This is a genomic window from Xanthomonas sp. WHRI 6108 (genome assembly GCF_040202385.2).
In the GTDB taxonomy this organism is placed as follows: domain Bacteria; phylum Pseudomonadota; class Gammaproteobacteria; order Xanthomonadales; family Xanthomonadaceae; genus Xanthomonas; species Xanthomonas arboricola.
Genome location: NZ_CP168198.1, coordinates 4232881 through 4346911 on the forward strand (window position 1 = coordinate 4232881; position 114031 = coordinate 4346911).

Here is a 114031-nt window from a genome sequence, read left to right on the forward strand (position 1 = left end):
ATCCAGCGTGCGTGGCGTCAGGTGGTTGATATGCGGCCCGTGGAAGCTCACCACGTCGGCGATCAGCTTGTGCGCTTCGCTCAGCGCGCGGTAGGTCGGCAGCGACACCGTGGCATCGCCATGCCAACGGAAGGTTTCCAGCGCTTCGTCCACGAACTGCTGCGCCTGCGCCGCCTCCAGCCCGCCGTGGCGCTCGTGCTGCTCGATCAGCTCCAGCGCGGCGGCGGTGAAGATCTGCCGCTGCTCCAGGATCTGCGCCGCCTGCGCCCGCAGCGCGGCGTCTTCGATCAACTCCAGCCGCAGCAACGAGGTGAACACGCGGAACGGATTGACCGACAGCGCCGCCTCATCGATCGGGCGGAACGCAGTGGAATGCACCGGCACACCGGCCACCGACAAATCGTAATAGCCCACCGGATGCATGCCCATCACCGCAAACAGCCGCCGCAACGTGGCCAGTTCCTGCGCCGTGCCGACCCGGATGGCGCCATGCCGTTCCAGATCCAGCCGCGCGCGCTCGTCGTTGCGTTGCAGGCGCGCGGCCAGGGCGGGATCGGCACTCAGGGTGTCGGCGTTGACCTGCGCCACCAGCGTCATCAGGTCGCCGTACAACGGCACCTCGGCGCGATACATGTCCGACATCGCCTGCGCGAACAGGCTGCGGATGTGATCGGGGGAGACAAACACGGTATCGCGCATGGGCTGGTCTTGGCAGGGCCGGCCAACGCCGGCGTTGCGGCATTCTCGCCGACCGCGCCCTGCGGCGGCCAGCTGCACGGCAGCATGCCGGCGCCTGTGTTGGCGCGCAGACAGGCGCGCAGCCGATCGGTCACCTCTAGGCTTGCCGCTGCGCAGGTTCCCACCAGGCGTGAAACGCATCGAGTGGCGGCTGGCGATCCGTGGCGAGCGGTCGTCCGCTGGATGCGGATGGTGGGCAAGCTCGGAACCGCAGCGCACGGCGTGGTCCATGTCGGTTTTAATGCCGGCTGCGCCCGTGTGGCCGGAAGCGCAGTCATCTTGTGGGTCGCTCCGAGGATGGCTAACAAGCGAGAGGGGCCGCCAGCCTCGTCCAGGCTCAGGCCGACCCGGCACGCATCGAACGGCTGGCACGGCTCCGGTGCCACTACTGCAGCGAGTTGACGCCGAATAGCACGCTGCCGCACCGGTAGCCGACACCACCTTGAGCCGGCAGCCGCCGGATGTACGTGGACGGCGCGCAGGAAACGCAGCGTACGAGTGGTACACGCCGGTTCCGAGCACGGCCGCACCCGCCTGGCGGCTACGCCGTCGGTTTGCCAGCCGCTTTAAAGCCCGGCCTGCGCCGCTGCCTCGGCCGCCTCGCTGGCCTGGCGCGCGGCTTCCAGCCGTTGCGCGTGATCGCCGAGCTGGCGGCGCAGCAGCGCGTCCAGGGTGATCGGACGTTCCCAGCGGTCGTAACTGGCGACGATGGCGTGCCGCAGCGCGCGCATATGCACGGTCTCCGGCGTGACCGACAGCCGCGCGATCACGCCCTCCCAGCCGTCATGATGGTCGCGGCTGTAGGCGCGCACGGTGTCGCGGCAGGACAACTGCAGCGTCTGCGCCCAGAAACAGGCGAAATAGATGTCGCCGGCGTGCCAGCCATGCACCTGCAACAACGCCTGCACATAGCCGCGCGGGGTGCCGGTGTAGCGCGCAACTTCGCCGATGAAGCTGTCCGGGTAGCGCTGTGCGTAGCTGCCCATGTCGGCCAGATGCTGATCCACCCAGGCATCGCCGGTGCCTGGCGTCACTGCCGGCGCAGCAGCCGGTGCCGCAGCGGCAGGCGCAGGCGCCGTCTGCGCAACTGCCAGCATCGGCAGCAGCAGCGCACTCAGCAGCGGCAGGGATCGCAACGGCGAGGTAAGCAATGAAGGCATGCGCCGATGATGCCGCATGCCCGCGTCGCTGTCAGGCCGAGCGCTTGCGCCACCGACACAGGCGGCGCGCCGTCAGCGCGCCAGCCGTATGGGATGCCCCGAGTCGGAACGGATGCATGACGCCGGACCGCCACGAGCATTCGCATGTGTGGCGCGCACACAGCGGCGCCGGCCGCGCTCAGCGCAGATCGTAAAAGCCGCCGTAGTGCACTTCGCGGCAGCCGCTGAGATCGCAGGCACCCACATAGCCCGGGCCGATGTAACGCTGCCGCGCATCGCGATTGTGCGGGCTGCTGTAAGGGTCCGGGCCGTACAGACCATTGCCGTAATAGATCTGGCCGTAGGGGCGGTTGCGCGACGCGCCTAACCGCAGCCCGGCGCCATACCCGAGGTATCCGCGGGCGTCGCCGCCGTATGGGCCGTAGCGCTCGCCCGAATATCCGTCGGCAGCAAATACGCTGCTGCGCTCACGCCGGTCCGGCCGGGTCTGCAAGGTCGCAATGCTCTGGCCCTGGGCATCCACATAGCCCTGCTCGCGGTCGAAGCGCACCATGCGGAAATACACCAGCTCTCCCGCGTCCCGACGCGTACGCAGGCGGACATAGTTGCCGCCATCGTCGTAGTAAGGCTGACCGTCGCGAAAGATCACTTCGCTCGGGTTGATGACTTCTTCTTCGAGCTCGGCAGCCGTCAGTGACGGCACGCCGCCTGACAGAGCCAGCAATACGGTCAGGCTGACACGGCAGGTAAACGACAACATGCGCATCGGTGATCCCTCCTAGTCGGCCAGGCATTCGCGCCTGACCGGAAACGTCCTGTTGCTGGGCGCCGCTGGTTGCGCCGGCAGATCCAGGTCGCGGCGCTGGCCGCGACGGAAGTCAGCTTAGCGCGTGCTGCCGGGCCACTGCATCCAGCGCATGCACTGCCGCCGGCCAGCCGGCAGCGTCGGGCACTTCGCGCATGCGTGGCTCGTCGGCGGCCACGCCATGCTCCTGCTCGTGCGCCCAGGTCACCGCGTACGGGGTGTAGATCCCCCAGCCGCCGATGGCCAGCACCGGCTCCACGTCCGAGCGCAAGGAATTGCCGATCATCACAAAGCGCTGCGCCGGCAGGTCGAACTCGCCCAGCACGCGCGCATAGGTCTGGGGATCCTTTTCGGACACCACCTCCACGCGCGGAAACAGATCGGCCAGACCGGATTGCTCGATCTTCTGCTCCTGATGGAACAGGTCGCCCTTGGTGATCAGCACCACCGCATAGTCGGCGGCAATTGCGCTGACCGCCTCACGCACGCCGGCAATCACCTCCACCGGATGCTGCAGCGTGGCACGGCCGATCTCGACGATGCGCTGGATGTCGCGTGCGGCGATGCGCGCCTGCGTCAGTTCGATCGCCGTCTCGATCATCGACAGCGTCATGCCCTTGGCGCCATAGCCGAATACCTTGAGATTGCGCCGCTCCACCGCCAGCAGGTGCTGCTGCATGCGGCTGTCGCCCAGATCCAGGTAATCGGCCAGGATCGCTTCGAAATCCGCTTCGGCAGTGCGGTAATAGTCCTCGCTTTTCCAGAGGGTATCGTCGCCGTCGAAGCCGACCAGTTGGATCGCCTGGCCGTCGCGCTGTGCAGAAGAGGTCATCGCGCCAGTTTAGCAGCGCACTGGAGCGCTGCCGCGGTCAATCCCCCGCGGCGTCGCCTGGACCGGGCTGGTAGCTGGCGAATTCGTCGCGCGACAGGCGCCCATCACCATTGCTGTCGAAGCCGGCAAAATTCTCGCGCAGGACGGGGTCGGCGCCGGCTTCGGCTACCGTCAATGAACCGTCGGCGTCGCTGTCCAGGCTGCGGAAGGTCCGTGGCGCCAACGTGCCGGCCTGCGGCGCCAGTGCGGCCTCCGCACCGCCTTTGGCAGCCGATGGCGCTGCAGCATCGACCGGAAGTAAGGGTGTTGTGGCAGGCGGTGGTGGGTCGATCGGCAACGGCGCCATTGTCGGTGTTGCCGGCCCTGTGGTGGAGGTCGCACGCGACGGGTTGGCTGGTGGCAACTCCGGCGGCGCCGCGAGCGCCCACAGTGGACTCGACAGGCCGACCAGCATGGCGATACGCAGCAGCATGAGAGTGTGCCGAAGGGACGAGCGGGCAATCTAGCGCGGTGCACGTAAAGAAAACGGGAGCGACCCTGGCAGATCGCTCCCGCGTGTCCATCCTGTTACGTGGTCATGCTGCTACTTGCCGATCACGGGCATCCACGAAGCGATGCCACGGATCAAACGACAACAACTGCTCAAATGACTGCAATTGCGAAAGCTGCCTCCTGATGTCGAAAAAACACGTCAGCAAACGAACTCACTACCTTGCGACCTACTACCTCAGTTGCCTTGCGACCCACTTCCCGCTGCGCCGCCCTGCTGCTTGGCGACAAACGCCTTGTATTCGTCCGGGGTCAGCTTGCCGTTCTTGTCGGAATCGGCGTCATTGAAGATCTGCGCGAGCCCGGCATTGACCTGGGCCTCCTGTGTGCTGATGGCGCCGTCGCTATCGGTGTCGACGCTCGCCCAGGTCTGCCCGCCGCCGGACTGCGCAGGCTGTGCCGCGCTCGTGGCAGAGCTTCCCGACTGGGCCGACGTCGCGGCGGCATCCTGCTGCGTACTCTGCGCCATCGCCGGCAGCGCCAGGGCGGCGGCAAGAGCGGCGGTGGCGGCGAGCAGCGAGGTGCGGTTGCGATTCTTCATTGGGTGGTCTCCTTGGCTTGGGAATGCGCGGTGTCGCCGCACATGGCCCCACCTTACCCGGCCCGAATGAACGCAAAACCCGCCGCAATTTCCCGCAAAACATCCTCTTAACCACGCGTCGGACGTTTGCGCCTAGCCATCTGTTAGACATCGGTGAGCCAAACAGAAGCAGCTCATTCAATCCATCGAAATATGCGAACCGTGCCGCATTTCATAACGTAAATTTACGCATTCGGTGCCTCGTCATCCCAGCTTCCGGAGCTGAACAGTTTCCAACCCAGTGCCACACCGGCAATCGCTCCGGCCACTTCCAGGATCACTCGCGATCCCAATTCGTTGGGATCGTGGATCTTGGCCAATGCCAGGCGCGCGTACAGCGGCGACTCCAGCCGCACGATGCTGGTGTAGACGAGATTCCAGATGTCGTAGCCGCCGCCAATGGCGACCGCGAGCAGACAGGCAATACCCAGCGTGTGCCCATAGGTGAAGTGCAGACGCCGGCCGATGTGCTCGACCCCAGCGAAGACCAGTACGCCCAGCACCAACGCGATCAGGCCAGCCTCCAGCGAACCGAGCAGACCGAAGTGCAGAGGCAGATTCATCGTGACCATCCAGGCAGCAGGCGCATCAGTCTAGCGGTTGCGGGTGATGGATCCCGGCCCAAGCAGCAAGCGCGAGCGCTTACGCGAACGCGGACCGGCCGGGCGCTACGAGTGCCCGATGCTGCGGCACGCCGCGCTCACGCATCGTCCTGCCCGCGCGCACTGACCTGCGCCTCGCCTTCCTCATCCCACTGCACGCTGACCGAGATCGGCTTGCAGCACACCTGGCAATCTTCGATGTAGTGCTGGTCGCCGCCGGTCAGATCCAGCGTCAGGGTGATCCACTCCCCGCAATACGGGCAGGCGATATCGATAAAACGTTCCGGGTCGGACATGGCAATTCCTTGCAGCAATTTGGGGTGATGCACAACATGGACAGGCCGGTGGCCGAGTCACCGCCTGCGGCGCGGTTGCTCAGTTGACCGGCACATCGAACGCGGTATCCGGCATCGGCTCGGGGCGGAAGGTGAAATGCCACCACTCCATCGGATAGTTGGCAAATCCCTCCGCCGCCATGGCACGCAACAGCTGCTGGCGGTGGGCACGCTGGGCGGGGCTGATGTCGCGCGCATCGGTATGCGCACGCGCATCGAAGAAATCGAAGTCGGTGCCCATCGCCACCGGCTGGCATGGGCCCTGCCGGCAATCGAGCAGGCCCAGGTCCAGCGTTGCGCCACGGCTATGCCCCGAAGTCTCGGCAATGTAGTCGCCCAACAGCGCGCGCTTGTCCACACGGGGGTAGTACTGCGCCTTGGTCGACTGATCCTGCAGATCCGCAGCCCAGGCCACGAACGCCTGCACCGCCCGCACCGGCCGGTAGCAGTCGAACACCTGCAGTCGATATCCCTGGGCCTTGAGGGACCGCGCCACCCGTGCCAGCGCCTCCGCCGCCGGACGCAACAGATAGCACGTGGGCGCCTCATACCCCGGCACCACGCGCCCGGTGAAGTTGTTGCTGCCCGCATAACGCATGTCCACCGCAATCTCCGGCGCAAGGCCCTGCACATTGACCAGACCGGCTTGTGCGGCGGTTGTTGCCGGCGAGAGGATGGGAGCCGCTTGCACGTTGAGGCCTGCGCACAGAAGAACCAGCGCAGACACCTGCCACCCGATGCGCTGCAGGGTGCATGCGACGTGGTGCCATACGAGATTTACCGGGGATCGTGCTTGCGTCATGCGCCAAGCATAAGCCACCACAAGCAGGCTGCCTGCACAGAAGCGCTCGAACAGGCAAAGCACGTGGCTCGCTTGACGAACAACGGCTCGGGACCGACAGACCGGATCGCGGCGCTCGCCATCCGCACATCGACGCACTATCCCCGCTCCTGCGCAATCGCCAGTCCGGTCGAATGCCGGACTGGCGATTGCTGTCGCACAGATTCGTAACCTGACGAGAGGTGCCTAGCGTGCAGGACCCGATTGCGTCTGCGCGGTCTGCGTGCGCTGCTGATCCTCCTGGTTCTGCCGCTGCGTCTCGGCTGTGAGCTGTTGCTGACTCTGCTCCAGCGGCACCGATGCGGCCTGCTGCTTGTCCACGTAGGCACGATTCACATCGAGCGGGTTGTTGGGATTGCGCTCTACCGCAATCAACCCCTTACCATTGGTGCTCGGCACCAATTCGTCGATACGCGACATCCCACTGACTTTGGCTTCGAAGGCGATTTGGCCAGCGGCACGCTGCATTTCGTCGCGACTATTGAAGCCGCCGTTCGGCCCATGCTTCTGAAGATGGTCCATTGCCTGCTTGAGCAAAGGATCTACTGGACGTTGCGCTTCGACAGCGGCGGAAGCGGGGAGCTTGGCCTCGCCACTATTCTTGACCTGGCCCTGTTGCTTGCCGAGTGCTTCGAGCGTGGCCTTATCGGCAATACCCGTCGGATCCATGCCCTTCTCGCGCTGCAGGTTTGCCACCACTTCCTTGGTCTTGTCGCCGTAATAGCCGGTACCGGACAGCAACTTGCCGCTGTTGTCCTGTATCCCGAGTTCGATCAGGGCCTGCTGCATCGCCTTTACATCCGCACCTTGCTCGCCCGGTCGCAACGATGTGCGCGTTGGATGGTCCTGATGCTGCGACTGTGTCTGTTGCCTGTCCTGCAGTAGCTCGCGCGCCTTGGCGAATGGATCGGACGCAAACAACCTGGCGTTCTGGTTGTCGGCCAGATACTTTTCCAAAGGCATCGTATTGACGCCCTTTGTGCCGCTGGACTGGCTGACCTGCAGCTCGCCGCTCTTGGGGTCGCGCACCACCATCAGGATGTGATCGATGCCCTTCCAGTGGTCATGCCCCGAATTCCGGCTGGCATCCACGCCAATGACCATGCCTTCCTTCAGCGCACCGGGCTTGAACACGTCCTGGCCTTGTAGCAACACGCCGGAATTGTCGAATGCCTTCTTGACGATGCCACCGGAGCCAGTCATTCCTTGCACCAGCATGTCCTGGCGGCCGAACACGTCGCGGCCGGCCTTCTGATTGATCTCCCGCATGGTGGCGTTCTGCAACTCAGAGACCCAGCCGGAGCAGTCGATGTAGCCCTGTTCCAGGTGCTTGCCGTCCACGCCGGGATGGTAGAGCCTGTGGCCCTTGATATTGATCGCGTACTTCACATCGTCGTACTTGACGCCCATCTCATACGCGGCGGTGAGCTTGATTGCGTCTTGACCGTCCTGCCCGGCCGCTGCAGCCGGATGCGACTGCACGCGGGCCGGCGCCACCGGCTGTTGGGACTTGCCCTCGGCAACCGGCTTGATGCCCTTTTCAGGGATGGCGATATGGTCGAACTTGGTGTCCCAGTACTTTAGAAAGGTCTTGGCCATGTCCTGATCGGACATCTTCTTGAACTCGGCCAGCGAGCTGCCGGTGTAAGCCTCGAACTGTTTGGCACCGGCCGCATCCTTTTCGCGCGGCACATTGTTGATGATGTTCGCGCGCGTGTCTCCGCGCGCGAAGCTGCCGTCGGCAACCGCCTTCTGGATCGACCGATAGCCGGCAGCGCCCTGCTGGTGCGCCATGTACATATCCAGCCCATCGGGCTGCGGCTTGCCGGACAGGTACGGACGATTGTCTTTATCGTGCTGGCGGGTCAGTGACCTCGCATTGTCCTGATATAACCGCGCCGCGGCATCGGTATTGGCCACCGCATCCAGTTCACGGCCGCTGATGCCGTAGGCCGCGGCGGTACCAGGAGTGAACTGGAACAAGCCCTTGGCGCTGTTCGGGCCACGGCTGGCCTGCTCGTCGAACCTGCCGCCGGTTTCGACATAAGCGAAACGCATGAAATCGTCGACTGGAATGTGGCGTTCCCTGGCCTCACGCTCGATGATGTCGAGGTTCTCGGCCTTCGTATAGTCGCGTGCCATCTCGTATTACTCCTTGAGGTTGATATACGGCGCTGGGCGCCGACAAGGTCAACCGAGCTCGTCCATGAGCTAATTGGTGTACGGTCAACAAGACTGTTCGGTGTTGCAAGTCGCGGGTTCTTGCTGCTGCCGAGGCGTCGCTCCGTGGAGCGGCGCACCGACCGATTCACTGGACTTCTTTCGGCAGGTACTGCCCGCTCGCCTGGTCGTATACGTAAATCACCGCATCGGATGCATCGAGCATGCGCACCTGGCCAGGGCCGGAAATAACCGTGCCCTGCAACGTCACGTGCATGGCCGGCATCCGCTCGCCGGGCACCGGCTGGAAGCTCAGCGTGCCGCGGCTGGAGACGTGAGGAACGCTGCCCTCTGCGTCGCTGCTGAGCTCGTTGTCCTCGCCGGCTGCAAGCGTTCCCCGGTAGACCCAGCCCTGGTAGCCGCCCAGGTCGTTCTTGTCCGGATCGAAGGTAAATAGCGCAAAGCCGAAGCTGGTGACGCCATTGCCGAAACTGGAGGTCGGCACTGCCAACAGCAAGTGACCGTTGTCCAGGATATGCCGCTGCGCCTTGCGCGTTTCGTCGACCGCGTCGGCGCGCTCGTCGCCGCCGAAGCGGCCGACGTACTGTTGCGCGTGGAATAGCCTCCACGGCCGCTCGCTGTCCGGCGCGGTCAGCAGAAACGTGGCCTGGCTGATCGACACGCCTTCGCCCGGATCCGGAAAGGTCTCGGCTTCGTCATTGCCGTACTTGTTGGGCGTGGCGTAGGCAAAACCGGTGTAGTAGTGCTTGCCGTCCAGATCGAAGTGCTGGCCGTGCCAGAAACTGGCAACAGCACCGTTATCGATCTCGTACGAGAGCGCGCCGTCCCCATCCATGCCGTAAATCAGGTACAGCACGCTGCCCGGGTAGGGCGGTGCCACCGTGACGGCAACTTGAGTGTCGTTGGACATGTGCAGAACATCCTGTATGTATTGAAGAAGCCGGAAACACAACCGCAATCCCGACACGCCATGCCGCGTTATCCGGCAAGCCGCCCTGCTACGCATAACGGACATGGCCCGACCCGCAGAGACGCAGCTGTCGCAGACGCGGCTTCGGACAGAACAACGGTGAGTGCGATCCGGCCCCAAGGCAGGGGCGGTGATGGCGATTCGCGCATGGCAAACCGCAAGCCGGCGATCCACTCCGGCATTTCGGGCGAGTGCAGCATCCATTGCCGCTCGCGAATGACTCGCCTGATCATCAGGCCCCGTGGGCGAATCTTATCCAGTTCCCGCCCCCGAAACCAGCTTGCTGTGCCGGCCAGTCCGCGTCACGTGCTGGCCCACAACAGACCGGCACGCGGGCAGGCTCAGCGATCCAGCGGCGGCGTGTACTGGTGCTTGGTGGCGTCGTAGGTATAGGTGACCACGTCGGCGGCGCCGAGGCTGCGGGCCTTGCCAGGGCCGGCAATGGCGGTGCCGCTCATGGCCACACGCAGGGTCGGCATCGATCCACTGCCGGGTTCGAAGCTCAGCGTGCCGGTGCTGGACGCGCACTTCATGGTGCCCTCATCGTCGCAGGCCGCGCTGTTGTCTTCGCCGGTGGCCACGGTGCCCAGGTAAACCCAGCCCTTGTAGTCGCCCATGTCGTTCTTGTTCGGATCGAAGGAAAACAACGCAAAACCCAAGCTACTGATGCCGTTGGCGAAGCGCGTGGTCGGCAGCGCCAGCACCAGGTGGCCATCCTTGGTCTCGGTGCGCTGCGGCTTGCGCGTCTGGTCCAGCGTGTCGGCCTTCTCGTTGCCGCCGAAATCGCCAGCCCATTGCTGGGCATGGAACAGCACCCATGCCGGTTTGCCACCGGCATCGTCGAGCACATAGGTCGCCTGGCTGATGCTGACGCCGACGGCAGGGTCCGGAGAGTCCTCTTCCTCGGATTTGCCGTACTTGCCGGGGCCCGCGTTGGCGAAGCCGGTGTAGTACTGCTTGCCGCCAAGGTCGAAGCGGTAGCCGTACCAGAAGCTGGCCAAGGCGCCGTTGTCGATGGTGTACGACTCCGATCCGTCGCCCTTCATCCCATAGATATCGGCAAGCACATGCCCGGGCGCCGGCACCTCGGCGTCGACCGTTGCAGGACTCGTCGCCGCTGGCGCAGCAGCAGGAGCGCTCTGCGAGGGCGGTGTCTGCACGTCTCCGGGCGTTGCGTCGGGTGTCTTGGTGCAGCCGCCGACCATCAGGATCGTGGCGGCCCACAGGGCAGTCTTTCCTAGCCTCATCACACGACGTCCTTCAAGAGTTTGGGCGAGCGGATGCTACCAAGAATGTGGTCGGGATCCAGTCCACGCAGCGTTCGTCAGGGCGACGGAAAACGAGCAGGCTGGATCGCTACGGCGCATCCGGTTCGATGGGCACCGACGGAAGCTGCAATTGCCGCAGCGCTGGTCGGGTCAACGCATGCAGGATGCGCAAATCCTCGGCATCCAGCGTGCGGGCGTCGCTGCCGCGGTAGTGATGATGAAATGCCTGCAGCGTGGCGGCGGGATCGTCGAGGCTGTAGCCCAGCAGGGCCAGCGCCTGCCAGGGATCGAAGCCTGCCGGCGCGGCGGGGGCATCGGCGGCAGGCCAGCGGCCGAAGCCGGCGTCGGCCAGGCGCTTCCACGGAAACAGCGGGCCGGGATCGTTCTTGCGGGTCGGGGCCACGTCTTCATGCCCGACGATCTGTGTGCGCGGAATGCGCAAGCGGGTGCATAGGTCGTCCAGCAACACCAGCAGGCTGTCGATCTGGGCGGGCGCGAACGGCTCGCTGCCGTCGTTGTCCAGTTCGATGCCGATCGAGGCGGAATTGATGTCGGTGATGGTGCCCCAGCGCCCGGCGCCGCCATGCCAGGCGCGCTGGTCGTCGCTGACCAGTTGATAGCGCGCGCCATCCTCGCCGATCAGATAGTGCGCACTGACCCGGCCGCCGCTATTGCGCCCGCGCAGCGTGCCCAGGCTCTGCGTCACCGATTGCTGGTCGGTGAAGTGCAGCACGATCAGGATCGGCCGCCGCGCGTCGTAGTTGGGCGAGGGCACCCACTGGGCCAGCGGGTTGCGCTGCGGCGCATGCGCGCACGCCCCCAGTGACAGCACCACCAGGCACAGCGCGGCACGGAGCCAGGGCGATGGCGACAGCGTGGGAGCAGATGACATCGGATTCTCCTGGCAAAACGGCAAGGGCTTGCGCTGTACCAGCACCCTGATGGGCCGCGCAGGCGATGCACCCATTATCTGCCGTGCGGACGATGGCGTGCAGCACGCGATTGCGGCCGGTGGCAGGCAGACTGCACGTTCGCAGAGACCCACAGACCTTACAGCGCCGCTGCGCCATGCAACACGCACCCGTGATAATGCGCATGCGTACACTAAAGGCCGGCGCGGTCGGCGCAGGTCTACCCTGCGCTTGCCGTAATGATTTCCCGCACAGAGCCTCGCCAGTCGCTGTATCCCATCAAGAGCCCTCTTCATGCCACTGTCGCGCCGCCTGCTGACGTTGTTGCTGCTGGTCATCGGACTGTCCTGGGATGCCGCTGCGGCAACGCCTGCCACCCCGATATCGCACACGGCACCGTTTGCGGCCAGCGATGCGCAGCTGACCGCCGACTACTGGATCCAGCGCACTGACAACGCGCAGACGCTGCACCTAACTGCCGCACAGATCGCCGGCTTCAATGCGCGTTTGCTGCGTGACGATGGCTCCATGCACGACCTGTCGCAGCTGGCCGAAGTACTGCCGGCGGCCGAGGTGCGCGCGCGCATCGAAGCGCTGTCGGCCATGCCGACGCGTGCGCTGTACGACAGCGAGGGTCGCAGCATCGATGCCTCGCGCCTTGCGACGCTGCGCCACACACTGGCACTGGATGCACTGCCCTCACAGGTCACGCCACGGTTCGCACTGGTGGTGCAGCGCGCGGCACTGCGCACCTTCCCCACCGCGCAACGCGTGTTCAGCACCACCGACGACCATGATATCGACCGCTTCCAGGAATCGGCGCTCTACCCCGGTACACCGGTGGCGGTGCTGCATACCAGCGCCGATGGTGCATGGCACTTTGTGCTGGCAGCCAACTATGCGGCCTGGATCGCCGCCGACCGGCTTGCCGTGGGCACGCGTGAGGAGGTGCTGGACTATGCACAACGCCGCCCACGGCTGGTGGTCACCGGCGCACGCGTGCAAAGCGCCTACACCCCAGAGGTACCCGCCATCTCCGCACTGGCGCTGGACATGGGCACCAGCGTGCCGCTGCTTGGCGACTGGCCGCCGCAGCAGCCGGTCAACGGGCAGTTGCCGCAGGCTGCCCATGTCGTGCAGCTGCCGCTGCGCAACAGCGAGGGTCGCTTGCAGCTGGTGTCGGCACTGATCCCGCGCAGTGCCGACGTACGCGTGGGCCCGTTGCCGGCCACGCCTGCAGCGTTGTTGCAGCAGGCGTTCAAATTTCTCGGCGAACGCTATGGCTGGGGCAACGATTACGATGCGCGCGACTGCAGCGGTTTCGTGCTGGATGTGTATCGCAGCCTGGGCATCGCATTGCCGCGCAATACCGGCGATCAGGCACGCAGCCCTGCGCTGCTGGGCGTTCCGTTCCAGGCGCAGGCCGCACTGCCGCAGCGCCTGCAACAACTTGCCCGGCTGCAGGTCGGCGACCTGATCTACATCCCTGGTCATGTGATGCTGGTGATCGGACACGAGCGCGGTGCGCCATGGGTGATCCATGACGTGGCCGGCGCCAGTTATCGCGACGCAGCCGGCAACGTGCAGCGCGCGCGCTTGAACGGTGTGTCGGTGACGCCGCTGCTGCCACTGCTCGCCAGCGACGGCACACCGTTCGTCGACCACATCACCCGCATCCAACGCATCGCACCGACTGACTCGCCATGAAGATCACCGGCTTCCGCCTCGGCATGCTGCGCGTGCCATTGAAGACCCCGTTCAAGACAGCAGTGCGTACCGTGCAGGCGATCGAGGATGTGGTGGTGCTGCTGCAGACCGACAGCGGCCACATCGGCTATGGCGCAGCGCCGGCCACCGCCCCGATCACCGGCGATACGCACGGCTCCATCATCGCTGCGATCCAGCATTGCATCGGGCCGACGTTGATCGGCCAGGACGTGGCCGATCTCAACCGGCTATGCGCGCTGGTGCAACACGCGCTGGAGCGCAACACCAGTGCCAAGGCGGCGGTGGAGATCGCGCTCTACGACCTCTGGGCGCAGGCCCTGGGCACCCCGCTCTACCGGGCGCTCGGCGGTGGCATGCCGCGCATCACCACCGACATCACCATCAGCGTCGATAGCATCGACGTGATGGTGGCGCAGGCGCAATCCGCGCTTGCGCGCGGCTATCGGTCACTGAAGATCAAGGTCGGCAAGGACAGCGGCTCGGACCTCGAGCGGATCACCGCGATACATGCCGCTGTCGCTGGCCGCGCATCGCTGCGCCTGGATGCCAACCAGGGCTGGACGCCCAAACAGGCAGTACGCACCATGCGTACGCTGGAACACACCGGCATCGTGATGGAACTGGTGGAGCAGCCGGTCAAGGCCGCGGACATCGACGGGCTGGCGTTTGTCACCGCGCGGATCGACACGCCGGTGATGGCAGACGAAAGCGTGTTCTCGCCGGTCCAGGTGATCGACCTCATCCAGCGCCGTGCCGCCGATATCGTCAACATCAAACTGATGAAGACCGGCGGGCTATCCAACGCAATCCGCATTGCCGATATCGCTGGCCTGTACGGCGTGCCCTGCATGATCGGCTGCATGATCGAATCCAGCATCAGCGTGGCTGCTGCAGTGCATCTGGCGGTGGCCAAGGCCGGCAGCATCACCCTGGCGGATCTGGATGCGCCCGCGCTCGGGCAGTTCGATCCTACCGAGGGCGGCGTGCACTTCGACGATGCCCAGATCCATATCGACGACTCGCCCGGCCTGGGCATCCGCCGCATCCACGGGCTGGAGCTCCTGCCGGCTTAAAACGTCAGTAGGGTCTCCAGGCCGCATTGGTCCAGGCGCGATGCCTCACCACTTCTGCACACGCAGTCACCCCGACAGCGAACGTCGTGCATTGCTTGCACCATGCACACCGATCATCTCGACAGGTCCTTGCCCGCTCACGGTCGCGGGGACCTTACGCGGCATGGATGCCGCGTAAGCGCCTACAAGGATGTACTTGCGGCGTGTCCTGCGATGGTGGGCGGGCAAGGGCCCTGCAACCATGCCCCAGATCAGCCGCTCTGCAGCCAGCCAGCCACAGAGGCCAACTCTCCCAGAACAACAAAACACACTCGAAGCCCGGCCAAGCAGTCGCACAAACCAGGCGCGCGCATGCGACACACGGCCACATTGCTGAGTACAGTAGCGACATGATGGTGTGCCCAACGCGGCACCAAAGCAGCGTACTGTCTCCGTCAACCATGTATCGCCCCCAGACTCGTCCCCCGCTCGACCCATTCCCCCCGGAGCCTGCATGCGCCTTGCCACCTTGTTTCGATCCGCTGTGCTGTTGGCGCTGGCGAGCTGCGGCAGCGTTGCCGTCGCTGCCGGGCCGATCGATGCCCTGAATCAAGCGCGCGCATTGATCGTGGTGACCACGCCGGACTGGGACAGCACCCAGGCGCGCCTGCAGACATTCACCCGTGTGGACGGTCACTGGCAACCGGCAGCACCGGGCTTCGCGGTCGCGCTCGGGCGGCATGGCAGTGCCTGGGGCGATGGCCTGCATCCGGCGCAGGCGCAAGGCCCGCAGAAGCGCGAAGGCGACGGCCGCAGCCCGGCCGGTGTCTTCGCGATCGGCCCGGCCTTCGGCTATGCCCAGCAGATCGACAGCGCCATGCCATACCAGGCGATGCGCGCCACCCACTACTGCATGGATGTGCCGAGTTCGCCGCTGTACAACCGCATCGTCGATGCCGCGCAGGTCGGTGAGGCCGCAGTGGCCGGGTCGACCGAACCGATGCGCCTGGACCTGCAACATCCCGGCGATGCGCGTTACAGCGAGGGCTTCGTGATCGCCCACAATCCTGACGCGGTTCCCGGGCGCGGCAGCTGCATCTTCGCGCACCTGTGGCGCACGCCGGGCCAGTTCACCGCCGGCTGCACCGCGATGGCGCCGGCCGATATGCAACGCCTGCTGGCCTGGTTGAAGCCAGACGACAAACCGCTGTTCGTGCTGTTGCCACGTGCCGAATATGCACGCCTGCAAGCCCACTGGCAGTTGCCCGAATTGAAGGAGGCGGCACGATGACCACCCCGGCTCCTGCACCCGATTCCACTGGCCTGGTCCGCGTGGTCAGCCGCTGGCAGATCGTCGGCTTGTCGATCAACGATGTCATCGGCAGCGGCATCTATCTGCTGCCCGCGGCCACCGCGGCACTGCTGGGGCCGATGAGCCTGTGGGCGGTGATGCTGGCCGGTCTGGCGGTGGCGTTGCTGGTGTTGTGCTACGCGCAGGCGGCCAGCTATTTCGACACGCCGGGCGGCAGTTACCTGTACACGCGTGAGGCGTTCGGCCCGTTTGTCGGCTTTCAGATCGGCTGGATGATCTGGCTCACGCGCATCAGTTCGGCAGCGGCATTGAGCAACGGCCTGGCCGATGCGGTGGCGCGGTTCTGGCCGACCGTGGCGACCGATCACTGGGCACGCTTGCTGGTGGTCGTCGGTTCCCTGGGTCTGCTCACCGCCATCAACGTGATCGGCGTGAAATCGGCTGCGCGTACCGGCATCGCGCTGGTGATCGGCAAGCTGGTGCCGTTGCTGCTGTTCGTGGCCATCGGTCTGTTCTACGTGGACTGGTCGTGGGCCTTTGCCGGCACCACGCCGGATCTGCGCGACCTGGGCAATCTGGGCGAAGCGGCCTTGCTGCTGCTGTTTGCCTATGCAGGCTTTGAAAACATTCCTGCGGCCGCTGGCGAATACCGCAACCCACGCCGCGACGTGCCGTTTGCGCTGATCACCATGATCGTCACCGTCACCTTGATCTACGCCGCGGTCCAGGTCGTCGCACAGGGCACGCTGCCCAATCTTGCCGCCTCGCCCACGCCATTGGCCGATGCCGCAAGCCGTTTCGGCGGCGAGGCGCTGGCGCTGATCCTCACCGTGGGTGCCACCATTTCCATCCTCGGCACCACCAGCAATACGGTCATGCTCGGGCCGCGCTTTCTGTTCGCGTTGGCACAGGATGGCTACGGTCCCGCATTCCTGGCACGTGTGCATCCGCGCTTCCACACCCCGGCTGCGGCGGTGCTGATCCAGGGCGTGCTGTCGCTGGCGCTGGCGGTGTCCGGCTCGTTTACGCAGCTGGCATTGCTGTCGATGGTCACGCGGCTGTTTGCCTACATCGGCACTGCTGCGGCAGTGATCGTGCTGGCGCGTCGCTACCGGCAACGCACCGACACCTTGCGCCTGCCTGGCGGGCCGGCCATTCCCATCGCAGCGCTGCTGCTGTCGCTGGGCCTGCTGGCCAGCGCCAGCTGGCAGAACCTGGCGGCCGCCGGGGTGGCATTGCTGGTGGGCTGGCTGATTTACCTGTGTCCGCGCAAGCCCGCATAGCGGTTTTCGCAGGACGCTCGCACAGCGATCACGCACGACTAACCGTGTCCGTCCAACGCTGCAGTTCTCACCTGCATGGGAGCTTGCGATGAAACTGCGCCGTGTCTACAGCACGCCCGATATCGAAGGTGCGCAACGCGTCATGCAGGCCGCACGCAGCGCCGGCATCGACAACGATGCGCTGTCCTTGATTGCCCGTTCGGATATCGAGCTGCAAGGCATTCCCGATGAACGCAAGGATGCCAAGACGGATTTTCTCCCTGCTGCCGCGCGCGGCGCCGCCACCGGGGGCGCTGCGGGCTTGGTCGCCGGACTGGTTGCCATCGCCGTGCCTCCGATCGGCCTCACCATCGCCGGTGCCGGCGTCATGGCGCTGGCAGGCGCCCTGGTCGGCACCTGGTCGTCTGCACTGATCGGCGCCACCGTCCCCGATCCGGTCCGCCGCCAATTCGAGGACGAAATCCAGGCAGGGCGCGTCCTGGTCATCATCGATGCCGACGAGCCCTCGCTGCAGCATGCCGAAGCCAGCCTGCGTGCCGCCGGTGCCACGCCACTACCATACGAAGCTGCATCGGCAGCGACGTGATGCGCGCCGACCACCGGCTGAATCGTTGGGCGCGGCGCACCGTGTCGCGCAAGGGCGCGCCAGAGAGCGTCACCAAGTGCAGCATGCCTTGATGCCCTCCTCACCTGTCCTGGCAACGGATTTAACACCTGCCCGCCTAGGTTAGGGCGCACATTCAACACGGAGACGAGCATGAACGTGCCGTATCAGATTCCGGGCCGCGCACCGGACGAAGACCGCAGCCAGAACGTGTCCAATTATTGGCGCGAGCGCTTCACCGAAGAACCGTATTACACCGAAGGTGACCGCTACGAAGATTACGAGGGCGCCTATCTCGCAGGACACCAAGCGCGCATCCGCGAAAACGCCCGCGCCTACGATCAGGTGGAAGCGGAATTGCACCGCGAGTGGGAAGCCAACCGAGGTACCGATGGCCTGAGCTGGAGCAAGGCCCGTCACGCCGTCAAGCGTGCCTGGGAAAATGCAACAGACTTCGTGACTGGCGACAACAAGTCCAAGCCCTGAAAACAACAACGCCACCGTCGAGGTGGCGTTGTTGTATCAATCTGTCTGTAGTGCATCAGTCCAGCGGCGGCGGTACTGCGCGAGAGTAATGCGATGCGTTGGCGACATCCATCGCATCGCGGGTGTTCTTCTGCACCGCAACTGCGCCGAACAGGCTCAATGCGTAGGCCATCGCGTAGAAACCTTTCTCGCTCAGTAATAGGGTCGCGTTGATCAAGCCGATTGCCAGTAGCAGCAGCGCGATGACCAGCGAAAACCAACAGATCGCGTAGTACAGGCCCGTCACCGGAATTCCATCTGCGCGGTCACGCACACTCTTCTGCAACGACACCGATGCGAACAGGCCAAACAACAGCAGCGTGAAGTAATAGCCTTTTTCGTTGAGCATCATCTGCGCATTCCATAGCCCGACCAGGTAGGCAATGCCACCCAGCAGCAATGCAGCCCAGGATGCGGCGATAAAAGCAGGTGACGTTTTTTGCGTGGCAGCCATGGAAACTCCTTTTCATGGTGAAGCAGTGATGTGGGACGCACACGTCTCACAAAGAAAGTGATCTACGACAAGGCGGCCTTGAAGGCGTCGTGTAAGGTACTTTAAAACCCGACGCAGGACACGTTGCGGGAGGGCTGCAACGCGACTGCGCCCATTCCCTGGAGGACCTCATGTCTGTCCGACGTCTGCTTGCCCTGGCCTGCTCGGCCAGCTTGTTCACCGCCGCCACCGCATGTGCCGCGCCTGCCGTCGCGCCGGCGGCCGCCATTCCCAAGGCGCAGTGGCCGTTCCAGGCCACCACCGTTGCCGATTTCGACGAACCCTGGGCAATGACCTTCCTGCCCGACGGCAGCCTGTTGGTCAGCGAAAAACGCGGTGCATTGATGCGGCTGGATCTCAAGACCAACCGCAAGAGCGCCATCACCGGCATTCCGGCAGTCGCCTATGGCGGACAGGGCGGTTTTGGCGATGTCCTGGCGCATCCGCGCTTTGCCAAAAATGGCCTGGTCTATGTCAGCTACGCCGAACCGGGACAGGGCGATACACGCGGCGCAGCGGTGGCACGCGCCAAGCTCACGCTGGATGCCAGCGGCGGCGGCACGCTGTCGGACCTGAAGGTGATCTGGCGCCAGGATCCCAAGGTCACCGGCAACGGCCACTTCGGCCACCGGCTCGCGTTCGGCCCGGACGGCAAGCTGTGGATCAGTTCCAGCGAACGCCAGAAGTTCACCCCCGCCCAGGACATGCAGGCCAATCTCGGCAAGCTGATCCGTCTCAACGATGACGGCAGCGTGCCGGCCGACAACCCGTTCGCCGCGCAGGGCGGCGTTGCCGCACAGGTGTGGTCGCTGGGTCACCGCAATATTCTCGGCCTGGCCTTCGATGGCAAGGGGCGCCTGTGGGAACACGAGATGGGTCCGCTCGGCGGCGATGAGTTGAACCTGATCCAGCGCGGCGCCAACTACGGTTACCCGATCGTCTCCAACGGCGACAACTACGACGGCACCCCGATCCCGGATCACAACACCCGCCCGGAATTTGCCGCGCCCAAGATCAGTTGGACACCGGTGATCTCGCCAGCCGGCTTTGTGATCTACAGCGGCAAGCAGTTCCCAGCGTGGCGCGGCAACGGCTTTATCGGCGGCTTGTCGTCGATGTCGCTGGTGCAGGTCTCGCTCGGCGATCAGCCGCGCGAGGTGGCCCGCTACGACATGGGCGCGCGCATTCGCGAAGTGGAACAGGGTCCGGACGGCGCGCTGTGGTTGCTGGAAGACGAAGCCAGCGGCAGCACCGGGCGCCTGCTCAAGCTGACGCCCAAGAGCAAGGCAGCAATCGAGAACGAGGCATAACTCCGCAAGATCGCGCCCAGGGGAGTCGTGCCACCGCCACGCGTCGAATGCGTGCTGGCGGTGGCCACGATTTTCGCGGCGAAGCCGCGTTCGATCCGGTGCGGTGCAATGACGCAATACATGCAGGTGTCAACAGAAAAGTAGTGCACACCGACCAAGCGGGCCTACATCCTCTTTGACCCAATGACGGCGCGCCCTTGGGCCACGTCCGCCCCCGTCATCTCAAATTCCGCGTAGCAGCCGCACTCCGCTGCGTATCGCGTGAGTGCGCCCTACCACGCCCGCGGGTGTTCAGGCCTCCAGCAACTCGAACGTCACCGCCTCGCCACTCTTGGCCGAGGCGCACACCCACACATCGAACACGCCCGGCTCGGCGCCAAACACATTCTTGTGGTTGGTAAAGGCCAGTGCGTCACGCGTCAGGGTGAACACCACGTCCGTACTTTCGCCAGGCTGCAACAACACCTTGCGGAAACCCTTGAGTTCGCGCACCGGGCGCACCCGGCTGGCCACGCGATCGTGCACATACAGCTGCACCACTTCTTCGCCGGCCACGCGACCGGTATTGGTGACGCGCGTGGTGATGGTCAGGGTCTGGTCCCAGCCCAGCTGCGCACTGCTCAGCTGCGGCTGCGCATACGCAAAGGTGGTGTAGCTCAAGCCGTGGCCAAACGGATACAACGGCTCGTTGGGCATCTCGCGCCAGCGCGCCTTGTACTCGGACAGCGTCGGCAGTTCCGGGCGGCCGGTGCGCAGATGGTTGTAGAAATACGGTTGTTGCCCGGTCACCTGCGGAAAGCTGATCGGCAGACGCGCGGAGGGGTTGTAGTCGCCGAACAACACGTCGGCCACGCCGGTACCGGTCTGCGTGCCCAGGTACCAGGTCACTGCAATCGCATCGGCATCGCGCACCGCACCGCTCAGGGCCAGCGCGCGGCCATTGCGCAGCAGCACCACCATCGGCGTGCCGGTGGCGGCGATGGCTTCGGCCAATGCCTGCTGCGCCGGCGGCAACACGATCTCGGTGCGCGACTGCGCTTCGCCACTGAAGCGCTGCGGCTCGCCCAGCGCCAGCACCACCACGTCGGCGGCCTGCGCCGCATCGATGGCGGCGGAAATACCGCCCGGGAGCGCGTCTTCCAGGCCACAGCCCGGCACCACCGTCAGATGCTCGCTGTCGACCACCGCGCGCACACCCTGCTCCAGGGTCACGTAGCGCTGCTTGTCGCCGAACAGTGTCCAGCACCCCTCGATGTTCTCGCGGTCCTGCACGAATGGCCCGATCAACGCGATGTGCTGCCCGCTTTTCTTCAGCGGCAACACCTCGCCCTGGTTCTTCAGCAACACGATCGAACGCCGCGCCGCATCGCGCGACAACGCATCGTGCGCGGGCAGATGCGCGGTGTCGGCTTCGCGTGCCGGATCCAGCGAACGGTACGGGTTGTCGAACAACCCGATCGCCTCCTTGAGCTGCAGCATGCGGCGCACGCTGGCGTCCAGCGTGGCCATCGGCACCTCGCCGCTTTCCACCAGCGATGGCAGATGCGCGGCATAGAAGCCGCTCTGCATGCTCAGATCCAGGCCGGCCAGGAACGCCTTCTTGGTCGCATCGCGCTCATCGGCCGCATAGCCGTGCGCAATCAGTTCCATGTCGGCGGTGTAATCGGAAATCACCACGCCGGGGAACTGCCATTCACCGCGCAGGATCTCGGTCAGCAATTCGTGGTTGGCACTGGCCGGCACGCCGTTGATGTCGTTGAACGAAGACATCACGGTCAGTGCGCCGGCATCGAAGGCGGCCTTGAACGGCGGCAGGTGCACATCGCGCAGTGTCTGCGGCGCGATGTCCACGGTGTTGTATTCCATGCCCGCAGCCACGGCGCCGTAGGCGGCGAAGTGCTTGGGGGTGGCCAGCAGGCAATCGTCGGCCTTCAGATCGCTGCCCTGGAAGCCGCGCACGCGGGCGGCGGCAAACGCCGCGCCCAGCACCACGTCTTCGCCGGCGCCTTCCGCGCCACGGCCCCAGCGCTGGTCACGCGCGATATCCACGGCCGGTGCGTAGGTCCAGTGCAGGCCGGCGGCGGTCGCCTCGATCGCGGTGGCGCGCGCGGTGCGCTCGGCCAGCTCAGGCTCGAAGCTGGCCGCCTCGCCCAGCGGGATCGGGAACACCGTGCGCATGCCGTGGATCACGTCCGCCGCCAGGATCACCGGGATGCCCAGGCGGCTTTCTTCCACCGCCACCTTCTGGATCTGCACGCCCAGCGCGGCGCCGACGCCATTGAACAACGAGCCGACCCGGCCTGCGCGCACCTGCTGCAGCACCTCGTCGGCGTTGAGCACATTGGCTTCGGGATTCACGTCCGGCGCGAACGGCCGCACCATGTCGGCGAACACACCCAACTGTCCGACCTTCTCTTCGACGGTCATCTGGGCAATCAGGGTTTCGATACGATCAGCAGCCATGAGATCCTTGAGAAAACGTTTACATGGCCGTCAATTCTAGCCTGAGGCGACCGCGAGGGGGCAAGTGCCGGGATTTGGAATTCGGGATTCGGGATTTGTCGGGTCCGGTTGAACCGCGCCTTGGGGCTGGGGATCGTTGGCGTGGTCGTGGATCGCTGGTCCCGCGCCACCCAGGTCTTCCGGGGCGCGGCCATGAATCGGAACTCGCGACCGGTACCGCGGCCAGTGGCCGTCAGCGGGCCCGCTCGCGCTCGATGATCACCCCCACCGCCTGCGCGCCGCGCACCGCACCGGGCTTGCTCAGCTTCAACCGCAGCCAGTGCACGCCGAACTCGTCCAGGACGATCGCCGCGCAGCGCTCGGCCAGGGTCTCCACCAGCCCGAAGTCCGAGGCCTGCACGAATTCGATCAGCCGCTTGCTCACCGCCTTGTAGTTCAGGGTATCGGCAATGTCGTCGCTGGCGGCCGGAATGCGGTTGTCGAAGCCCATCTCCAGATCGAACCGCAGCGTCTGGCGGATGCGCCGCTCCCAGTCGTAGATGCCGATCAGCGCATCGATTTCCAGGCCTTCGATAAAAACTTTGTCCATTGGGAGCCGTGATTGGGGATTCGGGATTGGGGGATTGGCAAGAGCGCGACAGACAGCAGGTAGAGGGACTAGCTTCTACGAATCTCCAATCCCCACTCCCGAATCCCGCGCCGCCGCCAGCGGCGGCAAGCCCGCCATATCCCAACGCGGCGTCACATGCACTGCCGCGTCGGCGCGCTCGCCGGCCTCCAGCCGCAGCGCGCCGGCGAAGGCGATCATCGCGCCGTTATCGGTGCACAGGGCCGGCCGCGGGAAGCACACCCGGCCGCCGCGCCGCTGCGCCGCGTCCTGCAGGCGTGCGCGCAGGCGCTTGTTGGCGCCCACGCCGCCGGCCACCACCAGGGTGTTGCAGTCGGCCGCATCCAGCGCGCGCAGGCATTTGATCGCCAGCGTCTCCACCACAGCATCCTCGAACCCGCGCGCGATATCCGCCCGCGTGGTGTCGGACTGGTCGCTGCCGCGCCAGGCCAGCAGCACCTGGGTCTTGAGCCCGCTGAAACTGAAATCCAGCCCGGGGCGGTCGGTCATCGGCCGCGCGAACTTGTAACACCCCGGGGCGCCGGTTTCGGCCAGCGCCGCTAGTTGCGGCCCGCCCGGATACGGCAGGCCCATCATCTTGGCGGTCTTGTCGAAGGCCTCGCCGGCTGCATCGTCCAGCGTCTCGCCAAGCACCTCGTACTCGCCCAGCGCCTTCACCGACACCAGCTGGGTGTGGCCGCCGGAAACCAGCAGCGCCACGAACGGCGGCTGCGGCGGGTCGTCTTCCATCAGCGGCGCCAGCAGATGGCCTTCCATGTGATGCACGCCGATCGCCGGCACGTCCAGCGCCCAGGCCAGCGACCGCGCCACACCGGCACCAACAAGGAGTGCGCCGACCAGGCCCGGGCCGGCGGTATAAGCCACCCCATCGAGTTCGTCGATCCGCAGTCCGGCCTCGTCCAGGGTCTGGCGGATCAGCGGCAGCAGCTTGCGCACATGGTCGCGACTGGCCAGCTCCGGCACCACGCCGCCGTATTCGGCATGCAGCGCGATCTGGCTGTAGACCGCGTGGGCCCGCAGCGCCGGCACGCCCGACAGCGCGGTGTCGTAGACCGCCACGCCGGTCTCATCGCACGATGATTCGATCCCAAGAACTTTCACGGCAACTCGGCAGGCAGGGACATGCGGGCTATTTTCGCAGCTTTTGCCCTGCGCAGATCGGCCAGGGGCGATCTGCTGCGCGGCCGTGTGCTCGCCACCGGATCACCCGCAAGCGCAGGCTTTATCAGGCTTGCTCGCGCAGATGCCGCAGGGGGCTTGCAGGTCGTTGGCAAGTCGTTATAATGCGCGGCTCGCCGGGGCAACCCGGAAATTCCGTCACGCGAGTCCGCTCGCACCCGCCCGGGGCTCCCGGACGGAAATCCCATTATCTGGAGAACCCATGCCCAGCGTTAAAGTCCGCGAGAACGAGCCCTTCGAATTTGCGCTCCGTCGTTTCAAGCGCACCTGCGAAAAGGCCGGCGTGCTGGCCGAAACCCGCAAGCGCGAGTTCTATGAAAAGCCGACCCAGGAGCGCAAGCGTAAGGCTGCCGCTGCTGTGAAGCGTCAGTTGCGTCGTTCCTCGCGCGACGTCACCAAGCGCCAGCGCTTGTACTGATCGAACGCGGTTCCTTGCCGACGGGCATGCGCTGAAGGCGCGGCCCATCGGAGTGGAACCCAAGAGCCGGCACGCGCAAGCGTCGCCGGCTTTTTGCATTGGTTCGATGCCAGGCGACCGCTGCGTTCTGCGCTGCAGAGCCGGCCGGCGTCGCTGCCATGACCCGCGCCTGTCAGGCCGACTTCCTGCCGATGCACTGCGCCCGTCGTGGCGCATCGGCACATCTGCAACACGCACTCCCAGGAGTTACACCATGCCCCTCAAGCAACAGCTCACCGATGACATGAAAGCCGCCATGAAGTCCGGCGACAAGCACAGCCTGGGCGTGATCCGGCTGATCAATGCCGCGATCAAGCAGAAGGAAGTGGACGAACGCGTCGAGATGGACGATGCCGCCGTGATCGCCGTGCTCGACAAGATGGTCAAGCAGCGCAAGGACTCGGTCACCCAGTACGAAGCTGCCGCACGCGACGACCTGGCGCAGGTCGAGCGCGAGGAGATCGTGGTGATCGAGCGCTACCTGCCGGCCAAGATGGGCGAAGCAGAGATCGTCGCCGCCATCCAGGCAGCCATCGCGCAGACCGGCGCCAGCAGCCCGGCCGACATCGGCAAGCTGATGGGCGCACTCAAGCCCAAGCTGGCCGGGCAGGCCGACATGGGCCTGGTCTCGACGCTGGTCAAGCAGCATCTGGCAGGCTGAGTCTTCGCCTGCACAGTGCCCTGTGCCCGATGGCCAGGGCACTGCAGCGAGCCGCCCAAGTGCGGCTGGCTGCAGCGCCGTTTCAACGGCAGCACACGCGCAACATCCAGCGCCCGCTTTCACCCGATCTTTGAACACGCCCTGTTAGAACACCTTCGCCAGCACAGGTCCGGGTGAAGCATTCCGCATGCCGGCTTCGCCTTACGACGCCTGCGCACACAACGGTATGCCCAAGGATTCCCCCGCCGGTGACGAAGCTCTCAACCGAACACCTGCAGAAACATCTGAGCCGCCTGCAGCGCAGCCTGCCGATGGCACTGCTCAATCGCTTTCTCGAGATCGACGTGATGACGCAGGCCGCGTCGCTGTCGTTCTACGCCTTGCTGTCGCTGGCACCGTTGCTGGTGCTGCTGCTGTGGCTGACCGCATCGCTGTATCCGCCTGCGCAGGAAGCGCTGGTGCAGCAGATCGCGCAACTGGCCGGTGGCAGCGCGGCGGAGGTGGCCGACACGGTGATCCGCAACGCCACCGATCAACCTGGCGTAGGATCGTTGGCCGGACTGTGGAGCACGTTGCTGCTGTTCATCGGCGCCACGGCGGTGTTTGCGCAGTTGCAGAACGCCCTGAACCTGATCTTCCGCACCGACAAGCAGCGCCTGGAAGGCCTGATGGCGTGGCTGAAGAAGCGCGTGTTCTCGTTCGGCGTGATCCTGGCCCTGGGCTTCTTGTTGATCGTGTCGATGATTGCCACCACCGCGTTGCAGGTAGTGTTCGCACGGCTGCCATCGGTGCTGCCGGCGATCGGCTACATCACCACCCTGGCGCTGTATTCGCTCGCCTTCGCTTTCCTGTATCGCTATCTGCCCGATCGCACCGTCAACTGGCGGCAGGCCTTTGTCGGCGGCGTGATCACTGCATTGTTGTTCGCACTGGGCCGCTACTGCATTGGCCTGTACATCGCCAAGGCCGCGCCTGGCAGCGCATACGGTTCGATGGGCACCTTGGTGATCCTGCTGGTGTGGATGTACTACGCCTCGGTGGTGTTCTTCGTCGGCGCTCTGCTGACCGCGGTGATCGACGAGCGCGTACGCTCGCATCGCAAGCTGCGCGAGGCCGGGGTGGATACGGACAACCTGCCGCCGGTCGCCGCCGAACCGGATGCCGCGCCGCTGCCGCAGGAAGCACCCACGCGCAATTGATTGCGCATGCCGCGCCGGTTGCCGCGCGTACCCAGGCGGCATCCAGCGCTTCGCTGAGGTCCCTCGCTCGCTGAAATCGGCGCACGCCGGCGGCTGGGATATCCTAGCGGGATGGCCCGCATCCCCGACGCATTCATCGACGAACTGCTTGCACGCACCGACATCGTCGAGGTGGTGGGCGGTCGCGTGCCGCTCAAGCGTCAGGGCAAGGAATATTCGGCGCGCTGCCCGTTCCATGACGAGCGCTCGGCCTCGTTCACGGTCTCGCCGACCAAGCAGTTCTATCACTGCTTCGGCTGCGGCGCGCACGGCACCGCGATCAGCTTCCTGATGAATTACGACCGCCTCGAATTTCTCGATGCGGTCGACGAGCTGGCCAAGCGTGCCGGCATGGAAATCCCGCGCGAGACCCAGCAACGCACTCCGCAACAGCAGGACGACAGCCGCGAGCTGTATTCGGCACTGGAAGCGGCGACCAAGTTCTTCCAGCGTCAGCTCGAGGGCAGCGAACGCGCCCTCGACTATCTGGACGGCCGCGGCGTGGATGCCGACAACCGCGCGCGTTTCCAGATCGGTTACGCGCCCGATGGCTACAGCGCACTGAAGGACACGCTGGGCACCGATGCACGCCGTATGAGCGTGCTCGAACGCGCCGGGCTGTTTTCCAAGAACGATCGCGGCCATGTCTACGACAAGTTCCGCGACCGGGTGATGTTCCCGATCTTCGACCGCCGCGGCCGCGTGATCGCGTTCGGCGGACGCATCATGGGTGCGCCGGCCGATGGCCGCGACCCGGGGCCGAAGTACCTCAACTCGCCGGAAACCGCGCTGTTCCACAAGGGCCGCGAGTTGTACGGCCTGTGGCAGGTGCGCCAGGCCAATCAGAAGATCGAGCGGCTGATCGTGGTGGAAGGCTATATGGACGTGGTCTCGCTGTTCCAGTTTGGCGTCACCCAGGCGGTGGCCACGCTGGGCACGGCGACCACGCCCGAACATGCCGAGTTGCTGTTCCGCAACGCGCCGGATGTGTACTTCTGCTTCGACGGCGACAACGCTGGCCACAAGGCGGGCTGGCGTGCACTGGAATCGGTGCTGCCACGCATGAAGGACGGCCGCCAGGCGTTCTTCCTGTTCCTGCCCGATGGCGAGGACCCGGACACCATCGTGCGCAAGGAAGGCGCGCAGGCCTTCGATCAGCGCCTGAAGCAGGCCACGCCGCTGTCGCAGTTCTTCTTCGACGAGATGTCGCGCGAGATCAACCTGCACACGCTCGATGGCAAGGCGCGGCTGGCCGAACGCGCCAAGCCGATGCTGGCACAGATCCCCGAAGGCGCGTTCGGCGACCTGATGAAGCAGGAGCTGTCGCGCCTGACCGGCGTGGGCGTCACTCAGGCGGCGCAGGCGTCCACATCGCAGGCACGGCCACCTGCCCGCATGGGCGCGCCCGCGCAGAAACGCAGCCTGGTGCGCGCGTCGATCGCGATCCTGCTGCAGCGGCCGTCGCTGGCGATGAGCCTGGAGGGCGACCACGATTTTTCCGGCCTGCGCCTGCCCGGCATCGACCTGTTGATGGAACTGCTGGCACTGGTGCGGCAACGCCCAGAAATCAGCACGGGCGCGCTGCTGGAACACTTCGCCGAACGCGACGAACAGGCCGCGCTGCAGAAACTGGCCGCACAGGCATTGCCCGGCGACGAACACAGCTGGGCGATGGAGCTGCATGACGTCGTCGCGCAACTGGACAAGCAATTGCTGCGTCAGCGCCTGGACGAACTGCAGGACAAGCAGCGCGCGCAGGGCCTGGACGACACCGACAAGTACGAATTGCGCGAGCTGTTCAAGGCGCTCGCTGCGTTGTAGTGCGGGTAGCGCGAGGGGATCGGTTTACGCTGTCGTGTGCGGGCCAGGCGCGCACGCTGCACGACACCATGGCCCAGTTGCACCGGCCGGCAACTGCTGCAGCAGCGCATTGAAGCGCTGCAGACAAGGCAACGCGCACACGGACTCGACGAGATCGACCAGCACGCACTGCGCGCACTGCCGCGCCTGCGTTCGACCGCGCACTGAGCACCCGGCGAACGCTGTCAGACCACCTGTTGCCGACGCAGCCGGCCAGCCCTGGCCGTCGCATGCAGGTGCGCGCTCATAGCTGCTTGAACAAGGTCTTGGCCATCGAGCCAAGCGCCGCGCTGACCGCTTCGATCTTGTCGGCATCGACCAGTGCGGCCTGGCCGGCATGCGCGGTCAGCCGCTCGATCAGGGCATCGCGCGCGGGCGCTTCGTCGGCACTCTGGCTCTGCGGCGTACCGGACACCGGCGTGAGCCACGGGGCAATCAAGGCCTGGTAGGCGGTGGTGTGCTGGGAAGCCATCTGCTCGAGAAATTGCACGACCGTGGTGGGGGTGCCGGTGAGCGTACCGGTCAGCGGCTGGTTGGCGATCTGCCGGTAGTTCACCGTGGACGCCACCGCATTGGCGATGGCCACATCGACCAGCACATCGATCTCCTTGATCGGCGCATTCCCGTACAGCGTCTTGATCTGGCTGAGCATCGGCACGGTCCACGCATGCGGCACGCAATCGAGCGTGTTCCACAAGTCGGCATTCCAGATCTGATACGGCGCCGCGCCCGGTGCTGAAGAGGGCAATGCCTGCGCATACAGCGCGGCGAACCCGCCGTTGCCCGGCGTGGCGCCGGCGGTGGGATAGCAGTGCACGGCGCTGAAATTGTCCAGCTTGCCGTTGGTCTTCAACCAGGTCGCCAAGGTCGGCGACAGCGCACCGCCCAGGCTGTGCCCGGCAAAGATCACCGTCGCCTTGCTGCCATCCAGCGCTTGCAGGAAATCCAGCAGCGTCGTGTTCGGCGCCAGTGCGGTGGAGGGGCTGACCATGTTGAGCAGATGCCACACACCGGTGGCGGCCCCCATCGAGATGACCGCCGAACCTGGCTTGACGGGTTTCTTCGCCGCAACCGGCGCGGTGCCGAGCAACGGCGTGTAGGTCGCAAAATCCACCACCGAGGACACATCGAAGTCTTCGGTGAACCAGTCGTAGAGCGACTCCGGGTTGGTGGCGCTCAACGCGACCACATACGCCTCGCCGATGCCCGGCATGGCGTCGGTATGGGCCACGTACATGGCATTGCCCGACAGCGACGAATCGGCCGCCTGCCAGACCTGCGGCCCCCACACCAGTTGCCAGTCGCCGATCCGGTCCTGGGTGTCGGCCGATGCCAGCGTCTGCAGCAACGTGGCCTGGTAGTCCGCCTGCAACGCCGGCTGGCTGCCCCTGCGATCGCCCACCCAGTTGGCCAGGGCGGAAAGCGCAAAGGTCTGTTGATATTGGTCGTAGTGCATGGACTGGCTCCTTTCCTTAGGCCTTGCGTGGAAACACGAGCGAACATGGACGCGGCGCGCGGACACCGTTCGGGCACGGATGCGCGCGGCGCGTGCAACCGGAATCTAACAAAGGATGTGCGTGCCAGAAGCGCCCGCGCAGCGGAATCTCGACGCATCGCACGAATCGCTCACCACCCCACGCGGCGCCGTCTGCAGTGCTGCAGGCAGGCGCAAGCGCACGCTGCTGCCGGAGCCGGTGCGAGCACGCATGCGTCCCCGGCCTGCGCTGCGCGGCCGACTCGCACGGTGCACGCTGGCCTCTACAATGGCACTCTGCAGGCAGCCCTCCCCCTGAATACGCACGATGATCAAACACTGGCTGGCGCGGTTGCGCATTGATCCATTCACCCTCGCGCTGCTGTGCACGGTCACGCTCGCCTCGTTCCTGCCGGTCTCCGGCACCGCCGCGGCGGTCATGGACGATGTCACCGACGTGGCGATCGCCGCGCTGTTCTTCCTGCACGGCGCGCGCCTGTCGCGCGAGGCGGTCAAGGCCGGCGCGCTGCATTGGCGCCTGCATCTGGTGATCCTGGCCTGCACCTTCGTGCTGTTCCCGCTGCTCGGGCTGTTGTTCAAACCGCTCGCGCATCTTGCGCTGACACCGGAGCTGTATATCGGCGTGCTGTTCCTGTGCGCGCTGCCATCCACGGTGCAATCGTCGATCGCCTTCACCTCGATGGCGCGCGGCAACGTGCCGGCGGCCGTGTGTGCCGCCTCGCTTTCCAGCCTGCTGGGGGTGTTTTTCACACCGTTGCTGATGGGCGCCCTGGTCGGCAGCCAGGGCGCGATGGCGCACCCGGCCGAGGCGATCGGCAAGATCCTGCTGCAGTTGCTGGTGCCGTTCCTGGCTGGCCATTTCATGCGCCCGTGGATCGGCGGCTGGGTCGAACGGCATCGCGCCGTGCTGCGTTACACCGACCAGGGCACCATCCTGCTGGTGGTCTACACCGCCTTCAGCGCATCGGTGAACGAAGGTCTGTGGCAGAAGACGCCGTTGCCGGCCTTGCTCGCGGTGCTCGGTGCCGCCGCGTTGTTGCTGACGGTGGCGATGCTCTCGATCACCTTCATCGCGCGGCGCCTGCGCTTCAACCGCGCCGACGAGATCGCGATCGTGTTCTGCGGTTCGAAGAAGAGCCTGGCCACCGGCGTACCGATGGCCAAGGTGATGTTCGCCGGCGGTGGCCTGGGCGCGATCGTGTTGCCGATCATGCTGTATCACCAGCTACAGCTCATTGTCTGCGCATTCGTGGCCGCGCGTTATGCGCGCAACGCGCCGGGCGAGCCGCAGATCACTCCCGGTGGTCATTGAAGGTAACGGCCACTGCACGGCGGTGGTCTGATCGACGACACATGGCGCATCCCACGCGGCGTGCCCTGCAAAGGCTTGCTTGCCGCCGGCGCGTTGCCTGCGCGCCATCGCCGGCCCGCTACGCCCGACGCGACACCGGTTCGCGTTGCGTGCCGGTGCCGGTTGTAAGCAGATATACAACGGTTATGACGCACTCCGACGCTGGCACAGTGCCGCTCGCTAGAGTGTTCGATCCACCTTGCTGCCGCCCCCATCGGTGATTGCCATGACGCTATCGTTCCGACGCCCTGCCCCGTCCCTGATCGCGCTGCTGGCGGTGCTGGCCACGCTCACTGCCTGCAACAAGCCCGCCACGCCGCCAGCCCCGACACAGACCAAGGCGGCCGCCACGCCGGCGCCTGCGTCCAGCATCGCCTGGCGCGAGGGCGATGTCGAAGATGCCTTCGCCGAGGCCAGGGAAAGCGGCAAGCCGATCCTGCTGTACTGGGGTGCGGCCTGGTGCCCGCCCTGCAATCGCCTGAAGGCCACCTTGTTCAAGGACCCGACCTTCATCGCCCGCACCCAGCAATTCGTGGCGGTGCATCTGGACGGCGATTCGGAGGGCGCGCAGGCCTGGGGCGAGCGCTTCGGCATCAAGGGCTACCCCACCATCATCGTGCTGCGCCCGGATCGCAGCGAGATCACCCGCCTGGCCGGCGATGCCGACAACGCACGTCTGGCCGATGTGCTGCGGGTCGCGGCCAAGAGCACCAGTACCGCCAGGCAACTGCTCGACACCGCATTGCAGACCCCGCAGCAGCTCAGCGCGGACGACTGGGCCGTGCTCGGCAACTATGCCTGGGGCACCGACGATCGGCTGGTCAAGCCGGAGCAGGCCGTGGATGTGCTCACGCGCCTGTCCAGGTCGGCGCCACAGCCGGCCCTGCAACGCAGCTTCGCCCTGACAGCGATTACCGCAGCCAAGGAACCGCCTGCACCCAGCGCGGCGTCACGCACGTTGCTGGAAGCAGTGCTGGCCGATCCGGCAGAGGTGCGCGCCAATCTCGGCACGCTGAGCTACATGCCTGCACGGCTGGTCGCCGCTGCCAGCAGCGATGCCGGTGAGCGCACTGCCTTGTCCAATGCGCTGAATCTGGCATTGGACAAGGTCTACGCCGACACCGCACTGCCGATCGCCGACCGGCTCGGCACCGCGTATGCGCGCATCCAGCTGGCACGCCTGGCACAAGGCCAGCCCACCGAAACCGAGGCCAAGGGCCCGCAACCGCCGTTGCCCAAGGCCGTGGTCGACACCGTGCAGCAACGCGTGCAATGGGCGACCGACACCGCCAGGACCGATGAGGAGCGCCAATCCACCATCAGCACCGCCGCGGCATTGCTCGGCGAGGTGGGCGACCGCAGCGGCGCCGAACAGTTGCTGCTGGCCGAGTTGACGCGCAGCAAGACGCCTTACTACTACATGCCCGAGCTGGCCGATCTGGCCGAACAACGCGGCGATAAGAAGACCGCGTTGTCCTGGCTCAGGAAGGCGTACGAAAGCGCGCAAGGCCCCGCCACTCGCGTGCAATGGGGCGTGATGTACGTGGATGGCCTGATCCGGCTCAGCCCGGACGACACCGCCGGCATCGAGGCCGCTGCCACGCAGGTGATCGGCGAGCTGGCCGGGCAGCCCGATGGCTACCGCCAACGCACCCGGCAGCGCTTCGCCACGCTGGGCGCCACGTTGAAGACCTGGAGCAAGCAGCATCGCCAGGAAGGCAATGCGGTGCTGACGCGCCTGCAGCAGAAGATGCAGAGCAGCTGCGACAGCAAGAACACCAGCGACTGCGCCAGCTGGTTGAGCTGAGCCGGCGTGAGCGAGCAGCCCGCAACGCGGCGAATTTGAGTGCATTAAGTAGCGATTGCGCGCCGGATGCCCAACGGCACGCACAACGGGTGTGTAAGAGCGAGATGGGCCGGTCCCAGCCACCGACCGCATCCGCCTGACGGCTGCCTCGGTCGCAGCCCTATCGATCGCCTTGATGGCAGCAGCGGGCATTCGCTGCCGCTAGCGCACCCACGGCAACAGCAGGTGGTCCACCATCAGAAACGCGAACAGCGCCATCAGGTAGACGATGGAGTAACCGAACATCTTCATCGAGAACAGCTCGTCCGGCGGGTCGAGCATGCGCCAGGCGTACCAGAGGAACACCACGTTGAGCACCACCGCGCCGCCCAGGTAGAACAGCCCACTCATGCCCACCGCCACCGGCAGCAGGGTCACGATCGCCAGCAGCACCGTGTACACCAGGATCTGCTTGCGCGTATGCGGCACGCCATGGGTGACCGGCAGCATCGGGATCGCCGCCTTGGCGTAATCGGCACGGCGGAAGATCGCCAGCGCCCAGAAATGCGGCGGCGTCCAGATGAAGATGATCAGCACCAGCAGCGAGGCGTTGATCCAGTCGGCGCTGGTCGGCAAGCCGGTCACTGCGGCCCAGCCCAGCATCGGCGGCGTGGCGCCGGCCAGGCCGCCGATCACGATGTTCTGCGAGGTCGCACGCTTCAGGTACACGGTGTAGATCACCGCGTAACCGATCAGCGACGCAAACGTCAGCACCGCGGTGATCACATTCACCCAGACCACCAGGATGGTCATGGAGATCACGATCAACACGCCGGCAAACAGCAGCACCTGCCACGGCCGCACCTTGCCCACCACCAGCGGCCGCCACGAGGTCCGCGCCATCTGCGCGTCGATCTTGGCGTCCAGCAACTGGTTGATCGCCGCCGCCGCCGACGCCGCCAGCCAGATGCCTAGAAAGCCCAACGCACCGGTGCGCACCTGCACCCACGTCGGCACATCGGGGATGGCCAGGAACATGCCCACCAAGGCGGTGAACACGATCAGTGCCACCACCTTGGGTTTGGTCAGATCCCAGTAATCGCGTGCGCTGACAGCCATGCTCACTCCGGCGCGCGCAGCCGCGCCAGCAGCGAGACCAGCACGAACAACAATGCGACCGCGCCGCCGTTATGCAGCACCGACACTTCCAGCGGTAACGCCAACTTGACGTTGAGCATGCCCAGCGTCACCTGCACCGCCACCAGTACCGCCAGCGCACCGGCCCACACCCGCATGCCCGGCGAACGCGACAGGCGCCAGGCCAGCCACCACAGATACAGCGCCGTCGCAATTGCCCACAACCGGTGCGCCATCTGGATGGCGATACGCGCTGCGCCATCGAGCACACCGCCTTCGTAATCCACCCCGATCCCGCGCCACAGCGTGAAGCCTTCGCGGAAGTCATGCGGCGGCCACCACTGACTGACGCAGCGCGGGAAATTGTCGGCCGACCAGCTACCGCCGCCACAGGCCAGCGCCGCGTAATTGGCACTGACCCAGCCGCCGAGGGCGATCTGCAGGCCCAGCACCGCCACACCCGCACGCAGCAGCCACTTGAGCCGCGAGGCATCGGCCAGCGTGATCGGCAGATGCGTCGCGCGCCAGGCCATCCACACCAGCAGCGAGAACATCAGCATGCCGCCGAGCAGATGGCCCATCACCACGATGGGTTTGAGCAGCAGCGTCACCGTCCACATGCCCAGCAGCGCCTGGAAGATCACCACCGCCAGCGTCAACACCGCCGCACGCGCCAGGTCGATGTTGCTCCAGCGCAGCGCCGCCAGCAGCAGGATGGCCTCGCCCGCGATCGCCACGCCGAACGCCAGCCTGTGCCAGCCGGACATGTACAGCGGAATCGACAAAGCCACCAGCACCGCGGCAGAAACCACCTGGGCGATGCCCATGCGGCGGCGGCGCACCGCCAGCAACGACAGCACCAGCACCTCCACCCCGAGCGCGCCGGCCAGGAAGCGGTGCACCTGCTCGCGCCAGGCCTTGTGCGATTCCAGCGGCCGGATCTTGCTGGCCACATGCGTATTGGCTTCGTCGCTGGTCTGCGGCCAGGTGACGCGGCCGTAGCAGGTCGGCCAGTCCGGGCAGCTCATGCCGGCATCGGACAGGCGCACGAACGACCCGAACAGGATCGTGCTCGCAGTGAACAACGCAGCCAGCCAGGCCATGCGATGGAAGTGGCGGAACAATGCCGGTGGCGCAAACAGATTCATCGAAACGGGCTCACATCAGTTTCAGCAGCTTGACCAGATCGGCACGCAGGCCGGCCGGGTCGAACCCCGGGGCGTACCGCAGGATCACGAAGCCATTCGGGTCGATTACATACACCGGCACGCCGGCGGCATCGTTGGCACGCGGCAGGCCCTGCCGCAGCCGCGCGTCGTCGCGCAGTACACGCAGGGCCGGCATCGGCGGCAGACCGGCCGGCGGGGCGCCGATCCACAACACCTCCACCTTGTCGGCGCGATGGCCGAGCAGCTGCCATACCTTGTCCAGTTCGGCCGCCAACATCACGCAATGCTGCGTGCAGCCGGCAGGCGGTGCGAGCGCAATCCGCCACACACGTTCTGCAGGCGTCCAGGCATACGGCTGCCCGTCCGCGCGCACCGGCACCAACCCGCGCAGGTCGGCGGGCGGCTTGAGCAGTTCGCCGTGATTGCGCATCGATGCCGGCTGCCATCCGGAGAAGCGCAGCACGCCGGCCAGCAACATCGAGCCGAAGAACAGCAACGCCAGGGCAATCAGCATCCTGCGGCCGCGTTTGACCGAATGCGGCGTGGCCGATGTGGAGGAGGTCATGCCGGCGATTTTCTCATGCCGCAGGCGTCAGTGCCCGCGTTGACGGCGGCGACGCGCACGCCAGCTCAGCAGCGTCGCAGTGGCCAGCACGGCCGCGGCCAGACCGAACCATTGCACCGCATAACCCAAGTGCCGCGCGGGTGGCAGCGTGTTCGGCAGCATCTCCAGGTCGCGTGCATACCCGACCGGCAGGGCGGGATCCAGGCGCAGGACCTGCGACGAAATGTCGCGCCTGCCCAACGCGCTGCGCAGGGCGCTGGTATCCAGGCGCGTGGCCAGCCAGGTCTGCGGCGCATTGCCGGCGGCCAACGCCGGCCCGATCGCAAGTCCGGCCGACGGCGGCGCACTCAGCAAGCCCTGCAGTGTCCGGGTGCCTTGCAGCGGGGTGATCGTCGGCAACTGCCGATTGGCCGGCAATGGCAGCCAGCCCAGATCGACCAGCAGCGTGACCGGGCTGCCTTGCGGCGCGGCAAGTTGATAGATCCGCACACCGGCGCGCCCGGCATGCAGCTGGTTGTCCAGCAGCACCTGCTGCGGCAGGAACCGCACCTCTCCGCTCACCCAGGCCAGCGCATGCGGCGTGGCCAGCGCCTGCACCAGGGTCAACGGCGTCTGCCGCACATGCGCTGCGCGTTCCAGCAAGGCCTGTTTGTCGTGCATGCGCTGCAGCTGCCACTGACCAAGCGCCGCAAACCCCGCACTGACCAGCACGGCCAGACACCATCCCAACACCGCCGTGTGCTTGCGCGTCATGACAAGCGACGCAAAAAGGCGTGCAATGCCGCTACCACGCCGACGACCACCGGGGCTGTTGTGAACGATTCGCTCAAGACGTTGCTGATTGTCGCCTTCCTGATCGTGATCCTGTGGAACCTGGGTGCGGGCCTGTACTACCTGCTCACCGACCGTGGCGAAACCAAGCGCACCGTCAACGCACTGACCTGGCGCATCGGTCTATCGGTCGCACTGATCGCCGTCGTGATCCTCGGCATCTACACCGGCTGGATCAAACCCCATGGGCTCGGCCGCTGACGCGGCCGATGGGATTGGGGATTGGGGATTGGTAACAGCAAACGCGGATCGCTCTTGCGAATCCCCAATCCCGACTCCCCAATCCCCGCCCTCAAAGTACATACACGAACAGGAACAACGCCAGCCACACCACGTCGACGAAGTGCCAGTACCAGGCCGCCGCTTCGAAGGCGAAGTGGTTGTCGCGGGTGAAGTGCCCGCGCGCCACCCGCAGCCACATCACCGCCAGCATGATCGTGCCCAGCAGTACGTGCATGCCGTGGAAGCCGGTGAGCATGAAGAAGGTGGAGCCGTAGATGCCCGATCCCAGCGTCAGATTGAGCTCGGTGTAGGCGTGGATGTATTCCTCGGCCTGCAGGAACAGGAACACGCAGCCCAGCAGCACGGTCAGGCCCAGCCACAGCAATAGCGCGCCGCGACGGCCGCCCTTGAGCGCGTGGTGCGCAATGGTCAAGGTCACGCCGGAGCTGAGCAGGATCAGCGTATTGATCAGCGGCAGGCCCCAGGCGGGAATGGTCTGGAACTGCCCACCGATCGTGCCGGGGCCATTGGTCGGCCATGCAGCGGAATAGCCGTTCCACAGCAGTTCGTTGGTCATCACGCCATCGCCTTCGCCGCCCAGCCAGGGCAGCGTCAGCACACGCGTGTAGAACAACGCGCCGAAGAAGGCGCAGAAGAACATCACCTCGGAAAAGATGAACCACACCATCCCCATGCGGAAGGAGCCGTCCACCTGGCGGTTGTAGTGCCCGGCGTTGGATTCGCGGATGACATCGCCAAACCACATGAACAAGGTCGCCAGCAACATCGCCATGCCGATGAAGAACGTCCAGCGCCCCCATGCCGCATCGTTGAGCCAGCTGGCCACGCCGATCATCATCACGAACATCGCAATCGACCCGACAAAGGGCCATTTGCTCTGGCTCGGGACGAAATACGCATCGGCGTTGGGACTATGGTCGGCCATGGCGTTGCTTCCGTGTCGGTGCTGCGTGTGGATGAAGGATCAAGGCGCCGCGCGCGGCGCGCTGGATGCGCCACCGCCCTGCAACTCCGAGGTCAGGGTGTCGTTGCGATAGAACGTGTAGGACAGGGTGATCGTGGTGACTTCCGGCGGCAGCGCCGGGTCGACGATGAAACGCAGCGGCATGTCGCGCGTTTCGCCGGCCTGCAAGGTCTGCGCGGTAAAACAGAAGCATTCGGTCTTGTTGAAGTATCCGGATGCCCGCGCCGGTGCGACCGATGGCACCGCACTGCCGACCACTGCCCGCGCACTGTCGTTGCGTGCGAAGTACAGCGCCTCGTTGAGTTCGCCCGGCACCACATCCATCGTCATCTGCTCGGGATGAAAGGTCCACGGCAGTTTGGAATTGACCCCGGCATCGAACTCCACCCGCACCGTGCGTTTGCCAGCCCCTGCACTCGCAGCGGCATTGCCGCGCGTACTGCCCGGCGCGCGCTCCATGCGGATGCCGAAGACTTTTTCGCACGCGATGCGATACAGCGGCACCAGCGAAAAGGTCAGCACGAACACGCCCAACACCACGCCCAGCAGCTTGAACAGGCCGGCCGTCGGTGCAGGTGCGGGCGCCCGCGCGTTCACCGCCCGATGACTCCCGACGCAATGAAACCCGCATAGATCAGCAGCGCGATGATGCCGACGGTGATCGCCGTGCGGCGCACCGCACGACGCTGTTGCGCCTGCCGTTCGGCAGCGGAGAGCAGACGTGCCACAGCCGGCGGCGCGGACTCAGTGACCGATGTCTTCATGCGCAAGATCTCCAGGCTTGATCACCGGCGGCACGGTGAAGGTATGCGCAGGTGCCGGCGACGGCACCGTCCACTCCAGTCCCTTGGCGCCTTCCCAGGCACGTGCGTCGGCCTTGGCGCCGCTGCGCAGCGAGGCGAGCAGGATGCCGGCCATCAGGAACGGTGTGGCGAACATGCCGAACGCGCCGATCGAGCTGATCAGGTTCCAGTCGGCGAACACCACGTTGTAATCGGGGATCCGCCGCGGCATGCCGGCCAGGCCAAGGAAATGCTGCGGGAAGAACAGCAGATTGACGAACACCATCGTCCACCAGAAATGGAACTTGGCCCAAGTCTCGTTGTACATCCGCCCGGTCCACTTCGGCCACCAGTAGTACACCGCCGCAATCAGCGCGAAGACCGCACCGGTAACCAGCACATAATGGAAATGCGCGACCACAAAATAGGTGTCGTGATACTGAAAATCCGCCGGCACGATTGCCAGCATCAAACCCGAAAATCCACCGATGCTGAAGAGAATCACGAACGCCACCGCCCACAGCATCGGCGACTCGAACGTCAGCGAGCCCTTCCACATCGTGCTGACCCAGTTGAACACCTTCACCCCGGTCGGGATGGAGATCAGCATCGTGGCAAACATGAAGTAGATTTCGCCGCCGAGCGGCATGCCCACGGTGAACATGTGGTGCGCCCACACGATGAAGCTCAGGAACGCGATCGCCGCGATCGCATAGACCATCGCCTGATAGCCGAACAGCGGCTTGCGGCTGAAGGTCGGGATGATCTCGCTGACCACGCCGAACGCCGGCAGGATCATGATGTAGACCTCCGGATGCCCGAAGAACCAGAAGATGTGCTGGTACATCACCGGGTCGCCGCCGCCGGCCGCATTGAAGAAGCTGGTACCGAAGAACTTGTCGGTCAGCAGCATGGTCACCGCGCCGGCCAGCACCGGCATCACCGCGATCAGCAGGAAGGCGGTGATCAGCCAGGCCCAGCAGAAGATCGGCATCTTCAGCAGGTCGATGCCCGGCGCGCGCATGTTGAGCACGGTGGCGATGATGTTGATCGCGCCCATGATCGAACTGACGCCGGCCACATGGATCGCGAACACGCTGAAGGCCACGTTGTAGCCGCCCTGCAGCGACAACGGCGGGTACAGCGTCCAGCCGCCGGCCGGCGCACCGCCGGGCAGGAACAGCGTCAGCAGCAGCAAGGTAAACGCCACCGGCAACAACCAGAACGACCAGTTGTTCATGCGCGGCAACGCCATGTCCGGCGCGCCGATCTGCAGCGGAATCATCCAGTTGGCCAGGCCGACGAAGGCCGGCATCACCCCGCCGAAGATCATCACCAGGGCATGCACGGTGGTCATCTGGTTGAAGAATTCCGGCTTGACGAACTGCAGCCCGGGCTGCATCAGTTCAGCGCGGATCACCACGCTCATCGCCGCGCCGATGATGAACATCACGAAGGAAAACAACAGATACAGCGTGCCGATGTCCTTGTGATTGGTCGAGAAAAACCAGCGCTCGACGAAACCGGGCTGGTGGTGTCCGTGGTGATCGACTGCGGTATGCGCCATGACGGAACGACCTCTACGAAGCGGTGCGGTTGCGGGCGATTAAAGAGCGGCGGTCGGTGCGGCGGTCGGAGCAGGCGCTGCGGCTGGAGCGGCCTCACCGGCAGGCGGTGCTGCAGGTGTGGACGCCGGCGCCGGGGTGCCGGCCGGTGCGGCAGGCGCTGCGCTGGCACTGCGACGGGCCGCCAGCCAGCGCTGGAATTCGGCCTTGGGCAGCGCTTCCACCACGATCGGCATGAAACCATGATCCTTGCCGCACAACTCGGCGCACTGCCCGCGATACACGCCCGGCTGCTCGATATTGGTCCATGCCTCGTTGACGATGCCGGGGATCGCGTCCTGCTTCCAGCCAAGGGCCGGCACCCACCACGCATGGATCACGTCGTCGGCGGTGATCACGAAACGGATCTTGGTGTTCACCGGCAGCACCAGGCGATTGTCCACGTCCAGCAGATAATGCGGTTGCGATGCAGCGGTCGGACGCTCGCCACTCTGGCGAATGCGATCGGATTCGCGCGCCAGCCGGCTGGTGAACTCCACGCCCTGGCCCAGATACTCGTATTTCCACATCCACTGGTAGCCGGTGACCTTGACGGTCATTTCCGACTCGCGGGTGTCGTACATCGCAATCAGCTTGGCCGTTGCCGGCCAGGCCATCGCAATCAGCACCAGCACCGGGATCACCGTCCACAGCACCTCTGCCGTGGTGTTGTGGCTGAATTGCGCGGCCACCGCCCCCTTGGACTTGCGGAACTTGAAGATTGCATAGCCCATCGCACCGAACACCAGCGCGCCGATCACCACGCAGACCCACAGCGCCACCATGTGCGCCTCGTAGGCCATGCGCGCGGTCTGGGTGACCCCGCGGCCCATGTTGAGCTGCCATTCCTTCGGGTCGGCCGATTGCGCCCAGGCAACCGAGGCGCTCGACAGCGCCAGCATCGCCAAAGCCAATTTCGGATACGTCGCCTTCCAGCTGCTGCGTTGCGTCATTGCCTAGACCCTTACGTCATCGGTGACGGCCATTGGCGGCCGCGAGCAAGCGTTTCAGCGTAGTTGCCAGTTCCACACGTTCGGCCGGCCCGAGAAAACTTCCAATCTCGATCTGCTTGCCGCTGCTGACCAGCACCACCCTGTCGTCGCGTTCCATGCATAACCGCACCCAATGCGGATGTGCCTGAAACGCTGGTGGCGCATGTCCGGATGGAAACACCTCGACAACGGTCTCCCCTACCCGGATCGCTTCTTCGCGCTCGCCACTTCGCCACAACTGCCGTAGCGCCAGCGCCACCACACCACTGTGCAACAGGGCGAACACCGGCGCGAATGCATTGCCGGTCCACCACCCCAGGCCCGCAAATACCCACATCGTTCCCGCCAACACTGCGAACAGCTGCACGAATTGCCTGGCCGACAATGCCCGCGGAGGCCGCAACCGCAACTGCGTCCCGACCCCTTCGGACATCAACGGCAGTACTTCGATCATTGGCAACACGCAGCGCACTGCGGGAATGGCCCGATGGTAGACCCGCACGAACGCATGCGGCAAGCGTTTTCCGGCAATCATGCGATTGCTGCAGTGCAGCTAAAAACACGCGTAAATCAATCACTTCCCGGTGCATGTGCCGATGCCCGCGGCTGCGGCCGGCAAGGATCGAGTCCGTTTTGGGCCTGCACCGGCCACGTGCACAAAACGGCGGAAAAGCTGCCGCTTCCACACAAGTGCGCAGGGGCTGCGGCTCTCTAGAATGAGCAAGGATTCCCAGGCACCCTTCGCATGAACGCTCAGCTCGACCAGCTTGCCTCTCCCTCAGTTGCGCGCCCGCTGCTGGCGCCCGAGCTGCCTGCCGCACCCGGCGCATTGCGTGCGGCGATCACCGCCGCCTGGCTCAAGGACGAAACCGAGCACGTCCGCGAATTGCTCGACCAGGCGCGTCTGCCCGCCGCCGAACAGGCCAAGGTGCAGGCGGTGGCCGCGGATCTTGTCACCCGCGTCCGCGCACGTGCGCAGGATCAGGGCGCGATCGAAGCCTTCATGCGCCAGTACGACCTGGGCAGCGAAGAAGGCGTCTTGCTGATGTGCGTGGCCGAAGCGCTGTTGCGCATTCCCGACCAGGACACCGCAGACAAGCTGATCCGCGACAAGCTCGGCGATGCGGACTGGAAAAAACACGTCGGCGGCAGCGACTCGGTGCTGGTCAACGCATCGACCTGGGGCCTGATGCTCACCGGCAAGCTGGTGCAGCTCAACGACCTCACCCGTGCCGACGTGCCGGGTGCGTTCAAGCGCCTGATCGGCCGCGTCGGCGAGCCGGTGATTCGCCTGGCGGTGCGCCAGGCGATGAAGATCATGGGCCACCAGTTCGTCATGGGCCGCACCATCGGTGAGGCCCTGTCGCGCTCGCGCAAGGGCGACAACGCCGATTACCGCTATTCGTTCGACATGCTCGGCGAAGGCGCATTGACCATGAAGGATGCGCAGCGCTATCTGCAGGCGTACCGCGATGCCATCCACGCGATCGGCCGAAGCGGCAGCTTCGTCGGTACCGATGTCTTTGCGGCGCCCAGCATCTCGATCAAATTGTCCGCGCTGTATCCGCGCTACGAGCATGCCAAGCGCGCACGCGTGATGGCCGAACTGGTGCCGGGCGTGCTCGAGCTGGCGCAACTGGCCAAGTCCTACGGCATCGGCTACACCGTCGATGCCGAAGAAGCCGACCGTCTGGAACTGTCGCTGGACATCATCGAGGCCACCTTCTCGGACCCGTCGCTGGATGGATGGGAGGGCTATGGCCTGGCGGTGCAGGCGTATCAGAAGCGCACGCCGTATACGATCGATTTTCTCGCCGATCTGGCGCGCCGCGTCGGCCGTCGCATTCCGGTGCGTCTGGTCAAGGGCGCGTACTGGGACGCGGAGATCAAGCGCGCACAGATCGAAGGCCACCCCGGCTACCCGGTCTTTACCCGCAAGCAGAATACCGACGTGTCGTATCTGGCCTGCGCGCGCCGCATGTTCGCGCACAGCGATGCGCTGTATCCGATGTTCGCTACGCACAACGCGCAGACCATCGCGGCGGTACGCGCAATCGCAACGACCAAGCATTACGAACACCAGAAACTGCACGGCATGGGCGATGACCTGTATGCCGAAGTGATTCCGACCGATCGCCTGGGGCTGCCCTGTCGCGTGTACGCACCGGTCGGCTCGCACGAGGATCTGCTGCCGTACCTGGTGCGTCGCCTGCTCGAGAACGGCGCCAATTCCAGCTTCGTCAATCGCATCACCGACGAGGACGTTGCCATCGAAGACCTGATCCGCGATCCGGTCGAAGCGGTGTCCTCGTTCGGCTCCATTCCGCATCCCAAGATTCCGCTGCCCACCGATCTGTTGCGCAGCCAGAACCAACACAGGAAAAACTCCATGGGCGCCAATCTCGCCAACGACAACGATCTGCGGCAGCTGGCCGAGCAACTCAATGCCGCCATCAAGCCGTGGAAGGCCACCCCACTGGTGCCCGGCGCGGTGATCAACACGCAGAGCGAGGCGGTGCGCAACCCGGCTGACCGACGCGAAACGGTCGGGCACTGGCAGCCGGCCGATCCGGCCACCGTGCAGACCTCGCTGGCAACTGCCGCTGCCGCGCAGCCGGCCTGGAACCGCACGCCGGCGGCCAGCCGCGCCACCATCCTGGAGCATGCCGCCGACCTGCTCGAAGCACGCATGCCCGAGTTCATGGCGATCTGCGTCAAGGAGGCCGGCAAGACCCTGCCCGACGCCGTGGCAGAAGTGCGTGAGGCGGTCGACTTCCTGCGTTATTACGCCGCCCAGGCACGCGCGCAGTTCGGCGCACCCGAGCGTCTGCCCGGGCCAACCGGCGAATCCAACGAACTGCAGCTGCATGGCCGCGGTGTCTTCGTCTGCATCAGCCCCTGGAACTTCCCGCTCGCTATCTTCCTCGGCCAGGTCGCCGCCGCATTGGCTGCCGGCAACAGCGTGATCGCCAAGCCTGCAGAGCAAACCAACTTGATCGGCTACGCTGCAGTGAAGCTGCTGCACGAAGCGGGTATCCCCGAAGCGGTCGTGCAGTTCCTGCCGGGCGACGGCGCCACCGTCGGCGCTGCGCTGACCAATGATCCGCGCGTGGCGGGCGTCGCCTTCACTGGCTCCACGGAGACCGCGCGCGTCATCAACCGTACCCTGGCGTCTCGCGATGCCGCGATCGGCGTGCTGATTGCCGAAACCGGTGGCCAGAACGCCTTCATCGCCGACTCGTCCTCGTTGCCGGAAGCAGTCGTCAAGGACGCGATCTCCAGCGCCTTCATGTCCGCCGGCCAACGCTGCTCGGCGGCCCGCGTGCTGTTCGTGCAGGACGACATCGCCGACAAGGTCATGACCATGCTGGCCGGCGCAATGGGAGAGCTGAAGATCGGCGATCCTGCGCTGCTGTCCACCGATGTTGGCCCCGTCATCGACGCAGATGCGCTCAAGATCCTCGACGATCATGCGGCGCGCATGGATCGCGAAGCCCGCCTGATCGGCACCACCATCCTGGATCCCGCCACTGCCAACGGCAGCTTTTTCGCCCCACGCGCGTATGAGCTGACCTCACTCGCGCAGCTGCAGCGCGAAATTTTCGGACCGGTCCTGCATGTCATCCGCTGGAAAGCCGACCAACTCGACGCCGTCATCGATCAGATCAACGCCACCGGTTACGGGCTGACCCTGGGCGTGCACTCGCGCATCGACGAGACCATCGATCGCATCACCACACGTGTCGCGGTCGGTAATGTCTATGTCAACCGGAATCAGATCGGCGCGGTCGTCGGCGTACAACCCTTCGGCGGCCAGGGTCTGTCAGGTACCGGCCCGAAAGCCGGCGGCCCGCATTACCTGCTCCGTTTCGCCACCGAGAAGGTCGTCACCGTGAATACGACGGCCGCAGGCGGCAACGCCTCGCTTCTGACACTGGGCGACTGAGATCCAGCCCAAACCATTTCAGGCCATCTCTTGGCTCGCTGAGGAAAACAAGAACCCCGCATCGCGGGGTTTTTTGTTGTGCCGAGATGTCCGCATAAGGTCTCGTGCCCGTAGATCTGCATTGCGTAGAAGTAAGCGGTAGGTCATTGCTACACAACAGCATCGCTGCGAGTACCTCCCTCTCGGCATCGACGTGAAAATCAGGGAACAGAGGTAAGAAAGAAGCTCAACCTTGGGCCGTGTCAGTGACCTGCGTGAACCGACGCGTCAGCTACTGCGCTACATGTCGATGAGGCCCCGATCACAGCGTGGCAAAGGTTCCAAGGGATGCGCCTGAAGTGCCCGACTGCCCTGGCGCTACTCGGCTTCAGCTCTGCCTTTGGCTTTGCTCTGGCTCTGGCTCTGGCTTTGGCTTTGGCTCTGGCTTTGGCTTTGGCTTTGGCCAGGTGGCTTAAATTTCGCACAAAAAGAAACCCTCAGTCCTGTTGGACTGAGGGTTTCGGGTAAAGCCCCTGGCGATGACCTACTCTCGCATGGCTTGAGCCACACTACCATCGGCGCAGCTGCGTTTCACTTCCGAGTTCGGGATGGGATCGGGTGGTTCCACAGCGCTAATTTCACCAGGGAGACGGTTGGAGCAGCGCTTGATAGCGCTCGTCTCGCATAGGTAACTTGTGACGTAGCTTGCGTTTGGTGATCTACCAACGTTCGTTGGGACCAAGGCAACTTGAGGTTATATGGTCAAGCCGCACGGATCATTAGTATCAGTTAGCTCAATACATTGCTGTACTTACACACCTGACCTATCAACCACATAGTCTATATGGTTCCTTTAGGGGGCTTGTGCCCCGGGAAGTCTCATCTTGAGGCGCGCTTCCCGCTTAGATGCTTTCAGCGGTTATCGCTTCCGAACATAGCTACCCGGCAATGCCACTGGCGTGACAACCGGAACACCAGAGGTTCGTCCACTCCGGTCCTCTCGTACTAGGAGCAGCCCCTCTCAAACTTCCAACGCCCATGGCAGATAGGGACCGAACTGTCTCACGACGTTCTGAACCCAGCTCGCGTACCACTTTAAATGGCGAACAGCCATACCCTTGGGACCGACTACAGCCCCAGGATGTGATGAGCCGACATCGAGGTGCCAAACACCGCCGTCGATATGAACTCTTGGGCGGTATCAGCCTGTTATCCCCGGAGTACCTTTTATCCGTTGAGCGATGGCCCTTCCATACAGAACCACCGGATCACTAAGACCTACTTTCGTACCTGCTTGATCCGTCGATCTTGCAGTCAAGCACGCTTATGCCTTTGCACACAGTGCGCGATGTCCGACCGCGCTGAGCGTACCTTCGTGCTCCTCCGTTACTCTTTAGGAGGAGACCGCCCCAGTCAAACTACCCACCATACACGGTCCCTGATCCGGATAACGGATCTAGGTTAGAACGTCAAGCACGACAGGGTGGTATTTCAAGGATGGCTCCACTGCAGCTAGCGCCACAGTTTCATAGCCTCCCACCTATCCTACACAGACGAACTCAACGTTCAGTGTAAAGCTATAGTAAAGGTTCACGGGGTCTTTCCGTCTTGCCACGGGAACGCTGCATCTTCACAGCGATTTCAATTTCACTGAGTCTCGGGTGGAGACAGCGCCGCTGTCGTTACGCCATTCGTGCAGGTCGGAACTTACCCGACAAGGAATTTCGCTACCTTAGGACCGTTATAGTTACGGCCGCCGTTTACTGGGGCTTCGATCAAGAGCTTCGCCTTGCGGCTGACCCCATCAATTAACCTTCCAGCACCGGGCAGGCGTCACACCCTATACGTCCACTTTCGTGTTTGCAGAGTGCTGTGTTTTTGATAAACAGTCGCAGCGGCCTGGTTTCTGCGACCCTCTTCAGCTATAGCTCGCATGAGCCACCAAAAAGGGTGCACCTTCTCCCGAAGTTACGGTGCCATGTTGCCTAGTTCCTTCACCCGAGTTCTCTCAAGCGCCTGAGAATTCTCATCCTACCCACCTGTGTCGGTTTACGGTACGGTCTTCGTGAGCTGAAGCTTAGGAGCTTTTCCTGGAAGCGTGGTATCAGTGACTTCGCCATAAAGGCTCGTCTCGGTGCTCGGTCTTAAAGGATCCCGGATTTGCCAAAGATCCAAACCTACCGCCTTTCCCCGGGACAACCAACGCCCGGTACACCTAACCTTCTCCGTCCCTCCATCGCACTCACGCGAGGTGCAGGAATATTAACCTGCTTCCCATCGACTACGGCTTTCGCCCTCGCCTTAGGGACCGACTAACCCTGCGTCGATTAACGTTGCGCAAGGAAACCTTGGGCTTTCGGCGTGCGGGCTTTTCACCCGCATTATCGTTACTCATGTCAGCATTCGCACTTCCGATACCTCCAGCAGACTTCTCAATCCACCTTCGCAGGCTTACGGAACGCTCCTCTACCGCGCATAAAACAAGTTTTATGCACCCCAAGCTTCGGTTCACTGCTTAGCCCCGTTAAATCTTCCGCGCAGACCGACTCGACCAGTGAGCTATTACGCTTTCTTTAAAGGGTGGCTGCTTCTAAGCCAACCTCCTGGCTGTCTATGCCTTTCCACATCGTTTTCCACTTAGCAGTGAATTTGGGACCTTAGCTGTGGGTCTGGGTTGTTTCCCTTTTCACGACGGACGTTAGCACCCGCCGTGTGTCTCCCGGATAGTACGTACTGGTATTCGGAGTTTGCAATGGTTTGGTAAGTCGCGATGACCCCCTAGCCATAACAGTGCTCTACCCCCAGTAGTATTCGTCCGAGGCGCTACCTAAATAGCTTTCGAGGAGAACCAGCTATCTCCGGGTTCGATTAGCTTTTCACTCCTAATCACAGCTCATCCCCGTCTTTTGCAACAGACGTGGGTTCGGGCCTCCAGTACCTGTTACGGCACCTTCACCCTGGCCATGACTAGATCACCCGGTTTCGGGTCTACTGCCCGCGACTATGCGCCCTTATCAGACTCGGTTTCCCTTCGCCTCCCCTATACGGTTAAGCTTGCCACGAACAGTAAGTCGCTGACCCATTATACAAAAGGTACGCAGTCACTCTTGCGAGCTCCTACTGCTTGTACGCACACGGTTTCAGGATCTATTTCACTCCCCTCTCCGGGGTTCTTTTCGCCTTTCCCTCACGGTACTGGTTCACTATCGGTCGGTCAGGAGTATTTAGCCTTGGAGGATGGTCCCCCCATATTCAGACAGGGTTTCACGTGCCCCGCCCTACTCGTCTTCACTGGAGTGGCCCTTTTAAATACAGGGCTATCACCTTCTATGGCCAATCTTTCCAGATTGTTTTTCTAAAGCCATTCCAGCTTAAGGGCTGCTCCCCGTTCGCTCGTCACTACTTAGGGAATCTCGGTTGATTTCTTTTCCTCCGGTTACTTAGATATTTCAGTTCACCGGGTTCGCTTCCAGCAGCTATGAATTCACTGCAGGATACTGCCGAAGCAGTGGGTTTCCCCATTCGGATATTGCCGGATCAAAGCTTGTTGCCAGCTCCCCGACACTTTTCGCAGGCTACCACGTCCTTCATCGCCTCTGACCGCCTAGGCATCCACCGTGTGCGCTTATTCGCTTGACCATATAACCCCAAGTTGCCTCGGAGCTACATGCCGTGTTGTGTGGGGTACAAAGCCACCAACGCGAACATACGACTCAATTATTTAGGGACTCGAAGTCCCCGCCTTAGCCTCAACGACACGTTTAGATAGATATCTCAAACGCTCGCTACGTCACAAGTTATAAAAGAACATGTATCAGCCTCAACGCTGATCCATATAAATTCTTAAGTGTGCACTACATTCAGAGTGGTGGGTCTGGGTAGACTCGAACTACCGACCTCACCCTTATCAGGGGTGCGCTCTAACCACCTGAGCTACAGACCCGAAGTCTTTTCACTCAATATGGTGGAGCCTGTCGGGATCGAACCGACGACCCCCTGCTTGCAAAGCAGGTGCTCTCCCAGCTGAGCTAAGGCCCCAAAAGGGACTTCGCATACCGACCTGTGCCGGTATGAATCTCTGAATGCAGGTAATTTGTGAGGACGCCCGCAAGACGATGACGTCATGCTCAAAAGGAGGTGATCCAGCCGCACCTTCCGATACGGCTACCTTGTTACGACTTCACCCCAGTCATCGGCCACACCGTGGCAAGCGCCCTCCCGAAGGTTAAGCTACCTGCTTCTGGTGCAACAAACTCCCATGGTGTGACGGGCGGTGTGTACAAGGCCCGGGAACGTATTCACCGCAGCAATGCTGATCTGCGATTACTAGCGATTCCGACTTCATGGAGTCGAGTTGCAGACTCCAATCCGGACTGAGATAGGGTTTCTGGGATTGGCTTACCCTCGCGGGTTTGCAGCCCTCTGTCCCTACCATTGTAGTACGTGTGTAGCCCTGGTCGTAAGGGCCATGATGACTTGACGTCATCCCCACCTTCCTCCGGTTTGTCACCGGCGGTCTCCTTAGAGTTCCCACCATTACGTGCTGGCAACTAAGGACAAGGGTTGCGCTCGTTGCGGGACTTAACCCAACATCTCACGACACGAGCTGACGACAGCCATGCAGCACCTGTCTCACGGTTCCCGAAGGCACCAATCCATCTCTGGAAAGTTCCGTGGATGTCAAGACCAGGTAAGGTTCTTCGCGTTGCATCGAATTAAACCACATACTCCACCGCTTGTGCGGGCCCCCGTCAATTCCTTTGAGTTTCAGTCTTGCGACCGTACTCCCCAGGCGGCGAACTTAACGCGTTAGCTTCGATACTGCGTGCCAAATTGCACCCAACATCCAGTTCGCATCGTTTAGGGCGTGGACTACCAGGGTATCTAATCCTGTTTGCTCCCCACGCTTTCGTGCCTCAGTGTCAGTGTTGGTCCAGGTAGCCGCCTTCGCCACGGATGTTCCTCCCGATCTCTACGCATTTCACTGCTACACCGGGAATTCCGCTACCCTCTACCACACTCTAGTGACCCAGTATCCACTGCAATTCCCAGGTTGAGCCCAGGGCTTTCACAACAGACTTAAACCACCACCTACGCACGCTTTACGCCCAGTAATTCCGAGTAACGCTTGCACCCTTCGTATTACCGCGGCTGCTGGCACGAAGTTAGCCGGTGCTTATTCTTTGGGTACCGTCAGAACAATCGGGTATTAACCGACTGCTTTTCTTTCCCAACAAAAGGGCTTTACAACCCGAAGGCCTTCTTCACCCACGCGGCATGGCTGGATCAGGCTTGCGCCCATTGTCCAATATTCCCCACTGCTGCCTCCCGTAGGAGTCTGGACCGTGTCTCAGTTCCAGTGTGGCTGATCATCCTCTCAGACCAGCTACGGATCGTCGCCTTGGTGGGCCTTTACCCCGCCAACTAGCTAATCCGACATCGGCTCATTCAATCGCGCGAAGCCCGAAGGTCCTCCGCTTTCACCCGTAGGTCGTATGCGGTATTAGCGTAAGTTTCCCTACGTTATCCCCCACGAAAGAGTAGATTCCGATGTATTCCTCACCCGTCCGCCACTCGCCACCCATAAGAGCAAGCTCTTACTGTGCTGCCGTTCGACTTGCATGTGTTAGGCCTGCCGCCAGCGTTCACTCTGAGCCAGGATCAAACTCTTCACTTAAAATTACATGCCCGAAGGCAAATTACTTTAGCTGCAGAAGTTCAACCACTGGCAACTTATCGCTTGCAAAGCAATTAATATGTTGCATTTTGATTAAACGTCTGCAAGATGGACAATCATCCTTCCTGCAGGCGTCCGCACAAATTACCTGCGCACACTGTCAAAGAACATTGGGAAGTGGCCTCAGCGCCGTTCCCGTCAGCTTCGTCGTTTCCGTCGAAGCGAGCCGCCCATTATAGCGGACTTTTTCTTGCCGTCAACACCTCATTTCGAGGTGGTTGACGCTGCTTCGTTTCGACCCGAAGGTTTTCTGCGAAGCGAGCCGGCCATATTAGCAGGCTTTTCATCTTCGTCAACCCCTCGTGAAGAGGAAGTTGCCGCCGCTGCACTTCAATCCGCCGTAGCGTCTTTCCGTGTAGCGAGCCGCCCATCATAGCCGGCTTTTTCGTTTCGTCAACACCCTAAATCAGGGAATTTTCGAACCCTTTCCGCTCTGGTTCCGCGTTTGCGGTCCGTTGCGTCGGGGGAGGCGAACTATAGGCCCAAGTGGAGCATTTGGGAAGGGTTTTTGTGAAAAAAATTTCACGATGTTCTTCTCTGCTGCAACGGCACACCCTTGTGGTGCCTTATGGCAAGCCGCCGATACGACTCAGGCGTTACGCCCCTCTCTATATAGAGGTCACCGCACAGCGGGGTTGCCGCTATGCAGCAACCTCGCGGCAGCTCAGCCGCCGACCAGTGCCACACGGGCGAAATTGCGTTTACCTACCTGGATGACACCTTCGAAACCTGGCCCGAACTGGCGTGCCGGATCTTCGACCACTTCGCCATCGATTTTGACCGCTCGCTCCTTGAGCTTGCGCGTGGCCTCCGAATTACTCGGCGTCAGGCCGGCTGCGGTGAGCAGGCTTGCGATCCGCAGACCTTCGGCCGGTACAGCGACCTCCTGCAGCGGCAACAGACTGGTGTCACCCTGCCCTGTCACTACCGCGTGCCAGCCGGCAATGGCCTGCTCTGCGGTAGCAGCGTCGTGGAAACGTGCGGTGAGTTCGCGTGCCAGCCGCAATTTGACCTCACGCGGGTGCAGTTCACCCGAGGCGACCTGCGCCTTCAGGCGCTCTGCTTCGGCCACGCTGATGTCGAAAGACAGCAGATCGATCCAGCGCCAGGTCAGCTCGTCGCCGATCTTCATGGTCTTGGTGACGATGTCGATGGCCGGCTCGTTGATGCCGATGTAGTTGCCCAGCGACTTGGACATCTTGGCCACGCCGTCCAGGCCTTCCAGCAGCGGCATCGTCAGCACGACCTGCGGGGCCTGGCCGTAGTGCTCCTGCAGGCCACGGCCCATCAACAGGTTGAACTTCTGGTCGGTACCGCCCAGTTCGACGTCCGCCTTCAGGGCGACCGAGTCGTAGCCCTGCACCAGCGGATACAGGAATTCGTGGATGGCGATCGGCTGCTGGCCAGTGAAGCGCTTGGCGAAGTCGTCGCGCTCGAGCATGCGTGCCACCGTGTGCTGCGCGGACAGCTTGATCATGTCCGCCGCGCTCATCTGGCCGAACCACTCGGAGTTGAAGCGCACCTCGGTGCGTTCGCGGTCCAGGATCTTGAAGACCTGCTCCTCATAGGTACGCGCGTTGGCCAGCACATCGTCGCGGCTCAGCGGCTTGCGGGTGACGTTCTTGCCGCTCGGGTCGCCGATCATGCCGGTGAAATCACCGATCAGGAAGATCACCTGGTGCCCGAGCTGCTGGAACTGCCGCATCTTGTTGAGCAACACGGTGTGGCCCAGATGCAGATCCGGCGCGGTGGGATCGAAACCGGCCTTGACCCGCAGGGGCACACCTGATTTCAGTCGCGCTTCGAGCTGATCGAGCTTGAGGATCTCCTCGGTGCCGCGACCGATGAGTGCGAGGGATTCTTCGATAGTGGCCAACCACAGACTCCAGCGGCGTTTGCCGTCAACAACGTGAACGATGTTAAACGCGGGTTAATTCCGCGCCAAATGAAAATGTTGAACAGGCTCAATGGTTTGACGCGCTGTTACAGGCTGTCTATGGTACCGGCGATTGGGCTCGCACTTCGAGCCAGCGAGGAATTTGAACGATGCAGAATTCAGAGCAGGGCCGTGCACGCAAGCGGCGCTTTCACGAACGCCTCCACGTCCTCCACGACACTGCCCTGCATCGCAAGCTCAAGGCGCATCTCCCGGCGGCGTTCAACGACCGGTGGACACGCCGTCATTGGATCCATGCCAGCCTGTTCGCGACCATCGGTGCGCTGGTGGCCACGATCGTGCCGGGCTTCTCCAACGCCATCGATACCCCGCTGTCCAGCCATTCCACGCTGGCCTTGCCGCTGCCGCCGTTGGTGCCGAGCCGCAAGCAACTGGCGCCGAGCACCGATTGGGAAATTCTGCAGGTCAAGTCCGGGCAGACGCTGAGCACCTTGTTCGGCGAGCTGGGAATCCCGACCGCGGTGATGTACCAGGTACTGGCGCATCCGGGCACCAAGGAGGCGCTGACCAAGCTGCGTCCGGGCGCCGAGATTGCCTTCGATATGCCGACGCCGGGCGAGTTGCGCGCATTGCGCTTCGACCGCGACGACAGCCACCGCGTGGAGCTGCGCCTGCTGGGCGACAGCGTGCGCGAGAACGTCACCGAGCGGGCGACCACCACGCGCACGGTGGTGGCGAGTGGGGAAATCAGCAGCTCGCTGTACGCCTCGGCCGGCAAGTCGGGGTTGTCGCCGGCAGCGGTGGCGATCATGACCGACGAGATCTTCAAGTACGACATCGACTTCGACAAGGATCTGCAGCCGGGCGATCGTTTCAGCGTGGTGATGGACGAAACCTGGCGCGAGGGCGAGCGGATCAATACCGGCGACATCCTGGCAGCGACCTTTACCACCGGCGGCAAGACCTACACCGGCTTCCGCTTCGAGCGTGCCGGCAAGCCGGCCGAGTATTTCGACATCACCGGCCGGCCGTTGAAGAAGAGCTTCATCCGCATGCCGGTGGCCTACAGCCGCATCAGCTCGACCTTTGGCGCACGCAAGCATCCGGTGCTGGGCACCATGCGCATGCACAAGGGCGTGGACTACGCGGCAGCCTCGGGCACGCCGATCATGGCTGCCGGCGATGCGCGGGTGGTGTTCGTCGGCACCCAGCGCGGCTACGGCAATGTGGTGATCCTGGACCACGGCAGGAACTTCAGCACGCTGTACGGGCATATGTCGCGCTTCGGCAAGATCAAGGCCGGCCAGCGCATCAACCAGGGCACGGTGATCGGCTATGTCGGCATGACCGGCCTGGCGACCGGCCCGCACCTGCATTACGAATTCCGCGTTGCCGGGCAGCAGCGCAACCCGATGTCGGTGACCATGCCGCCGCCCGAGCCCTTGCAGGGTGCCGAGCTGGCCGCCTTCCGCGCGCAGACGGCGCCGGCACTGGCGCGTATCGAAGGCATGGAGAAGTTGATCTATGCCGACGCCGGCAAGCCTGCCAAGGGCAAGCCGCGCGGTTGAGTGTCGGCGGCTGACTCCTCAGCCGCCGACATGGCCATCGCCGGTCGGATGGCTGCGCGGCGTTCGCGAAGGAGCTGATAGCTCATGCAACGTTGCGGCCGGCACCGGATCGCTGCCAGCGTCCAGTGGAAACCATGATGCCGACGCGACAGTCGGCGCTGCCGCTGCAGCGCTGACTGTCGAGCGTAGAGCCGATTGGCCTCACCGTGAGGCGTGCCGGGGCGGTTGACTCTCCCACCCCGGCTGCACAAGCTGCATGACCACTGTGCAACTGGCTCTGGCATGTCTGCTCCGGAACACCTGGAATCCCCGCTCTACCTGGGCCTGATGTCGGGCACCAGCGCCGACGGCATCGATGCCGCACTGGTGCGCTTTGCCGATGACAGCCATCGCCGCTGCGAACTGGTTGCCGGCACCACCGTGGCCTGGGAGCCGCAACTGCGCGACACGCTGGTGATGCTGGGCCAGGGCGCCGACGTGATCGCCATCGATGCGCTTGGACACCTGGATGCGCAGGTGGGGCTGGCGTTTGCGGCCGCTGCCAATCAACTGATCCGCGACAGCGGCATCGCGCGTGGGCGCGTTCGCGCGATCGGCTCGCATGGGCAGACCATTCGGCATCGCCCCAAGGCCGATCCGGCCTTTACCTGGCAGATCGGCGATGCCAGCCGGATTGCCGAGCACACCGGCATCACCACGGTGGCCGATTTCCGCCGTCGCGATGTGGCTGCCGGCGGTCAGGGCGCGCCGCTGATGCCGGCCTTTCATCTGGCCATGCTGGGCACGGGCGATGAAGACCGCGCGGTGCTCAATCTGGGCGGCATCGGTAACCTGACGCTGATCCCGCGCGATGGCGCGGTGCTGGGCTTCGATACCGGGCCGGCCAATGCATTGCTGGACAGCTGGTGCCAGCAGCATCGCGGCACGGCGTTCGATGCCGACGGTGCGTTCGCCGCCAGCGGGCGCGTCGATACCCCACTGCTGCAGGCGTTGCTGGCCGACCCGTGGTTTGCGCTGGCGCCGCCCAAGAGCACCGGGCGCGAGCAGTTCCATCTGGACTGGGCGATGCAGGCGATGCGGTCGCTGGGAGACGTGGCGCTGTCTGCGGCCGATGTGCAGGCGACCCTGCTCGAACTGACCGCGGCCAGCGTCGCCGACGCGTTGCTGCGGCTGCAGCCCGATACCCGCCGGGTGCTGGTGTGCGGTGGCGGGGTGCGCAATCCGGTATTGATGGCACGACTGGCGGCGCGACTGCCGGGCGTGGTGGTGGAATCCAGCGCGCGGCATGGGCTGGATCCGGACTATCTGGAGGCGATGGGGTTCGCATGGTTGGCCGCGGAGCTGCTCGCAGGCCGGGCCGCCAATCTGCCGTCGGTGACCGGGGCGGCCGGGCCGCGGTTGCTGGGAGCGATCCATCCGGCGTGACAGGCCTGGATCAGTTGCGAGCGCCCGCAGTCGCAACATCCTCGCGCCGGATGGATTCGCACGCGAGGCAGCGCTGGCTGACCGTTTGCAGCTACGGGCTATTCCCCGCCGGCAGCGCCTTGAGCGCGGCAATCGCTTCGGCCAGGGCATCGACTTCCGGGTGTTGCAGGCCGCCGGTGACTTCGTATTCGCTGGCGAACAGGCCCTGTTCGAGCAGATGCATCACGGTCTGGTGCTGGGTCCAGCCGCGAGCGACGGAGATGCGACGGATCCTGTCCACCAGCAATGGATCGATGTCCCGCAACACCAGATCGGTCATGCCTACTCCCTATTCGCAAGGTCTCCGGCGCGTTGGATGATCATCCCGCAGCGCCGGGTCCACCTGCAACCGTCAAGCTGCGGCAGCGTGCCGACGCTGCTGCAGGATAAGCATCCCGCACAATATCACTACGGGGATCGCAACCAGCGCTGTCCCGACGAAGAACAAGGCATACCCTTCCAGCAGGGTTCGTCCCTGTGACAGTGCCTGGACCGACCAGCCCGAGAAGCCTTTCAGGGCCTTGCCCGGCATGGCATAGAACGAGCTCAGTAAAGCGTACTGAGTTGCGGTATAGCCAAAACTCGTGAGGCTGGACATGTAGGCGATCAGCGCGGTTCCGGCAAAGCCGTTGGCGAAGTTATCGATTGCCATCGCCACTGCAAATTTGCTTGTGTCCGGCCCGACATAGGCCAGCCATGCAAATGCCAGATTCGAACAGGGACCCAATACTGCACCAGCCATCAAGGTCGCAAGCACTCCCCATCGCACGGAGACCAAACCGGCCGCTGCAATGCCGACGAACGTGGCAACCAGACCCACCGAGCCGCGGATGGCACCGACGGTATCCTCGGACAAGCCGAGGTCGACGTAGAACGGGTTGGCCATCGGCCCCATCACGAAATCGGCCATGCGATAGACGCTGATGGCCACCAGGATCAGGATTGCACCACTGCGGTGCTCACGAATGAAGGCGAGAAAGGGCCCGGCGATGGCGTCGAACAGCCCTCGCGGCGTCCATAGCGACGCAGCCTGCGCTTGTACGGCGATGACTTCGCGGGCCGGCTCACCTGCCATCGTTACGGCGATCACACCCAGCACCATCAGCGCCGCCATGACTTCGTAGGACACTTGCCAGCCGACGCGTGCGGCGATGATCAGGATCAGCGCATCGGTGACTAACAGGGCCGAGCGGTAGCCTAGTGCCGACGCAGACGTCAGCAGGCCGAGCTGTTCACTATTGTCGGCACTTTCAATGCGCCATGCGTCGATGACGATGTCCTGGGTAGCGGAGGCAAAGGCAACCATCACCGCCATCACGCCGAACACTACCAAGTGTTCCCAGGCGACGCCCATCACCAGTATCTGGCCACCCTTGGGCTGGACCAGCGCCATGCCGACCAGGCCCGTCGCCACGACCGCCTGCGATAGCAGCATCCAGCCGCGGCGGCGTCCCAATCGGCCCAGCAGCGGCACGTCTGTCTTGTCGACAATCGGTGCCCACAAGAACTTCATGGTGTAAGCCAGGCCCACCCAGGACAGGAAACCGATCGTGTCCAGCTCGATGCCTTGCTTGCGCATCCAGAAGCCGAGCGTGTTGCCAACCAGATACAACGGCAGACCGGAACTGAAGCCCAGCAGCAGCATCGCCAGCACTTTGCGCTGGCGCAGGTTAGTCAGTACTTGCTGCCAGCGCCGACGTGGCTTGATGACCTCACTCACTCCGCGTAATCCACGATGTACGGCGCATGGTCGGAGAAGCGCTGCTCGCGGTAGATGGAGCAGGCCTTCACCTTGTCGCGCAGGCCGGGGGTGACCAGTTGGTAGTCGATGCGCCAACCGACGTTGTTGGTGCGCGCCGCGCCGCGGTTGCTCCACCAGGTGTAGTCCTGGCCCTGGGGATGCAGCACGCGGTAGGTATCGACCCAGCCGCGGCCGCTGGCGGCGTTGGTGTCTTCCAGCGCATCGGCGCACAGGCCGTTGAGCCAGTCGCGCTCGGGGGGCAGGCAGCCGGAATTCTTCTGGTTGGACTTCCAGTTCTTGATGTCCAGCGCCGAGCGCACGATGTTCCAGTCGCCGCACAGCACGTACTGCCGGCCGCTGGCCAGCCACTGCTCCAGGATCGGCCGCAGCCATTCCATCACCTGGAACTTGTAGCCCTGACGCAACTCGCCCGAGGAGCCGGACGGGATATAGAAGGAGACCACGCTGAGGTTGCCGAAGCGCGCTTCGACATAGCGGCCTTCTTCGTCGAACTCGGGCCAGCCCAGCGAGGTGCGCACTTCATCGGGCTCGTGCCTGCTGTAGATGGCCACGCCGCTGTAGCCCTTCTTGGTGCTGGCGTCGCGGAACCAGGCCTTGTAGCCGCTGGGCAGGAACTTGGGACCGGCCAGCTGATGCTCCTGGGCCTTGGTCTCCTGCACGCACAGCACGTCGGCGTCCTGGTCGGCGAACCACTCGAAGAAACCCTTGGTGACGGCCGAGCGCAGGCCGTTGGCGTTGAAACTGATGATGCGCATGAATGAAGAGCCGGGATTCGGGAATGGGGATTGGAGATTCGGGAAAGCGTACCGCATCAGCGGATGCCGCAAGGCGCGACCGGCTATGCTTTCCAATCCCGAATCCCCATTCCCCAATCTCGTCACCATGACCGACCACCGCACCCGTTTCCTGCAGCTGGCCCTGGGCGCCGATGCCCTGCGCTTTGGCGAGTTCACGCTCAAGTCCGGGCGGCTCAGCCCGTATTTCTTCAATGCCGGGCGCTTCGATTCGGGCGCCAAGACTGCGCAGCTGGCGCAGTGCTATGCCGATGCGATCGACGCGGCCGGGGTGGAGTTCGATCTGTTGTTCGGGCCGGCCTACAAGGGCATCCCGCTGGCGACCGCACTGGCCTGCGCCTATGCCGGACGCGGGCGCGACCTGCCGCTGGCGTTCAACCGCAAGGAAGCCAAGGACCATGGCGAGGGCGGCAGCCTGATCGGTGCGCCGCTTGAGGGCCGCAAGGTGTTGATCGTCGACGACGTGATCACCGCCGGCACCGCGATCCGCGAGGCGCTGGGCATCATCCGTGGCGCCGGCGGCATTCCGTCCGGGATCGTGGTGGCGCTGGACCGGCAGGAGATCGCCTCCGAGCAGGATCGCCGCTCGGCTGCGCAGGCGGTGGCGGCCGAGGCCGGCATCCCGGTGATCGCGGTGGCCAACCTGGGCGACCTGCTTGCTTTTGCGGCAGGAAACGCCGACCTTGTGGGCTTCCGGGAACCGCTGCTGGCCTATCGTGGCCGCTACGGCACCGACACCACAGGCTGACGGCAGGCGACAGGGGGCTGCGATGATGCCGAGACACACCCGTTTGGCGTTACTCGCCGCCGTTGCGGCAGCCGTGGCCGCCGCGCCTGCCATCGGGCAGGACAAGCCGGCCGCGAAGAAGCTGTATTGCTGGAACCAGAACGGCGCCCGGGTGTGCAGCGATACGCTGCCGCCGGAAGCGGTCAATCAGGCGCGTGACGAATTCAACGCCAAGAGCGGCCTGCGCAGCGCCGAGGTGCAGCGCGCCATGAACAGCGACGAGCGCGCCGCAGCAGCCGCCAGCGAGCAACAACGCCAGGCCGACCTGGCCGCCGAGCAGATGCGCCAGCGCACCGACCAGGCGATGTTGATGTCCTACCAGAGCGAGGACGACCTGCGCCGGGTGTTCAACGAGCGCATCGCCATCGTCGACAACAACATCCATACCGCGCGCTTCAACGTTACCAGCCTGCGCGAAGGGCTGGCCAGCATGCTGCGCAGCGCTGGCGACCGCGAACTGGCCGGCCAGGCGGTGGCCGACAAGCTGGCCGCCGACATCCAGCAACGCCATCGCGAGCTGATGGCGCAATTGCGTCTGCAGACCAGCTTCGAGCAGCAACGGGTGGCGCTGGACGGCGAGATCGCCGACATCCTGCAGCGCTACCGGGCGATGAAGGAGCCGCCGGCCGGCGCGGCGCCCACCGGCTGACCGGCGCAGCCGTCATTCCCGCCCGTGCAGCGCACTGCCGCGGGCGGCATTTCCCGATCCGACGCCCTGCCCGCATAATGGCCGGTCTTACTCCCTGCCCACGAGGCTCTCCCGCATGGCCCGGATCATCGCCATTGCCAACCAGAAAGGCGGCGTCGGCAAGACCACGACCGCGGTCAATCTGGCGGCCGGCCTGGCGCGCGCGCCCAAGCGTGTGTTGCTGGTGGATCTGGACTCGCAGGGCAACGCGACCATGGGCAGCGGCATCGACAAGCGCGACGTGGCCGCCTCGACCTGCGACCTGTTGCTGGGCGAAAACACCGCAGCCGAAATCCGGGTCACCGCGCCGGAAGGCTTCGACCTGCTGCCGGGCAACATCGACCTGACCGCGGCCGAGATCCAGCTGATGGATCAGGGCGAGCGCGAGCAGCGGCTCAAGCGCGCCCTGGCGCCGATCCGCGACGAGTACGACTTCATCCTGATCGACTGCCCGCCGGCGCTGTCGCTGCTGACGCTCAATGCCTTGACCGCGGCCGATTCGATCATCGTGCCGATGCAGTGCGAGTACTACGCGCTGGAAGGACTGACCGCGCTGCTGGAAACCATCGAGGCGTTGCGCGCCAACCTCAATCCGGCGCTGGAAATCGAAGGCGTGCTGCGCACGATGTTCGACATCCGCAACAACCTGGCCAATGCGGTGTCGGCCGAGCTGACCGAGCATTTCGGCGACAAGGTGTTCCGCACCATCGTGCCGCGCAACGTGCGCCTGGCCGAGGCGCCCAGCCATGGCCAGAGCATCGTCGGTTACGACCGCACCTCGCGCGGTGGCGTGGCCTACCTGGGGCTGGCCGGCGAAATCGTGCGCCGCCAGAACGACCGCAACAAGGCCTACCGGCCCGTGGAGACCGTCTGATGAACAAGCCGATCCCCGCAAAGAAGCGTGGCCTGGGCCGTGGCCTGGAAGCGCTGTTGGGGCCGAAGGGCGCGGCCGCCGCCGCGGCGCCGAGCGTGGCCAGCGAGGAGGCCTTGCAGCCGGGCGACAGCCTGCGCCGGTTGCCGGTCACCCAGTTGCAGCCGGGCAAGTACCAGCCGCGCAAGGAGATGGACGAGGTCAAGCTGGCCGAGCTGGCGGAGTCGATCAAGGCGCAGGGGGTGATCCAGCCGATCGTGGCGCGCGAGCTGGCACCGGGGCAGTTCGAGATCGTGGCCGGCGAACGTCGCTGGCGCGCCTCGCAGCTGGCCGGGCTGAGCGAAGTCCCGGTGGTGGTGCGCGAGCTGGACGACCGCACCGTCATCGCGATGGCGCTGATCGAGAACATCCAGCGCGAAGACCTCAACCCGCTGGAAGAAGCGCAGGCGCTGCAGCGCTTGATCGACGAATTTTCGCTGACCCACGCCGAGGCTGCCGGTGCGGTGGGCCGCTCGCGTGCGTCGGTGTCCAACCTGCTGCGGCTGCTGGAATTGCCGGTGGCAATCCGCGTGCTGCTGGAAACCCGCCGCCTGGAAATGGGCCATGCGCGGGCGCTGCTCACCCTGGCGCCGGAGCTGGCCAGCAAGCTGGCGCAGGAAGCGGCCGACCAGGGCTGGTCGGTGCGCGAGGTCGAACACCGTGCGCAGCAGTTCGCCGCCGGCAAGGTGCCCGGCGCATTGCGCAAGGGCAAGCCGGCCGCTGCTGCACCGCAGGCCGATATCGCCTCGCTGGAGACCGAACTGTCCGAATCGCTGGGCACCAAGGTGGTGTTCAATCACGGCCGCGGCGGCAAGGGCAAGCTGGTGATCCACTACACCGACCTGGACACGCTGGACGGCGTGCTCGAACGCCTGCGCCTGCAGCGCAGCTGAGCCTGTGCACCCGCACCAGGAGCATCCCCGGCAATGAATCCCGCCAAGGTCGATCGCAAGCACCTGCTGCATCTGACCGACCTGCCGAACGTGGGGCCGGCCTGCGAAAAGGATCTGCAGCGGATCGGCATCCGGGTTGCCGCGCAACTGCGCGGTCGCGATGCCTACGACATGTATGCGCAGCTGTGTCTGCGCACCGGCGTGCTGCACGACCCCTGCGTGATCGACGTGTTCCTGTCGATCACGCGCTTCATGCAAGGCGAGGCGCCACGGCCGTGGTGGGCGTTCAGCGCCGAACGCAAGGCAACCCTGGCCAGCGAAGCACCGCTCAGTCTGGGGTGAGTGCGCGCATGCGATCAGGTGCGGCCATCAACCGGAGCAACCCATGAGCACTGAAGACGACCAGATCAGCCCCGGCGGCAGCACGCTGATGCTGCACGCGCAGGAAAAAGCATTCGAGCCGGCACACGGCGGCGACTGCATCGAGCAGATCAGCGCACATATCGAGCAGCACCTGGGGCCGATCTCGGCAGTGCTGCACGAAATCATTTCCGACGCCGTGCATCTGGACGTGCATGTGGTGCCCGCCACTGCGGATGTCCCGTACCTGCGGCTGGTGACCTCGGGCATGAGCGACCGGCCGATGACCCTGCCCGAAGGTGTGGAAGCGCCGCAGTACATGGAGCTGATGCTGAGCCTGCCCGCCGATTGGCCGATGGACCAGCGCGACTTCGAAGACCCGCGCCACTACTGGCCGGTCCGCCTGCTCAAGACCCTGGCCCGGCTGCCGCACAAGTTCGAGACCTGGCTGGGCTTCGGCCACACCATTCCCAATGGCCACCCGGCCGAACCCTACGCACCCGGCGTGCGCTTCGACGGCGCCATCGTGCTGCCGCCGGTGAGCACGCCCGAGGGATTTGCGCGCCTGGCCATCGATGCCGACAAGACCATCGTGTTCATGACGGTGGTGCCGCTGTATCCGGAGGAGATGGCGCTGAAACTGAAGGACGGCAGCGATGCGCTGCTGGATCGCTTCGATGCCAAGGGGATTGGGGACATCATTGCGCTCGATCGCGTCAACGTCGCCAAAAAGCGCTTCGGGCTGTTCTGAGCGCCACCTGCCCGCCCGCTTCCGATATCTCCAGGACCACTGCAATGACCATTCTCGTCACCGGCGCCGCCGGTTTCATCGGGGCCTACACCTGCCGCGCGCTGGCTGCGCGCGGTGAGTCGGTGGTGGGCCTGGACAACTACAACAGCTACTACGACCCGCAGCTCAAGCGCGACCGGGTGGCGGCGCTGTGCCCGGGCATCGACATCCGCACGCTGGACCTGACCGACCGCGACGGCCTGGCCGCGTTGTTCGACCAGATCCGGCCCACGCGCGTGGTGCATCTGGCCGCGCAGGCCGGGGTGCGTTACTCGCTGGAAAACCCGTCCGCCTACGTCGACAGCAACCTGGTCGGCTTCGTCAACATGCTCGAGCTGTGCCGGCATCGGGGCGTGCAGCACCTGGTGTACGCCTCGAGCAGTTCGGTGTACGGCGACTCGGCCACCCCGCCGTTTTCCGAAGACCAGCGCGTGGACCAGCCGCGCTCGCTGTATGCGGCGACCAAAGCCGCCAACGAATTGATGGGCTATACCTATGCGCAGCTGTACGGCCTGCGCGCGACCGGGCTGCGGTTCTTCACCGTGTACGGGCCGTGGGGCCGGCCGGACATGGCGCCGCTGATCTTCAGCCGCGCGGTGCTGGCGGGGCGGCCGATCGAGGTGTTCAACCACGGCAGGATGCAGCGCGACTTCACCTTCGTCGACGACATCGTGGCCGGCGTGCTGGGCGCGCTGGACACGCCCAGCGGCGAGCCGGTGCCGCACCGGGTGTTCAACCTGGGCAACCACACCCCGGTGGAGCTGGAATACTTCATCGACGTGATCGCCCAGGCCGCCGGGCGCCCGGCCGAGAAGGTCTACCGGCCAATGCAGCCGGGCGACATGATCCGCACCATGGCCGATACGCGGCGCGCGCACGCCGCGTTCGGCTTCGAGCCGGCCACCCCGGTCGAACACGGCCTGCCGCAGGTGGTGGACTGGTGCCGCAGTTATTTCGGTGAGCGCGCCTAGGGCACAGGTTCGCTTCATGCCTGACTCAGACAGTCAGGGCACAATGCGCGATCTTTTTCGCTCAGCCTTCATCTGGCACCACGAATCCATGAGCCAACCCCAGCTTTCCGTCGTCGTCCCGGTGTTCAACGAGCGCGACAACGTCGCCGCCCTGGTCGGCGAAATCGTCGCCGCCTTGCGCGGGCTGGTGGCGTTCGAGATCGTCTATGTCGACGACCACTCGCGCGACGACACCCTGGCGGTGCTGCAAGGCCTGAAGACCACCACGCCGGAACTGCGCGTGTTGCATCACGTGACCCAGAGCGGCCAGAGCACGGCGGTGCGCAACGGCGTCAAGGCCGCGCGTGCGAGCTGGATCGCCACGCTCGACGGCGACGGCCAGAACGACCCAGCCGACATTCCCAAGCTGCTGACCGCCCGCGCCAGTGCCGAGCCGCAGGTGAAGCTGTTCGCCGGCTGGCGGGTCAACCGCCAGGATTCGGGGTCCAAGCGCTGGGCCAGCAAGTGGGCCAACGCGATCCGTTCGCGCATGCTGCACGACAACACCCCCGATACCGGCTGTGGCATCAAGCTGTTCGAGCGCGAGGCGTTCCTGGACCTGCCCTACTTCGATCATATGCACCGCTATCTGCCGGCGTTGATGCAGCGCGCCGGCTGGCGCACGGTGAGCGTGCCGGTGCATCACCGCCATCGCACCGCCGGCGTGTCCAAGTACAACAACCTCAATCGCGCGCTGGTCGGCATCCGCGACCTGCGCGGCGTGGCCTGGTTGATCACCCGCAGCAAGCGCACCGTGGTGCAGGAGCGCTGATGGAACTGCATTGGCTGGATCAACCGCTGACCTGGCTGTACTGGACCGGGCTGCATGTCACCGGCTGGAAGCTGATCGGCTATGTGGGCGCACTGATGTTCGGCGGCCGCTGGCTGGTGCAATTCGTCGCTTCCAAGCGCGCCGGCAAGCCGGTGATCCCGCGCATGTTCTGGTACATGAGCGTGGTCGGCAGCCTGATGACGCTGAGCTACTTCGTGTTCTCGGCCAAGCAGGATTCGGTGGGCGTGCTGCAGAACCTGTTCCCGGCGTTCACCGCGTTCTACAGCCTGTATCTGGATGTGAAGCATCGCGGCTGGAGGCGGGATCGGGCGGTGCATTGAGCGGGGATTGGGGAGTGGGGATTGGGGATTCGTAAGTGCGGCACTCCTGCTCCACGTTTCCGGGCTTTGAGGCGATGCTGGTTGCGTAGCTGGGCTGATTGAGCGTGCTGCATTGACTCTGCTTTCGGTGGATAACGTCAGGGGCTCGCTAGCTGCGGTCAACGCGTTTTTTCGTACGTCGCGATGCGCTGGTTACCGACCTGGAATGAGGCGCGTGGCCGATGCCGCGGCTGTTTGCTCATCGGCATGCTGTGCCTATGTCCAGCGCGCTCCTCCATCGTCCGTTGTCCGGGTCGGCGCCGCTTGCGGCGCATTGGCACCTGCGGCTGTACACGCATCAGCAGGTGCCGTTGTTTGCCGACTGGCGTTGCGCGCGGGCGGCAGCGGCCAGCCTTGCGGCGGCCGGTCATTGGCAGGGTGCACAGTTGCTGTGCTGGGTGCTGCTGCCGGACAGTTGGTGCGCGCTGTTGCAGGCGCCGGGCAAGGCTGCGCTGCTGCAACTGGCTTGGGTCGCACGACAGGCGGCTGCCGAGGCGGTCAATCGCGCGCGCGGCCGTGGCGGGACGGTGTGGCAGCCGCAGATGCAGGCATCGGCGCTTGCGCCGACTGAGGACCACCGACAGTTCGCGCGCGCGCTGGTGGCGTTGCCAGTACGCGCAGGGCTGGCCGCGCAGATCGGCGGATATCCATACTGGGATGCGGTCTGGCTGTTGCACGACCACGCTGCACACGGCGCCGCGATTGCAGCGCCAGATGATCGCGCACGCATGCCGGGTCCGGGACGCAGGTGACCGTGATCGCGTGCATTCGTCTGGCTTGAGCCGGAAAGACCGACCCGCGTCTTCGCCTGTCAGCCTTGCGGGATATCTGTGCGAGCGGCGCCTGCTCGATCAACATTTGACGTCCAGCGGCGCCTGCTCGCTCAACGTCTGACGTCGAGCGGCGTCTGTTCGGGCGACGCCTGATGTCGACCGCCTACGCCTGTCGGAGCGGGCCGCGCGCTGCGGTGATGGCCTGCATCTGCCAGCGCCGAGCACGGTGTGGTCGGCAGCTGTGGCGACGCGACCTGCCCTGGCGGTAAGCCGGCAGGGCAGTCGCCCGGGACGTACCGGCCGGTCAAAATTCCAGTGGATGATCCGGCAGCAGGGCCTGCAACTGGCTGCGGAACAATCCGCGAATCCGCTGCAGTGCGTCTTCGGTATCGGCCTCGAAGCGCAGCACCAGGATCGGCGTGGTGTTGGAGGCACGCACCAGGCCCCAGCCGTCGGCGAAGTCCGCACGCAGCCCGTCGATCGTCGACAGCCGCGCCGATTCGAACGGCGATTCCTCGCCAGCCTGCGCACGCTCGACAAAGCGCGCGACCAGTGCGTGCGCATCGCCGTCCACCGGCACCTTGATTTCCGGGGTGGACACGCTTTCGGGCAGGGCGTCCAACACCTCCGACGGGGTTTCCTCGCGCTGGGCCAGGATTTCCAGCAGGCGTGCGGCCGCATAGATGCCGTCGTCGAAGCCGTACCAGCGCTCCTTGAAGAAGAAGTGCCCGCTCATCTCGCCGGCCAGTTCGGCGTCGGTCTCGCGCATCTTGGCCTTGATCAACGAATGCCCGGTCTTCCACATCAACGGGCTGCCGCCGTTGCGCAGCACGTGATCGGACAACTTGCCGGTGCACTTGACGTCGTAGATCACCAGCGCGCCGGGATTGCGCTGCAGCACATCGGCGGCGAACAGCATCAGCAGACGGTCCGGGAACACCATGGCACCCTGCTTGGTGACCACGCCCAGACGATCGGCATCGCCATCGAAGGCCACGCCGATATCGGCATCGAAGCGCTGCACCATCTTGACCAGGTCGTCGAGGTTGTGCGGCTCGCTCGGGTCGGGATGATGATTGGGGAAGGTGCCGTCGATCTCGCAGTACAGCGGGATGACCTCGGCGCCGATCGCTTCCAGCAGGCGCGGCGCGATATCGCCGGCCACGCCGTTGCCGGCATCCACCACCACCTTGATCGGGCGGTCCAGCTGCACGTCGTCGGCGATGCGCTGGATGTAGGCGTCACTGATGTCGCGCTGTTCCAGATCGCCAGGCGTTGCCGCGGTATGCAGGCGGCCTTCGTTGATGCGCTGGTGCAGTTCGGCGATCGCCGCCCCGGACAGGGTCTCGCCACCGATCACGATCTTGAAGCCGTTGTAGTCGGGCGGATTGTGGCTGCCGGTGACCGCCACGCAGCTGCCGGCGCGCAGTTCGTAGGCGCCGAAATACACCACTGGAGTGGGCGCCAGGCCGATGTCGATCACCTGGCAGCCGGCGCGGCGCAGGCCGTCGATCAGGCCATTGGCGAGCTCCGGACCCGATAGCCGCCCATCGCGGCCGACCACCACCTCGCGCAGGCCCTGCGCCTGCATCACGCTGCCGATGGCCTGGCCGATCAACGCGGCGACGCCGGGATTGAGATCCTTGCCGACCACGCCACGGATGTCGTAGGCGCGGAACATCTCGCTGGCGACCTGCACGGCCGGTACCAGCGCCGGCGGCGCGGGCGGCGCATCTGCCTCCAGCGCGCGCGCCTGGCTGGCGAGGCTGGCGTCGTGCTGCAGGCTCTGGCTGAAGGTGGGTTCGTCGGCGGTCGGCTCGCCGGACACGCGGCGACGCGGCAAGGCGACGCGGCCACGGCTGGCCAGCACCAACAGCACGGCGATGACGAGCAGCAACGCGGCCACGATCGCACAGCCCACGGCGCCCAGACCCAGCGGGCCGTCATCGCGTTGTGGTACCGCGGCGGCCACGCGCAGGCCGCTGTTACCCAGGGGCCTGGCCAAAGTCTCGGCAGCATCGGCCAGCACCAGATCGCCCTGCTGGGCAACGTTGTAGCTGCCCTGGCGCAAGGCCAGGTACGCGCTGCCGGGCACTGCGATCGCATCCAGCGGGCCGGTCAGACGTAACAACGGCAGCCGCGCGTACGCCACCGCCGGTTGCGCGCCCAGGCGCACCGCTGCCGCTACGCCGAGACGGACCTGCTTGGCATCGCGCACCACGTGCACCTGCGCACGCTCGGCCACCAGTGCCGACTCGAGCAGGCTCAGCCGCGCGTAGCCGAAGTCCTTGGGATTGTCGTAGGCGGCAGCGAGGTCGCCGGACAGGACCTGCACATCCTCGGCGCCCTTGAAGCGCTCGCGGATGCTCGAAGCGGCCGCCAGCGCGTCGCCATTGGCCAACGCGGCGATGACCTGTGGCTGCTTGAGCACGGCGTCGAGCTGGCTGGCCTGCTGGGCCATGGCCCGGCTGATGTCCTGTACGGCGCGGTCGCGCGCCTGTTCCAGCTCCTGCGCAACCGCATCCTGGCGCCATTGCGTGTAGCTGCTCCAGCCGAACCAGGCAGCCAGCAGCACCAACACCCCCCCCAACACCGGACCACTCGTACGCACGCTGGACATCGACTGCCTGCGCTCGTTCGCCTTGCTCATGTGACGTCCCCCGTCAGCGCACGCCGGTGTGGCCGAATCCACCCGCTCCCCGCGCGCTGTCGACGAAAGTATCCACCACTTGCAAGCCCACGCGCACGATCGGCAGGATCACCAGCTGTGCGATGCGGTCGCCCGGCTCAATGGTGAAGGCCTCACGGCCGCGATTCCAGGTGCTGATCAGCAGCGGCCCCTGGTAATCGGCATCGATGAGCCCGGTGCCGTTGCCGAGCACGATGCCGTGGCGATGGCCCAGGCCCGAGCGCGGCAGGATCACCGCGCACAGCTGCGGGTCGGCCAGATGGATGGCGATGCCGCTGGGAATCAGCGCCGCATCGCCCGGTTCCAGCGTCATCGGCGCTTCCAGCGCGGCGCGCAGGTCCATGCCGGCGCTGGCGTCGGTGGCGTAGGCCGGCAGCGGCCACAGATCGCCAAAGCGCGGGTCGAGCAGCTTCACCTGCAGGGACTGGGTCGGGGTGCTCATGCCTGCAATCTCTCCGCGATCAGGGCCAACAGCTGGTCGGCCAATTCGGTCTTGCTGCTGCTGGGGAAGGCGCGCTCGCCGCCCTGCCAGTAGGCGGTGGCGGCGTTGTTGTCGCTTTCGAAGCCGCCGCCCTCGATCCCCACCTGGTTGGCGATGATCAGGTCCAGCCGCTTGGCGGCCAGCTTGCCACGCGCGTAATGCTCCACGTCGTGCGTTTCGGCGGCAAAGCCGACCACCAGCTTCAGCGCGCCGGTCTGCGCGGCGACCTCGGCCAGGATGTCCGGGGTGCGCACCAGTTCCAGGGTCAGCGTCTCGCCGGTCTTCTTGATCTTCTGCGCGACCACCCGCTTGGGGGTGTAGTCGGCCACTGCGGCGGCGCCGATGTAGATGTCGGCCGGGAACGCACCCAGCACCGCATCGCGCATCTGCGCAGCCGAGCGCACGTCGATCCGCCGCACCCCGGCCGGGGTGGTCTGGTGCACCGGGCCGCTGACCAGTACCACGTCGGCGCCCTGGCTGGCGGCGGCAGCGGCCAGGGCATAGCCCATCTTGCCGCTGCTGCGGTTGCCCACGTAGCGCACCGGGTCCAGGTCCTCGAAGGTGGGGCCGGCGCTGATCACGATGCGCAGACCGTCCAGTTGCGCGCTGCTGGGCACGAACGCCGGGGCGGCAGCAGCCTTGGAGGCGAGTGGCGCGGCGCTGCCGGCACCGCCGGCCAGGGCGGCGATGATCGCCGCCGGCTCGGCCAGCCGGCCGGGGCCGGACTCGCCTTCGGCCAGCGGGCCGTCCTCGGGACCGACCACGCGCACGCCGCGCGCGGACAGGGTCGCCACGTTCGCCTGCGTGGCCGGGTGCAGCCACATGCGGTGGTTCATTGCCGGGGCCACGGTCAGCGGCGCGGTGGTGGCCAGGCACAGCGTGCTGACCAGATCGTCGGCCAGGCCGTGCGCCAGCCGCGCCAGCAGGTCGGCGGTGGCCGGGGCGACGATCACCTGATCGGCCCAGCGCGCCAGTTCGATATGTCCCATCGCCTGCTCGGCGGCGCTGTCCCACAACGTGGTGCGGGTGGGCTGCCCGGACAGTGCCTGGAAGCTGAGCGGGGTGATGAATTGTTGCGCGCCGCTGGTCATGGCGACCTGCACCTGCGCACCGGCGTCGCGCAGGCGACGGACCAGTTCGAGCGATTTGTAAGCGGCAATGCCTCCGCCGACGCACAGCAGCAAGCGCTGTCCGTCCAGGGGGCGGGCCTGAGTGGAGCCGATCACGTCGGAGTCGTCCTACGGTTACAAGGACAACTAGATTAGCCGATGCCCCCGTCCGGCCTGATAGGCGTGAGCGATGAGCACCGGCAATCTCGCCATATGCACATTCACGACTGGCCCACCCACGAACGCCCGCGCGAGAAACTGCTGGCGCGCGGGGCGCCTGCCCTGTCCGATGCCGAGCTGCTGGCGATCTTTGTCGGCTCCGGCCTGCGCGGCCAGGACGCCGTCCAGACCGGACGCAATCTGCTGCTGCGCCACGGCCCGCTGCGCGTGCTGCTGGATCACACGGCGCCCGCCCTGGCGCGCCTGCCCGGCCTGGGTCCGGCCTCGGCCTGCAAGCTCAGTGCGGCGCTGGAACTGGCGCACCGCCACCTGCTGAGCGCACTGGAACGCGGCGACGCGCTCAGCGACCCGCCCAGCGTCGGCCGCTACTTTTCGCAGCGGCTGCGTGCGCGCCCCTACGAGGTGTTCGCGGTGCTGTACCTGGACACCCGCCATCACGCCATCGCCTTCGAGGAAGTGTTCACCGGTACCATCGACGGGGCCGACATCCACACGCGCGAAGTGGTGCGGCGGGCGCTACTGCACAATGCCGCAGCGGTGATCGTCGGGCACAACCACCCTTCAGGCAATCCGGAGCCGTCCGAGGCCGACCGCGCGGTCACCCGGCGCCTGCTGGATGCGTTTGAGCTGGTGGATATCCGCCTGCTGGACCACTTCGTGATCGGCGACGGGCGTCCGGTCTCGCTGGCCGAGCGCGGCTGGCTGGGATGAGCGCGCGGCGGTGACCTGAACCGTCGGCCCGACCCCGGGGCGCGCGGTCGGGTAAAATCGGTGGTTTCGTTCCAAGCAGATCCCACGTGAAAGCCCAACTCCGCGCACTGATCGGCCAAGGCATTGAAGCCTTGCGCGCCAACGGTACCCTGCCTGCCGACACCCTGCCGCCGGATTTTGTGGTCGAGCGGCCCAAGACGCGCGAGCACGGCGACTTCGCCACCAATGCTGCGATGCTGCTGGCCAAGCCGGCGCGCAGCAACCCGCGCGCGTTGGCCCAGGCGCTGGTCGCGGCATTGCCGGCCAGCGACGACGTGGCCAAGGTGGAGATCGCCGGCCCGGGCTTCATCAACTTCCATCTCGCCCCCACCGCCTACCAGCGCGAAGTGGCGCATGTGCTCAAGCAGGGCCACGACTACGGCCGCGGGCTGGCCGGCAACGGCCGCTCGGTGGGCGTGGAATACGTCTCGGCCAACCCGACCGGCCCGCTGCACGTCGGCCACGGCCGCGCCGCGGCGATCGGCGACAGCCTGGCGCGCGTGCTCGATGCCAACGGCTGGAACGTCAAGCGCGAGTTCTACTACAACGATGCCGGCGTGCAGATCGAGAACCTGGCCCTGTCGGTGCAGGCGCGCGCGCAGGGGCTCACCCCCGACAGCGACGGCTGGCCGGAGAACGGCTACCGCGGCGACTACATCGCTGATGTGGCCACCGCCTACCTGGCCGGCGACACCGTCGACCTGGAAGGCCACCTGGTCACCGGCGGCAAGGACCCTGCCGACTTCGACGCGATCCGCCGCTTCGCCGTGGCCTACCTGCGTAACGAGCAGAACCACGACCTGGCCGCGTTCCGCGTCGATTTCGATATCTATTTCCTGGAAAGCTCGCTGTACAAGGATGGCAAGGTCGAAGAAGCGGTGCAGAAGCTGATCGCCTCCGGCCATACCTACGAGGAAGGCGGTGCGTTGTGGTTGAAGTCCACCGACTTCGGCGACGACAAGGACCGGGTGATGCGCAAGTCCGACGGCACCTACACCTACTTCGTGCCGGACGTGGCCTATCACCTGACCAAGTGGCAGCGCGGCTACGAGCGCGCGATCACCGAGCTGGGGGCCGATCACCACGGCTCGCTGACGCGCGTGCGCGCCGGCCTGCAGGCGCTGGAACTGGGCATCCCGCAAGGCTGGCCGGAGTACGTGCTGCACCAGATGGTCACGGTGATGCGCGGCGGCGAGGAAGTGAAACTGTCCAAGCGTGCCGGCAGCTACGTCACCCTGCGCGATCTGATCGAGGAAACCAGCGCCGATGCGGTGCGCTGGTTCCTGATCGCGCGCAAGCCCGATTCGCAGCTCACCTTCGACATCGACCTGGCCCGTCAGCAGAGCAACGACAACCCGGTGTTCTACGTGCAGTACGCACATGCCCGCGTCTGCAGCGTGCTGCGGCAGGCGCAGGAGAAGGGCTACAAGTACGAGCAGGCGCATGGACTGGCCGAGCTGGCGCGCCTGGACGACGAGCATTCGCTCAACGTCATGGTCGAGCTGTCGCGCTATGCGGAGGTGGTGGAAATCGCCGGGCAGACGCTGGAGCCGTACCAGATCGCGCAATACCTGCGTGAATTGGCGCACGCCTTCCACACGTGGTATCACAACACCAAACTGCTGGTGGACGATGCCGCAGAGCGCGACGCCAAGCTCACCCTCGCCGTCGCCACGCAACAGGTGCTCGCCAACGGCCTGGAACTGCTTGGCGTCAGCGCCCCAGAAAAGATGTAAGCCGGGCCGCATGGCCCGCAACGACGTGATTCGGAGAAGTGGTAGATGGCAGCACGACGCGGTAAGAGTCAGGCGCGACGCAACACCAGCAATGGCACCCCCGGTTGGGTGTGGTTGGTGGCGGGCGCTGCGATTGCGGCAGTGATCTTTCTGGCCGCGCCCAACCTGTTCAAGAAGGACGGCGACGGCTTCCTGCGCGTAGGCCCGCGCGCCAACCCCGACGCACAGCCCGAGCCGGTGGCCGATGCCGACGTGGATACGCCGGCCGAGCTGCCCAAGCCCAGCGCGCAACCGCCCAAGCCGCAGGCCAAGCCGGGCGATGCGCAGACCCAGTACGACTTCTATACCTTGCTGCCCGGCAAGGAAGTGCAGATGTCCGATGCCGAACTGGCGGCCAGTGCGCGCGCCGAGGAAGCTGCACGTGCGCGCGCCGCATTGGAAGGCAAGCCGGTCGCGCCGGCACCGGGTGCGAGTGTGGCGGCAGCCACGCCGGCCGCCAGCGTGCCGGTCCCGTTGACCGAAACGGCCGCCAGCGCGCCGAAGCCATTGGCCGAGACCGCCCCGGCACGCCCGGCCGCCACCCCGGCCCCGGCCAGCACTGCGGCACTGAGCACGCCGGCTGCAACCGCTGCGCCGAAGCCGGCAGCGACAGCAGCAGCTGCCACCCCGGCAGCTGCCTCTGCAGTGACCGACAACACCCGCTACATCCTGCAGGCCGGCTCGTTCGGCGCCTCCGGCGATGCCGAATCGACCAAGGCCAAGCTGGCGATGATGGGCCTGGCCGCACGCGTGGAGTCGGCCGACATCAGCGGCAAGACCGTCTACCGCGTGCGCATGGGGCCGTACGGCAGCGCCAGCGAACTGGCAGAAGCCAAGCAGAAACTGACCGGTAGCGGCTTGCCCGCCATTGCGATCAAGGCGCAGTAGCCGCCGTGCTGCAGCGCACCGCCGGCCTGTGGTTGTGGTGGGGACTGATCGGCGCGGCGCACGCCACCGAGCAGATTCCCGACCGCATCCGGATCGACGGGCAGGACGCGGTGCTGCTGGCCGAGCCATTGGCGCGGGTGCTGGACGACCAGGCCACCTGGCAACGGTTCGTGGCGCATGCGCGGCCGGCGCTGGGCAGTTGCAGTGCAAACTGGCGCGGCTACCAGGCCGATTGGCGCGTGGAGCAGACGCAAGTGCTGCTGGATCGCATCGTCATCGGTGCCTGCGACACCGCGCCGCCGGCGTTACCGCTCGAGGTGTTGTTCCCCGGACGAACTGCCCCGGTCGCCGCGGACTGGATCGACGGTGAGTTGGTGATCGCCCTGCCAACCGCCGCGAGCGCCGGCGACACCGCACCCGGCACCGCAGAAGCACCGTATCTGCTCCTGCAGGTGCAACAAGGCCGCGTAGTGACGCGCGAGCCGCTCAGTGAGGCCGAGCTGCGCGCGCGCCGTGCCCAGGCCCACGCACCCGGCGCTGCCACGACCCCCTGATCCCTTTGCCTGACCCCCTCGTTCGCAGGAGTTATCCCCCATGTCCAAGACTGTTCTGATCACCGGTGCCACCTCCGGATTCGGCAGCGCCGCCGTGCGCCGTTTTGCCGCCGCCGGCTGGAAGATCATCGCCACCGGCCGCCGCGCCGAGCGCCTGGATGCGTTGGCGGCCGAGCTGCCTGCCGGCCAGGTGCACACCGCAGCCTTCGACATGCGCGATGCGCAGGCCCTGTCGGCAGCGATCGACGCATTGCCGGCCGAGTTTGCCGACATCGATGTGCTGGTCAACAACGCCGGGCTGGCGCTGGGCACCGCGCCTGCACAACAGGCCGACCTGACCCAGTGGCAGCAGATGATCGACACCAATGTGACCGCGCTGGTCACCCTCACCCACCGCCTGCTGCCGGCGCTGATCGCACGCCGCGGCGCCATCATCAACATCGCCTCGGTCGCGGCGACCTACCCCTACACCGGCGGCAACGTGTACGGCGGCACCAAGGCGTTCGTGCAGCAGTTTTCGCTGGGCCTGCGCGCGGACCTGCACGGCACCGGCGTACGCGTGACCTCGATCGAACCGGGCATGGCCGAAACCGAATTCACCCTGGTGCGCACCGGCGGCAACCAGGCCGCCTCCGACACGCTGTACCGCGGCGCCACCCCGATGACCGCCGAGGACATCGCCGAGCAGATCTTCTACGTCGCCAGCCTGCCGGCGCATCTGAACATCAATCGGCTGGAAATCATGCCGGTCACGCAGTCGTTCGCCGGTTTCCAGGTGGCGCGCGACGCGCAGTGACGGTGGCCTCCAACGCCAATGCCTCGGTCGCGTCGCGATCCGATGGTGGGTTGGTCGGCGCGTTGGCAGATTGCGCCGCATCCAAGCTGGGTGCGGCGCTGCAACCGGCGCACCGCCAGGGATGACGAAAACGCCGTGCATTGCGCGGCGTTTTGCTTTACCCGGTCAGCCGCGATCGGCGGCAGCCAACGGCCGCGCGCTTGGCCGCAGCGTCCTGTCGCGCAGTTGCAGGAACGGGCGCTCCACCGCATAGTGCAACAGCGCGCCACCCAGCACTGCCACCAGGCCATACACCGCAAATGCCAGCACGCCCCGCCCCTCCAGCGCCGGGCCGAACCAGCCCTGGGTGAGATGGAAGACGGCCTTGTGGGTCAGATACAGGCTGTAGGAGATGGCCGCCAGCCATGCCGCGCCCGGCACGCGCAAACCGCCAAGCACACCTCTGCTGGCGGTGCCGGCGAGCACCAGCAAAGCCAGCCCCAGCGACAGCACCGGCCAGCCCACCGCATTGCCGAGCAGGCCGATGCGCTCGCGGAACAGCCACAGTGCCAGTGCCAGAATCGCCACGCCGGCACACAGAATGGCGTTGCCGTGCTGCTGCAGCCGTTGCCACGTCATGGGGCGAAACACCTTCAGCACCGCCAGCACGACACCGGCCAGCAGACCATCCAGACGGTTCCAGGTCGGGTAGTAGATGTCTTCGATAAACCAGTTGCGCTGCAGACCGACGCCAGCGCTGTCCAGGGCGGTGTTGTGCCACCAGATGCCGGCACGCAGCGCGATGCCTGCAACCACGACCAGCACGCAGAGCACGCCAAAGCGTGCGGCCGAGGGCCGACGCAGCAGCAGCGTCGCCAGCAACGGAAACACCAGATAGAAATGTTCCTCCACGCACAACGACCAGGCGTGCGAGAACGCGGCGTCACGGCCGTAGTCGACGAACAGGTTCAGGGTGAAGGTGACGAACATCCACCACGGCGCCAGCCCGGGCGACTCGCGAAAGTCCGGCCACGCCATGTAGATCACCAGCACCAGCAAGAACGCCGGCAGGATGCGAAACGCGCGGCGCAGATAGAACTCCTTGAAGTCCAGGCGTTGCCCGCGCGCCAGCGGCCTCAGCACCTGCGTGCCGATCAGAAAGCCGCTCAGGACGAAGAACAGGTCCACGCCCATCCAGCCGTAGCGCGACAACCACGCCCAGTCCGGCCCCAGACCGCCGACCACGAAGGAATGGAACAGCATCACCCAGACAATGGCGAGGCCACGCAGCAGATCGAGAGCGGGGTAGCGCATGCAGGCGATGCAAAGCCGAGGGAGCCCGATTGTGCCGCATCCTACCGATGCGACGATGCCGGCGCTGGCCGCATTCGCCAGCTCGGATCAGCAACGCAGACGCTGTTTCCACCTCACTCCGTCGTGCAGGCATGGTCCGGTCGACCACCTATCGGCGGCGGCAATAGGCCCCAGCGCCCCACCCGTGCAGCAGCCAAGAGCCTTCGGTGAGGCCAGCCGCATTGCCGCAGCCAATCCAATGTTGACGCTGTGGCTCCCCCACAGCGTCAACCATCACGCATCGGCCTGTGTCACGCGACGGCCTGCTCGATCCGCACGGCCGGCGCCACCGACAGCGCCGGTTGCAGCAATCCCCAGGCTTCCAGCTGCTCCACCGCACGGCCGATTCCGTCCTCCTCGCGGATGCGCTGCCCCAGCGCGCGCGCCGCTGCGCGCATGCTCGGCGCGCTGGCCTGGCCGATGGCATCGGCCAGGGTCTCCGGCTGCAGCCCGACCCGTGCAAGCGCCGGCGGGGCGACGCCGCGTTGGGCCAGGCAGTGCGCCCAGAACGGCTGGTCGTAGCCGAACGGCAGCACCACCGACGGAATCCCCGCAGCCAGCGCCGCACCGGTGGTGCCGGCACCACCGTGATGCACGGCCACCGACACCCGCGGAAACAGCCAATCGTGCGGTGCCTGCTCCAGCTGGAAGAAGCGCTGGGCATCGTCGGATGCGTCTTCCGCGGCCGCCAGCCCGCCCCAGCCGCTGGCCAGCAACGCGCGTTGACCGGTCAGACGCACCGCCGCCTTGACGGTGGCGGTGAGCTGGGCCGCATCGCTGCTGATCATGCTGCCGAAACCGATATACAGCGGCGGCGGGCCGGCCTGCAGAAACGCCTGCAGCGCGGCCGGTGGCTGCCACTGCGGCTGCGGCAACTGCCAGAAACCGCTGACCTGGGCCCGGTCCGGCCAGTCCGGCGGGCGTGGGCACAGATGCTCGCTGTAGCCATACACCACGCGCTGCGCACTGCGATCGGGGCCACTCCACGGATATGCCGGCAGCCCCAAGGCCGGGCGCACGATGCCGTTGAGCGCCGGGCGCATCAGCTGCCAGCCGGCAAAGCGCACCGCGTGATGCAGCGCCACGCTCACCAGCCCGGGCAGGCGCACGGTGGGCATCACCATCAGCGGCACATGCCGCGAGGCGGTCAGCGGCTGCAATTGCGTGAACACCACCGGCAGGCCGTAGGCCTGGCCCAGGCTATGCGCCAGCAGGCTGGCGCTGCCGACGCCGAGAATCAGGCCGGCATCGGCACAGGCCGCGCGGCCCTGCTCGACCCAGTCGCGCGCCCACTCCAGCAGCTGCGCGCGCAAGGTGCCCCAGATGCCGCGCCAGCCACCGCGCATCTCGGCGACATCCGGATGGCCCTGCAGCAGTTTCTGGTGGTCGCCGCTGAGCGGGAAGAAGTCCAGCCCATTGGCGCGGATCAGCGCTTCGAAGTTGGCACTGGTCAGCACCCGCACCGGGTAACCGCGCTCCTGCAAGCCACGGCCCAGCGCGATGATCGGGCGCACATCGCCATGCGTGCCCAGGGTGGCGATCAGCACCGGGCGCTGGCGTCCCGCGTTGACGGAAGACTCAGGCATATTCGGCCACCCCGTCGCTGGCGGTGGCGATGCTGCCATCGCGTTGTGCGGCTTTCGTGGTGGCCGCGTGCAGCAGTGCGCTGAGCGTGGCCGCATGCGTGGACGACAGCATCGAGTGGTGGTCGCTGTCCAGCACATGCAGCTGCAGGTTGCGCACATACGGGCGCCAGGCCTGCGGCCGGTAATCCACCCACACCGTATCGTCGCCGCCGGAGGTCATGCGCACGCTCGCTTCGACGAACACCACATCCTGGTCCAGCGGCTTGGGACGATGACGCCGCGCCAGATGCAGGTGGTGCTGGGTCATGCCGCCCATGTCGTCCAGCAATGTGGGGCGTTGCTCGAGCAGCTGACGCACTGCGGGCAAGTCGTTCAAGCCGTAGTGATCGCACAGCAGGCTGGCCAGTTCGGCCACCGTGGTGGGCATCGGCTGGCCGGGTGCCAGATGCAGGCCCAGCGCATGCACCGATGCACGCACGTTTTCCGATTCCGGCAGCGACGCGGCCTGCTCCAGGTGCGGGTAGCTGTCGAGCATCGCCAGCAATTCGACTTCTTCGCCCAGCGCATGCAGTTCGGCGGTGATGGCATGGGCGATCAAGCCGCCCAGCGACCAGCCGATCAATCGGTACGGCCCCTGTGGCTGCACCGTGCGCAGCCGCGCCAAGTAATCGCGCGCGATCGCCTCGATGCTTTCCGGGCGATGCTGCGGGTCACTCAAGCCCGGCGACTGCAAGGCATACACCGGCCACTGCGGATCGAGCTGACCGAGCAAGGTGAGATACGACCAGCCCAGGCCGACCACCGGGTGGATGCAGAACAGCGGCGGCGTACCCGGGGTGCCCGCACGCAGCGGCAACAGCACGCCGAGCGGGTCGTTCGGAGTCTGCGCGTTGCGCTTGATCACCTCGGCCAGGCCGGCAATCGTCGGCGCATGGAACAGGGTGCCCAATGGCAGTTCGACACCGAACGTCTGCGGGAAGCGTGCTGCCATTTCTGCCGCGCGCAGCGAGTCGCCGCCGAGCTCGAAGAAGTTGTCTTCGACACCCACCACTTCGATGCCTAGCACGTCCTGCAGCATCGCTGCCAGCTGGTGTTCGAGCGCATCGCGCGGCGCCACATGCGCGCGCTGCGGCAGCGCACCTGGCGAGGGCAAGGCGCGGCGATCCAGCTTGCCATTGGGTGTCAGCGGCAGTGCCTGCAATGGCACCCACAAGGTGGGAATCATCGACGCCGGCAGGCGCTGCTGCAGATGGGCGCGCAACAGCTCGGGTGATGGCGTCGCGCCATGCTTGCCCACCACATACGCCAGCAACTGCAGTGTGTCGTGGTCGCCATCGCGATGACCGACCACCACCGCCTGCGCCACCTGCGAGTGGAGCAGCAAGGCGTTTTCGATTTCGGCCGGCTCCACGCGATGGCCGCGGATCTTCAATTGCGCATCGGCGCGGCCGATGAATTCCAGCATGCCGTCGCGGCGCTGACGCACGCGGTCGCCGGTGCGGTACATGTTGCTGCCGTCGTCGGCGAACGGGTCGCGCACAAAGCGCTCGCTGGTCAGCTGGCGCTTGCCGCGATAGCCCTTGGCCACGCCCGCGCCACCGATGTACAACTCACCGATCGCGCCGGTCGGCAGCGGTTGCCGCTGCGCATCGAGCACATAGACGCGGGTATTGAGCAGCGGCCTGCCGATCGGCGGGGCGGCAGCGTCGGTGAGCTGCAACGGCATGATGGTCGACCAGATCGTGGTTTCGGTCGGCCCGTACAACTGGGTCAGGCGCCCGACCCGGCTCAGCAACTGGGTCGCCAGTTCCGGCACCAGGGCTTCGCCGCCGACCAGGGCGTGGATACGGTCCAGCGCCAGATCCTGATTGGCCAGCAGGATGCGCCACAGCGACGGGGTCGCCTGCACCATGCTGATCTGCTCCTGCGCGATCAGCCGCGACAGGCTGCGTGGATCGTGGGTGATGCCGGCCGGTGCGATGACCACGCGCGCACCCACCAGCAACGGCAGATACAGCTCCAGCCCGGCGATATCGAAGGTGATGGTGGTGACCGCCAGCACGCGGTCGCGCGGACGCAACGCAAGCTCATGCTCCATCGCATGCAGGAAATTGAACAGGTTGCGATGGCTGATTTCCACACCCTTGGGCGCACCGGTCGAGCCGGAGGTGTACAGCACATAGGCCGTACCGTCCGGCGTGGCCAGCGGCGCGATCGCCGCCGGCAACACCGCCGGGCGCGGATCCAGCCAGACCATGCCGCCGAGCAGATAGCGCTCGCACAACGCCGGCTCGCAGACCAGCGCGATGGCACCGGAATCGTTGAGCATCTGCCGGTTGCGTGCGGCCGGGCTTTCCGGGTCCAGCGGCAGATACGCCGCCCCGCTCCACATCACCGCCAGCAGGGCCACCAGCAATTGCTCGCTGCGCGGCAGCGCGATGGCGACCACGTCGCCAGGGCGGACACCATCGGCCACCCATTGCGCGGCGATGCGCGAGGCCAGTTCGCACAGCGTGGCGTAGTCCAGGGTGCGGTTGTCGTATTGCACCACCACTGCCGCCGGCATCAGCTCGGCACGCTGCAGCATGCCGTGCAGCAGCGTGGCCGGTTCCGGCAGCGCTGCGGCGGTGGCGTTCCAGGTCTGCAACAGGCGGCGGCGTTCCGCATCGCCCAGCACATCGATCTGGCCCAGCGCGCATTCCGGATCGGCCAGCACCGCATCGGCCAGATGGGTCAGCCGGCGGCAGTGCTCGGCCAGCTCGTCGCTGTCGTACAGCGCCGGATTGGCATCCAGATCGAAGCGCAACGCGGCACCGTCGCCGCGCTCGTAGCAGAAGATGGTCAGATCGTCGGCCGGGCCGTTGGACAGGTTATGCGGCATCGCATAGGCCTGGCCAAACCGTAGTGCGTAGTCGAAGGCTTCGATGTTCACTGCCAGGCGTGCGAACTTCTGATCGATCCCGAACATGCCCAGATCGCGGCGCACGTCCTCGAAGCGGTATTGCTGGTGGCGCAGCGCATGCCTGACCACCGAGGACACCTGCGCGAACAGCGCATGCACCGGCTGTTGCGGATCCATTTTCAGGCGCAGCGAAATCACATTGGCCACCAGGCCTGCGGTCTGCCGGTAGCGCGCATTGATGCGGCCGGTCACCGGCATGGCCAGCACCAGATCCTCGGCACCGGTGCAGCGGTAGTAGTACGCGGCGATCAGCGAAATCAGCATCTGCGGCAGGCTGGCGCCATAGTCCTTGCCGAGTGCGCGCAGCCGCACCACCTGCTGCGGCGAGAACTGTCCGGTGCCACGCAACAAGCCGGTCGACAGGTGATTGCCCGGACGCGCCAGGGTCGCCGGCGGCGGCAGATCGGCCAGCTGCTGCATCCAGTAGCTGCGGTCGCGCTGAAAACGATCGGAGTCGCGATACTGCTGTTCCAGCTCGATCAGCGACAGCGCGCTACCGTATTGCGCAGGCTCAGGCTCGATGTTTTCTGCGTAGGCGTTATACAGCACCGCCATGCGCTGCATCATGATCGAGGCGCAATAGCCATCCATCACCAGATGGCTGACGCATTGCACCCACATATGGTGGTCTTCGCCAAGGCGGAACACCGCGCAATGCCATAACGGCCCATTCTGCAGGTCTTCCGGCTTGCGGATTTCTTCGTCGACCCAATGCTCGGCGGCGTTGCGCGGGGAAGGATCTTCGCTGACGTTGAAATACGGAATCGCGGCGGTGTATTCGGGCAGGACCACCTGATGCGGCACGCCGTCGTGCTCGGCGATGCATAGCCGCAGCGTGTCGAATTCGCGCGTCAGCTGCATGCTGGCGCGGATCAGCAGCTGCGGATCCAGCGGGCCGAACATTTCCAGGGCTTCGGACAACATCAAGGTGTTGTCGGTATGCAACTTGCTGGCCACCCACAGGCCGCGTTGCGCTTTGGTCAGGGGAAACACCGGAGAGTCGTCAGTGTGCATTGCGTGCATCCTTCTTGTGTGGCGCGCAGTCGCCCGGTGCGCCATGTCCGCAATGCGGTCAGTGGGACGCCGGATCAGCACCTGGCCTTGAGAACGTGAGGTAAGAGACACCGACGACCGCCAACGCATGCCGGCGATATACGATGGAAACGCACAATGGGAACGCACCACGAAGCGACGTGCAGCGTCGCTACCACGACGTGCAACGACATTGCTAAAAGCACTTGTTTCCCGACAAGTTAAACAAACACTAACAATTAGCCACCGCGATAAACCGTGCAAAAATCACGAAATCCGCGTCGCCTACGAAAATTTTTTGCCGAAGTGTGATTTCAACTAATGTTCTGGATGCATATGCCCACAGCGCGCGTTTTCCGGCGGTTGCGCGCTACCGAACCGACGGCCATGCATCGCACCGCAGCCGATGAAGGCTTTTTTTCCTGGAATTTTGCATGGCCTGCGCCGCGCCCATGGCCGTATGTATTAAGACCATTGTGTGCAATGGCGTTGACGTTATTGCATTGCCGGCGCAACCACTTCGCAAAATACAGTGATTTTTTGCAATGCCGTCTGCAACCGTGCGGTCACACCACGGTTACTTGATTGTCACTGCCACGCTGAGGCGATCACGTATGCACAGCTGTTGCTGGTGATTGCCTGGCCCTGGCTGGGCCGATGGCGTTGATCGTGGCACGCCGTCGTTGTAGGCAATGCGTTACCGGGCTCGGCCAGGGCGCATAGAAACCATGGCGTCCAGCGATGGCACCGGATCATGAACATGAGTTACGCCACATTACGGCCGCGCAGCGATGCTGCGGGCCGTCGCGTCAATGCAGTGCGCGCCAGGGTGAAAACAGCATGGCGCGCCACGGCCCCCGCAGCGCGCAGTGCCTCAGCCCAACGGTTCGTCGGACAGATAGGTGTAACCGGTCAACCCTGCTTCCAGCGCATCGCTCAATTCCTGTGCGCGCTCGGGCGACAGCTGCGCGGCGGCGATGCGCTCGGCATAGGTCGCACGCAGCGTGTCCAGCTGATAGCCCACGTAGTCCAGCATCACATCGGTGGTATCGCCGCGGCGCTGCTGCGCGATGCGATAGCCATCGCCGTCCACGGCCACTTCCACCGCATCGGTATCGCCGAACAGGTTATGGATATCGCCCAGGATTTCCTGGTAGGCACCGACCAGGAAGAAGCCGATGCGATAACTCTCGCCCGGATTCAGCGTGTGCAGCGGCATCGAGCTGTCCAGGCTTTCGTTCTCGACGTAGGTCTTGACCATGCCGTCCGAGTCGCAGGTCATGTCGGCGATGATGCCGCGCCGCTGCGGCGCTTCGTTCAAGCGCTCGATCGGCACGATCGGGAACACCTGGTCGATCGCCCACACATCCGGAATCGACTCGAATACGCTGAAGTTGACGAAGTACTTGTCGACCAGCCGCTCGTTGAGCTCGTCCAGCACCGGGCGATGGCTCTTCTCGTCGAAGCTCAGGCGTGCACGCACGCCATGCGCAATCGCATAGAACAGGTCGTCGATACGCGCGCGGTGGGTCAGGTCGATCTGGCCCAGTGCATACGCACTCAAGCCTTCGGCATGGAAGTGCTGCGCCTCCTGGAACAGTTCCACCGCCGGGCGCACATCGAGCTCGTCATGGATCTCGCGCAGGTGGCGGATCGCTGCCGGCTCGTCGTCGTGTGCGTCCGGCACGCGACCTTCCGGCGCCTGCTCCACTTCGGACACATTGGCGATCAGCACCGCATGGTGGGCGGTCATCGCGCGGCCGCATTCGGTGACGATGCGCGGCGGGGTCAGGCCGTGCTCTTCGCAGGCGCTGGCCAGCGGCTGCACGATGTTGCTGGCGTAGGAATGCAGGCCGTAGTTGATCGAGCAATAGCTGCGCGAGCGCGTGCCTTCGTAATCGATGCCCAGGCCGCCGCCGACGTCCACATGGCTGATCCTGGCGCCCAGCCGCGACAGCTCCACGAAGTAGCGCGTGGCCTCGCGCATGCCGTTGGCGATGTCGCGCACATTGGAGATCTGCGAGCCCATGTGGAAATGCAGCAGCTGCAGGCTGTCGGCGTACTCGGTGTCGCGCAGGGTCTTCCACAGGTCCAGCACCTGCCGTGGCGACAGCCCGAACTTGGCCTTGTCGCCACCGCTGTTCTGCCACTTGCCCGCGCCAAGCGAGGCCAGGCGCATGCGCACGCCCAGACCCGGCTTGACGTCCAGCGCGCGCGCCTCCTCCAGCACCAGCTTCAGCTCGGAGGGCTTTTCGATGACGATGAAGGTCTGCAGGCCGAGCTTGCGACCGATCAGCGCCAGGCGGATGTATTCGCGGTCCTTGTAGCCATTGCAGACGATCAGCCCGCCCGGACGCGACAGCGCCAGCACCGCCATCAGCTCCGGCTTGCTGCCCGCTTCCAGGCCGAAGCCGTCGCCGTGGTGGCTGGCCAGCGTGCCGGCCACGCCGCGATGCTGGTTGACCTTGATCGGGTAGACGGCCGTGTAGCCGCCGGCGTAGTCCCATTCGGATTGCGCCTGCGCGAACGCCGCCTGCAGCTTGCCCAGGCGCTGGCCCAGGATGTCCGGGAAACGCACCAGCAGCGGCAGCTTGGCGCCAGCTGCGCGCGCGGCGTCCACCACCTCGGGCAACGACACCGACGGACCGTCGCTGGTCGGCGTGACCACCACATGTCCGGCGTCGTTCACATCGAAATACCCGTCGGCCCAATGCGGGATCGAATAGGTCTTGCGGGCTTGGTCGAGGGACCAATCGCTCATTTCGCTGACTCGGCTGGGGCAAAAAGGGCGTGAAGTGTAACGCCTGGCACGCGCAGGGTCCGTTACAATCCGCGCCGACTTCACGCCCTGCTCCTGATTGGAGCGGGGTTGGCGGGGGTTCGGGATGGCCGCCAGCAGCTTGCCTGTGCGCGGCTGCGCCCGACCCTCATCCGGCGCTTCGCGCCACCTTCTCCCAAGTGGGAGAAGGAACAGCCCCATCTTTCAGGACCTTGCATGAGCGCCAACGACAACTGGTACATCGAACATTTCCAGCCGACCGGCTCGGCGATCGGCTTCCGCATCAGCGGCAAGCTGGACGAGGTGCAGTCCCCGTTCCAGAAGATCGAGATCTACCAGACCACCGACTGGGGCAAGCTGATGCTGATCGACGGCGCGGTGATGCTGACCAGCCGCGACAATTTCTTCTATCACGAGATGATCAGCCATCCGGCGCTGTTCACCCACGCCGCGCCCAAGCGCGTGGTGATCATCGGCGGCGGCGACTGCGGCACCCTGCGCGAGGTGCTCAAGCACCCGGGCGTGGAAAGCGCCACCCAGTGCGACATCGACGAGCAGGTCACCCGCATGTCGGAGAAGTACTTCCCCGAGCTGTGCGATTCCAACCACGATGCGCGTGCCGAGCTGCTGTTCGACGACGGCGTGGCCTACATGGCCAACTGCCCGGCCGGCAGCGTGGACATCGTGATCGTCGATTCCACCGACCCGGTCGGTCCGGCCGAGGGCCTGTTCAACAAGGCCTTCTACGAGAGCTGCTTCAAGGCATTGAAGGACGACGGCATCCTGGTGCAGCAGTCCGAATCGCCGCTGGCGCTGCTGGAGCTGATCAAGGAAATGCGCACCGAAATGGGCAAGGCCGGCTTCCAGTCGTTCAAGACCCTGCCGTTCCCGCAGCCGTGCTACCCGACCGGCTGGTGGAGCGTGACCATGGCCAGCAAGCAGGCCAACGCCGATTTCGCCTTCCGCCAGGACGCTGCGCAGGCCAAGGGCTTCGAGACGCTGTACTACACCGCGCACCTGCATACCGGCGTGCTGGTCGCACCGCCGTTCGTGGCCAAGGCGCTGGGCGAGTAAGCGCGGCTTACGCATCGTAGCGCGCCGCCAGCGGATGCGGGCGGCGCGCCAGTAATCGCGGCCAGGCCAGGCAACTGTGCCGAGCGCCCTACAAGCGCGCCAGCACCTCGGCTTTCTTGGCGTCGAACTCTTCCTGGGTCACCAGCCCCGCATCCAGCAGCTGCCTGAGCTTGCTCAGCACCTGGATCGGATCGTCCGCGGCCGCTGCCGTGCTCTGCGGTGACGAGGACGCGCTGCCCTGCGCGGTGGGTGCGTGCACCACCACGCCACCTGCCGATGCGCGCAACTTGTCGAACTCCAGCTGCTGGCGCTTTTCGTAGGCCGATTCCTCCACCTGCTGCGCATAGGCGTAGACCCGCCGGGCCTGCTTCTTGGGCAGGCTGTCGATGGACAGGTAGCCGCCTTGCGTGGTGCGGCACATGATCGTCGCTCCCAGCATCTGCTCGCTCATGTGCACGTCGAGCACCTCGCGCCAGGGGACATCGCGAAACGTCATCCCGAACAGCGTGGGGTGCACCACGATGAATCTGCGAGTGGTCAGCACCACCGCGGCCGGCGACAGGTTCACCACCATTTTCTTCTGCACTGCGATGTACTCGACCTGCTCGTCCCGCGTCAGCAGCTCGTTCACCTTGGGCAGGATCTTGCCCACGGCCACCGGATCCTGCTCATCGGTCAGGAATTGCGTAAAGACCTCCATACCTTCCTCGTCGTGATCGCCTGCGCCGCAGCGTTGTCTTGTATGACACCACATCCAGCATGCAGGTTGCGGCATCGCACGCGCTGCAGGCCTCGGTTCATCCAAGGATTCAGCGCTCTCCACGCTCCAAACACGACAGGGCGGATGCCACCATCCGCCCTGTCGTTACGCACTTTTGATCAAGCAACCGGTCAGAAGCGAACTTCAGCGCCAACGTTCAACACTTCGGCACGATTGATGGTGATGTCTTCGTCGGAGTAGTAATAGTCGTTGGCATAAAGATAGTTGGTATAGAACACGCTCAAACTGGCGTGCCGGCCAATGTCTACGCCAAAGCCGGCACCCGCGTACGCACCTGACACGCGCTCATTCGATTCGCCGTTGGAATTGGCCGACCAATAGCCCAGGCGTACCACAGCGAAAAGTGGACTGTCACCAAAGTTGAAACGCGCGGTGCCGCCCAGACTGCCGAATTCCACGCCGGGTACGTAGGAGTCCTCGTGATCGCTGATGCGGGCCAGCTTTCCCACCGCCGCTTCGATGCCGATCAGGGTCACCGGGCCTGCCCGCCAGCGATAGCCGGCATTAAAGCCGAGCATGTCCTGATCGATGCCTTCGTATACTTTCCCCTGACCGCCCTGCACACCAAGAAAGACACCGCTCTTGAGACGTTGCTCTTCCTCGCGTAGCGTCGCCGACCCATACGCGAGAGCCGGCGACGGCGCCACGGCCGTGGATGGAGCAGAAGCGATGGTGGTGGCTTCGGCAGGTCCAGCTGTGGAACTACCATTGGCTGCGGCTGACTGCAGCGCGTCGTCGTTCGTTTGTGCAGTGCTCGATGCCGCTGGCGTCGCCAGCTGCGCTGCGCCGCTCTGTGCAGCGGCCTGTTGCTGCTTTTGCTGTTGCCGATAGGTATCCCAGCCACGCGACAACGACTGTGCGGCCGCGTCGGAAACGCAGCCCAGCGCCGTGCAGGCCAACAGCCATGTTGCGGTCCTTTTCATTGCATTCCCCAATGAGTCGTCCTCCATCGTCCCCGCATCCATGCGCACGCAGGCATGACCTGGCGGCGTCCGGAAGTGGCGCAGTTGCTGTCCCATTCGGGGGCTTTCCCAGCATCACCGGATCGTGCGCGTACTCGGCTTCAGGCATCGTCCGCGTGGACGTGCCGGTACTGACGTGTGATGCAGCCCCCTGACCGCAGCCGGCACAGTGAATCGAGTCTCAGCAGCTGTCAAGAAGGGCTGTGATCGCTGACCATCGGTGCGCATAGTGCGCGGCCGGCCGCCCCGAGAAGCGCTGCTGCCGACGGGTACGGCGTGCGCTGCGCTCCACGCACGCCCGCTGCAGGCAGCGGGTCGTAAGGACGTATCGACAAGATTGACCGCAGCAGACGCGGCAACCTATTGATTCTTAAAGCCGTTCCACTTCCGGAACATTACATTTGTTAAACAAATGTAATTCCAGTACTCGCAAGTTCTAAAATTCACCGGACCGATCCCCCGCGATCATCGTGAACCTGCCAGACGCGTGATTCCTCCGCGCCGCCAAGGTCCGGAGACTTGCCATGCATTACCAGCCGCTGGACACCTCCAGCCTGCAAATCGTCACGCCCGTGCTGCTCAAGCAGGGCACCCGGCTGCTCGAGCCCAACGTCTATCGCACGCATCTGGATGGGCAGCTGGCGGTGGTCAAGGACTACAGCCGCTACCGCCGTACGCTGCTGGCGCCGATCGCGCGGCTGATGGTGCGGCACGAGGCCAAGATGCTGGCCCGCCTGCACGGCTGGCGGCACGCGCCGGCCCTGCTCGGCACGCTGGGCGGGCTGGCGCTGGGCATGGAGTTCATCCCCGGCGACACCCTCAGCGCCAGTGCGGTGGTCGGCCAGGAAGTGTTCCAACAATTGCAGCAGGCGCTGCGCCGCCTGCACGCCGTCGGCATCACCCACAATGATCTGCACGGCACCAATGTGGTGATCAGTGCCGGCGTGCCGGTGCTGATCGATTTCACCTCGGCCTGGCGCTTCCCGCGCTGGTTGCGGCGCGGCACGCTGGCGCGGCAACTGCAGCGCAGCGACCTGGCCAATTTCCAGAAGATGCGCCAGCGCCTGGCCGGGATCGCGCCGACCGCCGACGAGGCCGCACGCAGCGCCGAGCCGCGCTGGGTACGCACCATCCGCGGCAGCTGGAAGCGGCTGTATCGGCACCTGAAGCGCGATGCGCAGCCAACCAGTGCCGACTGAAACCCGCTGACCGGCAGGCCACGGCCACCCGCCGCTAATGCAGCGCGCGCCGGGCGCGATGCCTAGCCGGTGACGTGCAACCGCGCCCTGCATTCAGCACCGGCGTTGGCACCTGCGCAACAACGTATATCGATCTGCGTCCCGCGTGCTGATCCGGCGACGCGGGCCACTCCCACCGGGCTGCAAGCCTGGGCATCCCGATGCCACCGTGCGCCGATCTTCCTGGCGAGCAATCGACAGGCTGTGCCCAACGGCGCGGGAGGAATCGCCGGGGACAGGGGTACACGCCGACGCAGCGCACCGGCGGCGCCCTCCAGGCGGCTAGCCGGTCGTCCGGTCGCCGCCCCGGCTCCTCACTGCGCGCCGGCCGCTTTGGCTGCCGACGGCGCGCGGTAGGCGATCAGTTGCGGCGCGTCGGCGACGAAGCGGTCCAGCACGCCATCGGCGATCTTGACCGGGCCACCGAAGCGCGTGGCGCCAGGGATCGAGGGGATCGCCGCAGCGTCGGCGGCGATCCGCTTGGCATCGGCAAACGCAACTGCTGCCTGCGCGTCACCGCGATTGGCGGCATCCAGCCCGGCTGCGGTCTGCTGCAGCGCGCGGCCCCAGCCTTCCATCGCCTCCAGCCAGGGGCGCGATTGTTCTGCAAAGCCCTTGTCGGCCACGCCTGCACGAATGGTCTGCGGCGCGGCCGCGAACGCGTCGGCCGTACGCGCCAGCTCGGCGATGGCCTGGCTGCGCGCTGCCGCATCGCCCAAGGCAATCGTCTCGCGCACCTGGTCGAGCACCGCCTTCAGCCGCGGCGCCTGTTCCTGCCACGGCTGGCTGCCGAAGGTCGGCGCCAGATGCTGGGTATCGAAGAAGGTCAGCAGCGCGGCGGTCACCTGCGCGTCGCCACCGGCCAGGTCGCGTGCGGCCGCATGCCAGGTGCGCTGGGCGTCGTAGCCGCTGTCGTTCCAGGCGAAGGCGGTCAGCCCCATCACCGCGACCCGGCTGGGCACTTCCTGATTCATCGGGTTGGAGACGATGCCGGACAACTCCGCCGACAGGCCGGCCTCGCGCCGCGCATACGGCGCCATCAGCAGGCGCCCGGCCGAGGTTTCGAAATCGTTGACCGGGTAGTTGTCCCACAGCAGCGTCTTGCGACCGAACGCCTTGGTCGCCGCGCGTGCATCGGGAATGGAAATGGCTGGCGGCACCACGTCGGTGCCGGTCCACTGCACCACGATCTTCGGGTCCAGATGCTTGCGCAGCGCTTCCTTGTACGGGCTTTCCTTGGCGTCGTAATACTCGGTCGGCACCATGATCAGCTCCGAGGCTGCATCGTGGCGGGCGACCAGATCGGCCTGCACCAGGTTGAGCAGATGCGACTGCGCGATACCGGCCGCCTGCGCGCCGGACGCGCCGAAGGTGGTCTTGTCGCGCTCGCAGTTCCACTTGGTGTATTCGATATCGTCCAGCGCCACGTAGAAGCTGCGGACGCCCAGCGCACGGAAGGCATCGAACTTGCGCAGCAGCGCCTTGGCATCGGCCGGATCGGAGAAGCACACCGACGGCCCCGGCGAGATCGCATAGACGAAGTCGACATGGTTGCGCCTGGCGGTGGCCGCCAGCTTGCCCAGCGCCTTCAGCGTCGCGGCCGGATATGCCTCGCGCCAGCGATCGCGCGCGTACGGGTCGTCCTTGGGGCTGTAGATGAAGGTATTGGCCTTGCTGCGGGCGAGAAACGCGATGTGCTTGCTGCGGTCGGCCATCGACCATGGTGCGCCGTAGAAGCCTTCGATGGTGCCGCGGATCGGCATCGCCGGATGATCCTGGATCGCCAGGGTCGGAATGGCCGGGCGCTCGACCAGCTGGCGCAGCGTCTGCGCCGCATGGAACAGCCCGTCGTTGTCATGGCCGGCCAGCGTGATCAGGCTGCCGGTGCCGAGCGCCACGCTGGCGAGCGTATAGCCCTCCTTGTGGGTGTCCTGCACCGCCTTGCTGCGTGTCAGCGCATCGCGCACCACTGCCGCCTCACCGGTGCCGAGCACGATGTGCGGGCGGTCGAGCGTGGCTGGCAGACGCGCCGCGGTGGCGATCTTGGTGACGCCGGCCGTAGCGAGGATGCGGCGTACCAGCGCGACCGATTCCGGATCCGCACCCGGCGCCGCCACCAGCACCACTGACTGACCCAGCGTGACGGTGCCGCCCTGCAGCGTGATCGAAACCGGCGTGGGGAAGATCGCCGGCTGGGTGACTGGCAGTGCCAGCGCGGGGACGGTTGCCGCTGCCAGGCCCGCTGCCAGCCAGAGCGAGAGCGGGCGCAAGCCCGACTTCCTATCGCGTCGCTTCATCCCCGAACTCCGGTATTGAAATGGTATTAGGCCCTAGAGTAGGCAAGTCGTCGCGTGGCGACAAGCGGGCCCGGCCTCACGACATTTCCTCAGAGCAGAACGGCAGGCTGCGTGACGGCACAACGCTGAGGCCGCTGCTGGCCTCAGGCGCCGGATTTGATCTGCGGTATTGAAATGGTATGAGCACACGCGTGGGCGTGGTACCGCTCGGGTCATGTCGCGGGCCAACTGCCCCGGATGAGGTTGCGCACGGAGCACCGTCTCGCAGACGCGTCGGCCGTCGATTCCAGATGCCGCCTACCCACGGCGAACGGTGACCCACGACGCAGTGGTGGACGCCGTGGCGCTGTGTCGCGGCAATCGGGCGATGACGGGTGCGGTATCTCAGCAATCGGCCAATCGCCTGAGTACCAACGGCGCAGCAGCGGCCAAAGGCGCTGCCCGCTGACGCCTTACAGCGCGTCGCTGTCCAGCTCGCCGGTGCGGATGCGCACCACGCTGCCCAGGTCGTAGACGAACACCTTGCCGTCGCCGATCTTGCCGGTCCCGGCCGCGGTCACGATGGCTTCGACCACGCGCTCGGCCTGGTCGTCGGTCACCGCCACTTCGATCTTCACCTTGGGCAGGAAATCGACCACGTATTCGGCACCGCGATACAGCTCGGTGTGCCCCTTCTGGCGCCCGAAGCCCTTGACCTCGGTGACCGTGATGCCTGCCACCCCGCAGCCGGCGAGCGCTTCGCGCACATCGTCGAGCTTGAACGGTTTGACGATGGCCATGATCATTTTCATCGGTGCGGATCCAGCGGCATGACAGGGCTGGCAGCATACCGTGGACGGCCGTAACACTCACCCCGTGGCGCGCGGCCGTCACCGCGGCCGACAGTCGAATGGGACTATCCTTACCGCCTGCCGACTGCCTTGCCGATGTCCCGCGTGTCCCGGCCTGCACTAGGCTTCCTACGGACCTGCGGAGAACACCCATGATCGATTTCAACCAGCTCGACGACCTCGCCCGCCGCCTCAGCGACCTGGTGCCGCCAGGCCTGCGCCAATCGCGCGAAGAACTGCAGAGCACCTTCAAGGGCGCGCTGCAGGCCGGCCTGGGCAAGCTGGACCTGGTCACCCGCGAAGAGTTCGACGTGCAGCGCGCGGTGCTGCTGCGCACGCGCGAAAAACTCGAGGCGCTGGAGCAAGCCGTCGCCGCGCTGGAAGCCCGTGCGCCCGCGACGCCGCCCACAGCGCCACCTGCCGCTCCCTGACCGGGGCCGTCCACCATGAGTCTGGCGCTGGTGCACAGCCGTGCCCGCGTGGGGGTGCATGCACCTGAGGTCCGGGTGGAGGTGCATCTCTCCGGCGGGCTTCCCTCCACCCAGATCGTGGGCCTGCCCGAGGCTGCGGTACGCGAATCGCGCGAACGCGTGCGTGCGGCGCTGCTGTGCGCACAATTCGAATTTCCCGCCCGGCGCATCACCATCAACCTGGCCCCGGCCGACTTGCCGAAGGAAGGCGGCCGCTTCGACCTGCCGATCGCCCTCGGCATCCTGGCCGCCAGCGGGCAGATCGATCGTCAAACCCTTGCCGACTACGAGTTTCTCGGCGAGCTGGCGCTGACCGGCGAATTGCGCGGCGTCGATGGCGTGCTGCCGGCCGCCCTGGCTGCCGCGCAGGCCGGGCGGCGGCTGATCGTGCCGCTAGTCAATGGTGCCGAAGCGGCTGTCGCCGGGCACGTCGAGGCCTTCACCGCGCGTACGCTGCTGGAAGTCTGCGCCGCGCTCAACGGCAGCCAACGGGCGCCCGCTGCCGAGGTGGTGATTCCGGCGCTCGGCGCGCGCGCGCTGCCCGACATGGCCGATGTGCGCGGCCAGCCGCACGCGCGTCGCGCGCTGGAGATCGCCGCTGCCGGTGGTCACCATTTATTGCTGGTCGGCAGCCCTGGCTGCGGCAAGACCCTGCTCGCCTCGCGCCTGCCCGGCCTGTTGCCGGAATCCAGCGAGGCCGAGGCACTGGAAACCGCTGCCATTACCTCGGTCAGCGGCCGCGGGCTGGATCTTGCGCGCTGGCGTCAGCGGCCCTACCGGGCCCCGCACCATACCGCCAGCGCGGTCGCATTGGTCGGGGGCGGCACGCATCCGCGCCCGGGCGAGATCTCGCTGGCCCACAACGGCGTGCTGTTTCTGGACGAATTGCCCGAATGGCAACGGCAGACGCTGGAAGTGTTGCGCGAGCCCCTGGAATCCGGCCTGGTGACGATCTCGCGCGCCGCGCGCAGCGTGGATTTCCCCGCACGCTTCCAGCTGGTTGCTGCCATGAACCCATGCCCGTGCGGATGGGCCGGCGATGGCAGCGGGCGTTGCCGCTGCAGCAGCGACAGCATCCGCCGCTATCGCAGCCGCATCTCCGGCCCGTTGCTGGACCGGATCGACCTGCATGTCGAAGTGCCGCGACTGCCTCCGCAGGCCTTGCGCAGCGGCGATCCCGGCGAAGACAGCACCAGCATGCGTGCCCGCGTGGTCGCCGCACGCCAACGGCAACTTGCGCGTGCCGGCGCACCCAACGCTCACCTGGATCAGGCACAGACCGATGACCACTGCCGCCTGGAAGGCGACGATCAGGTGCTGCTGGAACGCGCCATCGAACACTTGCAGCTCTCCGCACGCTCGATGCATCGCATCCTGCGCGTGGCCCGCACCATTGCCGATCTCGACGGCAGTGCAGCCATTGCCACCCGGCATCTGACCGAGGCCATTGGTTACCGCAAACTGGATCGCGCCATCGGCACGGCGAGCGCGGCGTAGCAGCGCCGATCCAAACGCCTCAACGTGGTGGCAGTGGTCCACCGTACGACGATGCCGCGCAGTTTCGTTAGGACGCTAAGGAATTCCAGACGGCAATGCGATCGATCGCTGTCTCCATCGAAGGGTTGTCTGCTGCCGGTTCGTCGGCAGGGCGCGTGCTTCCATCCGGCGGCACAGCATTCGCCGATACGTCCACACGCTCTCTCCAGCGTCGCAACATCCATTTCATGGCGATGCACGTACAACGTCCGCCTTCCCATTGCGCAGAGGCCGTCATGAGCCGACTTCCCGACCTAGTCACCGTCCCGTCCCTGGATCTGAATCGTTATCTGGGCACCTGGTACGAAATCGCACGGCTGCCGATTCGCTTCGAGGATGCCGATTGCACCGATGTGTCGGCGCACTATTCGTTGCAGGACGATGGCACGGTGCGGGTGCAGAACCGCTGCCTGACCGCCGAGGGCGAGCTGGAAGAAGCGATCGGGCAGGCGCGCGCCATCGACGACAGCAATGCACGACTGGAGGTCACCTTCCTGCCCGAAGGCCTGCGCTGGATTCCGTTCACCAAAGGCGATTACTGGGTGATGCGCATCGATGCGGACTACACCGCCGCGCTGGTCGGCGGACCCGACCGCAAGTACCTGTGGCTGCTGGCAAGGCTGCCGCAACTGGACGAAAACACCACCCAGGCCTATCTGGCGCATGCGCGCGAGCAGGGCTTCGATCTGGCCCCGCTGATCCACACCCCGCACACCGGGCGGCTGACCGAGCAGCCACTTCCCTGACAGCGACGCCAAGCCGACAAAGCAGCCTTCAACGTTTCTCGCCTGGGCACGCTTCCTCGGCCAGCGAATGGCTTGTGTCTTTGGGGATCGGGGTTGCGGATAGCTCGACCGTAGAGCCAGACCAACTCTAGAGCGGCTGATCTGTGGCCTGGCTGCAGGGCCCTTGCCCGCCCACCATCGCGGGACACGCTGCAAGTACATGCCTGTAGGCTCTTACGCGGCATCCGTGCCGCGTAAGGTCCCGCGACGGTAGGCAGCCAAGGTCCAGTCGAGATGGTCGGTGTGCATGGGGCAAGCAGGGCAAGACATGGTTGGTCGGAGTCACTGCATGTGCCCCCGGCTTCCCATCCCAAGCCGCGCAGCACACAGGTGTTCAACACGCAATCGACAAACGTCTCGTCTGCCCGCCGCAAGCTCAGGAACACGCTTTCGAGAAAGCGGCCGACCAACTTGCTAGTGCGGACCCCCGCCGGTTGCGGGACCCTTGGCGGCATCAATGCCGCCAAGGAGCCTATACGGACGGATTCACGGCGTGTCCCGCAAGCGGTGAGGGCGCCGCACCCTCGACCTACCCCCCTCGCCTATCTGATATTGGACGACTGGCGACCGGACTGCAGCCCGACTCAACTGTCGAGCGCACCCAGATCCTTGGCCGCAGCCTGCGCGCCTTCCAGGCTGTCGAAGGCGACGCCGGTGTCGCCGACCACGTACTTGGTCAGTTCGCCATCGCGGGTGGTTTCCTGCATCTTGAAGATCGGCACCGCATCGGTGCCGCCGACGCGTTCTTTCTGCGTTGTCATGGTAATTCCTCCAGGGAGAGTGCCTTGCACGGGGCCGGGTGGCGCCGTGGCTCCCGCTTGGGAGCACAGACACTTCGACCCTAGCGCGCCGCCTGGTGCAGGCGCGTGAATCCGTTGACGAGGCCGATTGCCACACTTGCCGGCATCGTCGTTTGCAGAAAATCACGTCTGCTTCGCTCCGCGGACGCGCGCAACCCGCGCGTCTGTCGTACATTCGCGACGTGCAGCCTCATCAGTCCACCGTCACTGTCTCCAGCGTCCTCGCGCGGCACGTCCGCGTGCGGCACCGGCAGGCTGCGCCAGTGGCGGGGCGATACGCGTCAGCGTCGCTCTGCACGGGCTGTCGTGCGTGAGCACCCCCTCCACGCAGATGTGGGTGGTGAGGTGAAGCGTCAACGCATCATCAGTCTGACCGTGCTGCTGGTATTGCTGGGCGCAATGCTTCCGATCAGCCTGTCCTACTATCTGGCATGGCGGCTGGCGCTGGACCGCGAGGAGAGCAAACTCGCGCAACTCGCGGCGCTGTCGATCCGGCGCACCGACACTGCCTTCGACGAGGCCCATGGCGCGCTCCTGAGTATGGGCGCATCGCAGCTGCCGCCCTGCTCGCAGTCGCATCTGGCGCAGATGCGCGCACTGGTACTGGCCAGTCACTACATCGTCGAACTCGGCTACATGCAGCAGGGCCGGTTGCGCTGTACCTCATGGGGGCCATCGCCGCAGGCGGTTGCGCACACCGCTGCCGACTTCGTGGTCAAGCGTGGCATTGCGGTCACCACGCGGCTGCGTCCGCTGGCCAATCCGCAACACCCGCTGATGGCCTTACAGCTGCGCGACTACAACGTCCTGATCAATCCGACCACGCTGACCGACATCAATCTACCGCCTGGCCTGCAGTTGGCGATCGGCACGCCGGACGGGCAGATCCTGAGCAGCACCGGCACTGCCGCCGAGCGGCTGCTGATCGCAGCGCCGACCGACGCCTCCGGCACCGGCGCAGATGCCCAGGTGTTGTCCGGCCGCGACCGCCGCGGCGACTGGGCCGCGGTCGTCACCGAGCCGGCGGCCTATCTGCGCGGGCCGCTGGCGGCCGCGCGGCTGCAGGTGGTACCGGTCGGCATTGCGCTGGCGCTGCTGTTGGTCAGCCTGGTGATCTGGGTGTCGCGGCGGCGCTTGTCGCCGCTGGCACGGCTGGAAATCGCCGTCCAGCGCAACGAGTTCGTCGTGCATTACCAGCCGATCATCGCGCTCGACACCGGCGCCTGCGTCGGTGCCGAGGCGCTGGTACGCTGGCAGCAACCCGATGGCGTGCTGATCCCGCCCGATGCCTTTATCCCGCTGGCCGAAGAAAGCGGCTTGATCCTGCCGATCACCGACCTGGTGGTGGCCGAAGTCATCCGCGACCTCGGCCCCACCCTGGCGGCTGACCCCTCCCTGCACGTGGCCATCAATGTCTCTGCCGAGGACATCAAGAGCGGCCGTGTGCAGACCGTGCTTGCCCAGGCGCTGCATGGCACTAGTGTGGACAGCGGGCAGTTGTGGGTGGAGGCGACCGAACGCAGCCTGATGGACATCGAAGCGGCACGCACCACCATCACCCATTTGCGCGGTGCCGGCCACACGGTGTCGATCGACGACTTCGGCACCGGGTACTCGAGCCTGCAGTACCTGCAGGGGTTGCCGCTGGATGCGCTGAAGATCGACAAGTCGTTCGTGGATACCATCGGCACCCATTCGGCCACCAGCGCGGTGACCTCGCACATCATCGACATGGCCAAGACGCTGCAGTTGCGCACCATTGCCGAAGGCGTGGAACGGCAGGAGCAGCTGGACTATCTGCGCGCGCACGGCGTGGATCTGGCGCAGGGCTGGCTGTTCTCGCGCGCGCTGCCGGCTACCGGCTTCATCGCCTACCACGCACTAATGCGCGGCGCTGCGCACTGACCGGCGCCGGGACGGCGCCCTGCACTGACCTGGACCGTCAGGACGCGCAGTCGACCAACAGCCACGGCAATCCAGGCACCACGATAAACGTTGTGCGCGCACGGCATGCTCGAATCGCAGCGCAGGTACTGATCTCGCCCGCACGCAAGCTCAAATTGCCCGAACGCGTGCTGCCCGAGCTGGCGCTACCGCTTTGCGTTCACCCCTGCCGCAAGCACCAATGCCGAGCACCCGGCAAGGTGCAATCTCGTGTGGCGATCCTGCAGGGACTGACTGCACCCCAAAAAAAAGGCCGCCAATGGCGGCCCTTTCGATCAGGCGCTTTGCAAGGCGCCTTCGCGTTGGCGGCGTACCGGCTTGGGCCGGCTCGGGAACGCATGCCGCACGATCCGCCACATCACCTGGCCGAACTGACGCGGCAGCGAGCCGGTGTTGTAGTGCTGGCCGTAGCGCGCACAGACCTGCTTCACCTCGACCGCAATCTGCGCGTAGCGATTGGCCGGCAGGTCCGGATAGAAGTGATGCTCGATCTGGTGGCTCAGATTGCCCGACAGCACGTTCATCAGCTTGCCACCGGTGAGGTTCGAGGAACCCCGCAGCTGACGCAGATACCAATGGCCGCGCGACTCGTTGCGGATCGACTCCTTCGGGAACACTTCCGCATCGGCGGTGAAGTGGCCGCAGAAGATGATCACGAAGGTCCAGATGCTGCGCAGCACGTTGGCGGCCAGGTTGCCCAGCAGCACGGTCAGGAAGAACGGGCCGGCCAGCAGCGGGAACACGATGTAGTCCTTGAGCATCTGGCGGCCCATCTTGCGTCCGACCGGCAGGAACGAGGCGCGCAATTCGGCTGCCTTCATCTTGCCGGCGAACCAGCGGCCCAGGCGCAGGTCCTGGATTGCCACGCCCCATTCGAACAGCAGCGCAAAGAACACCGCCACGAACGGCTGCAGCAGGTAGAACGGGCGCCAGCGCTGCTCGGGAAAGATGCGCAGCAGGCCGTAGCCGATGTCGTCGTCCATGCCGCGCACGTTGGTATAGGTGTGGTGCTTGAAGTTGTGCGTCTTGCGCCAATTGTCGCCGGTGGCAACGATGTCCCACTCGTAGGTGTTGCCGTTGAGCTGCGGATCGCCCATCCAGTCGTACTGGCCGTGCATGACGTTGTGGCCCAGCTCCATGTTCTCCAGGATCTTGGACAGGGTCAGCAGCACCACGCCGGCGATCCAGGCCGGGATCAGCACGCTGTGCACGAACGCGCCCAGGAACAGCAGCGCGCGACCGGCCACGCCGGTCCAGCGCACCGCCGCCACGATGCGGCGGATGTAACGCGCATCGGCGGCGCCGACCTGGCTCTGCACGCGGGCGCGGATGGCATCGAGCTCGTCGCCGAAGGACTGCAGTTCGGCAGCGGACAGGGCGTGGTTATGGACTCGGCTCATGAAGATTCCTTACAGATCCAGGATCAGGTCAGTGCTCGGGGCACTGATGCACAGGCGGACCTGTGCGGTGGGTTCGTTGCTGCGCTCACCGGTCAACAGGTGGCGCGTGGTGCCGGACTGGCGCGCGCAGGCGCAGCTGTTGCAGATGCCCATGCGGCAGCCGTACTTCGGGCGCAGGCCTTGCGCTTCCAGCCCTTCCAGCAGCGACTGGCCGCGCGGCAGGCTGAGCGTACGGCCGCTGCGTGACAGCTGGACCTGCACATCACCGGTTTCGCCGTCTTCCAGCGTCGGCACGCTGAAGGCTTCGGCCTGGAACGCGGCCACGCGGCCCTGCAGGCGCGCTCGCGCCGCCTGCACGAAACCGCCTGGCCCGCAGACCATGACGTGACGGCTGGAGAGATCGGCGATCTGCTGCAACGGATAGGTATCGATGCGCGCCGCCGGCGTGGCGCCTTCGCGGGTGGTCAGCAGCCGTACGCGCAAGCGCGGATGGGCGGCGGCCATCGCCTCGAATTCGTCGACGAAGCAGGCTTCGTCGCGCTGGCGCACCCAGTACAGCAGGTCCACGTCCATCAGCATGCCGGCCTGCGCGGCGGCCTGCAGCAGCGCGCGCATCGGGGTGATGCCCGAGCCGGCCGCCAGCAGCAACAGCGGCGTCGGGGTGGTCGGCAGCAGCATGTCGCCGAAGGCCGGATCCAGCGACACCACCGTCCCGATCGGCGCAGCGCCGGCCAGGTAGCGGCTGACCAGACCGCCCTCGATCGCCTTGACGGTGATCGCCAGGCGGCCATCGGCCAGCACGGTCGGGCTGTAGCTGCGCAGCAGGCGGCGGCCGTCGATCTCCACGCCCAGGCTCACGTGCTGGCCGGCCTGCAGGCCCTGCCAGTGGCCATTAGGCCGCAGCACCAGGGTCACCGCGTCGCGGCTGGCTGCCGTGCGCGCGACCAAGCGGGCCATCGGCCGTTCCAGCGTCCACAGCGGGTTGAGCCGGGTCGCCCAGAAGTCGAACAGCTGCGGCGACACCAGCCGGCGCGCCAGACGCGTCGGCAATGGGGACTTGGACTTGGGAGGAGATGCCAGGTTCATGGATCGCACTATACGCATGCATGCACAGCCGTGTATACAGTTGTATATCGATCAGAGGAGCTATGATTCAGGCCCACGCCTAGCTGCTGCCTCATGACCTCCATCGCCCTGCCTTCCCAAGACGCGCCGCCGTCACGCAAGCCGGCGATTTCACGCGAGGACCTGATCGCCGCGGCGCTGTCGCTGATCGGACCGCATCGCAGCCTGTCCACGCTGAGCCTGCGCGAGGTGGCACGCGAAGCCGGCATCGCGCCGAACAGCTTCTATCGCCAGTTCCGCGACATGGACGAGCTGGCGGTGGCCTTGATCGATCTGGCCGGGCGTTCGTTGCGCACCATCATCGGCCAGGCCCGCCAGCGCGCCACATCCACCGACCGCAGCGTCATCCGCGTGTCGGTCGAAGCCTTCATGGAGCAGCTGCGCGCCGACGACAAGTTGCTGCATGTGCTGCTGCGCGAAGGCGCGGTGGGCTCGGATGCATTCAAGCAGGCGGTGGAGCGCGAGCTCAGCTATTTCGAAGACGAGCTGCGGGTGGACCTGATCCGCCTGGCCGCCGCCGACAACGCCAAGCTGCATGCACCGGCGCTGGTGTCCAAGGCGATCACCCGGCTGGTGTTTGCGATGGGCGCGGTGGCGATGGACTCGCCGCCGGAAAAGGATCCCGAGCTGATCGAACAGATCTCGCAGATGCTGCGCATGATATTGACCGGCGCACGTACCTTGGGCACACACGGCGGGTGAGCGTGGTTGACGTTGGTAGCGGCGTGCCGGCCTAGCTTTCATCGATGACGCTCGAGTGTTGAGTGTTGAGGGCTGCAGCCCGGCTGGCTGCGGATGGATTGCATCGCACGTCTGCACTGTCAGTGCGTCAATGACCTTGTGGTCATGCTGGCGTCGTCCACCTGCGTTGCCGCGTCGAGCATCGTTCAAGCGCCCGTGCATCGACATGGCCGCAGGTACTGCGTTTCGCACAGCCAGCCAGAAATAGCGATCGCTGAAACATCTGTAGTGCCTGCTTTCGAAGGCATTTCGATGACCTGCAGGACAATACGGCCGCATCTTCTGAAGGCCACCGCTTTGTGGAAATACGCTTGGCGTTATCGGCTGACGTCTTGGTACAGATTATCCGTACACACCAGCCACGTAAGGCCATTCGACAAATCAATACACCTGTAGTGCAAGCTGCTTGAGCGCGATATTGCAGGCTGGCGTCAGCAACCTCATCCATACCGACAGATGCACAGTTCAGTCTTGTCGCGACGGCACTCACGTCCAAGCACACGCGTTTCACTCCTCGCTGGCCAAGGTGGCGCCACGTTCGCGATCTGCTCGACAGACGCACCTACAGCCACCCCGGAGACGACATGAGCAACCACGATACCCCTCTCGACAAGCAGGAACGCAAGGCCGAAGCGCAGGATTTGAATCGTGATCCAATCTCCGGCGCACCCGGTTCGCATCCGGTAGGCGTGGGTGTGGGCGGCGTTGCAGGCGGCGCTGCCGCAGGCGCGCTGGCCGGTACGGTGTTCGGCCCGCTGGGCACCCTGATCGGCGCTGCGGTGGGCGTGGTGGCCGGCGCTGCAGCCGGCAAGGGTGTGGCCGAGCGCCTGGACCCGACAGTGGAAACCGAATACTGGCGCCAGGAATATCAGAACCGTCCTTACTACAAGGAAGGCACCGATTACGATCGCGATTACGCCACCGTGTACGGCTTCGGCCTGCAGGCGCGCGAAACACGCCCAACCAGCACCTGGGAAGAAACCGAAGCGACCCTGGCCGGCGAGTGGCCGCGCAATCGCGGGGAATCACGACTGGAATGGGAAGAAGCGCGCCTTGCTGCGCGCGATGCCTGGGAACGCGCCGATCGCACGCACAGCGTCTATCGCGAGGGCGACACGCATTACGAAGGCCGCTTCGACAGCGCGAGCTATCGCGATGCCGAGTATTCCTATGACGATTATCGTCCGGCCTATCGTTATGGCATGCAGGCGCGTCAGCAACACGCCGGCCGCCAGTGGGACGACCATCTGGAACGCGACCTGGGCGACGGCTGGGACCGGTTCAAGTCCAACTCGCGCCTGAGCTGGGAAAAGGCCAAGCACGCAGTGCGCGAAGCCTTCGATTCCGAGCATCACGGTGATGCGGCACGTCGCAACCCGACCGACCCGCGCGTCTAAGCTCATACGACCTGGCGCCGAGCCAGGTTGAAGTCTTGGAAGAAGAGCGGGCCCCACGGGCCCGTTCTTCTTTGTGGAAAGCACTGCCATGCACGAGGCGTTCTAGCAAACGCGCGAATCAGCTGGAACTGTTCTCCACCGCACGGATATCGCCACGGAATTCGTTCGTGCCCTGCCCCGGCGAGGAGAGCGCATCGCTCTGCTGCTTGAGCCTGTGCTTGCGCGCGGCCACCACTTCCTTGGCCAGGGCGATGCGCCGGCCGACCACCATCTCGGTCAGCCAGTCGATCAGCGCGCGCGTATATTCCTGCTGGTGTTCCTTCACGCTCAATGCGTGATCGGCACCTGCAATCACGCGCGCGCTCAGCGAGCGCGCATTGACGAAGGCATTGGCGTAATTGCGCAATACTGGATGCGGCACGATCACATCGTGTTGCGCCTCCACCAATAGCACATCGCCTTTGTAATCGGCACAGGCGGCCAGGGCGATATTGTCGTCGGGGGTCAGCACGCGTTGCCGGTAGTCCATCAACTCCGGATCGGCGTTGAGGTTCACCTTGGGGTGATCCCAGTGCTCGTCCTTGTAGAGCGCGGGCGAGCGTAACGCCAGCCATTCCACCGGGCGTTCGCGCGTCAGCAATGCCGACAGGTAACCGCCGTAACTGAGCCCAACCACCGCGATCGACTGCGGATCGACGTACGGCAGGCCGGCCAGCTGATCGTAGGCGGCCTTGATGTCGTCCAGGTTCTGCGCGCGTGTCACGCTCTGGCGCATCGACGCATAGCCTTCGTGACCGCGCAGGTCGAAGGTCATGCAGATGCAGCCCAGGCCGACCGCTTCGCGCGCACGCACCAGGCTGTGATGCTGGCTGCCGCCCCAACCGTGGACGAACAACACCGCGGGAATGCCGGTGGGCGTCAGCAAGGTGCCGCTGAGTTCGTCCTGGTCGACCGGGATCTGAATGCTGGAAAGTTTGGCTTCCATTATGGGGTGGATACCCTCCTGTATTTGAAGCGCGGACCCGGCCCGGCGCGCTCTGCGCGGTAGTAGATCTGCGCATCCGCGGGCGGTTCGCCTTGATAGATCTCATGCGTGGATGCGTGCACCCACTGCAAGCTGGCGTCATCCTGGAAGCTGGAGATCGCGGCAAGCTCGGCCGGTGTCGCGCCGCCGACGCGCCAGGATTGCTCCAGCACACCGCAGACTGGACCGGCCTGCCCATCGTCGCCGCTGACCACGTCGTAGTTGCGCCGCGAGATGTGCAACCCAGGATAGGCGGCGGTGATGAATCGATCGTATCTGCAGGCCTGCTCGACCACGCGCTGCTGCAGCGACGGTAGCGCGGTCATCGCCAGTGCCTCGAGCGATCCGCGATACACATGCAGCGACGAGCCGCCGTAGACCTCTTCATCCTGCATGTTGCGCACGCTGCATTGCGTGCCGTAATAGGCAATCTGGACACCGGCAAGGCAAAGCTCGCCCACGCTATGCGTCACGGGCTGCAGGATGTTGCGCTCCAGCACCGCGCCATGCGTGCGCAAATAATGCTCCGGCAGGCTGTCCAGCACCTGCGCGAGGTGCGCTGCACCGGCGATACGCCATTGGCCGTTGCCACCCACGCCAGTCGGCAGCTTCAGTCGCACACCGCCATCCGGAAGCAGGAGCTCCAATGTACGCAGGGCATCGATGCGCGAAAATACCGTATAGCCCGCCAATGTGGCCGGAATCAGTGCAGTGGCCAGCGTCTGGTTCCATCCGGCGATGCTGGCTGCATGGTCGGCAATGAGCGGGTGGCCGATCACCTTGGTCGCCAGGAAGGCATGCGGCACGATGCCGCCCAGCAGGTCCGCCGCGTCATCGATACCGAGTCCATGCGCCTGTTCCGAGGTCAAGGTCTCATCGGGCACATGAAACACGGTCTCAGGGACAGCATGCTTGAAGTCACTGGCGTGCCCTGCGCCGTGCACGCCCAGCAAGCGTGCGATTTCGCCGCAGACCCAGGCGTGCGTGGCACGCTCATGACCGTCCTGGGGCACCGGCCGAGTGACATGCCCCACGACCCGGCAGTACTGCCTGTGCGCCATCACGTCTCCCCTCGCAGCGTCGAGCCGCGTGCCGTTGCTGGCTTGTTCAAACAGTTGAGACGCACGCGGGCATTGATGCAGCGCTATGCGATGCCCGGGAGAAACGGCTATTTCAGCGTCAGATAGAACGCAAACACGATCGCAAGGACGACGATCAAGCTGATGGCGACACGTCCCCCTCGTAGCTCCACCAAGGCATGCCACCACACGCGTGCTTCGGAGGTACCGCTGGCGGATTGCGGCTTACGGCTGCTTTCGCTGTCCTGCATCCTGAGTACTCTCATCTCCCTAAAGTCATCCCACATCCTAAGCATCAGACGTTACACAAGTGTGGAACGATTCAGAATCTTCCGTAAATTGCGGCATTGCGCAGGCGTTTTCTCGCTCATCAATGCAGCCACCAGCCGATACGCGATAGCAAGTCTCACACCTCGATGGCCGACATTTCAGCCAATGCAATCGATTGCTGGCTATTGCTCAGCACGACGCTACGGCTTCGATCACAACTGCAGTTCTCGCGAGACATTGCCTGCATACGTAGCGTGTAGAGGCGCAAATGCAAGCTGACCAGTTAAGCACGCACCACTGCAGTGCGTTGAATAGTCGGGTTCGATGATCATTCGTTGACACAGCCGCAGTTACCCTGCATGTCAAGTTTGTTTAACCCGGACCACGCGAAGTCATGAGCAGAGACCCATCCGTCATCGATGTACAAGCCGAAATCGCGCATTGGCAGGCGCGGCACGCGCAGGGCAACCTGGGTGCAGGCAAGTTCAGCGAATTGTCCCCGGTGGTGAAAATGGCCTGCGATATCTACCTGCAGGCACCGCGTTCGAGCGATCAGGAACGTCTGCGCCTGTTTCGCGACCGCCTGGAACATCACTTCATTTCATCCAGCACCCAGTCCAATTACGAGCAATTGGCCACCGACTGCTGGCAGCGGCTGGGTGCACGCAATAGTTGAGCAGTATGTGTTGAGCAAGACCGTTACTCATTGGAGAGCATCATGAAAACCCCGTATCAAGTGCAGCAGGAGCTGGAACGATTGGAGCGGTTGGTTCCGCACATCGTCAGCGACCAGGGCGACCGCGCGGAGGACATCCTAGGCTTCCATGTCGCCAGCTTGCTGGGCAGTGCCCCGGCCAGCGAACACGCGCTGATTCGCGAGCGCACTGCACGCATGGCGCGCGTGTGCCGCACTGCACAGGACAGCGTGCGTACACCAGCCAGACCGCTGGGCCTTGGCGCAGCCGCCCAGGCGCAGCTGGCCTGACCGGCAGGCGCCGATCCACGCATCACCGGAGCCGCGTAGCGGCTCCTTTGCATTTCACCGTCGGCAGTATTAGCCGCATTCTTTTAGGACCTCCATGAAATCCCTTCTTGTCGCGACATCGCTCCTTGCCGTGCTCTCCCTGACCGCCTGCGATCGCCCCGGCGGCGATGCCTCGAGGACTGCGCCGGCAGTATCGCCCGAGCCGACTGCCGCACCGGTCAGCGGCACCGGCGCTGCCGAACTGGCCAAGGGCGATCCCGCCGTGCTCGGCGTGCTGGCGGCGCTGGATGAAAACGAGATCGCGCTGGCCAAGCAGGCCATCTCCCAGGATCTGGGCGGTGCGACCGACACCTTCGCCAAGCAGTTGCTGCACGACCACGAAGCCAACCTGGAAAAGAGCAAGGCACTGGGTGCCACCGACAGCCCGCGTGCCGATGCAATGCGCGCCAAGGGCAAGGCAGCGGTGGACGCACTGGCAAAGACGGCGACCCTGCCCGATGGCAAGGACGCCTACCGCAATGCCTTCCTGCGCACGATGGTCAGCGACCACGGCGACACCATCAAGATCATCGACGCCGAACTGCTGCCCGCCGCCGAAAGCGCGCCGGTCAAGCAGCATCTGGAAGAAAGCCGGCGCGTGGTGTCGGCGCACTTCGAGCGCGCCCACGCGGTGTCATCCTCGCGCTGAGCCTGTTGCAGCGTCTGCAAGCACCCAACGCGCCGGCCTGTCCGGCGCGTTGGCGTTTGGGCCTTGCCGGTCTTTACTGGTGGACGCGCGCTGCGCCCGGCCGCCGTCCTGGTGCCGCACGCGGCCATCGCAGCGGGTGCAGCAGCGACTTCACTTTGCAGCAGGCAGCGCTGGCCTATCGTGCCGCATCGATTCGGCGCAGGAATGTCCCATGCAGTTGCTCATCACCGGCGGCACCGGGTTCATCGGCCAGGCCTTGTGTCCGGCACTCGTGCAGGCCGGGCACCAGGTCAGCGTGCTGACCCGCGACCTACGGCGCGCGGCGCGTCTCCTGCCCGGCGTGACCGTGGTGGACACGCTGGACGGCGTGCAGGCCGATGCGGTCATCAATCTGGCGGGCGAGCCGCTGGCGGCCGGCCGCTGGACCGATGCGCGCAAGCAGCGCTTCCGCGCATCGCGCCTGGGCATCACCGGCCAGCTGCATGCCTGGATCGCGCAGCAGCAGGCCGAACGGCGCCCGGCGGTGCTGATTTCCGGCTCGGCGGTAGGCTATTACGGCGAGCGGGGCGACAGCGTCCTGACCGAGGCGGACCACGCCGGCAACGATTTCTCTGCGCAGCTGTGCCGCGACTGGGAAGCCGAAGCGGCAAAGATCGGCGCACTCGGCCCGCGCGTGAGCTGGGTCCGCACCGGCATCGTGCTCGACCGCGACGGCGGCGCCCTGGCCCGCATGCTGCCGGCGTTCCGCTTCGGCGGCGGCGGCCCGTTCGGCGATGGACGCCACTGGATGAGCTGGATCCACCGCGCCGACATGGTGGCTTTGCTGCTGTGGTTGCTGGAACACGGCCAGCCCGGCGCCTACAACGCCACCGCACCGACCCCGGTCACCAATGCCGAGTTCGCGCGCACCCTGGCCCACGTGCTGCATCGCCCGGCACTGCTGGCGCTGCCGGCCGGCCTGCTGCGGCTGGGCTTCGGCGAGATGGCCGAGCTGCTGCTGATCAGCCAGCGCGTGCTGCCGCAACGCGCGCTGGATGCCGGCTTCCGCTTCCAGTATGTCCATCTGGAAGCGGCGTTGCGCGCCATCCTGCAGCGCTAGCGCCTGCGTGGCCCTGGGGCCCTGCGCAATGGCAGGGCTGCCGGCCGCCTGTAACGGCACGGAGGGCCATGCACTAATATTTGCCTAACGACCATCTCCGACAGTGCTGCCGATCTCGGACTGGCCCTGGGCCCGGCGGAACACCTATGCACCTGCTGCTTGTCGAAGACGACACCATGCTGGCCAACGCGATCTGCGATGGCGTCCGCCAGCAGTCCTGGACCATCGACCACGTCGGCAGCGCCAATGCCGCCAAGACCGTGCTGGTGGACCACCGCTACACCGCGGTGCTGCTGGATATCGGCCTGCCGGGCGAGTCCGGGCTGACGGTGATCCGCTTCATGCGCGGCCATTACGACGCCACGCCGGTGATCGCACTGACCGCGCGCGGCCAGCTCACCGACCGCATCCGCGGCCTGGATGCCGGTGCCGACGACTATCTGGTCAAACCGTTCCAGTTCGACGAGCTGATGGCGCGGCTGCGTGCGATCACCCGGCGCAGCCAGGGACGCGTGGTGCCGCTGCTCACGCAGGGCGATGTCTGCGTGGACCCGAGCAGCCGCAAGGTCACCCGCGACGGCAAGTGGGTGGCGCTGAGCGCGCACGAATACCGCCTGCTGCTGGCGCTGATGGAACGCGCCGGGCGCGTGGTCACCAAGGATCAACTGGAAGAAGGCGTCTACGGCGGTCCGTCCGAAGGCGGCAGCAACATGATTGCGGTATACGTGCACCAGCTGCGCCGCAAGCTCGGCGACGAGCTGATCTCCACGGTGTATGGCCAGGGCTACATGGTCGGCAAGGCACCGGAATGAAATCGCTGCAGGCACGCATGCTGGCGGCGCTGGCCGCAATCGTGTTGTTGAGCTGGTCCACCTCGTTGTGGATCCTGGTCGCCCTGGTCACCCAGGGCCATCACAGCGTGTTCGAGCAGGAGCTCAACATGTTCGGCGACCAGTTGATCAGCGCCCTGCCCGATGCGCTGGAGCACCGCTTCGATACGCAAGCGGAGCCGCCGGCCGCGGTCGATACGCACACCCCGATCGGCAATGCGTCCTCGCGCATGAGCTTCAAGCAGACCTTGATTGCGATGGTGCTCAACACCTTGCAACTGGGGGTATTGGGCGTGCTGGTGTGGTGGGCGGTCCGCACCTCGCTCGCACCGCTGCGCGCCATCTCCGGCGCCATCGCGCAACGCACCGGGCTGGAAACCGAACCGGTGCCGCTGGCGCAGGTGCCGGACGAGATTCGCCCGCTGATCGGCTCCTTCAATTCGCTGCTGGCCCGCGTGGAAAAGACCGTGCAGGCCGAGCGCGATTTCGTGGCTGATGCGGCGCACGAACTGCGCACCCCGCTGTCTGCGCTGCATGCCTACGCCGAGGTCGCGCTGCGCGCACCCACGCTGGAGGCCAAGGACGCGGCGCTGCAGCAGCTGCTGGAAACCGCGCGCCGCAGCAATCGGCTGGCCGAGCAATTGCTGGATCTGGCGCGGCTGGATGCAGGCATCAGTTCGGCGGCGTACCAGCAGGTGGACATGGGCGAGCTGATCTCGCATGTGCTGGACGAATTCAGCGTGCAGGCCGAGGCCCGCCACATCAATCTGCAGGTGGAAGCATCGCCGTGCCTGCTGCGTTGCGATGTGGATGCGGTGGGTATCCTGATCCGCAATCTGGTCGACAACGCCATCCGCTATGGCCGGCCCCACGGCATGGTGGAAGTGAGTTGCGGCTACTGCCTGCGCGCCGATGCGCTGCATCCGTTCGTGCAGGTCAGCGATGACGGCCCCGGCGTGCCGGAGAGTGCCCACGCGTCCATCTTCGAACGCTTCTACCGGGTTGCCGGCAGTCAGGTGCAGGGCAGCGGGATCGGGCTGTCGCTGGTGGCCGGTATCGCGCGCCTGCACGAGGCCAGCATCGAAACCTGCGAAGGCCACGAGGGCCGCGGCCTGTGCGTGCGCGTGGTGTTCGCCAGCGATGGCGTGCGCCGCACCGGCTGAACGCAGGTGGCGCTGGGCGATCGCCCAGCGCCAAACCCAATAAGTTTCCAACACCCGCTGCCTACAGTGCACTCACCGCACGCATCCAGGATGCATGGTGATGTTTCACTCGATCCGTTCCACCCCGCTCTCTCCCGCCGCCATCGCGCTGCTGGCACCGCATACGGCTGCCAACGACAGCGTTGCTCCTGCACCTGTCGCCGATGTCCTCCTGCTGGACTTTCGCTGCGGCCGCACCGGCACGCGCAATCGCGACATCTGGAGCGAACTGCCGGATATCCGCAGCGCGCGTCAGGCCCGCCGGCTGCAGCAGTGGGCCAAGAGCGGGGTGTTGTTCACTGCCGCCGCAGTGGTGTTTGCGCTGGCGGTGGCCAGCTATCTGATGCATTGAGCGCGCGGCCCTGCTGGCGCGTGCTTGCCCCTATCTGCTTCCTCTCCAGGTATTTGCCCATGTCGTTGCATTCCCTTGTCCGCTGCTGCGCGCTGCTGGTTGTCGGCGTGACGCTGATCGGTTGTGCCAGTACGCGCCCGATGCCGTACAGCCAGCTGCCGTCTTCAAGCTATCTGCGCCCGCACGATGGCAGCCGTGGTGACCGCATGCCATACGCCTACCAGGGCGAGGTGGATTGGACGCGCTACCGCGCCGCACTGGTCGAGCCGGTCAGCATCTATCGCGGTCCTGACGCGCAATTCGAAGACGTGCCCGAGCAGGACAAACGCATGCTCGCCGATTACATGCAACAGGAGTTCGGCAATGCGATCGGGCAGCGTTGGCAGCGCGCGACGGTGGCCGATCGCGACACCTTGCGCGTGCACATCAGCCTGACCGGTGCCAAGCCCAGCAAGCGGGTGCTGGGCACCTTCATGAAGGTGGATCTGGGCGGCGGTTCCTATAACGCGGTGCAGGCCGCACGCGGCAAGGAAGGCGCGTTTTCCGGCTCGGTCAGCTACGCGGTGGAAATCTTCGACGCGCAGAGCAACCGCCTGCTCGCCGCCTATGTCGAAAAACAGTATCCGAGCGCAATGAACATCAAGGCCAGCCTGGGCGCCTACGACGCCGCCAAGGCCGGTATTCGCAAGGGCGCCGAGCAGTTGGTCAAGGGAATGGAGTAGCTGGGATTTGGGATTTGGGATTTGGGATTTGGGATTTGGGAATCGGGAGTCGGATTAGCGGAAGCGATGGCTTCCAGTTTTCGTCCCCCATCGGGAGAAGGTGCCCCGCAGGGCGGATGAGGGTACGGGCGAAGCCTCGCGAATGCGGGACGACATGCGGCTTCGTCGGTTTCACGCTACCGCCGCTGCACACCCAACCCATTCTTGCAGCGCAGGCGCTCAAGGACGCGCGCCCATGGCGTGCAAGCCGTACCTTCTCGCTCCGTGAGGAGAGTGGCTTGATGTCCCGCATCTGGCGAGCGGTGCGGACAGATGCCCATCCGGTTCAAATGTCAGATCCAGTCACTTGCCCGATCACATGAGCGCAGCAAGCAAGGGACCGCCTCGTTAACGATCACACCACAGAAAAGGCCGGCGCTGCACAGACAGCGCCGGCCTTTGTCGGTCTGCACGGCCAACGCATCGTCAGCGTGCAATGCCATCTTGGTGCCGCAGCATCAACGCGTCACGCGCTTGGCCACCTTCTTGCCCACCGCCTTGCGGGCGGCGGTGGTCTTGGCCACGGCACGTGTGGCCGGGGTTTTGGTGACCTTGGCGGCCTTCTTCAAGGTGGTCTTGGTCACCGCCTTCTTGAGCGGGGCCTTTTTCACTGCGGCCTGTTTGGTGGCGGTCTGTTTGGCCACCGGTGCCTTCTTGGCGGCGGGCTTGACGATGGTCTTGGCGACCGGCTTCTTGACCGGCGCCGCCTTGGCCGCAGCCTTCTTCGCTGCCGCACGCGCGCCTACCGTGGCCACCGCGCTCTTGCGCGCTGCGCTCTTGGCAGCGGTCTTGGCACTCAGTGCTGCCGCTTCGGCCTTGGCATTGGCCTTGGCGGTTTCCAGCTTCTGCTTGGCGCTGGCCTTGGTGTTGGCCAGTTTCTTCTTGGCAGCATCGGTGGTGCTGCTCAGCTTCTGCTTGGCGGCATCCTTGGTAGATGCAAGCTTCTGCTTGGCAGCGTCCTTGGTGGCGGTCAACTTGTCCTTGGCGGCCTCCTTGCCCGACACCAGCGAGCGCTTGGTCTTGGCCACGCTGCGCTTGACCGCGGTGGCTGCATCGCCAGCCTTTTCGACGACGCGCTGTTCGACCTTGACCACGGCCTTGCGGGCCTTGGCGACGCGGGTCTTGGCCTCTGCCACCGCCGTGCCAGCCGCGTCCTGCACGCTGGCCACCGCGTCGCTGGTGGTGCTGGCGATGGTCTCGCCCAGTTCGGTGGCAGTGCTCTTGACGCTATCGACAGCCTCGGACAGGGTTGCCGTCACACCATTGCCGTTGCTCATAGGACCCTCCTTAAGGGCATCAGTGCTGAAAACGCGGGCGATGCGCAGCGGCATGCGTATGCTGAACAGGCATCGGATCAAGCGGACGCTACGCCGGGCTCAAGCGACTGTCAACGCAGCGCCGGCAAGGGCTCGGCGGCGCTTTCACCAGGCGTTAAATTGCCCGCTGGCACTCTCGTTCAGCTTGATTTACGCAGTCAGACGCCCTATTCCTCTTCCACCGCGTAACCCGGACTCGTTGCATGCGCCCGCTGCCCACCTTGCTGACCCTTTCCCTGGCCGCTGCCTTCGGCGGATTTGCCGCCACCGGCATCAATGCCTGGATGGACAACCGCGCCGAGGCCGCACCGGCCGGCGCGTCCACCACCTTTAGCCTGCCCGCGGCCGCCGCACTGCCGGCCGCCGTCGCCGGGCAACCGGTGCCGTCGCTGGCGCCGATGCTGCAACAGGCGATGCCGGCGGTGGTGAGCGTCAATACCAAGCAAGTGGTGCGCGTGCGCAATCCGTTCTTCAACGACCCGATCCTGCGCCGGCTGTTTCCGCAGGTGCCGCAGGACCGCATCAACGAGTCGCTGGGTTCTGGCGTGATCATCGATGCGCAAAAAGGCTATGTGCTGACCAATCACCACGTCATCGAAAATGCCGACGATGTGCAGGTGACGCTTGGCGACGGGCGCACGGTCAAGGCCGATTTCATCGGCTCCGATGCCGATACCGATATCGCGCTGATCCGCATCAAGGCCGACAACCTCACCGACATCAAGCTGGCCGACAGCAATGCGCTGCGCGTGGGCGATTTTGTGGTGGCGATCGGCAACCCGTTCGGCTTCACCCAGACGGTCACCTCCGGCATCGTCTCGGCGGTAGGCCGCAGCGGTATTCGCGGGCTGGGCTACCAGAACTTCATCCAGACCGATGCCTCGATCAATCCGGGCAACTCCGGTGGTGCGCTGGTCAACCTGCAGGGCCAGTTGGTGGGCATCAATACCGCCAGCTTCAATCCCCAGGGCAGCATGGCGGGCAATATCGGCCTGGGCCTGGCGATTCCCTCCAACCTGGCGCGCAATGTGGTGGAGCAACTGGTGACCAAGGGCGTGGTGGTGCGCGGCACGCTCGGGCTGGAAACCCAGAACCTCACCCAGCAGATGCTGCAGGGCCTGGGTGTGGATTCGTTGCGGGGTGCGCTGGTGACGCGTGTGTTGCCAGGGTCCGCTGCGGCCGCCGCAGGCGTGCAGCCGGGCGATGTGGTGGTGGCGGCAAACGACCAGCGCGTGGACAGTGCAGAGGCGCTGCACAACTATGAAGGCCTGCAGGCGGTTGGTAGCCCGGTCAGGCTGGAGATTCGCCGCGATGGCAAACCGCTCACCCTCACCGCCAAACTGAAAGAGCAGGACCGCGCAGTCACCGGCGACATGCTCGACCCGCGCCTGGGCGGCGCCACCTTCGTGGACTTGCCCGAATCGCTGCGCCAATCCGGCATTACCGGCGTCATGGTCAGCGAGGTCAAACGCGGCGGTCGCGCCGCAGCCAATGGGCTGGTCAGCGGCGATGTGATCGTGGCCAGCAGCGTGGGCGAGTTTGCCGATCTGGCCAGCTGGCGTGCCAACTTCCAGCGCAAACCGCAGCAACTGGTCGTGCGCATCCTGCGTGGCAACGCGCAGTACGACGCGTTGATGCGTTGACGTGGCGTGCACTGCCATCGGCGCGCACTAACACCTCCTACACCGTAGCGATGCTATTGCTGCACCACGCCCGCATGCTGTCGCGGCTGCCATCAATGACCGAAGGAGATATCGCATGAGCCCCACCAATACCGACCAGCTGAAAGAAAATCTGAGCGAAGCCAGCACCCACCTGAAGTCTGCCGCCAGCGCCGCAGGCGAAGCCGTCAAGGGCGCCACCAGCGCTGCAGGCGATGAGCTCAAGCTCGGTCGCGCCAACGTCAAGGCTGAGCTCTCCGATACCGCACTGGCCGGCATGGCTGCTGCCGAGTTCGGCGGCGCCGCTGCCAAGGAACAGCTCGACGTGCTGGTCAGCAAGGGCAACGATCTGCTGGAAAGCGCCACCGATCTAATTCGTGAGCGCCCGCTGGCTGCGTTCGGCGTTGCGTTTGCGACCGGCTGGATCATTGCCAAGCTGGCACGCAGCAACGACAACTAAGTCGTGAGCGACCAGGC

100 protein-coding genes, 2 tRNA genes, 3 rRNA genes, 1 other RNA gene and 1 pseudogene (2 of these 107 running past the window's edge) are annotated in these 114031 nt (G+C 65.2%); 51 read left to right on the forward strand and 56 right to left on the reverse strand.

What is annotated here, in order from left to right; genetic code table 11:
* The 15 genes and pseudogenes from ABQ039_RS17755 to ABQ039_RS17825 form a co-directional block, all read right to left on the reverse strand.
* Positions 1 to 699 carry the 5' portion of a VOC family protein gene (locus tag ABQ039_RS17755; RefSeq protein WP_102256982.1) on the reverse strand. The gene continues 669 nt to the left of window position 1, outside the view, so 699 of the gene's 1368 nt are visible here — the first part of the coding sequence; its start codon is at positions 697 to 699; its stop codon lies off the left edge, out of view.
* Between the two features lie 356 nt (positions 700 to 1055).
* Positions 1056 to 1180: pseudogene (locus ABQ039_RS17760) on the reverse strand (beta-ketoacyl-[acyl-carrier-protein] synthase II); the annotation flags it as partial.
* Positions 1168 to 1245, reverse strand: a non-coding RNA gene (locus ABQ039_RS17765) — sX9 sRNA. The gene ABQ039_RS17765 and the pseudogene ABQ039_RS17760, both read right to left, overlap by 13 nt.
* Before the next feature lie 59 nt (positions 1246 to 1304).
* The gene (locus ABQ039_RS17770) at positions 1305 to 1916 is read right to left on the reverse strand and encodes a hypothetical protein (RefSeq protein WP_184611583.1); all 612 of its coding nucleotides are present in this window, start codon (positions 1914 to 1916) and stop codon (positions 1305 to 1307) included.
* Positions 1917 to 2076: 160 nt separating this feature from the next.
* Positions 2077 to 2664, reverse strand: a complete 588-nt coding sequence (locus ABQ039_RS17775; RefSeq protein ID WP_065032983.1) for a hypothetical protein — start codon at positions 2662 to 2664, stop codon at positions 2077 to 2079.
* A 112-nt stretch (positions 2665 to 2776) separates the two neighbouring features.
* Positions 2777 to 3535, reverse strand: coding sequence for an HAD family hydrolase (locus ABQ039_RS17780; protein WP_046344739.1), 759 nt, complete (start codon positions 3533 to 3535; stop codon positions 2777 to 2779).
* A 37-nt stretch (positions 3536 to 3572) separates the two neighbouring features.
* Positions 3573 to 4007, reverse strand: a complete 435-nt coding sequence (locus ABQ039_RS17785; RefSeq protein ID WP_049818089.1) for an EF-hand domain-containing protein — start codon at positions 4005 to 4007, stop codon at positions 3573 to 3575.
* Between the two features lie 255 nt (positions 4008 to 4262).
* Complete coding sequence (locus ABQ039_RS17790; protein WP_024938867.1) at positions 4263 to 4625, reverse strand: EF-hand domain-containing protein; 363 nt, start codon at positions 4623 to 4625, stop codon at positions 4263 to 4265.
* Positions 4626 to 4849: 224 nt separating this feature from the next.
* Entirely contained in the window at positions 4850 to 5227 is a 378-nt protein-coding gene (locus ABQ039_RS17795; RefSeq protein WP_349778399.1) for a hypothetical protein, read from the reverse strand.
* Positions 5228 to 5364: 137 nt separating this feature from the next.
* Positions 5365 to 5562, reverse strand: a complete 198-nt coding sequence (locus tag ABQ039_RS17800) for a CPXCG motif-containing cysteine-rich protein (RefSeq protein WP_016903162.1) — start codon at positions 5560 to 5562, stop codon at positions 5365 to 5367.
* A gap of 79 nt (positions 5563 to 5641) precedes the next feature.
* Complete coding sequence (locus ABQ039_RS17805) at positions 5642 to 6292, reverse strand: M15 family metallopeptidase (protein WP_374057819.1); 651 nt, start codon at positions 6290 to 6292, stop codon at positions 5642 to 5644.
* Between the two features lie 336 nt (positions 6293 to 6628).
* Positions 6629 to 8584, reverse strand: coding sequence for an XVIPCD domain-containing protein (locus ABQ039_RS17810; RefSeq protein ID WP_184611587.1), 1956 nt, complete (start codon positions 8582 to 8584; stop codon positions 6629 to 6631).
* Between the two features lie 166 nt (positions 8585 to 8750).
* Positions 8751 to 9533 carry a hypothetical protein gene (locus ABQ039_RS17815; protein ID WP_184611589.1) on the reverse strand — a complete coding sequence of 261 codons (783 nt, stop codon included), beginning with the start codon at positions 9531 to 9533 and terminating at the stop codon, positions 8751 to 8753.
* A 401-nt stretch (positions 9534 to 9934) separates the two neighbouring features.
* Positions 9935 to 10840 (reverse strand): hypothetical protein, encoded by a 906-nt coding sequence (locus tag ABQ039_RS17820; protein WP_184458014.1) that lies wholly within the window; start codon positions 10838 to 10840, stop codon positions 9935 to 9937.
* Positions 10841 to 10949: 109 nt separating this feature from the next.
* Positions 10950 to 11753, reverse strand: coding sequence for an N-acetylmuramoyl-L-alanine amidase (locus tag ABQ039_RS17825; RefSeq protein ID WP_053054563.1), 804 nt, complete (start codon positions 11751 to 11753; stop codon positions 10950 to 10952).
* Positions 11754 to 12066: 313 nt separating this feature from the next.
* Between ABQ039_RS17825 and ABQ039_RS17830 the strand changes: the two genes are divergently transcribed.
* The 6 genes from ABQ039_RS17830 (at position 12067) to ABQ039_RS17855 (ending at position 18237) form a co-directional block, all read left to right on the forward strand.
* Entirely contained in the window at positions 12067 to 13479 is a 1413-nt protein-coding gene (locus tag ABQ039_RS17830) for an SH3 domain-containing protein (protein WP_184611591.1), read from the forward strand.
* On the forward strand, positions 13476 to 14573 hold the full coding sequence (locus tag ABQ039_RS17835; protein ID WP_104593652.1) for a dipeptide epimerase: 1098 nt from the start codon (positions 13476 to 13478) through the stop codon (positions 14571 to 14573). Before ABQ039_RS17830 ends, ABQ039_RS17835 begins: the two co-directional genes overlap by 4 nt.
* Before the next feature lie 493 nt (positions 14574 to 15066).
* Complete coding sequence (locus tag ABQ039_RS17840; RefSeq protein ID WP_126966505.1) at positions 15067 to 15843, forward strand: L,D-transpeptidase; 777 nt, start codon at positions 15067 to 15069, stop codon at positions 15841 to 15843.
* Positions 15840 to 17147, forward strand: coding sequence for an APC family permease (locus ABQ039_RS17845; protein WP_184611593.1), 1308 nt, complete (start codon positions 15840 to 15842; stop codon positions 17145 to 17147). Before ABQ039_RS17840 ends, ABQ039_RS17845 begins: the two co-directional genes overlap by 4 nt.
* A gap of 88 nt (positions 17148 to 17235) precedes the next feature.
* Positions 17236 to 17733 carry a hypothetical protein gene (locus ABQ039_RS17850; protein ID WP_184611595.1) on the forward strand — a complete coding sequence of 166 codons (498 nt, stop codon included), beginning with the start codon at positions 17236 to 17238 and terminating at the stop codon, positions 17731 to 17733.
* Positions 17734 to 17904: 171 nt separating this feature from the next.
* The gene (locus ABQ039_RS17855) at positions 17905 to 18237 is read left to right on the forward strand and encodes a hypothetical protein (protein ID WP_102256994.1); all 333 of its coding nucleotides are present in this window, start codon (positions 17905 to 17907) and stop codon (positions 18235 to 18237) included.
* Positions 18238 to 18292: 55 nt separating this feature from the next.
* Here the strand turns inward: ABQ039_RS17855 and yiaA are convergent, their stop codons facing one another.
* Positions 18293 to 18730, reverse strand: coding sequence for an inner membrane protein YiaA (gene yiaA / locus ABQ039_RS17860; RefSeq protein ID WP_046344757.1), 438 nt, complete (start codon positions 18728 to 18730; stop codon positions 18293 to 18295).
* Between the two features lie 170 nt (positions 18731 to 18900).
* Here yiaA and ABQ039_RS17865 point away from each other — a divergent pair, with 170 nt between their 5' ends.
* Positions 18901 to 20079 (forward strand): PQQ-dependent sugar dehydrogenase, encoded by a 1179-nt coding sequence (locus tag ABQ039_RS17865; protein ID WP_102256995.1) that lies wholly within the window; start codon positions 18901 to 18903, stop codon positions 20077 to 20079.
* Between the two features lie 291 nt (positions 20080 to 20370).
* On the opposite strand, the gene ABQ039_RS17870 is transcribed toward ABQ039_RS17865, so the two are convergent.
* From ABQ039_RS17870 to tsaD, 3 genes are all read right to left on the reverse strand, one after another.
* Positions 20371 to 22542: a glycoside hydrolase family 3 N-terminal domain-containing protein gene (locus ABQ039_RS17870; protein ID WP_024938858.1), complete on the reverse strand. Its 2172-nt coding sequence runs from the start codon at positions 22540 to 22542 to the stop codon at positions 20371 to 20373.
* A gap of 232 nt (positions 22543 to 22774) precedes the next feature.
* Positions 22775 to 23131: a dihydroneopterin aldolase gene (gene folB / locus ABQ039_RS17875; RefSeq protein ID WP_024938857.1), complete on the reverse strand. Its 357-nt coding sequence runs from the start codon at positions 23129 to 23131 to the stop codon at positions 22775 to 22777.
* Between the two features lie 75 nt (positions 23132 to 23206).
* The gene (gene tsaD, locus ABQ039_RS17880; RefSeq protein WP_349778400.1) at positions 23207 to 24271 is read right to left on the reverse strand and encodes a tRNA (adenosine(37)-N6)-threonylcarbamoyltransferase complex transferase subunit TsaD; all 1065 of its coding nucleotides are present in this window, start codon (positions 24269 to 24271) and stop codon (positions 23207 to 23209) included.
* 280 nt (positions 24272 to 24551) lie between these two features.
* Here tsaD and rpsU point away from each other — a divergent pair, with 280 nt between their 5' ends.
* The 4 genes from rpsU (at position 24552) to dnaG (ending at position 28526) form a co-directional block, all read left to right on the forward strand.
* Positions 24552 to 24767, forward strand: coding sequence for a 30S ribosomal protein S21 (rpsU, locus tag ABQ039_RS17885; RefSeq protein WP_002808376.1), 216 nt, complete (start codon positions 24552 to 24554; stop codon positions 24765 to 24767).
* A gap of 253 nt (positions 24768 to 25020) precedes the next feature.
* Positions 25021 to 25467, forward strand: coding sequence for a GatB/YqeY domain-containing protein (locus ABQ039_RS17890; protein WP_065032992.1), 447 nt, complete (start codon positions 25021 to 25023; stop codon positions 25465 to 25467).
* Positions 25468 to 25715: 248 nt separating this feature from the next.
* A complete protein-coding gene (locus ABQ039_RS17895) occupies positions 25716 to 26666 on the forward strand; it encodes a YihY/virulence factor BrkB family protein (RefSeq protein WP_104555108.1) in 951 nt (316 codons plus the stop codon).
* A 111-nt stretch (positions 26667 to 26777) separates the two neighbouring features.
* Positions 26778 to 28526: a DNA primase gene (dnaG, locus tag ABQ039_RS17900; RefSeq protein ID WP_349778401.1), complete on the forward strand. Its 1749-nt coding sequence runs from the start codon at positions 26778 to 26780 to the stop codon at positions 28524 to 28526.
* Between the two features lie 283 nt (positions 28527 to 28809).
* Here the strand turns inward: dnaG and ABQ039_RS17905 are convergent, their stop codons facing one another.
* Positions 28810 to 30021 carry a hypothetical protein gene (locus tag ABQ039_RS17905; protein ID WP_349778402.1) on the reverse strand — a complete coding sequence of 404 codons (1212 nt, stop codon included), beginning with the start codon at positions 30019 to 30021 and terminating at the stop codon, positions 28810 to 28812.
* Between the two features lie 346 nt (positions 30022 to 30367).
* Between ABQ039_RS17905 and ABQ039_RS17910 the strand changes: the two genes are divergently transcribed.
* Complete coding sequence (locus tag ABQ039_RS17910; RefSeq protein WP_039524893.1) at positions 30368 to 31372, forward strand: bile acid:sodium symporter family protein; 1005 nt, start codon at positions 30368 to 30370, stop codon at positions 31370 to 31372.
* A 265-nt stretch (positions 31373 to 31637) separates the two neighbouring features.
* Positions 31638 to 33218, forward strand: a complete 1581-nt coding sequence (locus ABQ039_RS17915; protein WP_215825011.1) for a thioredoxin family protein — start codon at positions 31638 to 31640, stop codon at positions 33216 to 33218.
* A gap of 201 nt (positions 33219 to 33419) precedes the next feature.
* On the opposite strand, the gene cyoE is transcribed toward ABQ039_RS17915, so the two are convergent.
* The 4 genes from cyoE to ABQ039_RS17935 are packed head-to-tail and all read right to left on the reverse strand — an operon-like array spanning position 33420 to position 36821.
* Positions 33420 to 34316: a heme o synthase gene (cyoE, locus tag ABQ039_RS17920; RefSeq protein ID WP_016902810.1), complete on the reverse strand. Its 897-nt coding sequence runs from the start codon at positions 34314 to 34316 to the stop codon at positions 33420 to 33422.
* A gap of 2 nt (positions 34317 to 34318) precedes the next feature.
* Positions 34319 to 35482 (reverse strand): heme A synthase, encoded by a 1164-nt coding sequence (locus ABQ039_RS17925; RefSeq protein ID WP_215825012.1) that lies wholly within the window; start codon positions 35480 to 35482, stop codon positions 34319 to 34321.
* A gap of 10 nt (positions 35483 to 35492) precedes the next feature.
* Entirely contained in the window at positions 35493 to 36068 is a 576-nt protein-coding gene (locus ABQ039_RS17930; RefSeq protein ID WP_349778403.1) for a hypothetical protein, read from the reverse strand.
* 27 nt (positions 36069 to 36095) lie between these two features.
* Complete coding sequence (locus tag ABQ039_RS17935; protein WP_126966496.1) at positions 36096 to 36821, reverse strand: SURF1 family protein; 726 nt, start codon at positions 36819 to 36821, stop codon at positions 36096 to 36098.
* Between the two features lie 60 nt (positions 36822 to 36881).
* Here ABQ039_RS17935 and ABQ039_RS17940 point away from each other — a divergent pair, with 60 nt between their 5' ends.
* The gene (locus ABQ039_RS17940) at positions 36882 to 37100 is read left to right on the forward strand and encodes a twin transmembrane helix small protein (protein ID WP_006449736.1); all 219 of its coding nucleotides are present in this window, start codon (positions 36882 to 36884) and stop codon (positions 37098 to 37100) included.
* 91 nt (positions 37101 to 37191) lie between these two features.
* On the opposite strand, the gene ABQ039_RS17945 is transcribed toward ABQ039_RS17940, so the two are convergent.
* From ABQ039_RS17945 to ABQ039_RS17970, 6 genes are read right to left on the reverse strand one after another with little or no spacing between them, the layout of a single operon-like run.
* Positions 37192 to 38067: a cytochrome c oxidase subunit 3 gene (locus ABQ039_RS17945; RefSeq protein ID WP_104567873.1), complete on the reverse strand. Its 876-nt coding sequence runs from the start codon at positions 38065 to 38067 to the stop codon at positions 37192 to 37194.
* A 39-nt stretch (positions 38068 to 38106) separates the two neighbouring features.
* Positions 38107 to 38703, reverse strand: a complete 597-nt coding sequence (locus tag ABQ039_RS17950; RefSeq protein WP_039518470.1) for a cytochrome c oxidase assembly protein — start codon at positions 38701 to 38703, stop codon at positions 38107 to 38109.
* Positions 38700 to 38870, reverse strand: coding sequence for a hypothetical protein (locus tag ABQ039_RS17955; protein ID WP_024938846.1), 171 nt, complete (start codon positions 38868 to 38870; stop codon positions 38700 to 38702). The genes ABQ039_RS17950 and ABQ039_RS17955 overlap by 4 nt, the downstream gene beginning before the upstream one ends.
* The gene (ctaD, locus tag ABQ039_RS17960) at positions 38851 to 40455 is read right to left on the reverse strand and encodes a cytochrome c oxidase subunit I (protein WP_016902803.1); all 1605 of its coding nucleotides are present in this window, start codon (positions 40453 to 40455) and stop codon (positions 38851 to 38853) included. Before ctaD ends, ABQ039_RS17955 begins: the two co-directional genes overlap by 20 nt.
* 39 nt (positions 40456 to 40494) lie before the next feature.
* A complete protein-coding gene (gene coxB / locus ABQ039_RS17965) occupies positions 40495 to 41445 on the reverse strand; it encodes a cytochrome c oxidase subunit II (RefSeq protein ID WP_024938844.1) in 951 nt (316 codons plus the stop codon).
* Positions 41446 to 41461: 16 nt separating this feature from the next.
* On the reverse strand, positions 41462 to 41938 hold the full coding sequence (locus ABQ039_RS17970; RefSeq protein ID WP_016902801.1) for a DUF2244 domain-containing protein: 477 nt from the start codon (positions 41936 to 41938) through the stop codon (positions 41462 to 41464).
* A gap of 291 nt (positions 41939 to 42229) precedes the next feature.
* On the opposite strand from ABQ039_RS17970, the gene putA reads away from it, so the two are divergent.
* Positions 42230 to 45430, forward strand: coding sequence for a bifunctional proline dehydrogenase/L-glutamate gamma-semialdehyde dehydrogenase PutA (gene putA / locus ABQ039_RS17975; protein WP_349778404.1), 3201 nt, complete (start codon positions 42230 to 42232; stop codon positions 45428 to 45430).
* A gap of 510 nt (positions 45431 to 45940) precedes the next feature.
* On the opposite strand, the gene rrf is transcribed toward putA, so the two are convergent.
* From rrf to tyrS, 6 genes are all read right to left on the reverse strand, one after another.
* Positions 45941 to 46055: ribosomal RNA gene (gene rrf / locus ABQ039_RS17980) — 5S ribosomal RNA — on the reverse strand.
* 112 nt (positions 46056 to 46167) lie between these two features.
* Positions 46168 to 49048 (reverse strand): 23S ribosomal RNA (locus tag ABQ039_RS17985).
* Positions 49049 to 49275: 227 nt separating this feature from the next.
* Positions 49276 to 49352 (reverse strand) — tRNA-Ile (locus ABQ039_RS17990).
* 19 nt (positions 49353 to 49371) lie between these two features.
* Positions 49372 to 49447: transfer RNA gene (locus ABQ039_RS17995), tRNA-Ala, on the reverse strand.
* Between the two features lie 92 nt (positions 49448 to 49539).
* Positions 49540 to 51086 (reverse strand): 16S ribosomal RNA (locus tag ABQ039_RS18000).
* Together the 16S, 23S and 5S rRNA genes with 2 tRNA genes alongside form the textbook arrangement of a ribosomal RNA operon.
* Before the next feature lie 724 nt (positions 51087 to 51810).
* Positions 51811 to 53022, reverse strand: a complete 1212-nt coding sequence (gene tyrS, locus ABQ039_RS18005) for a tyrosine--tRNA ligase (RefSeq protein WP_046344785.1) — start codon at positions 53020 to 53022, stop codon at positions 51811 to 51813.
* Positions 53023 to 53192: 170 nt separating this feature from the next.
* On the opposite strand from tyrS, the gene ABQ039_RS18010 reads away from it, so the two are divergent.
* Both ABQ039_RS18010 and ABQ039_RS18015 read left to right on the forward strand, forming a co-directional pair.
* On the forward strand, positions 53193 to 54611 hold the full coding sequence (locus ABQ039_RS18010; RefSeq protein ID WP_102251049.1) for a M23 family metallopeptidase: 1419 nt from the start codon (positions 53193 to 53195) through the stop codon (positions 54609 to 54611).
* A 282-nt stretch (positions 54612 to 54893) separates the two neighbouring features.
* Positions 54894 to 56036: an anhydro-N-acetylmuramic acid kinase gene (locus ABQ039_RS18015; protein ID WP_349778481.1), complete on the forward strand. Its 1143-nt coding sequence runs from the start codon at positions 54894 to 54896 to the stop codon at positions 56034 to 56036.
* Between the two features lie 91 nt (positions 56037 to 56127).
* Here ABQ039_RS18015 and ABQ039_RS18020 read toward each other — a convergent pair whose 3' ends face one another.
* The 3 genes from ABQ039_RS18020 to ABQ039_RS18030 form a co-directional block, all read right to left on the reverse strand.
* Positions 56128 to 56355, reverse strand: coding sequence for a hypothetical protein (locus ABQ039_RS18020; protein ID WP_016901952.1), 228 nt, complete (start codon positions 56353 to 56355; stop codon positions 56128 to 56130).
* Positions 56356 to 56427: 72 nt separating this feature from the next.
* Entirely contained in the window at positions 56428 to 57795 is a 1368-nt protein-coding gene (locus tag ABQ039_RS18025; protein ID WP_024940461.1) for an MFS transporter, read from the reverse strand.
* Entirely contained in the window at positions 57792 to 58592 is an 801-nt protein-coding gene (locus tag ABQ039_RS18030) for an exodeoxyribonuclease III (protein WP_349778482.1), read from the reverse strand. The genes ABQ039_RS18025 and ABQ039_RS18030 overlap by 4 nt, the downstream gene beginning before the upstream one ends.
* Positions 58593 to 58719: 127 nt before the next feature.
* Between ABQ039_RS18030 and pyrE the strand changes: the two genes are divergently transcribed.
* The 10 genes from pyrE (at position 58720) to ABQ039_RS18080 (ending at position 65973) form a co-directional block, all read left to right on the forward strand.
* On the forward strand, positions 58720 to 59379 hold the full coding sequence (gene pyrE, locus ABQ039_RS18035; protein WP_024940459.1) for an orotate phosphoribosyltransferase: 660 nt from the start codon (positions 58720 to 58722) through the stop codon (positions 59377 to 59379).
* Positions 59380 to 59401: 22 nt separating this feature from the next.
* Positions 59402 to 60067 (forward strand): hypothetical protein, encoded by a 666-nt coding sequence (locus tag ABQ039_RS18040; RefSeq protein WP_146095771.1) that lies wholly within the window; start codon positions 59402 to 59404, stop codon positions 60065 to 60067.
* Positions 60068 to 60182: 115 nt separating this feature from the next.
* On the forward strand, positions 60183 to 60980 hold the full coding sequence (locus tag ABQ039_RS18045) for a ParA family protein (RefSeq protein WP_016901957.1): 798 nt from the start codon (positions 60183 to 60185) through the stop codon (positions 60978 to 60980).
* Positions 60980 to 61909 carry a ParB/RepB/Spo0J family partition protein gene (locus tag ABQ039_RS18050; protein ID WP_024940457.1) on the forward strand — a complete coding sequence of 310 codons (930 nt, stop codon included), beginning with the start codon at positions 60980 to 60982 and terminating at the stop codon, positions 61907 to 61909. Before ABQ039_RS18045 ends, ABQ039_RS18050 begins: the two co-directional genes overlap by 1 nt.
* Positions 61910 to 61942: 33 nt before the next feature.
* Complete coding sequence (locus ABQ039_RS18055) at positions 61943 to 62251, forward strand: helix-hairpin-helix domain-containing protein (protein WP_016901959.1); 309 nt, start codon at positions 61943 to 61945, stop codon at positions 62249 to 62251.
* Positions 62252 to 62294: 43 nt separating this feature from the next.
* Positions 62295 to 63020 carry a suppressor of fused domain protein gene (locus ABQ039_RS18060; protein WP_054591270.1) on the forward strand — a complete coding sequence of 242 codons (726 nt, stop codon included), beginning with the start codon at positions 62295 to 62297 and terminating at the stop codon, positions 63018 to 63020.
* A gap of 44 nt (positions 63021 to 63064) precedes the next feature.
* Entirely contained in the window at positions 63065 to 64030 is a 966-nt protein-coding gene (locus ABQ039_RS18065) for an SDR family NAD(P)-dependent oxidoreductase (protein WP_349778483.1), read from the forward strand.
* An 88-nt stretch (positions 64031 to 64118) separates the two neighbouring features.
* A complete protein-coding gene (locus ABQ039_RS18070; protein WP_024940453.1) occupies positions 64119 to 64841 on the forward strand; it encodes a glycosyltransferase family 2 protein in 723 nt (240 codons plus the stop codon).
* Positions 64841 to 65182, forward strand: a complete 342-nt coding sequence (locus ABQ039_RS18075) for a lipid-A-disaccharide synthase N-terminal domain-containing protein (protein ID WP_016901963.1) — start codon at positions 64841 to 64843, stop codon at positions 65180 to 65182. The genes ABQ039_RS18070 and ABQ039_RS18075 overlap by 1 nt, the downstream gene beginning before the upstream one ends.
* A 257-nt stretch (positions 65183 to 65439) precedes the next feature.
* A complete protein-coding gene (locus ABQ039_RS18080; protein ID WP_374057820.1) occupies positions 65440 to 65973 on the forward strand; it encodes a hypothetical protein in 534 nt (177 codons plus the stop codon).
* A 325-nt stretch (positions 65974 to 66298) separates the two neighbouring features.
* Here the strand turns inward: ABQ039_RS18080 and ABQ039_RS18085 are convergent, their stop codons facing one another.
* From ABQ039_RS18085 to coaBC, 3 genes are read right to left on the reverse strand one after another with little or no spacing between them, the layout of a single operon-like run.
* Positions 66299 to 68644: a phosphomannomutase/phosphoglucomutase gene (locus ABQ039_RS18085; protein ID WP_349778485.1), complete on the reverse strand. Its 2346-nt coding sequence runs from the start codon at positions 68642 to 68644 to the stop codon at positions 66299 to 66301.
* 13 nt (positions 68645 to 68657) lie between these two features.
* Positions 68658 to 69125, reverse strand: a complete 468-nt coding sequence (dut, locus tag ABQ039_RS18090; protein ID WP_016901966.1) for a dUTP diphosphatase — start codon at positions 69123 to 69125, stop codon at positions 68658 to 68660.
* Entirely contained in the window at positions 69122 to 70390 is a 1269-nt protein-coding gene (gene coaBC, locus ABQ039_RS18095) for a bifunctional phosphopantothenoylcysteine decarboxylase/phosphopantothenate--cysteine ligase CoaBC (RefSeq protein ID WP_046344810.1), read from the reverse strand. Before coaBC ends, dut begins: the two co-directional genes overlap by 4 nt.
* A 96-nt stretch (positions 70391 to 70486) precedes the next feature.
* Here coaBC and radC point away from each other — a divergent pair, with 96 nt between their 5' ends.
* The 5 genes from radC to ABQ039_RS18120 all read left to right on the forward strand — a co-directional run bounded on the left by radC (position 70487) and on the right by ABQ039_RS18120 (position 75216).
* A complete protein-coding gene (gene radC, locus ABQ039_RS18100; RefSeq protein ID WP_049818219.1) occupies positions 70487 to 71164 on the forward strand; it encodes a DNA repair protein RadC in 678 nt (225 codons plus the stop codon).
* An 86-nt stretch (positions 71165 to 71250) separates the two neighbouring features.
* On the forward strand, positions 71251 to 72939 hold the full coding sequence (argS, locus tag ABQ039_RS18105; protein WP_016901969.1) for an arginine--tRNA ligase: 1689 nt from the start codon (positions 71251 to 71253) through the stop codon (positions 72937 to 72939).
* A gap of 45 nt (positions 72940 to 72984) precedes the next feature.
* On the forward strand, positions 72985 to 73866 hold the full coding sequence (locus tag ABQ039_RS18110) for an SPOR domain-containing protein (RefSeq protein WP_039524849.1): 882 nt from the start codon (positions 72985 to 72987) through the stop codon (positions 73864 to 73866).
* A gap of 5 nt (positions 73867 to 73871) precedes the next feature.
* Entirely contained in the window at positions 73872 to 74420 is a 549-nt protein-coding gene (locus ABQ039_RS18115; RefSeq protein WP_349778486.1) for a hypothetical protein, read from the forward strand.
* Positions 74421 to 74460: 40 nt separating this feature from the next.
* On the forward strand, positions 74461 to 75216 hold the full coding sequence (locus ABQ039_RS18120) for an SDR family NAD(P)-dependent oxidoreductase (protein ID WP_016901972.1): 756 nt from the start codon (positions 74461 to 74463) through the stop codon (positions 75214 to 75216).
* 165 nt (positions 75217 to 75381) lie between these two features.
* On the opposite strand, the gene ABQ039_RS18125 is transcribed toward ABQ039_RS18120, so the two are convergent.
* The 4 genes from ABQ039_RS18125 to speA form a co-directional block, all read right to left on the reverse strand.
* Positions 75382 to 76509: an acyltransferase gene (locus ABQ039_RS18125; RefSeq protein ID WP_349778487.1), complete on the reverse strand. Its 1128-nt coding sequence runs from the start codon at positions 76507 to 76509 to the stop codon at positions 75382 to 75384.
* Positions 76510 to 76799: 290 nt separating this feature from the next.
* The gene (locus tag ABQ039_RS18130; RefSeq protein WP_349778488.1) at positions 76800 to 78134 is read right to left on the reverse strand and encodes a glycosyltransferase; all 1335 of its coding nucleotides are present in this window, start codon (positions 78132 to 78134) and stop codon (positions 76800 to 76802) included.
* A complete protein-coding gene (locus ABQ039_RS18135) occupies positions 78127 to 82053 on the reverse strand; it encodes an amino acid adenylation domain-containing protein (protein ID WP_374057873.1) in 3927 nt (1308 codons plus the stop codon). The genes ABQ039_RS18130 and ABQ039_RS18135 overlap by 8 nt, the downstream gene beginning before the upstream one ends.
* A 949-nt stretch (positions 82054 to 83002) precedes the next feature.
* Positions 83003 to 84889: an arginine decarboxylase gene (gene speA / locus ABQ039_RS18140; protein WP_046344820.1), complete on the reverse strand. Its 1887-nt coding sequence runs from the start codon at positions 84887 to 84889 to the stop codon at positions 83003 to 83005.
* Positions 84890 to 85123: 234 nt separating this feature from the next.
* On the opposite strand from speA, the gene speE reads away from it, so the two are divergent.
* Positions 85124 to 85981, forward strand: coding sequence for a polyamine aminopropyltransferase (gene speE, locus ABQ039_RS18145; RefSeq protein ID WP_024939717.1), 858 nt, complete (start codon positions 85124 to 85126; stop codon positions 85979 to 85981).
* A gap of 88 nt (positions 85982 to 86069) precedes the next feature.
* Here the strand turns inward: speE and ABQ039_RS18150 are convergent, their stop codons facing one another.
* Together ABQ039_RS18150 and ABQ039_RS18155 are read right to left on the reverse strand one after the other, a co-directional pair.
* Positions 86070 to 86681 (reverse strand): PH domain-containing protein, encoded by a 612-nt coding sequence (locus ABQ039_RS18150; RefSeq protein WP_102582063.1) that lies wholly within the window; start codon positions 86679 to 86681, stop codon positions 86070 to 86072.
* Positions 86682 to 86872: 191 nt separating this feature from the next.
* Positions 86873 to 87685 (reverse strand): hypothetical protein, encoded by an 813-nt coding sequence (locus tag ABQ039_RS18155; RefSeq protein WP_349778522.1) that lies wholly within the window; start codon positions 87683 to 87685, stop codon positions 86873 to 86875.
* 563 nt (positions 87686 to 88248) lie between these two features.
* Here ABQ039_RS18155 and ABQ039_RS18160 point away from each other — a divergent pair.
* Positions 88249 to 88923 carry an RIO1 family regulatory kinase/ATPase gene (locus ABQ039_RS18160; RefSeq protein WP_046344826.1) on the forward strand — a complete coding sequence of 225 codons (675 nt, stop codon included), beginning with the start codon at positions 88249 to 88251 and terminating at the stop codon, positions 88921 to 88923.
* Between the two features lie 353 nt (positions 88924 to 89276).
* On the opposite strand, the gene ABQ039_RS18165 is transcribed toward ABQ039_RS18160, so the two are convergent.
* Positions 89277 to 91259 carry a beta-N-acetylglucosaminidase domain-containing protein gene (locus ABQ039_RS18165; protein ID WP_349778490.1) on the reverse strand — a complete coding sequence of 661 codons (1983 nt, stop codon included), beginning with the start codon at positions 91257 to 91259 and terminating at the stop codon, positions 89277 to 89279.
* A gap of 452 nt (positions 91260 to 91711) precedes the next feature.
* Complete coding sequence (locus tag ABQ039_RS18170) at positions 91712 to 92050, reverse strand: P-II family nitrogen regulator (RefSeq protein ID WP_016904463.1); 339 nt, start codon at positions 92048 to 92050, stop codon at positions 91712 to 91714.
* Between the two features lie 191 nt (positions 92051 to 92241).
* Between ABQ039_RS18170 and ABQ039_RS18175 the strand changes: the two genes are divergently transcribed.
* From ABQ039_RS18175 to ABQ039_RS18185, 3 genes are all read left to right on the forward strand, one after another.
* A complete protein-coding gene (locus tag ABQ039_RS18175; RefSeq protein ID WP_167764405.1) occupies positions 92242 to 92520 on the forward strand; it encodes an accessory factor UbiK family protein in 279 nt (92 codons plus the stop codon).
* A gap of 15 nt (positions 92521 to 92535) precedes the next feature.
* Complete coding sequence (locus ABQ039_RS18180) at positions 92536 to 94056, forward strand: YifB family Mg chelatase-like AAA ATPase (protein ID WP_349778491.1); 1521 nt, start codon at positions 92536 to 92538, stop codon at positions 94054 to 94056.
* A gap of 275 nt (positions 94057 to 94331) precedes the next feature.
* A complete protein-coding gene (locus tag ABQ039_RS18185; protein ID WP_065033484.1) occupies positions 94332 to 94841 on the forward strand; it encodes a lipocalin family protein in 510 nt (169 codons plus the stop codon).
* A 623-nt stretch (positions 94842 to 95464) separates the two neighbouring features.
* Here the strand turns inward: ABQ039_RS18185 and ABQ039_RS18190 are convergent.
* Complete coding sequence (locus ABQ039_RS18190; RefSeq protein WP_349778492.1) at positions 95465 to 95641, reverse strand: hypothetical protein; 177 nt, start codon at positions 95639 to 95641, stop codon at positions 95465 to 95467.
* 384 nt (positions 95642 to 96025) lie between these two features.
* Between ABQ039_RS18190 and ABQ039_RS18195 the strand changes: the two genes are divergently transcribed.
* The gene (locus ABQ039_RS18195; protein ID WP_102582067.1) at positions 96026 to 97585 is read left to right on the forward strand and encodes an EAL domain-containing protein; all 1560 of its coding nucleotides are present in this window, start codon (positions 96026 to 96028) and stop codon (positions 97583 to 97585) included.
* A gap of 314 nt (positions 97586 to 97899) precedes the next feature.
* On the opposite strand, the gene ABQ039_RS18200 is transcribed toward ABQ039_RS18195, so the two are convergent.
* Both ABQ039_RS18200 and ABQ039_RS18205 read right to left on the reverse strand, forming a co-directional pair.
* Positions 97900 to 99024 (reverse strand): acyl-CoA desaturase, encoded by a 1125-nt coding sequence (locus tag ABQ039_RS18200; RefSeq protein WP_349778493.1) that lies wholly within the window; start codon positions 99022 to 99024, stop codon positions 97900 to 97902.
* Between the two features lie 9 nt (positions 99025 to 99033).
* Positions 99034 to 100110, reverse strand: a complete 1077-nt coding sequence (locus ABQ039_RS18205) for a ferredoxin reductase (RefSeq protein WP_349778494.1) — start codon at positions 100108 to 100110, stop codon at positions 99034 to 99036.
* A 93-nt stretch (positions 100111 to 100203) separates the two neighbouring features.
* Between ABQ039_RS18205 and fabR the strand changes: the two genes are divergently transcribed.
* Complete coding sequence (fabR, locus tag ABQ039_RS18210; protein WP_016902665.1) at positions 100204 to 100851, forward strand: HTH-type transcriptional repressor FabR; 648 nt, start codon at positions 100204 to 100206, stop codon at positions 100849 to 100851.
* Between the two features lie 623 nt (positions 100852 to 101474).
* Positions 101475 to 102287, forward strand: a complete 813-nt coding sequence (locus ABQ039_RS18215; RefSeq protein WP_102251070.1) for a hypothetical protein — start codon at positions 101475 to 101477, stop codon at positions 102285 to 102287.
* A gap of 118 nt (positions 102288 to 102405) precedes the next feature.
* Here ABQ039_RS18215 and ABQ039_RS18220 read toward each other — a convergent pair whose 3' ends face one another.
* The gene (locus tag ABQ039_RS18220; RefSeq protein ID WP_349778495.1) at positions 102406 to 103272 is read right to left on the reverse strand and encodes an alpha/beta fold hydrolase; all 867 of its coding nucleotides are present in this window, start codon (positions 103270 to 103272) and stop codon (positions 102406 to 102408) included.
* A complete protein-coding gene (locus tag ABQ039_RS18225) occupies positions 103272 to 104372 on the reverse strand; it encodes a DUF3182 family protein (protein WP_349778523.1) in 1101 nt (366 codons plus the stop codon). The genes ABQ039_RS18220 and ABQ039_RS18225 overlap by 1 nt, the downstream gene beginning before the upstream one ends.
* Positions 104373 to 105054: 682 nt before the next feature.
* Between ABQ039_RS18225 and ABQ039_RS18230 the strand changes: the two genes are divergently transcribed.
* The 8 genes from ABQ039_RS18230 (at position 105055) to ABQ039_RS18265 (ending at position 110538) form a co-directional block, all read left to right on the forward strand.
* Positions 105055 to 105336 carry a hypothetical protein gene (locus tag ABQ039_RS18230; RefSeq protein ID WP_003486531.1) on the forward strand — a complete coding sequence of 94 codons (282 nt, stop codon included), beginning with the start codon at positions 105055 to 105057 and terminating at the stop codon, positions 105334 to 105336.
* Positions 105337 to 105378: 42 nt separating this feature from the next.
* Positions 105379 to 105645, forward strand: coding sequence for a hypothetical protein (locus tag ABQ039_RS18235; protein WP_054591254.1), 267 nt, complete (start codon positions 105379 to 105381; stop codon positions 105643 to 105645).
* A gap of 94 nt (positions 105646 to 105739) precedes the next feature.
* Positions 105740 to 106333: a DUF4142 domain-containing protein gene (locus ABQ039_RS18240; RefSeq protein WP_024939702.1), complete on the forward strand. Its 594-nt coding sequence runs from the start codon at positions 105740 to 105742 to the stop codon at positions 106331 to 106333.
* A 211-nt stretch (positions 106334 to 106544) separates the two neighbouring features.
* Positions 106545 to 107432 carry a TIGR01777 family oxidoreductase gene (locus tag ABQ039_RS18245; RefSeq protein ID WP_349778496.1) on the forward strand — a complete coding sequence of 296 codons (888 nt, stop codon included), beginning with the start codon at positions 106545 to 106547 and terminating at the stop codon, positions 107430 to 107432.
* A gap of 146 nt (positions 107433 to 107578) precedes the next feature.
* A complete protein-coding gene (locus ABQ039_RS18250; RefSeq protein ID WP_016902656.1) occupies positions 107579 to 108244 on the forward strand; it encodes a response regulator transcription factor in 666 nt (221 codons plus the stop codon).
* On the forward strand, positions 108241 to 109425 hold the full coding sequence (locus tag ABQ039_RS18255; protein WP_349778497.1) for an ATP-binding protein: 1185 nt from the start codon (positions 108241 to 108243) through the stop codon (positions 109423 to 109425). Before ABQ039_RS18250 ends, ABQ039_RS18255 begins: the two co-directional genes overlap by 4 nt.
* Before the next feature lie 100 nt (positions 109426 to 109525).
* Positions 109526 to 109816, forward strand: a complete 291-nt coding sequence (locus tag ABQ039_RS18260; protein WP_102257208.1) for a hypothetical protein — start codon at positions 109526 to 109528, stop codon at positions 109814 to 109816.
* A 59-nt stretch (positions 109817 to 109875) separates the two neighbouring features.
* Positions 109876 to 110538, forward strand: a complete 663-nt coding sequence (locus ABQ039_RS18265) for a DUF3313 domain-containing protein (protein WP_184611841.1) — start codon at positions 109876 to 109878, stop codon at positions 110536 to 110538.
* A gap of 497 nt (positions 110539 to 111035) precedes the next feature.
* Here the strand turns inward: ABQ039_RS18265 and ABQ039_RS18270 are convergent, their stop codons facing one another.
* The gene (locus ABQ039_RS18270; protein WP_065033475.1) at positions 111036 to 111854 is read right to left on the reverse strand and encodes a histidine biosynthesis protein HisIE; all 819 of its coding nucleotides are present in this window, start codon (positions 111852 to 111854) and stop codon (positions 111036 to 111038) included.
* A 242-nt stretch (positions 111855 to 112096) separates the two neighbouring features.
* Between ABQ039_RS18270 and ABQ039_RS18275 the strand changes: the two genes are divergently transcribed.
* The 3 genes from ABQ039_RS18275 to ABQ039_RS18285 form a co-directional block, all read left to right on the forward strand.
* Positions 112097 to 113536, forward strand: coding sequence for a Do family serine endopeptidase (locus tag ABQ039_RS18275; RefSeq protein ID WP_046344874.1), 1440 nt, complete (start codon positions 112097 to 112099; stop codon positions 113534 to 113536).
* Positions 113537 to 113651: 115 nt separating this feature from the next.
* Positions 113652 to 114014, forward strand: a complete 363-nt coding sequence (locus ABQ039_RS18280) for a hypothetical protein (protein ID WP_006450942.1) — start codon at positions 113652 to 113654, stop codon at positions 114012 to 114014.
* A 3-nt stretch (positions 114015 to 114017) separates the two neighbouring features.
* Positions 114018 to 114031 carry the 5' portion of a phage holin family protein gene (locus ABQ039_RS18285; protein WP_184611838.1) on the forward strand. 475 nt of this gene lie beyond the right edge of the window, so 14 of the gene's 489 nt are visible here — the first part of the coding sequence; its start codon is at positions 114018 to 114020; its stop codon lies beyond the right edge, outside the window.

Excerpts from the sequence above, each read along its gene's own strand:
- ABQ039_RS18150 (WP_102582063.1), bottom strand. The coding sequence starts at position 86,681 with ATGGAGGTCTTTACGCAATTCCTGACCGATGAGCAGGATCCGGTGGCC.
- ABQ039_RS17945 (WP_104567873.1), bottom strand. The coding sequence starts at position 38,067 with ATGGCCGACCATAGTCCCAACGCCGATGCGTATTTCGTCCCGAGCCAG.
- ABQ039_RS18225 (WP_349778523.1), bottom strand. The coding sequence starts at position 104,372 with ATGGCGCACAGGCAGTACTGCCGGGTCGTGGGGCATGTCACTCGGCCG.
- ABQ039_RS17970 (WP_016902801.1), bottom strand. The coding sequence starts at position 41,938 with ATGATCGAAGTACTGCCGTTGATGTCCGAAGGGGTCGGGACGCAGTTG.
- dut (WP_016901966.1), bottom strand. The coding sequence starts at position 69,125 with ATGAGCACCCCGACCCAGTCCCTGCAGGTGAAGCTGCTCGACCCGCGC.
- ABQ039_RS17835 (WP_104593652.1), top strand. The coding sequence starts at position 13,476 with ATGAAGATCACCGGCTTCCGCCTCGGCATGCTGCGCGTGCCATTGAAG.
- putA (WP_349778404.1), top strand. The coding sequence starts at position 42,230 with ATGAACGCTCAGCTCGACCAGCTTGCCTCTCCCTCAGTTGCGCGCCCG.
- ABQ039_RS17780 (WP_046344739.1), bottom strand. The coding sequence starts at position 3,535 with ATGACCTCTTCTGCACAGCGCGACGGCCAGGCGATCCAACTGGTCGGC.
- ABQ039_RS18040 (WP_146095771.1), top strand. The coding sequence starts at position 59,402 with ATGATGCCGAGACACACCCGTTTGGCGTTACTCGCCGCCGTTGCGGCA.
- ABQ039_RS18215 (WP_102251070.1), top strand. The coding sequence starts at position 101,475 with ATGAGCAACCACGATACCCCTCTCGACAAGCAGGAACGCAAGGCCGAA.
- ABQ039_RS17775 (WP_065032983.1), bottom strand. The coding sequence starts at position 2,664 with ATGCGCATGTTGTCGTTTACCTGCCGTGTCAGCCTGACCGTATTGCTG.
- ABQ039_RS18055 (WP_016901959.1), top strand. The coding sequence starts at position 61,943 with ATGAATCCCGCCAAGGTCGATCGCAAGCACCTGCTGCATCTGACCGAC.
- ABQ039_RS18130 (WP_349778488.1), bottom strand. The coding sequence starts at position 78,134 with ATGCCTGAGTCTTCCGTCAACGCGGGACGCCAGCGCCCGGTGCTGATC.
- ABQ039_RS18230 (WP_003486531.1), top strand. The coding sequence starts at position 105,055 with ATGAGCAGAGACCCATCCGTCATCGATGTACAAGCCGAAATCGCGCAT.
- coxB (WP_024938844.1), bottom strand. The coding sequence starts at position 41,445 with ATGACGCAACGCAGCAGCTGGAAGGCGACGTATCCGAAATTGGCTTTG.
- ABQ039_RS18070 (WP_024940453.1), top strand. The coding sequence starts at position 64,119 with ATGAGCCAACCCCAGCTTTCCGTCGTCGTCCCGGTGTTCAACGAGCGC.
- ABQ039_RS18205 (WP_349778494.1), bottom strand. The coding sequence starts at position 100,110 with ATGAACCTGGCATCTCCTCCCAAGTCCAAGTCCCCATTGCCGACGCGT.
- ABQ039_RS18245 (WP_349778496.1), top strand. The coding sequence starts at position 106,545 with ATGCAGTTGCTCATCACCGGCGGCACCGGGTTCATCGGCCAGGCCTTG.
- rpsU (WP_002808376.1), top strand. The coding sequence starts at position 24,552 with ATGCCCAGCGTTAAAGTCCGCGAGAACGAGCCCTTCGAATTTGCGCTC.
- ABQ039_RS17925 (WP_215825012.1), bottom strand. The coding sequence starts at position 35,482 with ATGAATCTGTTTGCGCCACCGGCATTGTTCCGCCACTTCCATCGCATG.
- ABQ039_RS18010 (WP_102251049.1), top strand. The coding sequence starts at position 53,193 with ATGCAGAATTCAGAGCAGGGCCGTGCACGCAAGCGGCGCTTTCACGAA.
- ABQ039_RS18110 (WP_039524849.1), top strand. The coding sequence starts at position 72,985 with ATGGCAGCACGACGCGGTAAGAGTCAGGCGCGACGCAACACCAGCAAT.
- ABQ039_RS18265 (WP_184611841.1), top strand. The coding sequence starts at position 109,876 with ATGTCGTTGCATTCCCTTGTCCGCTGCTGCGCGCTGCTGGTTGTCGGC.
- ABQ039_RS18020 (WP_016901952.1), bottom strand. The coding sequence starts at position 56,355 with ATGACCGATCTGGTGTTGCGGGACATCGATCCATTGCTGGTGGACAGG.
- ABQ039_RS17790 (WP_024938867.1), bottom strand. The coding sequence starts at position 4,625 with ATGAAGAATCGCAACCGCACCTCGCTGCTCGCCGCCACCGCCGCTCTT.
- ABQ039_RS18075 (WP_016901963.1), top strand. The coding sequence starts at position 64,841 with ATGGAACTGCATTGGCTGGATCAACCGCTGACCTGGCTGTACTGGACC.
- ABQ039_RS18085 (WP_349778485.1), bottom strand. The coding sequence starts at position 68,644 with ATGAGCAAGGCGAACGAGCGCAGGCAGTCGATGTCCAGCGTGCGTACG.
- ABQ039_RS18030 (WP_349778482.1), bottom strand. The coding sequence starts at position 58,592 with ATGCGCATCATCAGTTTCAACGCCAACGGCCTGCGCTCGGCCGTCACC.
- ABQ039_RS17795 (WP_349778399.1), bottom strand. The coding sequence starts at position 5,227 with ATGAATCTGCCTCTGCACTTCGGTCTGCTCGGTTCGCTGGAGGCTGGC.
- ABQ039_RS18200 (WP_349778493.1), bottom strand. The coding sequence starts at position 99,024 with ATGAGCCGAGTCCATAACCACGCCCTGTCCGCTGCCGAACTGCAGTCC.
- ABQ039_RS18120 (WP_016901972.1), top strand. The coding sequence starts at position 74,461 with ATGTCCAAGACTGTTCTGATCACCGGTGCCACCTCCGGATTCGGCAGC.
- cyoE (WP_016902810.1), bottom strand. The coding sequence starts at position 34,316 with ATGGCTGTCAGCGCACGCGATTACTGGGATCTGACCAAACCCAAGGTG.
- ABQ039_RS17935 (WP_126966496.1), bottom strand. The coding sequence starts at position 36,821 with ATGACGCGCAAGCACACGGCGGTGTTGGGATGGTGTCTGGCCGTGCTG.
- fabR (WP_016902665.1), top strand. The coding sequence starts at position 100,204 with ATGACCTCCATCGCCCTGCCTTCCCAAGACGCGCCGCCGTCACGCAAG.
- ABQ039_RS18050 (WP_024940457.1), top strand. The coding sequence starts at position 60,980 with ATGAACAAGCCGATCCCCGCAAAGAAGCGTGGCCTGGGCCGTGGCCTG.
- ABQ039_RS18060 (WP_054591270.1), top strand. The coding sequence starts at position 62,295 with ATGAGCACTGAAGACGACCAGATCAGCCCCGGCGGCAGCACGCTGATG.
- ABQ039_RS17910 (WP_039524893.1), top strand. The coding sequence starts at position 30,368 with ATGATCAAACACTGGCTGGCGCGGTTGCGCATTGATCCATTCACCCTC.
- ABQ039_RS17855 (WP_102256994.1), top strand. The coding sequence starts at position 17,905 with ATGAACGTGCCGTATCAGATTCCGGGCCGCGCACCGGACGAAGACCGC.
- ctaD (WP_016902803.1), bottom strand. The coding sequence starts at position 40,455 with ATGGCGCATACCGCAGTCGATCACCACGGACACCACCAGCCCGGTTTC.
- ABQ039_RS18280 (WP_006450942.1), top strand. The coding sequence starts at position 113,652 with ATGAGCCCCACCAATACCGACCAGCTGAAAGAAAATCTGAGCGAAGCC.
- ABQ039_RS17845 (WP_184611593.1), top strand. The coding sequence starts at position 15,840 with ATGACCACCCCGGCTCCTGCACCCGATTCCACTGGCCTGGTCCGCGTG.
- ABQ039_RS18270 (WP_065033475.1), bottom strand. The coding sequence starts at position 111,854 with ATGAGCAACGGCAATGGTGTGACGGCAACCCTGTCCGAGGCTGTCGAT.
- ABQ039_RS18220 (WP_349778495.1), bottom strand. The coding sequence starts at position 103,272 with ATGGAAGCCAAACTTTCCAGCATTCAGATCCCGGTCGACCAGGACGAA.
- ABQ039_RS18250 (WP_016902656.1), top strand. The coding sequence starts at position 107,579 with ATGCACCTGCTGCTTGTCGAAGACGACACCATGCTGGCCAACGCGATC.
- ABQ039_RS17955 (WP_024938846.1), bottom strand. The coding sequence starts at position 38,870 with ATGAAGACATCGGTCACTGAGTCCGCGCCGCCGGCTGTGGCACGTCTG.
- ABQ039_RS17770 (WP_184611583.1), bottom strand. The coding sequence starts at position 1,916 with ATGCGGCATCATCGGCGCATGCCTTCATTGCTTACCTCGCCGTTGCGA.
- dnaG (WP_349778401.1), top strand. The coding sequence starts at position 26,778 with ATGGCCCGCATCCCCGACGCATTCATCGACGAACTGCTTGCACGCACC.
- speE (WP_024939717.1), top strand. The coding sequence starts at position 85,124 with ATGAGCGCCAACGACAACTGGTACATCGAACATTTCCAGCCGACCGGC.
- ABQ039_RS18125 (WP_349778487.1), bottom strand. The coding sequence starts at position 76,509 with ATGCGCTACCCCGCTCTCGATCTGCTGCGTGGCCTCGCCATTGTCTGG.
- ABQ039_RS17800 (WP_016903162.1), bottom strand. The coding sequence starts at position 5,562 with ATGTCCGACCCGGAACGTTTTATCGATATCGCCTGCCCGTATTGCGGG.
- ABQ039_RS17825 (WP_053054563.1), bottom strand. The coding sequence starts at position 11,753 with ATGTCATCTGCTCCCACGCTGTCGCCATCGCCCTGGCTCCGTGCCGCG.
- ABQ039_RS17865 (WP_102256995.1), top strand. The coding sequence starts at position 18,901 with ATGTCTGTCCGACGTCTGCTTGCCCTGGCCTGCTCGGCCAGCTTGTTC.
- ABQ039_RS17810 (WP_184611587.1), bottom strand. The coding sequence starts at position 8,584 with ATGGCACGCGACTATACGAAGGCCGAGAACCTCGACATCATCGAGCGT.
- ABQ039_RS18240 (WP_024939702.1), top strand. The coding sequence starts at position 105,740 with ATGAAATCCCTTCTTGTCGCGACATCGCTCCTTGCCGTGCTCTCCCTG.
- pyrE (WP_024940459.1), top strand. The coding sequence starts at position 58,720 with ATGACCGACCACCGCACCCGTTTCCTGCAGCTGGCCCTGGGCGCCGAT.
- ABQ039_RS18275 (WP_046344874.1), top strand. The coding sequence starts at position 112,097 with ATGCGCCCGCTGCCCACCTTGCTGACCCTTTCCCTGGCCGCTGCCTTC.
- ABQ039_RS18170 (WP_016904463.1), bottom strand. The coding sequence starts at position 92,050 with ATGAAAATGATCATGGCCATCGTCAAACCGTTCAAGCTCGACGATGTG.
- ABQ039_RS18080 (WP_374057820.1), top strand. The coding sequence starts at position 65,440 with ATGTCCAGCGCGCTCCTCCATCGTCCGTTGTCCGGGTCGGCGCCGCTT.
- ABQ039_RS18175 (WP_167764405.1), top strand. The coding sequence starts at position 92,242 with ATGATCGATTTCAACCAGCTCGACGACCTCGCCCGCCGCCTCAGCGAC.
- yiaA (WP_046344757.1), bottom strand. The coding sequence starts at position 18,730 with ATGGCTGCCACGCAAAAAACGTCACCTGCTTTTATCGCCGCATCCTGG.
- ABQ039_RS17850 (WP_184611595.1), top strand. The coding sequence starts at position 17,236 with ATGAAACTGCGCCGTGTCTACAGCACGCCCGATATCGAAGGTGCGCAA.
- ABQ039_RS18185 (WP_065033484.1), top strand. The coding sequence starts at position 94,332 with ATGAGCCGACTTCCCGACCTAGTCACCGTCCCGTCCCTGGATCTGAAT.
- ABQ039_RS17820 (WP_184458014.1), bottom strand. The coding sequence starts at position 10,840 with ATGAGGCTAGGAAAGACTGCCCTGTGGGCCGCCACGATCCTGATGGTC.
- ABQ039_RS18015 (WP_349778481.1), top strand. The coding sequence starts at position 54,894 with ATGTCTGCTCCGGAACACCTGGAATCCCCGCTCTACCTGGGCCTGATG.
- ABQ039_RS18045 (WP_016901957.1), top strand. The coding sequence starts at position 60,183 with ATGGCCCGGATCATCGCCATTGCCAACCAGAAAGGCGGCGTCGGCAAG.
- ABQ039_RS18190 (WP_349778492.1), bottom strand. The coding sequence starts at position 95,641 with ATGACAACGCAGAAAGAACGCGTCGGCGGCACCGATGCGGTGCCGATC.
- ABQ039_RS18180 (WP_349778491.1), top strand. The coding sequence starts at position 92,536 with ATGAGTCTGGCGCTGGTGCACAGCCGTGCCCGCGTGGGGGTGCATGCA.
- ABQ039_RS17785 (WP_049818089.1), bottom strand. The coding sequence starts at position 4,007 with ATGCTGCTGCGTATCGCCATGCTGGTCGGCCTGTCGAGTCCACTGTGG.
- ABQ039_RS18235 (WP_054591254.1), top strand. The coding sequence starts at position 105,379 with ATGAAAACCCCGTATCAAGTGCAGCAGGAGCTGGAACGATTGGAGCGG.
- speA (WP_046344820.1), bottom strand. The coding sequence starts at position 84,889 with ATGAGCGATTGGTCCCTCGACCAAGCCCGCAAGACCTATTCGATCCCG.
- folB (WP_024938857.1), bottom strand. The coding sequence starts at position 23,131 with ATGGACAAAGTTTTTATCGAAGGCCTGGAAATCGATGCGCTGATCGGC.
- ABQ039_RS18255 (WP_349778497.1), top strand. The coding sequence starts at position 108,241 with ATGAAATCGCTGCAGGCACGCATGCTGGCGGCGCTGGCCGCAATCGTG.
- ABQ039_RS17930 (WP_349778403.1), bottom strand. The coding sequence starts at position 36,068 with ATGACCTCCTCCACATCGGCCACGCCGCATTCGGTCAAACGCGGCCGC.
- ABQ039_RS18160 (WP_046344826.1), top strand. The coding sequence starts at position 88,249 with ATGCATTACCAGCCGCTGGACACCTCCAGCCTGCAAATCGTCACGCCC.
- ABQ039_RS18155 (WP_349778522.1), bottom strand. The coding sequence starts at position 87,685 with ATGAAAAGGACCGCAACATGGCTGTTGGCCTGCACGGCGCTGGGCTGC.
- ABQ039_RS17840 (WP_126966505.1), top strand. The coding sequence starts at position 15,067 with ATGCGCCTTGCCACCTTGTTTCGATCCGCTGTGCTGTTGGCGCTGGCG.
- ABQ039_RS17890 (WP_065032992.1), top strand. The coding sequence starts at position 25,021 with ATGCCCCTCAAGCAACAGCTCACCGATGACATGAAAGCCGCCATGAAG.
- ABQ039_RS18165 (WP_349778490.1), bottom strand. The coding sequence starts at position 91,259 with ATGAAGCGACGCGATAGGAAGTCGGGCTTGCGCCCGCTCTCGCTCTGG.
- ABQ039_RS17905 (WP_349778402.1), bottom strand. The coding sequence starts at position 30,021 with ATGCACTACGACCAATATCAACAGACCTTTGCGCTTTCCGCCCTGGCC.
- ABQ039_RS17870 (WP_024938858.1), bottom strand. The coding sequence starts at position 22,542 with ATGGCTGCTGATCGTATCGAAACCCTGATTGCCCAGATGACCGTCGAA.
- radC (WP_049818219.1), top strand. The coding sequence starts at position 70,487 with ATGCACATTCACGACTGGCCCACCCACGAACGCCCGCGCGAGAAACTG.
- ABQ039_RS17915 (WP_215825011.1), top strand. The coding sequence starts at position 31,638 with ATGACGCTATCGTTCCGACGCCCTGCCCCGTCCCTGATCGCGCTGCTG.
- ABQ039_RS17830 (WP_184611591.1), top strand. The coding sequence starts at position 12,067 with ATGCCACTGTCGCGCCGCCTGCTGACGTTGTTGCTGCTGGTCATCGGA.
- ABQ039_RS18065 (WP_349778483.1), top strand. The coding sequence starts at position 63,065 with ATGACCATTCTCGTCACCGGCGCCGCCGGTTTCATCGGGGCCTACACC.
- ABQ039_RS18260 (WP_102257208.1), top strand. The coding sequence starts at position 109,526 with ATGTTTCACTCGATCCGTTCCACCCCGCTCTCTCCCGCCGCCATCGCG.
- ABQ039_RS17815 (WP_184611589.1), bottom strand. The coding sequence starts at position 9,533 with ATGTCCAACGACACTCAAGTTGCCGTCACGGTGGCACCGCCCTACCCG.